Genomic DNA, 112,416 nt, shown 5'->3' with positions numbered 1-112,416 from the left:
AACTCCACCGGGCGCAACCCCGTCCGGTTCACCTTGATCACCGCGATGTCGGACTCCGGGTCCTGGCCCACGACGGTCGCCGGAGCGGAGCTGCCGTCGTTGAAGACCACCGAGGCCTTGCCACTGCTGTTGGCCACCACGTGGTCGTTGGTGATGACGTGCCCGTCCGCGCTGGCGATGAACCCCGAGCCCTCGCTGATCCCGCCGAGGCTGCTGACGCGGATGGTGACCACGCTGGGCAGGACGCGTTCGGCGACCCCGGCCAGCGACTCGGGTCTGCGCTGGGCCAGCGCCGGCGGCTCGGCGGCCTGCGCCCCGAGCACCGTGCCGGCCGCGCCGCCCCGCACCGCGAACGCGTAGCCCAACGCGCCGCCGAGGGTGCCCGCCAGCAGAGCGGTGATCACCGGAATGAGCAGGAGGTGCCGCAACGTCGGCCGGCCCGGCGCGTCCGGGTCGGTGACCGGCTCGGGCTCGGTGCCGGCGGCCACCACCTGAGGCACCACCACCGCAGCGGGTGCCGCCGGGTCACGCCACGGATCGCCGAGCGCGTCGGACCACCACGGCGACGCGTCGGCTGCGGCGGACCCACTCGCGGTCGGCCGGGGCGGGCCCGTGTACGGCACGGTGGGCGCGGGCGACGGCCCGGCCACGGTGTCGCCCGCCGAGGGCACCGGCGCGGTGCCGCTCCCCGGCGCGGCCGACGGACCCGCCGACGGGGCTCCTGCCCCCGGCGGGCGCGCCGGAGCCGGAGTCTCACCGTCCCGGCGCCATTCCCAGCCGTCGGTCACGTCGGTGCCTCCCAGTCCGTCCCCCGGATTCCGTACGGCGTCGCCCGGCCACGGTTCGGCGCGGTCGAGGCTGACGGAATACCGCTTCCAGGATTGCACGGATGCGCGCGGTGGAGTCAGCGGTTGCCTCTGGTGATCGTGGAGGGACGGAGGCGCGGCTGCGCCCCGCGCCGGTCGCCTCTACGCTCACAGTGCCAACCCGCCCCCCGCACCACGCGCCGCCCGGAGGTGCCCCATCGCCACGGTCGCCGGTTCCGGCAGTTCGACGACGCAGGCTCAGCAGTTCGCCGAGTCGTACGTGACCGAGGATCTCGTGCTCCGCACCGCCCGCAGCCTGGCCCACGAGGTGGGCCTCGAAGCGGTCACCCCCGGAGCGGGGGCGGCGCTGCGGCTGCTGGCCGCTGCCGGCAACGCCCGCGCTGTCGTGGAGATCGGCACCGGCACGGGCGTGAGCGGTGTCTGGCTGCTGCGCGGCATGCGTGTCGACGGCGTGCTCACCACCATCGACCTGGAGGTGGAGCACCAGCGGATCGCCCGCCGGATCTTCACCGAGGCGGGCTTCCCCGCCGGCCGTACGCGCATCATCACCGGCCGAGCGCTGGACGTGCTGCCCCGGCTCGCCGACGGGGCGTACGACCTCATCTTCGTCGATGCCGAGGCGACCGGGTTCCACGCCTTCGTGGAAGCGGCGCTGCGGTTGCTGCGCCCGGGTGGCGTGCTCGCGCTCAACGGGATGCTGGCCGGCGGCCGGATCGCCGACCCGGCCGCCCGGGACGCGGAGACGGTGACGGTCCGCGAAACGGTCAAGGCACTGCGGGAGTCGGAGCACTGGATTCCCGCGCTGCTCCCGGTCGGGCACGGGGTCCTCGCCGCCGTGAAGTGCTGACGGGTGCCCGCCGCCGTACGTCGCTGACGGTCAGTCGACGGCTGCCAGCCAGCGCAGCAGCGAGCGGACGCCCCAGCCCGTCGCGCCGCGGCTCAACTCCGCCTGGTCGCCGTCCGCCCAGGACGGGGCGGACATGTCCAGGTGCAGCCAGCGGTCCCGGAGGTCGCCGGTGAACTCCCGCAGGTAGAGCGCGGCCGTCACCGAGCCGGCACCCTGGGTCGGCGCGCTGTAGAGGTCGGCGATCTCGCTGCCCAGGTACTCGACGTAGTCGCTGTGCAACGGCATCCGCCAGGCCGCCTCGCCGGCCGCCTCGACCGCCGCCAGCACGTCGGCCGCGAGGTCGTCGTTCTCGCTGTAGAGGGCGGCGGTCCGCTTGCCCAGCGCAACGGCGTTGGCACCGGTGAGGGTGGCGAGGTCGACGATCAGGTCGGGCTTGAGCTGCCGTACCGCGTAGGCCAGCGCGTCGGCGAGGACGAGGCGGCCCTCGGCGTCGGAGTTGGTCGTCTCGCTGGTCGTACCGCCGTAGTGCCGGATGACGTCGCCCGGACGGAACGCCGAGCCGCTGACCATGTTCTCGGCGAGCGGGGTCAGGGTGGTGACGCGCACCGGCAGGCGCAGCGCCGCCGCGCCGAGGGTGGCGGCGACGACCGCCGCGGCACCGGCCATGTCCTTGCGCATCAGCTTCATCGCGGGCACCGGCTTGATCGAGATGCCGCCGGTGTCGAAGGTGATGCCCTTGCCGATCAGCACCACGTGGGTACGCGCGTCCGCGGGATGCCACTCCATCTCCAGCAGACGTGGACCGCTGGCCGAGCCACCGCCCACGGCGAGGATCCCGCCGAAGCCCTCGGCGGCCAGCTCGGCCGGGCCACGGACCATCAGGCGCAGGCCCGGCAGGTCGGCGGCGGCAGTGGTCACCTGGTCGGCGAACCACTGTGGGGTCTTCACCGAGGAGGGGGTGTTGGTCAGGTCGCGCGCGAGGCGGGTCATCGCCGCGGTGGTCCGCGCGGTGGCGATGGTGTCCTCGTGGGCCGCGGGGTCGGCGACCAGCAGATCGACGCTACCGAGCGCGGGCGGCCCGCCGGCGTCGGTCAGCCGGAACCGGTACGAGGCGAGCAGCAACCCCTCGGTCAGCCCGCGAATCGCGGCCGGGGGCACCTCGGCCGGCAGCGCGATAGTGATGTGCGTCTCATCTGCCGCAGAGCGGGCCAGAGCCGCGCCAGCGGCCCGCCAGGAGGATTCTCCGCCGTCGCCGATACCGAGCAGCACCAGCCGACCAGGGCTGAGGCCGGGACGCAGCTGGGTGCTGATCTCGCCGGCCCGTCCGCTCAGTCGTGCGGCCGGCACCAGCGCGGCCGCCTCCTCGGTGGTGCCGTCCGGCGGCGTCACGGCAGCGGGCACCAGCTCCGCCGAAGCGTCACCTCCCGCCGCCGGGTCGATGGGACGCACGGGCAGGACGAGGACGTCGAGCCGTTCGGGCTCGGCGAGCGGACGGATGGCGAGCACGCGGAACCGCACCTCCAGGAGATTTCACAGAGTGGATCGGGCCACTGCCCGTGCACAGATATGAAGACCCTGAGCCACCGGCGATCCCGGTGGCTCAGGGTCCAAGAAACGCTCCGACCGGCGTACGCCGTCCGGGTCGTCCCTCACTCAGCCGGCGGCTGCCTTCAACGCGTCACCGAGCGCGTTGGCCTCGTCGGGAGTCATCTCGACGACGAGCCGGCCACCGCCCTCCAGCGGGACCCGCATGACGATGCCCCGACCCTCCTTGGTGACTTCCAGCGGACCGTCGCCCGTCCGCGGCTTCATCGCCGCCATGTTGTCTCCCCTCAGACCTACACCAGGGTCGGTGGGTTGCCCCACAGCCACTTCGTCACGACCACCCGCAACGCTCGCGGGGGTGTCGACAGACGATTTTCCCTGATGAACACCGCCGGACCCAAACCGGAGCAGCATTGATGTAACAGCATCTAGCTTATCTTGAGAAGGCCTGTCACAATGTGCGGTCATGCAGGCACGGTCGGCACTCTTCGACCTGTACGGCGACCACCTCCGGCCGAGGGGTGGCCGCGCACCGGTCGCCGCCCTGGTCAAGCTACTGGCGCCGTTGGGAATCGCGCCGCCCGCCGTTCGCACCGCCGTGTCCCGGATGGTGCGTCAAGGCTGGCTCGACCCGCTCCGGCTGGCCTCCGGACCGGGATATTCGATCACACCAAAAGCCGCTCGACGACTCGACGAGGCGGCGGCCCGGATCTACCGAACCGGCCGGGTCACCTGGGACGGCCGGTTCGATCTGCTCGTACTCGACGCGCCGGGCTCCCGGCGGGACCGGCAGCGACTCGCCGCCACCCTCAGCTTCCTCGGGTACGGCACCCTCGACGAACAGACGTGGGTGGCGACCCGGCCCGGCGAGGACGTCGACCTGCTGCTGGCCGAGGCCGGCATCCGGTTCGAGCGGTTTACCGCCGCACACTTCTCCGGCACCCCCGGCGCGATGGGCGTCGTCCGCCGCGCGTGGGACCTGGCCGAGATCGGCCGGGCGTACGAGCGGTTCGTCGCCGACCAGCGCCCGCTCCTGAGCGCGGTCACCGTTCGCAGCAGCGACGAGGAGGCGTACGCGGTCCGGTTCCGGCTCGTGCACGCGTGGCGTACCTTCCTGTTCCGGGACCCGCAGCTCCCTCCGGCGCTGCTGCCCGAGCGCTGGCCCGGCACCGCCGCGGCCAGCTTCTTCGACCGGCACGCGGCCCGCCTGCGTCCGGCCGCCGACCGGTACGTCGAGCAGTGCCTCGACGCCGGCAACCGCATCGTTCGACAGAAGGGTCGTTAGACACGTGACCGAGCCGTTGCTCGTCGACCGGACCGACGCCGTCGTCACCCTCACGCTGAACCGGCCGCAGGCGATGAACGCGCTCGACGTCGCGTTGAAGGAGGCGCTGCGGGACACCCTGGCGGAGCTGGAGACGGACCGGTCGTGCCGAGCGGTCGTGCTGGCCGGGGCGGGCGGGTCGTTCAGCGCCGGCCAGGACCTGCGCGAGCACGTCTCGACGCTCGAGAACGGCTCGAACGACCCGCTGGGCACCGTCCGGGTGCACTACAACCCGATCGCCGCCCGGCTGGCCAACCTGCCCAAGCCGGTCGTGGCCGCGGTACGCGGCATGGCCGCCGGGGCGGGCGCGTCGCTGGCCTTCCTGGCCGACATCCGCATCGGCGGGCCGAGCACCAGCTTCCTGATGGCTTTCGCCAAGGTCGGCCTGGCCGCCGACACCGGCGCCTCCTGGACCCTGCCCCGGCTGGTCGGCCACGCCAAGGCGGTCGAGCTGCTGATGCTGGCCGAACCGGTCCGCGCCGAGGAGGCCTGCCGGCTGGGGCTGCTCACCCGACTGAAGGACGACGACGAGCAGGTGCTGCCGGCCGCACAGGAACTGGCCGCTCGGCTCGCCGCCGGCCCCACCATCGCGTACGGGGCGATCAAGCGGCAGCTCTCGATCGCCGACGCCGGCACGCTCGCCGACGCGCTCTCGGCCGAGGCCCAGGCCCAGGCCATCTGCGGCGCCACCGCCGACCACAAGGCGGCCACCCTCGCGTTCGTCGCCAAGCAGAAACCGGTCTTCGAGGGACACTGAACGCGATTCGCACCCCATCCTTACCGTCCTCGTACGCGGGCCGCCTAGCGTCGACGTCCATGAGCGATCGTGAAGCGGTGGCGCACCTGCTGCGTCGGGCCACCTTCGGGCCGACCGCCGACGAGGTGGACGCGGCCGAGCGGGCCGGTGCGGCGGCGACCCTGGACACTCTGCTCGCCCCCGGGCGAGCCGACCGGGGCGCGGCGGCCACGCCACCGCCGGCCCTGCCCGCCGACCCGTACGCCGCGCTGACCAAGGAGTCCACCCGCGAGCAGCGGCAGAAGGCCAACGCCCAGCGCAAGGAGCAGCTTCAGCAGGTGACCCTGTGGTGGCTTGACCGGATGGTCGCCGCCGAGGACGGGCTCACCGAGAAGTTGCTCTTCTTCTGGCACGGGCACTGGGCGACGAGCGCCCAGAAGGTCAAGTCGGCGCGGATGATGCTGGGCCAGTTGGAGACGCTGCGCCGGCACGGACGCGGGCCGTTGGCCCCCCTGGTCGCCGCGATGGTGCGCGACCCGGCACTGATCATCTGGCTGGACGGGCAGAAGAACACCCGTAAGGCGCCGAACGAGAACCTGGCGCGCGAACTGATGGAGCTGTTCACCCTCGGCATCGGCGGTTACACCGAGGCCGACGTGAAGGCCGGCGCGCGGGCGCTGACCGGCTGGACGGTCGACCGCCGTACCGGAGCCGCCAGCTTCGAGGCCAAACGACACGAACCCGGGGAGAAGACGATCCTCGGACAGTCCGGCCGCTTCGACGCCGAGGCGTACGCCAAACTGCTGACCGCCCAGCCGGCGGCGGCGACGTTCGTGGCCCGACGGCTCTGGTTCCGGTACGCCGGCACCGACGTCCCGACGCCGGACAGCCTGGCCGGCGCGGACACCGTCGCCACGCTGCGCGCGGTGTTCTCGTCGCCGGCCTTCGCCCAGACCCGCGGCACCCTGGTCAAACAGCCCGTGGAGTGGATGGTCGGCGCGCTGCGGCAGCTCGGCATCCGCCCCAAGGAGTTGCCCGAGCAGCAGCGCAAGCAACTGCTGAGCGGCCTGAACGCGCTGGACCAGGTGCCGCTGCGACCGCCGAGCGTCGGCGGCTGGCCGGCCGGCGCGGCCTGGCTGACCACCTCGTCGTTGCAGGGTCGACTGCGGCTGGCCGGGATGCTCGCCGCCGCAGCCGCCCCGGCGGTGCTGGGCCGGCTGACCGCCGCGCCCGCCGCCGGCCGGGCGGACGCCCTCGCCCGGCTGCTGGTCGTCGACGGTTGGGGCGCCCGCACCCGGGCCGCCCTCACCCCACTGGCCGGCGAACCCCGCAAGCTGCTGGCCGCCGGCCTGGTCAGCCCCGAGTACACCGTCAGCTGAGCGGAGGAGTCGCGAAGATGGACGCCCTGACCCGACGTAAGTTCCTGCTCACCAGCGGGGTGGTCGGCGCCGGCGCGCTGGCCGCCGGCGCTGGCGCGTACAGCCTGCGGGACCTGCTGGACACCGCCGGTGACCGCGATCCGCAGTCGCAGACGCTGGTCCTGGTCACGCTCTACGGCGGAAACGACGGCCTGAACACCGTCATCCCGTACGGCGACCCGGCCTACCGGGCGGCCCGCCCCGAACTGGCCTACCCCGACGGCGAGGTGCGCCGCCTCGACGACGACTTCGGCCTCAACCCGGCGATGGAGGGCCTGCACAAGCGGTGGTCCAACGGCGGACTGGCGATCGTGCGCGGGATCGGCTACCCGAAGCCGGACCGCAGCCACTTCCGGTCGATGGACATCTGGCACACGGCGCAACCGGACCGGCCGGGCACCACGGGTTGGCTCGGTCGCTGGCTGGACCGGGCGGGCGGAGACCCTCGGCTCGCGGTCTCGTTCGAGCCGGCGCTGCCGCCGCTGCTGGCCGGTGAGCGCAGCGCGGGCGCGGCCGTGCCGGTCACCGACCGCAAGGCCGCCAAGGGGCTGTCGGTGGAGACGTTGAAGGCGTTCTCCGCCGCCGAGGCTGGCGAGTCGTCGGCCCGCGCCCGTGCCGCCGCCTGCTTCGCCGACATGCGCTCGGTGGACGAGATGATCCGCGAGGTCCGCGACTCCGGCGACCCGGACACGGCGGACCCGGACGGCGAGCAGGCCCCGGCCACCGCCACGGGCGGGGCGCGTACGCCTCTCGACGCGCAACTCGACCTGGTCGCACAGTGCGTGGAGGCCGGGGTGTCGACCCGGGTCTTCTCCGTGTCCCTGGGCGGCTTCGACACCCACGCCGACGAGAAGCAGTTGCAGGCCGTGCTGCTGGGCCAGCTCGACCGGGCGTTGACCGGGTTCGCCGACCGGATGAGCCGCACCGAGGCGGGCCGCAAGGTGGTGGTGGCCGTCTACTCCGAGTTCGGCCGGCGGGTCCGGGCCAACGCCTCCGACGGCACCGACCACGGCACCGCCTCGGACATGCTGCTGCTCGGCGCGGGAGTGCGCGGCGGCTGGCACGGGGACGCGCCCAGCCTCACCGACCTCGACGACGGGGACCTGAAATTCACGACCGACTTCCGGGACGTCTACGCCACGCTGCTGGAACGTGTGCTGGGCGCCGATCCGGGCCCGGTGCTCGCCGACTGGCGCGGACGTCTCGACAAGCTGTTCTAGCTTAGTCGTCCTCTTCCGGGTCCTGGTTGGCCTCCGCGCCGAGCACGAACGCCTGCATGGCCAGCTCGTCGCCGGACGGTGCGACGAAGGCGGGCAGCTCCCGCGGCCCCAGCTCCTGCACGTACGACCAGAACAGGCGTACCGCCTCGGCCGGCGTGCCGGCCTCGATCGGCAGGTCCAGGCTGACCAGCCAGGTACGCCGGGCCGGGGGCGGGCCGAGTTGGTCGGCCAGCGCCCGGAAGGCGGCCGGGTCCAGGGCGGTGACCGGCCCGTCGAGGGTCAGCAGGTCGGCCGGCACCGGCTCGTCGAAGGCCCGCCGGGTGTACGTCACGACGAGCGTCTCCGGCTCGACCGGCGACTGCGGATCGTCCGGGTCCTCGCGGTGACGCCGGGTCGGCGCGCTGACCCGGCCGAGGGCCACCAGGCGCGGCGGCGCGTCGGCCAGCACGGCCACCCGGTCACCGGGTTCCGGCCGCCCGGTCTCGCTCAGGCCGGTCAACCTCAGCGAGTCGTGGTGCACGAGCCGCTCGGCCTCGTAACGCGCGGCGGGCAGCAGCACCGCCCAGGTGCCCGGCCCGTCTGCGTGGCCGGACCCGTCGGCCCGGTACGCGGTCTCGGTCGTCATGCCTGCCATCCCATCACGCCGTCCGTCAGCGGGTGACGTGACAGCCGACGATGTGATCGTCGACCATCCCGGTGGCCTGCATGAGGGCGTACGCCGTGGTGGGGCCGACGAAGCGGAAGCCGCGCTTCTTGAGCGCCTTGGCCATCGCCGTCGACTCGGCGGTGATCGGCGCCAGCTCGGCGAACGAGGCGGGACGGGCCGGCCGCCGCTCCGGCGCGTACGACCAGAGCAGCGCGGACAGTCCGTCGGGCAGGTCCAGGGCGGCGCGGGCGTTGGCGATCGCCGCCTCGATCTTGGCCCGGTTGCGGACGATGCCGGCGTCGGCGAGCAGCCGGACCACGTCGGTGTCGTCGTAACCGGCCACGGTGGGGATGTGGAACTCGTCGAAGGCCAGCCGGAACGCCGGTCGCTTGCGCAGGATGGTCAGCCACGACAGCCCGGACTGGAACGCCTCCAGGGTCATCCGCTCGTAGAGCGCGTCGTCGCCGTGCAGCGGCCGCCCCCACTCCGTGTCGTGGTAGACGGCGTAGTCCGGGGTGCTCGCCCCCCAGGCGCAGCGGGCCAGCCCGTCGGCGCCGATCACCAGGTCACTCACGTCGCACACGCTAGGCCATCGGACCGACAGCCGGACTCACCGGCGGCACGTGGTCAGGGCAGGCGGCCCTGCTCGACCAGCCGCGCGAACCTCTTCAGCGCCTGGGTGAGGCCGAACTTGGAGCCGGGCCAGAGCACCGGCCACGCCAGTCGACCGGCCCGACCGCCCGGCAGGTGGAACCACTCGTGCCAGACGACCTGGGTGCGGGCCTGGCCGAGCTCGGTGCAGCGCAGGACGCCGGGGCCGCGCAGTACCTGGCCGTGGTGCACCACGCCGATCTCGTACGGCTCGTCCACCCGGACCACCCGCATCTCGTCGCGGAGCGTCGCCCGGCCGAGCGCGGTCACCGCCTCGATCCGGCTGCCCTCGCGCCCGTCGCCCTCGACGACCCGGACCCGGGTGAACGGAATCCAGTCCGACTGCCGTTCCCAGGCGAGCAGCGCGGCGAAGACGCGGGGCGCCGGGGCGTTCACGATGACCGTGGCGGTCACCTCACCGGCGCCGGGTTGGGCCGCCTCCTGAAGATCATCAACGCCCTCCGGGCCGGTCACGCCGACTCCGACCGGACCACCGCGCCGTGCGGTCCGACACCCCCGGCCGGCTCGATCTCGGCCTCGGCGGCATCGGTCGACTCGTCGTCGCCGGAGGTGCGCACGCCCGCCTCGTCGTCGCCGGAGGAGCGCACACCCGCGTCGTCGGCGGCCGGCGCCACACCGTCGGCGTCCGCCGCCGAGGAGGTGGCTGACGGAGAGCCGCCCAAGCCGACCGGCGTCGCCTCGTCGTCGGCGAGTGACGCGTCCGCGTCCGGCTCGGTGGCGGCGGCGTCCGGCGTCGCGACGGCGGCCTGCTCGCGCGCCCGGCGCAGCACCTCCGCGTCGTCGGTCCGGCCCTCGCGCAGCGCGATGACCTCGGCCTCCAACACGCCGATCAGTTCGGACTTGTAGCCGATGTCGTAGGCGGCACGGCGCATCGCCTGGTCGACCTGGGACATCCGGTAGCCGCGCAACCCGGTGTCGAACCGGACCGCGCCCACGTCGGATTCGCGCAGCGGCCGGGTGCCCGGCAGCGGGACTGCCTGCGAATCCGGTTCCGTCGGAGCGAGGCCGGGATCGCGGCCACCGACCAGCACCGTCACACCGAAGACGACCGCCGCGACGGTCAACGCCACGACCAGGAGGAGCAGAAGCTGACCCATGCACTGATCGTGGCACGACAGCCCGCCGGTAGCGACCCCACCACCCCGATCACCCATCGACGCCCACGCCCGCCCCGCGCGCGCCCGGGACGGACCGGCTAGCGTCGGTGGCGGCCGGAGCAGCGGCAACGGCGCGCAAGAGGCGGGAGGCGTCATGGCCGGGGCACTTCGGCTTGGTTCGCGGACGTTCGCGCCGGGTGAGCTGGCGGTGATGGCCATCGTCAACCGCACACCGGACTCGTTCTTCGACCGGGGCGCCACCTTCGCCGCGGACAGCGCGCTGCGGGCCGTCGAGCGGGCGGTCGCCGCGGGCGCCGAGATCATCGACATCGGTGGGGTCAAGGCCGGGCCGGGCACCGAGGTGGACGTGGCCGAGGAGATCCGCCGCACGGTGGATACCATCGCCGCCGTACGGGCAGCCTTCCCGCAGGTCGTGATCTCGATCGACACCTGGCGCGCCGAGGTGGCGACGGAGGCGGTGGCGGCCGGCGCGGACCTGCTCAACGACACCTGGTCGGGCGCCGACCCGACGCTCGCCCAGGTCGCGGCGAGCACCGGCGCCGGGCTGGTCTGCTCACACGCCGGCGGGCTCGTCCCCCGGACCCGTCCGCACCGCGCCGCGTTCGACGACGTGGTCGCCGACGTGGTCACGACGGTGACCGGGCTCGCCGAGCGCGCGGTGGCGGCGGGGGTACGCCCCGACGGAATCCTCATCGACCCGGCGCACGACTTCGGCAAGAACACCCGGCACTCGTTGGAGATCACCCGCCGGCTGGACGAGCTGACCGCGACCGGGTGGCCGGTGCTGGTGGCGCTCTCCAACAAGGACTTCATCGGCGAGACGCTCGACCTGCCGGTGGCCGAACGGCTGGAGGGCACGCTCGCCGCCACGGCGGTCTCCGCCTGGCTGGGCGCCCGGGTGTTCCGGGCCCATCAGGTCGGGCCGACCCGTCGGGTGCTGGACATGGTCGCCTCGATCCGCGGCGACCGCCCACCCGTGGCCACCAGACGAGGCTTGGCCTGACCCCACCCGGGGAAATGGGTGGGAGGGTCAGGTCCAGCGGAGGATGTTCCTGCGCCAGGCGTAGAGGATGCCGAGGGCGAGCACCGCGACGAACACCGCCATCTCCACCACCGTGACCAGGCCGAAGCCCGGCCGGTCGAAGACCACCGCCCAGGGGAAGAGGAACACCGCCTCGACCGCGAACAGCACGTACAGGTAGGCGTAGACGTAGTAGCGGATCTGCATCTGCGCCCAGTCCGCGCCGACCGGATCGAGCCCGCACTCGTAGCTGGTCCGCTTGCCGAACGGGTCGGCCGGACGGGCCGGACGTAACACCCGGTTGGCCGAGAACGCCGTCACAAAGAACAGGACACTGACGAGCAGCAAGAGCCCGAGCGTCGCGTACGAGCCCAGGTAACCGGTCACGTCCGGAGCCTACCGCCAGCCCCACAGGGACCGTCCCCAACACGTTACAAATTTGTTTCCGGGTGGGACTAGTGCGCCTGGGCAACTATTAACAAAATTGGACACCTACCCATGTCACCGGAGGACAGATGGCCCGCGTGAAGGTTTCGCCCGATCGCTGGGCCACGGGGCGGCGTTCCACGCACCTGCTGGCGACGTCGCTCGTGCTCGGTTTGCTCACGGCTCTCGCCGTCGCACCGGCGCTCGCCGGCGCCGCGGCGCCGCGCACCGATCCGGTCGCCGCCGTGACGGAGTCGGCACCCGAACTCGACCCGGACCCGGAGAGCTCCGCGCCGCCGGAGCCCACCCCGACCGTGGACGACCCGGGCGATCCGGCGCCCACCGACCCGGCCCCGCCGACCACCGCGCCACCACCGGAGACGACACCGCCGGCACCCCCGCCGACGACCGTGCCGCCGCCACCGGCCACCAGCGCCGCCCCCGCCCCCGGCAATTCCAGCCGGCCCCCGACGCTCGCGCCGCCGGCACCGCCGATCCCCCCGCCCGCGCAGGGCGGCACGCAGGCGCCACCGCCGAGCCCGCTCGGCGTGCAGGTGACCACCGAGGACGTCACCCTCCCGGGGTCGTACTGGAACGCGTCCAGCACGACCACCACGCTGCGGGTCACCGTGGCGAACACCGGCACCTCGGCGCAGCGGGTCCGGCTGTCGTACACCCTGCCGGCCGGGCTGATGGACGCCGGCACGAACGGCTGCGTCGCCGAGGGCGGCGGCGCGTACGGCTGCGGAGCCTGGACGACCGAGGCGGGCACCCGGTTCAGCAGCCTGATCCGGCTGCGCGTCACCGGTGACGCCTGGAAGCGGATGCCGCTCAGCGGCTCGGTGCGGGTCGTCGCGGACGTGCCGGGGATGCCCGGCGAGGTGGCCGACGACCAGGGCTTCGCGGTGCTGTTCCCGCCCGGCCCGCCGGTGCCCGGCATCTCGCTGGCCGCCGACGAGGTCGCGTTCGACATCAGTGGCGCGCAGAGCGCCCTCGCGGTGCGGCTGGGCAACACCGGCACGGTGGACGCCGCCGGCCTGGTGGAGGTGGTCCTGCCGGCGGGAGTGAGCATGGCGACCCCTCCGCCGGGTTGCGTCGCCCTCGACACGTCCCACACCCGGTGCGACGCGGGTCTGCTGTCGGCGGGTGAGACCCGGGAGCTGCGGCTGCCGGTGGAGGCGACACCACAGGCCCAGCGGGAGGCACCCCTGTCCGGGGCGGTGGCCGGTCAGCTCGACCCACGAAACGGCGCGACGCGGCGGATGCAGATGAGTTTCCGCATCACCGCGGCGGCGGCGCTGGCCACGCCGGTCGTCTCGCCGCCCGCGCCGACCGGTTCCCAGGGCGTACTCCCGGCGGGTGCCACCACCGACGACGGCATGACCTCTGTCCAGCGCACCGCGGTCATCCTGGTCGTGGTCTCCGCGCTGCTGGTGGTGCTGGCCCTCACGCTGGCGACCACCTCGTTGCGTCGCCGGTTCGCCGGGCCGACGGCCAGGTCCACGACCCCGCCCACCGACTGACCGATCGATGATCCTGACCGCCGCCGGCCGGGTCGTCGCCGGCTCACCTACGGTGATCTGGATTACGGCGGCGGGGACGAAGCGCCGCATACCGCCGCAATTCTTGCGTTGATCGGGTCTCAGTCGGCGGACCTCCGGGGAGGGTCGGGGGTCCATTCGACGTAGGCTCTCGGTGAGGAACGACAGCGCTTGCGAGCCCGCAGTCGCGAACGAAGGTGGCACAGTGACCAAGCAGATCCGTCAACTCGACCGGGTGGTCATCCGGTTCGCCGGTGACTCCGGCGACGGCATGCAGTTGACCGGCGACCGGTTCACCTCCGAGACGGCGCAGCTCGGCAACGACATCTCCACGCTGCCGAACTTCCCCGCCGAGATCCGGGCCCCCGCCGGGACGCTGCCGGGTGTGTCGAGCTTCCAGGTGCACTTCGCCGACTACGACATCCTGACCCCGGGCGACGCGCCCAACGTGCTCGTGGCGATGAACCCGGCGGCCCTCAAGGCCAACCTGGCCGATCTGCCGCGCGGCGCGGACATCATCGTCAACACCGACGAGTTCACCAAGCGCAACCTGGCGAAGGTCGGCTACCAGAGCAGCCCGCTGGACGACGACTCGCTGGCCGGCTACGTGGTGCACCCGGTGGCGCTGACCTCGATGACGGTCGGCGCGCTGGCCGAGCACCAGGTGTCCAAGAAGGACGCCGAGCGGTCCAAGAACATGTTCGCCCTCGGTCTGCTCTCGTGGATGTACTCCCGGCCGTACGAGTCGACCCTGCGCTTCCTGGAGCGCAAGTTCGCGAAGCGACCGGAGCTGGTCGCCGCAAACGTCGCCGCGTTCAAGGCGGGTTGGAACTTCGGCGAGACAACCGAGGACTTCTCGGTCCGCTACGAGGTCAAGCCGGCCAAGATGCAGCCGGGCACCTACCGCAACATCACCGGCAACGCGGCGCTGTCGCTGGGGCTGGTCGCCGCCGGGGTCCGCTCCGGGCTGCCGGTCTTCCTCGGCGCGTACCCGATCACGCCGGCTTCGGACATCCTGCACGAGCTGAGCAAGCACAAGCGGTTCGGCGTGCTGACCATGCAGGCCGAGGACGAGATCGCCGCGGTGGGCGCGGCGCTGGGCGCCTCCTACGGCGGGTCGCTCGGCGTGACCACCACCAGCGGCCCGGGTGTGGCGCTCAAGAGCGAGACGATCTCCCTCGCGGTGGCGCTGGAGCTGCCCCTGGTGATCGTGGACGTGCAGCGGGCCGGCCCGTCGACCGGCATGCCGACCAAGACCGAGCAGGCCGACCTGAACATGGCGCTGTACGGCCGGCACGGCGAGGCGCCCGTCGCGGTGATCGCGCCCCGGTCACCGTCGGACTGCTTCTTCGCGGCGCTCGAGGCGGCCCGGATCGCGCTTACCTACCGCACGCCGGTGATCCTGCTGTCCGACAACTACGTCGCCAACGGTTCCGAGCCGTGGCTGCTGCCCGACGTGGAGTCGCTTCCCGACCTGCGGGTCGACTTCGCCACCGAGCCCAACGGCGACGACGGCACCACCTTCCTGCCCTATCTGCGTGATCCGGAGACCCTGGCCCGTCCGTGGGCCATCCCCGGCACCGCCGGGCTGGAGCACCGGATCGGCGGCCTGGAGAAGGCCGACAAGACCGGCGACATCTCGTACGACCCGGCGAACCACGACTTCATGGTCCGCACCCGGGCCGCCCGCATCGAGACGATCCCCGTTCCGGACATCGAGGTGGAGGACCCGGACGGCGACGCCCGGGTGCTGGTGCTGGGCTGGGGCTCCACGTACGGGCCGATCGGCGCGGCCTGCCGCGGGGTCCGCCAGCGCGGCCTGTCCATCGCCCAGGCGCACCTGCGGCACCTGGCCCCGATGCCGGCGAACCTCGGCGAGGTGCTGCGCTCCTACGACAAGGTGGTCATCCCGGAGATGAACCTGGGCCAGCTCGCCCACGTCATCCGGGCCCGCTACCTGGTCGACGCGATCAGCTACAACCAGGTCCGCGGTCTGCCGTTCACGGCCGCCGAGCTGGAGACGACGCTGGAAGAGGTCCTGAAGAATGTCTGAGCCCGTCGCCCTCAAGCTCACCGCCAAGGACTTCAAGTCCGACCAGGAGGTGCGCTGGTGCCCCGGCTGCGGTGACTACGCCATCCTGGCGGCCATCCAGCAGTTCATGCCGGAGCTGAACATCCCCCGCGAGCGGACCGTGTTCGTCTCCGGGATCGGCTGCTCGTCGCGGTTCCCGTACTACATGAACACGTACGGCATGCACTCGATCCACGGTCGGGCCCCGGCGATCGCGACCGGCCTCTCGGTGTCCCGGCCGGACCTGTCGGTCTGGGTGGTCACCGGCGACGGCGACGCGCTCTCCATCGGCGGCAACCACCTGATCCACGCGCTGCGGCGCAACGTCAACCTCAAGATCCTGCTGTTCAACAACCGGATCTACGGGTTGACGAAGGGGCAGTACTCGCCCACGTCCGAGGTCGGCAAGGTCACCAAGTCGACGCCGGCCGGTTCCGCGGACGCGCCGTTCAACCCGCTCTCGCTCGCCCTCGGCGCGGAGGCCAGCTTCGTCGGCCGGACCATCGACTCCGACCGCAAGCACCTCCAGTCGGTGCTGCGGGCCGCCGCCGAGCACGAGGGCTCCGCCTTCGTGGAGATCTACCAGAACTGCAACATCTTCAACGACGGGGCGTTCGACCAGCTCAAGGACCCGTCGACCCGGGACGACTACCTGATTCGCCTGGAGCACGGCCAGCCGATCACCTTCGGTGCGGACGGGCGGTTCTGCGTGGTGCACCCGCCGGGCGCGTTCGGCCTGGAGGTCCGGGAGACCAGCTCCGTACGCCCCGAGGAGATCGTCGTGCACGACGCGACGGTGGCCGACCCGGCGTACGCGTTCGCGCTGTCCCGGCTGCCCGGCCTGGACCTGCGGAACACCCCGATCGGGGTGTTCCGTTCGGTGGACCGGCCGTCCTACGACAGCGTGGTGCAGGAGCAGTTGGCGACGGCCAGGGCCACGGTCACCGAGACTCCGGAGCAGCAGCTCGCCGGCCTGCTGGGCAGCGGCGACACCTGGACGATCGTCTGACCTGTCCGACCTGAACGAAAGCGGCCGTCCCACCGGGGCGGCCGCTTCCGTCGTACGGGTGTCGTCTCAGCGCTGGGCCGAGGCCGGCGTCCACAGGTTGTCGATCTCCTTCTGCGCGGCCGCCAGGCTGGCCTCGTGCAGCGGGATCAGCTCGGCCATCGCCGGCACCGTGGGCGCCAGGGTCAGCTCCGCGCTGATGAAGCGCGGCTGCAGGCCGGTCATCGAGAGGCCGTGCGGGAGCCACTGCTCCGCGTGGTCCCAGCCGTGCCGCGGGGTGCCCTCGCCGTAGCCGCCACCCCGGGTGGCCACCACCACGAACTCACGACCGCTGAGCAGGCCCTCCTGGGTCGTCGGGTCGTAGCTGAGGCCGGCGACGATCAGGTGGTCGACCCAGGACTTGACGCTGCTGGGGGCTCCGAAGTTGTAGAGCGGCAGCCCGAGCAGGACCACGTCGGCCCGCTTCACCTCGTCGACCAGGCGCTCGCTGAGCTGCCAGGACTCGCGCTGGGCCGGGGTGTGCTGGTCCGGCGGCGTCATCCGCGCCAGCCCGCCGTCGGAGTCCAGGTGCGGCAGCGGCTCGGCGCCCAGGTCGCGGTAGGTCACCGTGCCGTCGGGGTGCGCCGCACGCCAGGTGGCGGCGGCCCGGGCGGTGAGCTGCCGGCTGACCGACCAGTCGCCCCGAATACTCGAATCGATATGCAGCAGGTTCATGATTCCTCCTCCAAGGATCGTCTGTGTTGCACAAACTATTTATAGCAGGCAGATGTTCCGACGCGTCGGTAGACTGGGTCACATGTCCGCCCTGCCGCTGGATCCCTCGGAGCACCGCTCGGGTGCCCTGCTGGACCACCTGGCGCGGCGGATGCGGCTACGGGCCGAGTCGGTGCTGGCGCCACTGGGGCTGCGACCGCGTCACCTGGTCGCGCTCACGGTGCTGCGGGCGGGCGGCGGCATCAGCCAGCAGGCCCTCGCGAGCACCCTGGAAATGGACAGCACCAACATCGTCGGGCTGCTCAACGACCTCGAAGCGAAGGACCTCGTCGAGCGCAGGCGGTCACCCCAGGACCGGCGACGGCACGTCGTCGAACTGACCGAAGGCGGCACAAAACGCCTCAAAGAGGCAGAATGTGCTCTCGCGGGTGCCGAGGACGAGGTGTTGGGAGCGTTGGAGCCGGCCGAGCGGGAGACGCTCTACGAGTTGCTACGGCGGGCCGCCACCACGACACCGATCAGCTGCACCGAGGCACTGAGCGCCCCTGATCCGGGCGCCTGCTGACGCGCGTACGTCAGACCGTGGCCGTGGACTGCGGACGGTCGTCCCGGACATGCACCAGCATGTCGCCGGTCTCGATCACCGCGCCGGCCTTGTCGGCCAGGGTGACCACCTTGCCGCGCCGCACCAGGGCGATCACCAGTGAGTCCAGCTCGCGCGGTGAGCGACCCACCTCGTCCCGCTCCGCCGAGCGCATCGCCAACGCCATGCCCTGCCCCGGCGTGAGCAGATCCTCCACCACGTCGATCAGCGGCGGCGCCGAGGTCGAGAGACCGAGCAGACGGCCGGCCGTCGCCGACGAGACGATCACGTGGTGCGCGCCGCTCTGCTTGAGCAGCGGGGCGTTCTCCGCCTCCCGCGCCGCCGCGATGATCCGCACCTGCCCGGCGGTGAGCTGCCGGACGGTCAGCGCCACCAGCACCGACGCGTCGTCGCTGTCGGTCGCGATGATCACTGCCTTGGCGTTCTTGACGTGCGCCTCGTTGAGCACCGACGACCTGGTCGCCGACCCCTCGATCGCCACCAACCCGGCCGACGTGGCCTGCCGCAGTGCGACGCTGCTGCGCTCCACCACCACGATCCGCGACCGGTCCAGACCGTTCTCCAACAGCGCGTTGACCGCGCTGCGACCCTTGGTGCCGTAGCCGCAGATGATGACGTGGTCCTTCACGACTCTCCTCCACCGCGACAGGCGACGGCCGGTCCGGTACTGCTCGGTCAGAACTTCCAGGGTGGTGCCGACCAGGATGATCAGGAAGAGCACCCGAGCCGGCGTGACGAACAGGACGTTGACCAGCCGGGCCGACTGCGCGGCCGGGGTGATGTCCCCGTAGCCGGTGGTGGAGAGCGAGACGACCGCGTAGTAGAAGCAGTCGAGCAGGGTGAGGCCGTCCTCGTTGACGTCGCGGTAGCCGTCCCGGTCCAGGTAGACCGCCGCCACCACGGCGAAGACCAGACCCAGGGCGGCCGCGAGCCGGAGGCTCAGCGCGCTCAGTGGGCCCCGGCGCTGCGCGGGAAAATGGATCACCGTCGAACCTGCTCCGCCGCCGTCGCCTGCACGCCCACAACATAGCGGGTACGTCGTACACCGCACGTCGGGGTGGCCGGCGCGCCTGGACGGGACGACCGGCACGGGTGAGAGAGGGCATGATGGGGGTGTTGCACCGGGACGACCGCGAGAGTGAGGCCCCCATGTCGTTGCTGCGACGAGTGATCGGCGGGGTGCTGCGCCGGCTGCGCCAGAGCCAGGGCAGAACGCTGCGCGAGGTGGCCGAGGCCGCCGGTGTCTCCGTGCCCTACCTGTCCGAGGTCGAGCGCGGGCGCAAAGAAGCCTCGTCGGAGATCCTGGCGGCGATCTGCCGGGCGCTCGGCATCCAACTCTCCGATCTGCTCGAAGCGGCGCGCGACGACCTGCGCCGGGTCGAGCGTCGGATCCCCGCCGCACCTCGGGCCGCTCTGGCCCGGCTGGAGCGGGTGCCCTCGCCACGTAACGAGACCGGTGCGGCGTTCCGGATCGGATTCCAGCCGGGTGGGGCGACACCACCCGTGGCCGCCGCCCCGGCCCCCGTCCGGCAGCCGGCCGGGCCGGTGCTGCGACTCGGCGGGCCGATCCTGCACCTCGGCGGTCCAGCCTCGCCCGTCGGGTCGACCGTCGGAGGAGCGGGGCTGCGGGTCCGGCTGATCGCCTCCGCGCCGGCCGGGCGCCCCGGTCCGCGTACCGTGAAGATGCTGGCCTGCCGCCGGGCCCGAGCGGGCCGGCGGCAGCTGACCCTCGTGTAGGTCGGCCGGGGTTCTGCCCTGGGCGGATCTGCCGCCGGCAGAATCCCTGGTCCGCGACCGCCGCCGCGCGCACCCTTGGAGGTGCCGGTCCACCGGGCGGTCCCGCCGCCCGCCGGCACGGCGGAGGGTGGCGACAGATGATCGGGTACGGCGTACGGATGCTGGACGGCGGGCAACCGACCTTCGGTGACCAGGTGTTCGAGCGGTTGCTGCGCGAGCGGATCGTCTTCCTCGGCACCGAGGTGACCGAGGAGTCGGCCAACCAGATCTGCGCGCAGATCCTGCTGCTCGCGGCCGAGGACGCCGACCGGGACATCTACCTCTACATCAACTCGCCGGGCGGCTCGGTGAGCGCCGGAATGGCGGTCTACGACACGATGCGCTACGTCCGCAACGACGTGGCCACGCTCGCGCTCGGGTTCGCCGGGTCGATGGGGCAGTTCCTGCTCTGCGCCGGCGCTGCCGGCAAACGGTACGCGCTGCCGCACTCCCGGATCATGATGCACCAGCCGTCGGGTGGAATGGGCGGCACCGCCTCGGACATCACCATCCAGGCCGAGAACATGCTGCACGTCAAGCGCACCATGCAGGAGCTGATCGCCCAGCACAGTGGACGCACGCTCGACGAGATCCAGCGCGACTGGGACCGGGACCGCTGGTTCACCGCCGAACAGGCCAGGGAGTACGGGCTCGTCGACCGGGTGCTCAGCCGCGCCGAACAACTGCCGACAGACTGACCCCCGGCGATGGCTGTCCCCCCGAGAGTGGATCTCGTTGGTTAGGGTCGCGTCTATGCGCCGACTGATCCCTGCCCTTTCGATTGCCCTCGCCGCCGTCCTCGTGGCCGGCTGCGGCACCACGTCCGGCGACAGCGGAGGGTCCGGCCCCTCCGCCGCTCCCACCACGCCCAAACTCGAACCGGTCGCCGCCGTCCGGCAGGCCATGGACCGCAGCCTGGCCGGCACGGTCACCATGGACGCCTCGGTCAAGGCCGGCACCCAGTCGATCACCCTGACCGGCAAGGTGGACCCCGCCGCCAAGGCGATCCACGTCACCGGCACCGCCCCGGAGCCGATCGAGGCCCGCCTCATCGGCGACGCCGCCTACATCAAGTCGGACGAGCTCGACGGCGACAAGCCCTGGATGAAGATCGACCTCAACAAGCTCCGTCCGGCCAGCTCGCTGCGCCAGTCGTTCGACCTCAAGGCACAGACCGGCATCATCGGCGGCATCGTGACCGCCCAGGAGGTGAGCCCCGGCCGCTACAGCGGCACCGCCGACCTGAACAAGGCCGCCTCGGCCGCCAGCAGCGACGGCGGCATGCGCGAGGGCCTCGAGTCCACCGCCAAGCTGGCGAAGGACCCGAAGACGATCCCCTTCGAGGCGACCGTCGACGCCGACGGCCGGCTCACCGCGCTGTCGTACACGGTTGCCACGAAGAGCGTCGGCGACCTCGTCACCGACATGAAGATGAGCGGCTTCGGCGAGAAGGTCACCGTGACCGCCCCGCCGGCCGCCGACACCGAGGCGGCCTCCGCCGAGATGTACAAGTTCCTCTGACCCCTGCTACAGCGCGGTGCCCTCCGGGACGACCCGGAGGGCACCGCCCTTTTCCGGCTGGCCTCTTCGGCTGGGTGTTCCGCACGCGTAACGTTTCGCGGCGCTGCCCCGTCCCTGAGGTGACAACCACAGGGAGGGTCCATGTTCGCCACATACGTGACAGTCACCATCATCGCCTCGGTGTTCACCGCCATCGCCGCAGTCACCTACCTGATCGGCCACGACTACCCGAAGGCCCAGGCCGACATGAAGCGGGTGCCACACTCCTGGCTGCCCGTGCTGGGCACGCTGCTGGCGGCCGGATCGGTGGGACTGCTGGCCGGATTCGCCGTACCGCTGCTGGGGACACTCGCGGCAGCGGGACTGGTGTTGTACTTCGTCGGGGCGCTGATCGCACACCTGCGCGTGGGGTCACGCAAGCTCGTCGGATGGACGGTCTTCTTCGTCACGGTGCTGGCCGCGCTGATCGTGAACGTGGCCTACCACTGGTGATCGTCGAGGCGCCCTCGCCCTCCTCCGCCTCCGTCACGTCAAGGTCGCCGAGGACGAGGGTGACGGCGTGAGCGTTCACGGAGCGTTCAGGCGGCGGTGCCGGGGGCGCTGCAGTAGGCCGGTGTCACTGCCCGCTATTACGCCCGCGCGATCGATTCCCGCAATGCGGAGCTGGCCGCTCACCTGGACAAGGTCGGACGGGGACGATCGGGCACGGAAGCCACGCACAGACGAGAAATGATCGGTGATCAAGGCTCTGACCTGGTGCCCCCGGCAGGATTCGAACCTGCGACACACGGTTTAGGAAACCGATGCTCTATCCCCTGAGCTACGGGGGCGCGAGGGCCAAGTCTAGCGACCTTGGGGTTCCCCTGGGTGGCAGGGAGTGGCCCTCGCGTACCCGCGCCTCCCGCACCCCTGTCCGCCCAGTCCAGGAGCACGCCGGGTCCGGGAGCTGATCGCTGCGACCGGACCCGGCGGCACCCGGCCGTCAGCCGTTCATCTTGGCGAGGTGCCGCTCCTTCGCCTGAGCGAACACCTGCTTCACGGGGTCGAGCGCCTGGACGAACTCCAACTGCTCACCCTCCGGACCCTTGCAGTAGATCAGGGCCCAGCCGTTCGACTTGCCCTCCCGGATCTTGTTGGTGTTGGAACTCGCCGGCGCGGCGAGACGGGCCGCGTCGGTTCGTACCGTCACGACCCGGTTGGCCTTGACCTGGCTCATGCCACGTCGGGCGCTCTCGGCCTCCAGGTCGGCGATGAACTTGTTGAAGTCGACGTCGTCGCGGATGTGGAAGCAGATGTGCATGGAACGCGGGTAGGCCGGGCTCATCCGGTCGCGCGGCTCCGCGAAACTCCGGCCGGTGCCCTGCGGCTGGTTCGCGTCGCGGTACTGCAGGAGTTCGATCACCACGTTGTCGAACTGCACGAACCGTACGTCGAGACGCTGTTGTCCACCGGCCAGGTCCGGAACCCCGATCGATTTCGGATCGACCTTCTGTTCGGCGGCGAGAATCTCCTGGTCGGTGAGGATCGTGTTGTGGATCGCCTGCCCCTGGAAGTCGCCGTCCCGCATCACCTCGGTGCCGCCGAGCACCTCGGTGTAGAACTCGAACGCACGCTCCATGTTGTCGACCGTCAAGCCGAAGTGCTGGATGCCCTGCAGGCGCAGGCCGAGCGCGACGCCGTCCGGGTTCGGTCGGGATGCCGGCGTGCTCGGCGCGGCCGGAGCGGCGCCGCTCTTCGCGGCCTCGCAGCCGGCCACAGTGGCCAGCGCGGCACCTGCGCCGGCCACCGCGAACAGGCTACGCCGAGAGATTTTCGACGAGGTCACTTCTTCCACCCTGACATCCCTTCGAATGACCGCCCTACGGATGCCTATTAGTTTGATGCGCGCGAATTGACGAACACTTCATTTCCACTTCAGCCGAGCGCGACCAATGAGCCCAAGAAATAATTGAGAATGGCACGTTTAAGCAGCTCGCCCATTGGGAACTACCGCCGAAAATGCAGCCCACACTTTCCCGCACGGGAAGTTGTTCCCCGATCGGGACTGAACACCGGAAGTCCGACGAGTTACCGCGCGACTGTGGATTTCGAGAACTACGTCGGGGACGTCACCAACCCGAACGCGCTCCGGGCCGCGGTCGACGGCATCGGCTGATGCAGCCGCCGGCAGCGCATCGGAGACGCCTACCGCGGCTCGCCCACCCGAGCACCCGGGTCCAGGCGGCATCGACGACGTTGGGTGGGCGGACGATAGGCTGCGGGCGGCGTCCGACTGACCTAAGGGGAACGGGTGATAGGCGGAACGGTTCCCGTGGTGGTCGCGGCCTGCGGACGTCCGGCGTGAACGACGGGCTGCGTCCCGGTGACCCGGTCCGCCTGGGCGCGTACGACGTGCTGGGCCGGCTCGGTGACGGTGGCATGGGCACTGTCTTCCTGGCCCGCTCGCCGCAGGGACGGCGGGTGGCGGTCAAGGTCGTCCGTCCGGAACTCTCGCACGACGAGGAGTTCCGGGGTCGGTTCCGTAGCGAGGTGAACCGCGCGCGCCAGGTCCCACCGTTCTGCACCGCCGAGGTCCTGGACGCCGACCCGGACCATCACCCGCCGTACCTGGTGGTCGAGTACGTCGAGGGCCCCAGTCTGGCGCAGGTGATCCGGGAGCAGGGGCCGCTGGGGGCGGCGCAGCTGCACAGCATCGCGGTCGGTGTGGCTACCGCGCTCACGGCCATCCATGGCGCCGGGGTCATCCACCGGGACCTGAAGCCGGCGAACGTCCTGGTGGCGCCGGGCGGGATCAAGGTCATCGACTTCGGTATCGCCCGAGCGTTCGAGGCGACGAGCCAGCACACCCGGACCAACCAGATGGTCGGGACCGTCTCGTACATGGCTCCGGAGCGGTTCGACACGGCGTCCGGCCGCCCGGTGGGCCCCGCTGCGGACATCTTCGCCTGGGGTGCCGTGGTCGCCCACGCCGCGACCGGCCGCAACCCGTTCGGGGGCGACTCCGCTACGGCCACCGCGATGCGGATTCTCACTCAGCCCCCGGATCTGGCCGGGCTCGGTGGGCCGTTGCGGGAGTTGGTCTCCCGGGCGTTGGAGAAGGACCCCGCTGCTCGGCCCACCGCCCGGGAGTTGCTCGACGGACTGTTGACCGCGGAGCGTCCGGAAGGTGCTGGCGGGCCGGCGCAACGCCCGGACGCGATGCCGGCGGCGAGCGTCCTGCGCGCTTCCGGTGGTGATGACCAGGGCCGGCAGTCGCCACCGCCGAGTGTGTCCACGACCGGTCGCGCCGGTTGGCACCGGCGTGGCTGGCTCACCGCGCTGGGGGCGTCCGCCGCGGTGATCGCGGTGGTGGTGTCCGCCTTCCTGGTCGGTCCGCGACTACTGCGTGGAGGTTCCAAACCGGATCGAGCCGGCTCGACGGCGGCTGGCGGCCCGGGAACGAGCGCGCCGGCCGCCACCCCGTCCACGGTCGCATCGGGCAAGCCGTCGGTGTCACCGTCGAAGAGCACGGACCCGACCCAGGCCATACTGACCGGTCAGCGGCGAATCCTGCTGCACGCGGTGGAGATCGACCGAGACCTGAAGCTGCCGTTCCACGGCGAGCTCGAGGTCGGTGACGGAACCGGCAAGGACGCGGTCTTCGTGCTCGAACCGGTCGGCGTCGATTTCATGATCAAATCGATGAACCCGGACATCGCCCACCGACCGTGCCTCGGCGTCAAGATCGATTCCCAGGGGTACGCGTCGCTGGTGGGCGCCGAGTGTTACGCGACCGCGGCAACGGTTTTCGCCATATCCCGTGAGGGCAAGGACGACAAGGGACGCACGTCCTACGCCATCGTCAGCGACGAGTACGGCGTGGTGCAGTGGAGCCCGACCAAGAAGGCGATCTACGTCGAGCACCTCGGCGACGCCCCGCTCGACACCACGTTCAGCCTGGTCGACCGGGGCGCGGCCTGACTCGCGCCGGAAGAGGCCCGTCCAGCCTCGCCGTCAGCGCAGCAGCGCCAGCCGGTCGATGACGGAGTCGCGCAGCCCGGGTGGCCACGGAAACAACGGCGCCGCCACCCGGAGCTGAGCGAACCCGTGCAACCCGACCCAGAGCGCCGTCGCGTCGGCGAAGGGGTCCACGCTGGTCGAGCGTCCCGCCGCGACACAGTCGGCGAGCGTACGCCGGAAAATCTCGAAGGCTCCCATGCCGAGAACCGCCAGCTCGTCCGTCATGGCCGGAGACCGCTCAAGGGCCTGCCCGGCATCCCAGACGGCACCGAACATTCGCCGCGCTCTTCGCCCTGCTCACGATCAGGCCACGTCAAGCCGCCGGCGTCGGGGAGATCGTCCTCGTCGGCAAGGCCGCTCTCGTGGTGTTCGGGGCGCTGATCGGAGACGTCCCCGAGGCACGCCTGTCGGCCATCATCGACTTCGGACTCGTCGCCGTCGTCGCGACGGCCTACGTGCTGTGCCGCGGCTGGCTGGCGTGGCGTCCCGCGACAACCAACCGGACCCGGTGACGGGAACGGTCGGGCTTCCAGGCCGCGCCGCGACGAAGCCGCAGCGGAACACCGGACCGTTCCGACAGGGCGGATGCCGATCGGATGCCTACGAGCGCGGGGGTCGGCCCGCGCGGCGGCGCTCGGTGAGCCGTCGCGCCTTCACCGTATTGCCGCAGTCAGCCATGCGGCACCAGCGACGGGAGCCGTTGCGGCTCTGATCCAGAAACAGCCAGCCACAGCCACCTTCGCGTACGGGGCAGCGGTGCACCCGGGTCAGGTCGGCCGTCAACATGAGGTCGAGGGCGGCCTCGGCGATCCGGTCGGGCACCACCATGGCTGGCACCGTGCCGTAGGCCAGCCGTACCCCCGACGGGTCGAGCACGAGTCGTGCGCGGGCGGCAGCGCCGGCCCAGCGCTCGTGCAGTGCGACCAGAGCGGCACCGGCCTCGACGGGATCGCCTGCCGTGCCACCGTCCGCGTCGGTGATCAGCGAAAGCATCACGAGATGCAGCCCTTCGCGGATGTCCCGTACGGCGACGAGCCCCGCGTGCGCTGCTGCCGGCTCGTCGTGCCACGCCCGGTCGACCTGGTCGGCCTCCCCGTCGCTGAGCACGCCCACCCGGACCGACCAGCGCAGCAGGTCGGAGCTGTCGGACAGGTGGTCGTGGGGCGACGAACCGCCCCCGCGCTCAAGGGTGTTGACCAGATCCAGCACCGGATGCCCGCCGACCAACGGCAGTTCGGACACATCGAGTGGCATGCGGACGAGGCTACCACCGAAGCCGTCGAAGACGGTTGTACCTTCGACGGCTCGGGTCCGTCAAGTCTGGCGGAGAGAAGTATCGATGGATTCGTGCTACCGTTCAAACAGTATTAGCTGGAATCACGCAGCAATGGGGAGGTAGCCGATGGCGCACCCTCGACGCGCGGCCTATGCCCTCGCCGCGTTGTCCGCCGCCACTTTCTGTTACGTCACCACCGAGGTGCTGCCGATCGGGTTGCTCACGCTTATCGCGCCAGACCTGGGACGCTCCAGGTCCGAGGCCGGCCTGCTGGTGACCGGGTACGCCGTGGTGGTCATGGTCGTGGCGCTCCCGCTGACCCGGGTCACTCGACGAGTGCCACGACGCCCGCTACTCGTCGGCACCCTGGGCGTGTTCGCCGCCGCGACGACGGTGTCGGCCCTCGCGAACTCCTACGGGGTGCTGCTCGCCGCACGGCTGGTGGCCGCCACCACCAACGGTGTCTTCTGGGCGGTGGTCTTTCCGGTAGCGATTGCGATGTTCCCCGCGAACATCCGAGGCCGGATCGTGGCCCGGCTCTCGATCGGCAACGCGCTCGGGCCGGTCCTCGGCGTACCGCTGGGCACCTGGCTGGGCGGGCAGTACGGCTGGCGGGCCCCCTTCGTCGCGATGGCCGTTTTCGGCTTCGCCAGCTGCCTTGTGCTCGCCCTGCTCCTGCCGAATGCCACACCGCGACACAGTGCGGGGGACATCGGGTCGATGCCGGACCGACACCGCTTCGCGGTGCTCCTCGCCGCCACCATTCTCGCGGTCACGGGCGCCATGGGCGCGTTCACGTACATGACCGTCTTCCTCCTCGACGTGAGCGGGTTCGCCGCGGCGTCCCTCGGCATGTTGCTCTTCGTCCAGGGCTCGTTCGGCGTCGTCGGCACCTGGGCTGTCGGCCGGGTCCTGGACCGGTTTCCGCTCGGTGTCGTGCTGGGCCTGCTCGGGCTCATCACCGCCGCGATGCTCGGCCTCTACGGGGTCGGCGCGAGCAAGGTGTCGACGATCCCGTTGCTCGCCGTGGCCGGGATGTCGTTCAGCTCGCTGATCGCGGGAATCCAGCACCGCATCATGCAGGTCGCCCCGTCGACCACCGACATCGCGTCGGCCAGCCTCAGCGTCGCGTTCAACGTCGGCCTCGCCGCCGGCTCGTTCATCGGCGCGGGCCTGCTGGCGACCGCCGGGGTACGCGTCGTTCCGTTGTTCGGTGGACTGCTGACGGCTGCGGCGCTGGTGTTGCTCGCCGGCCACGAAATGTCCCGTAGGAGAGGGAGAGCGACCGGACCCAGCCGTCGTGATCCCGACCTGCGACCGATCGGAGAATCCGCGGCTCACGCCTGAGTCGCCGCGGGCCGGGGCCGCCTACGGATGCTGGCCGGTCCGGCCCGTACCCCCGGATGGTGCCGGCCCGGCGCGGAGGTTGGTCCTCCGCGCCGGGCCGTGACACGGGTCGTGGTCAGGAGGCGGCGCAGCTCGCCGTCGCGCCCGGACCGGTGCCGGTGCCCTGGAAGCCGAAGTTGGTCGACTGCCCGGCGCCGACGCGTCCGTTGTAGCCCACGTTGGTGTACCGGACGGTGCCGCTGGTGCCGCTGGCCTGGGCGTTCCAGACGCCGGTGACCGCAGCGCCGCTGGGCAGTGTGACGGTCACGGTCCAACCGTTGATCTCGGTGGAGCCGGCGGTGACGGTCACGCTGGCGGTGAAGCCGCCGGACCACTGGTTGACGGCCACCGACGCGGAGCAGCCGTTACCGGTCGGCGGCGGGGTGGTCGGCGGCGGCGTCGTGGGGGGCGGGGTGGTCGGGGGCGGCGTCGTGGGGGGCGGCGTGGTCGGCGGGGCCGACGTCGGCGGCGGGGTCGTCGGCGGGGCCGTGGTGGGCGGGTTGGGCACACCGTTGGCCAGGCTGTAGGCCAGGTCGGGCTGGAACGAACCGGCCGTGTAGCGGCAGCCGTCCGCCTCGCCCGGAGGCTTGACCCAGAGGTACGCGTCGATGTTGCTGTCGCCGGTGTTCGTCGTCGGGTACATCCCGATGCGCCGGTCGGTGTTGTCGTCGCCGCACCAGTCTCCGCTGGCACCGCCGTTGCGGCTGGTGTCGATCACCTGGCGCTTGCCCGAGATGCCCATGCCGTTGAGGGAGGAGATGACCGCCCGGCCGAAGTTCGCCTCGCTGGAGGTCGGGTTGTAGTTCGACACGTTGCTGAAGAAGCCGTCGGCGTACTGCACGCCGGCCGCCCGGAGCCGGTTGGCCGTCTCACCCGCGCTGTTCCAGGTGGAGTGGCCGGCGTCGAGGTAGACCTTGGCGTTGGGGTTGGCCGACTTGATGGTGCGGGTGGCCGTCGAGATCGCCTGGCTGCGGGCGTTGATCTCACTGCTGTTCAGGCACGTCAGCAGGGCGAGCGAGTCGGTCTCCAGGATGATGATGAGCGTCTGGTTGCCCAGTCCGCGGGAGAAGTTGGACACCCACGTCTGGTACTGGTTGAGGTCTGGCGCACCACCGGCGCTCGCCCCGCCACAGTCCCGGTTGGGAATCTGGTAGACCGCGAGCACCGGGATCTGCTGGGCCGCGTTGGCGGCGCCGACGTACGCGGCGGCCTCGGACTGCGCGGTCGAGATGTTGAAGTTGGCGAACCAGCGGGCCTGCGGCTGACTCGCGATCTTGTCGCGGATGACTGCGGCACGCGAGTCGCCGGGGTTGGCGGCGACCCAGCGGACCACCGCCGAACTCGGGTCGCGATAGAGCGATCCGGAGATCGTGCCGGCCGACGCGCCGCTGACGGCGAGGCAGACGCCAGCGGCAGTGGCGCCCGCCACCGCCGCCACGCTGATGGCCGTCGATCTGCGACGCCGGAGGGAGAGGATAGCCACGTCGTGTTTCCTCCTGATCACATTGATGTATCTAAGTTCATGGGAGCGTTCCCATGAAGGTAGCGGAGGGGCGGGCCGCTGCCAAGATGCGCGGAACTTTCGGTACGACCGGAGACGGCCCGCCAGCACGGCATCGCCCGACGGGTGCCGCTGGCCGAGTTGCCGGCCCTGCACGCCGATGCGACGGGGGGCACGCTGCCCAGCGGCAGAATCGTCGTTGACGTACTCGACGCCTGATTCCACCATCGACCGGAAGGACCGCGATGATTCCCGACGACGATCCGACGCGCTCGCTGACCGTGGCGAGCCCCGACGATCCCGGCACGACGTTCATCTCGCTGGCGGGCAACACGTACGCCATGCTGATCACCGGTGAGCAGACCAGCGGGGCCTACTGCCTGATCGAGATGCGCGTGCCGGACGGTGGTGGCCCGCCGCCGCACCGGCACGACTTCGAGGAGATGTTCACGGTCCTGGAGGGCGAGATCGAGTTCACCTTCCGGGGCGAGAAGCACGCGGCTGGGGCGGGGTCCACCGTCAACATCCCGGCCAACGCCCCGCACAACTTCCGCAACGTCTCCGGCGCGCCGGCCCGCATGCTGTGCATGTGCACGCCGGCCGGTCAGGACGAGTACTTCACGCGCGTCGGCGACGTCGTCGCGGGCTGGGACGCGCCGCCGCCGCACCTGTCGCAGGACCAGCTCGCGGAGCGGCGCCAGCGGGCCATCGACCTGGCGCCGACGTACCGCAGCGAACTCCTGTAGCCGATCCCGGCGGCGACCGCACCCGTACGTGCGATCACCGCCGGGGCACAGCGGAACCCTCGCTACGGCCGCAGCGCCTTGGCGGCGGGCGTCCAGGTCGACTCGTTCCTGACGTCGGCCACCGTGATCCCCCTGGCGATCTTCTCCAGCTCGGCCTGGGGCAGCCGGTTGCCGCGACCCACGGAGCTGATCTGAAGGACGACCGTGCCGTCGGCGTTCCAGATGTTGCAGAAGCCGCCGTCAGCGTTCCGGTCGCCTCCGTCGGACGCCTTGTGGCACCTGGTGGCCCCGGGCTCGGACGACTGGTTCGAGCTGGTGTTCGGCGTGATGAAGATGTGGAACCCGTCCGCGATGCCGTCCTCGGTGGAGTCGTAGGGCGCGCTCAGACCCGAGGTGGGCGCTGCCGGCTTGGTGTACGTCGCGCCTCCGTAGTCGCCGGCGCGAGCCGCCGCGATGCCGCTCAGGCCGGGCATTGCGTGCGAGCCGATCTGCAGCGGCGTGTAGCCGGCCGGCACGTAGCCGACCGTGAACGGCACCAGGGCCGGCTTCGGCGTGCTGGGCTTCAGCCCTTCGACGAGGCCGCTCAGGTCCTCGAAGCTCGGGGTGGCCTCGTCGGAGGAGACCGACGTGACAGCGGCCCAGGCGTTGTCGGTGTACTCCCAAGCGAACAGCTTGTTGCCCGCGTCCGGCTCGTTGCGCGGGTCGAGGCCGACCGGCAACGTCGCCCGCAGGGCCTTACGCCCCGCCACGGTGACGCTCGTGCCGCCCCTGATTCCGGTGGGGTCGAAGGCGCCCGGTCGGTAGACGGTCAGGTACGCCCACAGGCTCGGCTTCCCGCCGGTCGCCGCTCCCTTTCCGTGCATCTCGGTGCCGACGCCCGGGGCCTCGGCCTCCTCTGCGCTCACGGGCCTGTCGTTCGAGTCGTGTCCGTCGGAGTAGACGGAGGCGATCTGGTACGCGGTGGAGGCGACGATCGGAGCCTGTACGTGCAGCGTGCCGGCGTCGTACCCGGTGAAGGTGAAGTGGAACGGCTCGGGATCGGGCCACGCGGCCAGGCCGGGCGCGGACGTCGCCGCGCCGGCCGGGGCCGGCGTGGTGTTCCGCCCGGCGCTCAGGGTGGGCAGCACGAGCACACCGGCGACCGCGACCGCGACGAGACCGGCCGCGCCGGCCGACGCGAACCCGGCGCGACGACGCCGCTCGGCCCGCCGCCCCAACGCGATGATGTCGTCGACGGTACGGGCCATCGGGGGCTCGTCGCCCGTGACGGTGTCCACGAGATCACGCAGCTGCACTGGTCCACTCCTTGATCGGCTTCCCGGTGGGACTGACGCGTTCGCCGCCGAGTGACTCGCGCAGTTTCGCCAGGCCACGGGAGGCCTGACTCTTGGCCGCGCCGACCGTGCAGTCGAGGACACCGGCCGTGTCCTCCAGGCTCAGACCCAGGTAGTGCCGGAGCACGACCGCGGCCCGCTGCCGGGCCGGCACGGCGTCGAGTGCCACCCGCAGACGCAGTCGTTCGTCGGTCGCACCGGTCGAGTCCCGCACCACCACGTCCGGCATGGCGTCACCGACCGGCCGCTCACGCCGCCAGGGGCGACGGGTCTCGTCGATCGCGGCCCGGTAGACCATGGTCTTGACGTACAGATCGGGTCGATCCAGCTTCCGCCACCGCGGGTAGAGCTTGACCAGCGCGTTGGCGACGGCGTCCTCTGCCGTGTGCCAGTCACCGCAGGTCACGTACGCCAGCTTGCGCAGCGACGCCATCTCCGACGTCACGAACTCGCGGAATGCCTGCTCGTCTTCGGCGTTCACGTCGGCTGCCTCCTCATGACGGAGGTAGAACGGAAACCCGGCACCAGGAAGTTGCACCGGCCGGAGAAGTAGTTGCGCGACCACATCCAGTGGCGGTGTCGGAGCGTCGCGAGTCGCGCCGAGCCCGTTCCGAACCGACGCCGCCGCTCGAAAACCCGGCCTCGGAAGCGATTGCTTATGCTCGACGGGTGAAGGACAGCGAGCAGGCGGTGCTGACCGGGGTGTTGCAGGCGGCCGAGGACGCCGCCCCCGTGGAGGCCGTCGAGGCCGTCACCGGCACCATCGCCCAGGCGCTGCACGCGTCCAGTGTCTCGCTGCTGATCGCCGACCTCAGCGGCCGAGCACTGGTCCGGTTGACTCACCAACCGACCCCCGACGGCTCGGGCCGTCGCCAGGACGAGGAGGCCGCTCAAGTCCTGCCGTTCGACGGCGGCCCCTACGAGCAGGTCCTCCGTCAGCAGAGCACCCGGGTTATCCCCGGGGATGGCCGGTGGACCGTGCTGGCGCCGGTCACCGAACGCGGCGAGGCGATCGGCCTGCTGGAGATAGAACTTCCCCACGAGCCGGACGACTCGGTGGTCGCGCAGGTCACCCGCACCGCGCACGCGCTGGCGTTCGTGGTCATCGCCAACCGCCGGCACACCGACCTGTTCGAGTGGGGCCAGCGCAGCACCCCGTTCACCCTCTCCGCGGAGATCCAGCGCCGGCTGCTGCCCGCCGCGTTCACCTGCGAGGCCGGCGCCTTCGCGCTGTCCGGATGGCTCGAACCGGCGGCCAGCGTCGGTGGGGACACCTTCGACTACAGCTTGGCCCGGGACCTGCTGCACATCAGCGTCACCGACGCGATGGGGCACGGCGTGGCCAGCGCGCTGACCGCCACTCTCGGAGTGGGCAGCCTGCGCAACACCCGCCGCCGCGGCGACGGCCTCGTCGTGCAGGCCGACCAGGCCAGCCGGGCCATCGCGGAGCACGCCAACGTGCCCGGCGCGTACGTGACCGCCGTGCTCGGCCGGATGGACCTGCCCAGCGGCCGCTGCGAACTGCTCAACGCCGGGCACGTTCCGCCGGTGCTGGTCCGTGGCGACCGGGTCGTGCCGGTGGAGCTGCCCAGTAACTTCCCGCTGGGCATGTTCCCCGAGGAGCCCTACCGCGCCGGGGAGATCTCCCTACTCCCCGGCGACCGGTTGGTGATCGTCACCGACGGGGTGCGGGAACGCAACGCCGCCGACCTGGACCTGGCCGGGGCGCTGCGCGAGATCGCCCACCTGCACCCGCGCGAGGCGGTCCGGGCGCTGTCCGACGCCGTGCTGGCGGCCGCCGGGCCGGTGCTGGCCGACGACGCGACCCTGCTCATCATCGACTGGTACGACGGCCACGGGCCTCGCCGCAGCGCCGCCGGCGCTGACACCGCCCGCGTCAGCGCCTCCTGAACGACGCTCAGGACGCCGGCGGGGACGCCTCCTCGGCGTCCTGCACGGTGTCGAAGGATTCGATGACCCGGTCCACCGACGTGATCGAGAGCACCTTGCGGACCGCCGGACGGACGCCAGCCAGACCGAGCCAGCCGTCCCGCGCCCGCATCTCCTTGTAGGCGACCACGAGTGCGCCCAGGCCGCTGGAATCCATGAACCCGACGTCGGTGAGGTCGACCACCACCACCCGGGCGCCGCTCTCCACCACCTCGAGCAGCCCGTCCCGTAGTCGTGGTGTGGTGCTCATGTCCAGATCGCCGACGACCTTTACCACCGTGCCGACGTGCCCTCGCCGGGTTGCCAACGCGAATTCCACCTGTCCCCCTCCCGTGCGCTACGCCGGCCCGCTCCGCGGCGCCTGATCGGTGTTCGCCTCCACCGTGCCAGAAACCGGTACCCACCGCCTTACCTGGGGGTCCCCCACTCGTCGCGGAGGCACCGGGTATCAGAGCGCCTGCCCCTGGGTATGACAGGGTGGTCCGGGTTCGCGACGCCGGGCCCGGGAAAGGAGCTACGCGATGCGGGTGGGCATGACACTGTCACTCCCCCGCCAGGCGTCGACGGTGGCCCGCGCCCGGCAGATACTCGCGACCCTGCTGAGCTTGACAGACGTCGGCGACGACATCCGCGCCAACCTGGCCGTGGTGGTCAGCGAGGCGTGTTCCAACGCGGTGATCCATGGCGATCCCGACAGCACCGTCGACATCGCCATCAGCATCGACGACGACGTGTGCCTGATCGAGGTCGGCAACCGGGGCCGCACGCCGGACGCCGCCAAGCTCCACGCCGACCTCCCGGCGCCGCTCACCATCGGCGGCCGAGGGCTGCCGCTGATCGCCGCGCTCTCCGACACGGCCGCCTTCGTCGCCGGGACGCCGGACCGGGTGCTGCTGCGCATCACCAAGGCCCTCACCGGGGTACGGGCAGCGTCCTAGCGCCGGGCCCTCGCGTCGCGCCGCAACCCACTCGACACAGCATTGACATATTTCACTGTCAGATCTAGCGTCGGGGCCGAATCGATTCGGCCGTGGACCGGCGCTCCGGCACCGTCCGACGGTCGGCCGCGTGGCGTTCGGGCGTACGGCGTGGGCCACCGACGATTCGACGACCCTCTGGTCCCGCTTGGGCGGCGAGGCCAGCGGTGGAGAACCCGTGGCGACGAGCCGACCGGCCGCCGTGGGCACACCGCGTCGGGGGTGCTTGTCCGCGCCGAGCGGCGTCGGCGGCGGTGAGCGGTGGCGTGTCGTCGCCGCCGTGGATCCCTTCACCTTCACTTCGTGCCGATTGGCGGAGCCCATCATGACAAGACGTAGACCCATCCTTGGTTTCCTTGCGACGGCGGCGCTCGTCGTCGCGACAGTGGGGGCGGCGATAGTGACCGGCGGTGCGAGCACCACCGCGTCGGCCGCGAACGTCACGGCGGCCGCAGCCACCGCCGGGTGCGGCAAGGCACCCACGTTGACCAGCGGTCAGCGGTCCATCCAGAGCAGCGGCCAGAACCGTAGTTTCATCCTGCGGATTCCCGACAACTACGACCGGAACCACCCGTACCGGCTGATCTTCGGATTCCACTGGAACGGCGGCACCATGAACGACGTCGACGGCGGCGGGTCGGACGGGGCTGCCTGGTCCTACTACGGCCTGCGCTCGCAGGCGAACAACAGCACGATCTTCGTGGCCCCCCAGGGGAACGGCAACGGTTGGGCCAACCCGGGCGGCCAGGACGTCACCTTCGTCGACAACATGATCAGCCTGATCGAGGCCGACCTCTGCGTCGACACGACGCAACTCTTCGCGCTCGGCTTCAGCTACGGCGGAGGCATGAGCTATTCGCTGGCCTGTTCCCGTGCCGGCGTCTTCCGCGCCGTCGCGGTCTACTCGGGCGGGCAGCTCAGCGGTTGCGGCGGCGGCACCCAGCCGATCGCGTACATGGGAATCCACGGCATCGGGGACCCGGTCCTCAACGTCTCCGCCGGGCGGTCCCTGCGCGACACGTTCGTCCGGAACAACGGGTGCACCGCACAGAGTCCTCCCGAACCGAGAGCGGGCAGCCTGACCCACATCACCACCACCTACTCCGGCTGCCGGGCCGGCTATCCCGTGGTGTGGGCGGCCTTCGACGGCGGGCACACCCCCGGGCCGGTGGACGGCGGCGGGGACAGCGGAGCGCGGACCTGGACCAAGGGCGAGGTGTGGAGGTTCTTCACCCAGTTCGGCAGCACCGATCCGACGCCGAGCCCGAGCCCGACCGTGTCGCCCACCGGCAACCCGACCACGCCGCCGCCGAGCAGCACGTCGGCGGTACGCAACACGGCCTCCGGGCGCTGCCTGGACGTCAACGGCGGCTCGCAGGCCAACGGCGCGACGGCGATCATCTGGGACTGCCACGGTCAGAACAACCAGAGCTGGACCTCGACGGCCGCGCAGGAGTTGCGGGTGTTCGGCGGCAAGTGCCTCGACGTCAACGGCGCCGCCACGGCGAACGGCAGCTCGGTGATCATCTGGGACTGCAACGGCCAGTCCAACCAGCGGTGGCGGTTCAACTCCGACGGCTCGATCACCGGAGTCGGTTCCGGTCGGTGCCTCGACCTGGTCAGCAACGGAACCGCCAACGGCACGCGCGTCCAGATCTGGGACTGCAACGGCGCCGCCAACCAGCGGTGGAGCCGGAGCTGAGTCCGGCGGCCAGCCCCGGAGCACGACGGTAGGGATCGTGGTGCCGCCGCACCACGACCGGTTCGGCGGCGGGACCATCCGGTCCCGCCGCTGAACCACCCCGGACCGCACGCACAGCATTCATCAAATCTTTTCGCTACATCGCCGGAGTCCATCGATGCAAATGGCGGCAAATGCGAGTGGTTGAGGCGTTGACCCGCGATCTATGCGGTGCTTAACATATGACGTCTACTCATCAACGATCTTCGATCGTCGGCCCCTGTGCCATGCGACAGCTCGACAACCTGCCGTACGGCTTCGGGCGTCCGTAACGGTCAGGGAGGCGGATCAGATGTTCCGTAGAGAGAGCCAGCGGCACGGCGCGGGCGAGGCGGCACGACGCCGGTCATGGCGACACACGCGGAGTCCACGTCGGTTAACTGCCGCGCTGGTGGGGGCGCTCATGGGGGCGGCAGCCGTGCTGACCGCCGTCGCCTCCCCGGCACAGGCCGCGACCGCCATCACGATCAACGGCGGGTCCGGTGGACGGGCGCTCGACGGGATCGGCGCGGTCAGTGGCGGTGGAGGCAACAGCAGACTGCTGATCGACTACCCGGAACCGCAGCGCAGCGACATCCTGGACTACCTGTTCAAGCCGGGCCGTGGCGCTGCGATGCAGCTGCTCAAGACGGAGATCGGCGGCGACACCAACTCGACCTCCGGCGCGGAGCCCAGCCACGAGCACACCCGGGGCAGCATCAACTGCAACCGGGGCTACGAGTGGTGGCTGATGGAGCAGGCGCGGACGCGCAACCCCAACATCGCCCTGGCGGGCCTGGCCTGGGGCGCACCGGGCTGGATCGGCAACGGCAACTTCTGGTCCAACGACTCGATCGAGTACCTGGTCGCCTGGCTGGACTGCGCGGGCACCCACGGGCTGACCATCAACTACCTCGGCGGGTGGAACGAGAAGGGCTACAACGCCACCTGGTACAAGAACCTGCGGTCCACCCTGAACTCCCGCGGCTACAGCAACGTCAAGATCGTGGCCTCGGACGACTTCGGCTGGGGCGCCGCCGACGAATCACTGCGCGACCCGGCGTTCGCCAACGCCGTGCAGGTCTTCGGCAGCCACTACGTCTGCGGCTACCGCAGCGCCCAGACCAGTTGCCCCAGCTCCAACAACGCGATATCCACCGGCAAGTCGCTCTGGGCCAGCGAGAACGGGTCCGACGACTACAACGCCGGCGCGCAGGCGCTCGCCCGGGGCATCAACCGTGGCTACATCGACGGCAAGATGACCGGCTACATCAACTGGCCCGCCATCGCCGCCATCACCCCCAACATCCCGTGGGCGACCACGGGCGTGGCGGTGGCCCAACAGCCGTGGTCCGGTGCCTACTCCATCGGCAAGAGCACGTGGGTGATGGCGCAGACCACGCAGTTCACCGCCCCGGGCTGGCGCTACCTCGACGGATCGACCGGCTACCTCGGCGGCAACCGCAACAACGGCAGCTACGTGTCGCTGAAGTCGACCAACAACAGCGACTACAGCACCATCATCGAGACGATGGACGCCGGGTCGGCGCAGACCCTCGACTTCACCGTCACCGGCGGACTGTCCACCGGCGCCGTGCACGTCTGGTCGACGAACGTCAGGTCGAACAACACCGCCGACCACTTCGTCCGTGGTAGCGACCTCACGCCGAGCGGCGGGCGCTTCTCGCTCACCGTCCAGCCCGGATACGTCTACAGCATCACGACCACCAGCGGGCAGGGCAAGAGCACGGCGACCAGCCCCGCGCAGGGCACGCTGAAGCTGCCGTACAGCGACACCTTCGACAGCTACGACGTCGGGCGTGAGGCCAAGTACCTGATGGACCAGCAGGGCTCGTTCGAGATCGCCGCCTGCGGCGGTGGCCACTCGGGTCGGTGCGTACGACAGATGTCGGAGCAGACGCCGATCTTCTGGACGTCCGGCCAGGCCGAGCCGTACACGTTGCTGGGCGACCTGAGCTGGCGCAACTACACGGTCTCCTCCGACGTGATGCTGGAGAAGTCCGGTTACGCGCAGCTCATCGGACGCGCCAACACGTACAACCACCAGGGGCCGCAGAACCTCAACGGCTACTACTTCCGGGTGACCGACGGTGGCGCGTGGTCCATCCGGAGCAACAACACCAGCGGTAACTGGCGCACGCTGGCCAGCGGGAACACCTCGGCGTTGGGCACCGGCCGCTGGCACACGCTGGCGCTGACGCTCAACGGGAGCACCCTCACCGCGAGCATCGACGGCACCACCGTCGGCACGGCCTCCGACTCGACCTGGGTCGCCGGTCAGATCGGGTACGGCACGGGCCAGGGGGTCACCGCCCAGTTCGACAACCTCTCCATCACGCCGGTCGGCAACTCCGGCGAGCCGGGTCCGACCGGGACCGTCCGGGGCGCGGGCTCCAACCGGTGCCTGGACGTCAACGGCCAGAGCCAGGCCGACGGTTCGGTCGTCCAGATCTGGGACTGCAACAGCGGGGCCAACCAGCAGTGGACGCTCACCTCGAGCAACCAGCTCACCGTCTACGGCAACAAGTGCCTCGACGTGGCGAGCACCGCGACGGGGAGCCGCGCCCGGATCATGACCTGCAACGGCGGCAGCGGCCAGCAGTGGCGCGTCAACGGCGACGGCACGATCACCGGGGTCGCCTCGGGGCTCTGCCTGGACGTCAACGGCGCGGGAACCGCCAACGGCACCGCCGTCCAGATCTGGACGTGCACCGGCGGCAGCAACCAGCAGTGGATCCGCGGCTGACCGACAGGAGTCCGTTCGAGGACCCCGTACCCGATTGATCGGCTGACTGCCGGCCGCTCACCTGAGCGGCCGGCAGTCGCCTTTCCGGACGGCCGACGCGGGCTCCACGTCGGAGGGTGAGGGCGTATCGTGTGGTGGCCGCGCCGCCTCCGGTGTCATTTCCCGAGGCGGCCGTCAGCCGTCACACGGGGGAGGTCTGATGGCGCAGTTTCCCAGCGCCGATTTCGGGGCGGCGACCGAGCGGTTCGTCGCCTCCTGGTCGGCCGGCATCTCGGAGCGGGCCGACCGGGCGCACGAGTTGTCGGAGCGCGTGGCCGCGATGTCGGCGACCGCCGAGGGCGCGGAGGGCGCCGTCCAGGTCACCGTCGCCGCGTCCGGCGCGATGACCGACCTGCGGCTCGACGACCGGGTGCTGCGCTGGCGGGCCGACGAGATCGCCGTCGAGGTGCTGGCGGTGATGCGCCGGGCGCAGGGGCGGTTGGCGCCGCAGGTGGCGGAGGCCGCCGCGGAGACCGTCGGCGCCGACTCCGAGACCGCCCGCGCCGTCGTGGGCAGCTACGAGACGCGCTTCCCGGAGGTGCCCGAGGAGGACGAGCAGGGGTACGGCCCCTGGGGTGACCGTGGGCGCTGAGGCAGCCGGGTTCGAGGTCACCACGGCGGCGGTGACCACCCACGCCCGTTCCGTCGACCGGATCTCCGGGGGGATCGGCGTCGCACACGACGCGGCGGCGTACGTGCGGATGGGCGGCGACGCGTACGGGCACCTGCCCGTCTGCCAGGCGATCCCCTTCCTGTTGGACTTCCTCCAGGGCCCGGCCGCCGACGCGCTCGCGGCGGCTCAGGAGGCGCTGCACAGCGCGGCCGGAGCGCTCGACGCGACGGTCGACGCCTACCACGACACGGATTCGACGATCTCCGCCTCCCTCGGGCGGATGCACCGGTGAGCACCGACGTCGCGAACCCGCTGATCGCCGCCCGGCAGGACACCACCACCTCGTACAGCGGCCTGGGCATCGTCGAGAGCCTCGTCGACCTGCGCAACGGCATCGAGAGCGGTTCCTGGGTCGACCTGAGCATCGGCGGCTTCGGCACGTCGATGGAGGTGCTGGCGACCTGCGTCGACCCGGTCGGTTCGATCGTCTCGTGGGGGGTGGCCTGGCTCATCGAGCACGTCGAGCCGCTCTCCGACGCCCTCGACTGGCTGGCCGGCGACCCGGACCAGATCACCGCGTACGCGCAGACGTGGCACAACGTCTCACGGCAGGTCGGTGATCAGGTCACCGCATTGTCCGAGGCGGTACGCACCGAGATCGCCACCTGGACGGGCCCGGCGTCCGAGGCGTACCGGCGCTACAGCGACCAGCACCTGCGCCACCTGGCCGGTCTGGCGGACGCCACCGATCTGATCGGCACCGTCGTCGAGGGCGCGGGCCTGCTGGTGGCGCTGGTCCGGGAACTGGTCCGCGACCTCATCGCCGACTTCGTCTCGGTCCTCGCCGTCCGGCTGTGGGTGTGGCTGGCCGAGGCCGGGCTGACCCTGGGTGCGGCCACTCCGCTGGTCGCGGCACAGGTCTCCTCGCTGGTCGCCAAGTGGGCCGCCAAGGTCGCCGGGCTCCTCACGGCGCTGGCCCGCAGCGTCAGCCGCCTGCGGCCGATCCTGTCCAAACTCGGCGAACTGCTCGACACCCTCCGTACGGCGCTGCGGGGCCTGCGACGTACCCCGGGTGGGTCGCACTCCACCGACATGCCGGCACCCGGTCCGGGTGCCCGTGGCTACACCGATCCCGCGGGCGGCGGCGGGCAGCCGCCGCCGTGGGCCCGCCAGGACGACTGGCCACCCGACGTCGACCGCGAGCCGGGACCGCCCGGTGGCGGCGGCCCTCCCGGTGGCGGTGGCCCGCCGCATGGCGGCGGTGGAGGTCCCGACGGTGGTACGACGCGTGACGGCGGCTCAGGAAGTGACGGCGGCTCAGGAAGTGACGGCGGCTCTGGGCACGACGGCGGGGAGCCGGCGGACCTCGACGGGTCCGACGCGCCGGAGCCCGGGTCCGGCGCCGATCCGCAGGTGCCCGATCATGCGAGTGACGCCGAGTTGCGGCTGCTCGGCAGGGAGGTGCAGAGCATGACCGAACTCGACCCCGGCGGACACGTCAACGACGCGTACGACGTCACGTTCACCGACGGTACGCACGGCGTCTACAAGCCGAACGTGCCGGAGAACGAGTTCGTCCAGGTGCGTTCGTCCATCCCGGAGAACGAGTTGGCCCCGCGTGAGGTCGCCGCCTCGCGCCTGGACGAGGACCTGGGCTTCGGCCTGGTGCCGACGACGGCGCGCTGGGACGGTCCGCACGGGGCCGGTTCGATGCAGGAGTTCGTGGAGAACGCCAGCCCCGGTCGGCCCCCCAACGCCTACCCGGCCGCCGAGAGCGAGCGGATGGCGGTGCTCGACTACATCAGTGGCAACACCGACCGGCACATGGGTAACTATCTGACCGGACCCGACGGCCGCCTCGTCGCCATCGACCACGGCTACTCGTTCCCCGAGTCGAACGCCGAACCGTTGCGCTCGGACTTCGTGACGCAGCAGATGAACCGGCCGCTGAGCCCGGAGACGATGGCCCGGCTCCAGGACACCGACCCGGCGGCGCTGGCCGAGCGGCTGCGCGGCACCGGCCTGAGTGAACAGGCGCTGTCCGGTGCGATGGACCGCTTCAACGAGATCCGTGTCCGGGGCACGATCACGGGCGAGGCGTGGAACGCCTTCCGCCCGCCGAGCCCGTGGTGAGTGAGCCGCAGTGAACCAGGAGGCAGGAATGACCGAGCAGGCGGCGACCAGGGTGGCGCTCTACACGTTCGCCCAGCACACCAATCGCCGGGTGGCCGAGTTCCGTTGGCAGCCGGGCCAGCCGGTGTCGCTGACCGTCCTCGACCCGGAGTGGGGGGCGCTCGCACAGGACTTCTACGACAACGGCGTGCCGGTTGGACCGCAGCGGGTGCTGCCGGAGGCCGGTCCGGAGTTCATGCGCGCCCTGCTGCACCGTTTCCGGATGAGCTACTACAAGTTCGTGGACGAGAGCGACTGACCCGCGCCCTGCCCGGCGGCTTCGCGGCTCTTTTCGTATCCTGGCGAGGGTGAGCGGACCGCGTCGCAGTGGTCCTTCGACGAAAAGCCTTACGGAGAGGGACGACCACACCATGACGGCGGTACCGGACCAGCGGGCGACCGCCGTGCCATCAGGGGACGCCGGGCAGGCGGCGCAGGAGGATCTGCGGACGCTGTTCGGGCAGTCCATCGCGGTGTTCGCGTCGCTCGTGGGGCCGACGCACGTGGTGGAGGCGGCCAACCCGGCGTTCTTCGCCGCCATCGGTGAGGAACGCGCACGCATCGGGGTTCCGGTCGCCGAACTGCTGCCCGAGTTGGCCGGGCAGGGTTTCATCACTCTGCTCGACCAGGTCTACCGCACGGGTGAGGCGTACACCGGCCGCGACGCCCGGATCGTGTTGGGCACCGGCCCGCAGGCACGCGAGGCGTTCTTCGACTTCACCTACGAGCCCCGCCGCGACCTCGACGGCACGGTCACCGGCATCCGCGTGATCGGCGTGGAGATCACTCAGGTGAAGCACGCCCAGCGGCTGATGGCCGAGCACCGCGCCATGCTGGAGCAGATCGCGCGTCAGGCGCCCCTGGCCGAGGTGCTGGATGGGATGGCCCGCTGCATCGAGAACCTGGCACCGGACCAGGTGCTCGTCTCCGTGCTGCTCGCCGACGCGGACGGCCGGCACCTGCGGCACGGGGCCGCGCCGAGCCTGCCCGAGTTCTACAACCAGGCCATCGACGGGATCGCCACCGGTGAGGGTGTCGGTTCGTGCGGCACCGCCGCGCACCGGCGGGAGCCGGTCATCGTCACCGACATCGCCGTCGACCCCTTCTGGGCGGACTTCCGCGAGCTGGCCGAGCGGGCCGGTCTCGCCGCCTGCTGGTCGATGCCGATCCTGGCCCGTGACGGCGGCCTGTTGGGCACCTTCGCCATGTACCACCGCACGCCGCGGGTTCCACAGGACACCGACCTGGCTCTGGCCCGGGTCTTCGCCGACACCGCGGCCCTGGCCATCGAGCGTCACCGGGTCGAGCAGGCGAAGACCGCCGCCGAGGCACGTGCCAGGGAGGCCCACGAGGACCTGGCCAGGGCGGTACGCGCGGAGCGGCAGCTACGCGCCGAGGCGGAGCAGCGGGCCGCCACCGCCGCGGAACTCGCCGACCGGATTCGTGCCGCCGCGGCCGCGCAGGCCGCCCGACCGCACCCGGAGCACTGTCAGCTCGGCGGTGTCCAGGGCTGCTCCGCATCCGCCAAGATCAAGATCGCCGATTCGTGGGGCGACTCGGCCTGGGGCTGCGACGCCCACGTCGAGGAGGCCATCCTCAACGTGCGGTCGGTGTTCATCGCCAGCGAGGAACTCGGCGGCCTGGCCGCGTACGTCAGCCGCTGACCGCTGGCCCTCAGGCCGCGACGGCGGCCCGGACGTCGTCCCCGGCCGCACGCAGCCGTGCCGCGGCCTCCTCGGCCGTGCAGTGCGCGAGCAGCAGCACGATGGCCGTCTTGGCGTGGCCGTGCGCCGTGGCGAGCGCCCGCGCGGCCGTGTCGAGGTCGGTCTCGGCGGCCTCCGCGACGATCCGGCGCGCCCGGTCGACGAGCTTCTCGTTGGTGGCGTTCATGTCGACCATCAGGTTGCCGTAGACCTTGCCGAGCCGGGCCATCGTGACGGTGGAGAGCATGTTGCAGACGAGCTTCTCGGCGGTGCCGGCCTTGAGCCGGGTCGAGCCGGTGAGCACCTCGGGACCGGTGGGCACCTCGATGGCGACATCGGCGTGCCGGCTGACCACCGCGTCGGTGTTGCAGGCCACCGAGACGGTGGCCGCTCCGCGTGCGCGGGCGTGCGCCAGCCCACCCACCACATAGGGGGTACGACCGCTGGCCGCGAGCCCCACCACCGTGTCGCGGTCGGTGAGGCCGGCCGCGTCGAGGTCGGCGACGGCACGGGCCGGGTCGTCCTCGGCACCCTCGACGGCGACACCGAAGGCGCCCGCCCCGCCGGCGAGCAGACCGATGACCCGCTCGGGCGGCGTACCGAAGGTGGGCGGGCACTCGACGGCGTCGAGCATGCCGATCCGGCCGCTGGTGCCGGCGCCCAGGTAGATCAACCGACCTCCCTGGCGCAGCGAAGCCACGATGACGTCGACTGCGGCCGCGATGTCCGGCACGGCCCGGCGGACGGCGTCCGCGACCGTACGGTCCTCGTCGTTCATCGCGAGGAGCATCTCGGTGGGTGACATCCGGTCGAGGTCGGTGGTCTTGTCGTTGCGGGTCTCGGTGCCGAGGGTGCTGAGGTCCACGGGGTGTTCGTTCCTCTCGCTGGTGTCTCAGTCGCCGACCGGGCGAGTGCTCCCTGACCAGTTCGGCGGCGTGTACCGAATCGTTGAGATTCGGTCGGCAACGCGCCGTTCGGGCCTCGCGTCCGCTCGCATCAGCAGGCTGAGACCACAGCGTAACCAGGCCGGAGGGGCACTGGCAAAAAGTTTCGCGATAGTGTGGGCCAACGTCATTTTTTGACAACCCGCTGGTTGGGAGTGAGCCGTGCGTCAACTCGACCTTGTCGTGATCGTGCTGTACCTCGTAGTGATCGCCGCCGTCGGACTGCGTCTGTCCGGCAAACAGAAGTCGTCCAAGGACTACTTCGTGGGCGAGGGCAAGCTGCCCTGGTGGACCGTCTCGTTCTCGGTGGTCGCCACCGAGACCAGCGTCCTGACGGTGATCAGCGTGCCCGGTGGCGCCTACAGCAGTCAGGGCTTCGGCAACGTCGAACTGGCCCTGGGCTACGTCATCGGTCGCGTCGTGGTGGCGGCGGTACTCATCCCGCTCTACAAGCGGGGTGGCTTCGTCAGCGCCTACCAGTACCTGGGTGAGCGGTTCGGCCTGAAACTCCAGGGCCTGGCGTCGGTCACCTTCGTCTTCACCCGCCTGCTCGCCGAGGGCGTACGACTGTTCGCCTCGGCCATCCCGATCAAGCTGCTCCTGGACGAGTTCGGGCTTAACGTCGGCTACCAGGCGATCATCATCGTGTTGACCCTGATCACGGTGGTCTACACCTACCTCGGTGGCATCAAGGCGGTCATCTGGACCGACGCCATCCAGATGGGCCTCTACCTGGGCGGGGCGATCCTGGCCATCGCGGTGCTCAGCCACGCCATCGGGTTCGACGGCTACTCGCAGGCGTTGGACGCCGGCAAGTTCCAGCTCTTCGACACCAACTTCAACCTGGCGCACGTGCTCACCAGCCCGTTCGCCCTGCCGACCGCGATCATCGGTGGCGCCATCTTCGCGATGGCCAGCCACGGGTCGGACCAGCTCATCGTCCAGCGCATCCTGTCGACCCGCACGCTGCGCGAGGGTCAACTGGCGATGGTCTCCTCCGGCATCTTCGTGGTCATCCAGTTCGCGGCGTTCTCGCTGGTCGGTGCCCTGCTGTGGTCGTACAACAAGGGTCAGACCTTCAAGGAACTCGGCCTGAACAGCACCGACAACCTGTACCCGAACTTCATCCTGCACGCCCTGCCGGTGGGCATCTCCGGCCTGCTGGTCGCCGGCATCCTCGGCGCGGCGATGGGATCGCTGTCGTCGGCGCTGAACTCGATGTCGAACTCCACGGTCGCCGACTTCATCCACAGCTTCTTCAAGAAGGTGCCGTCGGACGACGTGATGCTCCGGCTGGCCCGGGTGATGACCCTGGTCTGGGCGGTGTTCATGGCGATCTTCGCCTGCGCGTTCAGCTCCAGCACCGGAAACGTCTACCTGACCGGTCTGACCATCGCCGGCTACACCTACGGGGCGCTGCTCGGGGCCTTCCTGCTCGGCCGCCTCGTCAAGCGGGCCAACCAGGTCGACGCGGTGATCGCCTTCCTCGTCACGGTGGCGGTGATGACCTACATCGTCCGCTTCGTCAAGATCGACGTGACGACGGCCGGGACCACCACCGCGACCGCCATCGCCGCACAGTGGCTGGTGCCGATCGGCGTCCTGATCACCCTGGTCGTCGGCGCGGTGTCGAGCCGCTTCCACGCCGCACCGGAGACGCCGTACGACCACCGCCGCGTCGCCGATGACGACGAGGCAACGGCGGCTCCCGTGAGCCGGGCGTGAAGGAGGCCGTGATGCGCGTGATCGGCCTGATGTCCGGAACCTCGTACGACGGCATCGAAGCCGCCGCCGCCGAGTTCGAGCTGGACGGCGACACCCTGCGGATGCGCCCGCTGGGTCGGCTCAGCCACCCGTACCCCGACGAGCTGCGCACCCGCATCGCCGCCGCCCTGCCACCCGCGCCGACCACCACCGAGGCGATCTGCGTGCTGGACACCGGCATCGGCCAGGCGTTCGCCGAGGCCGGTGTACGGGCTCTCGCCGAGCTGTGCGACGGCCGGGCCGACCTGGTGGTCTCGCACGGCCAGACCATGCACCACTGGGTGGAGAACGGCGTGGTCCGGGGCACCCTGCAACTGGGCCAGCCGGCCTGGATCGCCGAGGCAACCGGTCTGCCGGTCGTGGCCGACCTGCGCAGCCGCGACGTCGCGGCCGGTGGTCAGGGAGCACCGCTGGTCGCCCTGTTCGACGCGCTGCTGCTGCGCGGCCTGCCCGGCGTTCCGGCCGCTCTCAACCTGGGCGGAATCGCCAACATCACCGTCGTCGCGCCGGACGCCGAGCCTCTCGCGTTCGACACCGGCCCCGCGAACGCGCTCCTCGACGCCGCCGTGCGCCACTTCAGCGGCGGCGTCGAGGAGTACGACCGGGACGGGCGAGGAGCAGCGGCCGGGCAGGTCGACCCGGCGCTGCTGCGACGGCTGCTCGACGAGCCGTACTACCGGCTGCCCGGCCCGAAGAGCACCGGCAAGGAACTGTTCCACCTGCCGTACCTGCTCGCCGCGCTGGCTGACGCGCCCACCCCGGATTCGCGGGACGTACTGGCCACGCTCACCCGGCTGACGGCGGTGACGGTGGCCGACGCCTGCCGGGCGCACGGCGTCACCCGGCTCGTCGTCTCCGGCGGCGGGGCGCACAACCCGACCCTGATGGGCATGCTCGTCGACGAGCTACCCGACGTCGACCTGACGTCCAGCGACGAGGTCGGTGTCGCCTCGGACGCCAAGGAGGCGCTGGCCTTCGCGCTGCTGGGCTACCTGACCGTGCACGGGCTGCCGGGCACCCTGCCCTCGGGCACCGGCGCACGGCACCCCTCGGTGCTCGGCAGCATCACGCCCGGTCGCCAGCCCTTGCGGCTGCCCGACCCGGCCGGCACCGCCCCGAACCGGCTGCTGATCGTCGCGTCCTACTGACCGCCTCTTCCCGGGAGGATCCGCCATGAGCACCGTCGTTCCCGCGCCGAACGCGGCCGACGTCCGCGCCCGCGAGGTCGCCGACCTGCTGCGTGCGCGCATCGACGACCCGAGTCGGGTCAGCGCCGAGCTGCCCCGTCGGCTGGCCGTGGCCCACGACGCGTCGCCGTACCTGTTCGAGCCGCAGGCCGTCGTCCGCGCCGCCTCGGCGGCCGAGGTGGGCGCGTTGATGGTCGGCGCCCGGGAGGCCGGCGTGCCGCTGACCCTGCGCGGTGGCGGCACCAGCCTCGCAGGTCAGGCCGGTGGCGCGGGCGTGCTTGTCGACGTCCGCACCGACTGGCGCAACGCGGAGGTGCTCGACGACGGGCGGCGCATCCGGCTCCAACCCGGCCTGACGATCCGGCAGGCGAACGCCCGGCTGGCCCGCTACGGCCGCCGGCTCGGCCCGGACCCGGCCAGCGAGGCCGCCTGCACGGTGGGCGGCATGGTCGCCAACAACTCCAGCGGGATGACCTGCGGCACCACCGACAACGCCTACCGCACCATGGAGTCCCTGCGCTTCGTGCTGCCGTCCGGCACTGTCGTCGACTCCGCCGCCCGCGACGCCGACGACCGGCTGCGCGCCGCCGAGCCCGCCCTGCACGCCGGGCTGCTGCGGCTGCGCGACCAGGTGCGCGCGGACCCGGGCTCGCGGGCGACGATCGAGCGGCTGTTCGCCATGAAGAACACCATGGGGTACGGGCTGAACTCGCTGCTCGACCACAGCAGTCCGGTGGACATGCTCGCCCACCTCATGATCGGCAGCGAGGGCACGCTCGGCTTCGTGGCCGAGGCGGTCTTCCGGACCGTGGAGATCCACGCGCACGCCGCCACCGGCCTGCTCGTCCTTCCCGGCCTCACCGACGCCACCGACGCGCTGCCCGCCCTGCTCGCCGCCGGTGCCCGTACCGCCGAACTGCTGGACGCGGCCGCGCTGCGGGTCAGCCAGCGCGACCCCGGCGCGAGCGCCGCCCTACGCGGACTGACGGTGACCGGGCACGCGGCGCTGCTCGTGGAGTTCGCCGAGGACAGCGCGGAGCACCTGGCCGCGACGCTGGCCGACGCGCGGCCCGTGCTGGACCGGCTGCCCGCCGTCGGCGGCACCGAACTGACCCGCGACCCGCGCGAACGCGCCAAGCTCTGGCATCTGCGCAAGGGCCTCTACACCGCGGTCGCCGGGGCCCGACCGCCCGGGACCACCGCCCTGCTGGAGGACATCGCGGTGCCGATGCCGCGCCTGACCGGCACCTGCGACGGCCTGATCGACCTGTTCGAGCGGCACGGCTACACCGACGCGGTCATCTTCGGACACGCCCGCGACGGCAACCTGCACTTCATGCTGACCCAGTCGTTCGACACGCCAGCCGAGGTCGACCGCTACGCGCGGTTCACCGACGACATGGTCGACCTCGTGCTCGCCGAGGGCGGCACCCTCAAGGCCGAGCACGGCACCGGCCGCGCCATGGCGCCCTTCGTCCGTCGGCAGTACGGCGACGAGCTGTACGACGTCATGCGCGACCTCAAGCGGCTGTGCGACCCAAGCGGCCTGCTCAACCCGGGTGTGTTGCTCAACGACGACCCGATCGTGCACCTGCGGCAGCTCAAGGCCGTGCCGACGGTCGACGAGGAGCTGGACGCCTGCGTGGAGTGCGGCTACTGCGAGCCGGTCTGCCCCACCGCCGACGTCACCACCACGCCCCGGCAGCGCATCGTGCTGCAACGGCAGATCGCCCTGGCCACCGCCGCCGGCGACGAGGAGCGCCGCCGCCAGTTGACCGACGACTACGCGTACGCGGCGGTGGACAGCTGCGCCGCCGACAGCCTCTGCGTCACCGCCTGCCCGGTCGGCATCGACACGGGAGCCGCGATGAAACGGCTGCGCGCCGAGCGGCACAGCCCTCGTGCCCAGCGCACCGCCGCCGGTGCCGCCCGGCACTGGAAGACCGCCGTGGCCGGCGTCCGGGTCGGCCTGAACGCCGCGCACGTCACCCCGACACCGGTGGTCCGCGCCGCCACCGGGGTGATCCGCTCACTCGGGGCCACCGAACTCGTACCACAGTGGAGTGACGACATCCCACGTGCCGGCGCGCCCCGACCCGCGCCGCGCAGCGCGTCGGACGCCCGGGCGGTGTTCTTCGCGGCCTGCATCGGCAGCGTGTTCGCAGCCCAGGACGGCTCGTCCGGTGGCTCGGCGGCGGCGTTCCTGCGCCTGTGCGAGCTGGCCGGGGTGCCCGTGGTCGTACCGGACGGCACGGCGGGTCTGTGCTGCGGGACGCCCTGGCAGTCCAAGGGCTACCCCGCCGGGCACCGCGAGATGGCCGAGCGGACCCTCGCCGTGCTTTGGGAGGCCAGCGACCAGGGGCGGCTGCCCGTGGTGTGCGACGCGTCGTCCTGCACGCACGGCCTCGCGCAGCTGACCGCCGCGCTCGCCGTCCAGGACCGGGCACGGTACGCGGGGCTGCGCTTCGTCGACAGCGTCACCTTCACCGCCCAGCACCTGCTGCCGGCGCTGCCCGAGCCCCGGCGACTCGCTTCGCTCGCGCTGCACCCCACCTGCTCCACCGTGCACCTCGACGGCATCGACGACCTGCGCACGGTGGCCGGAGCGGTCGCCGAGACGGTCACCGTGCCGGACAGTTGGGGCTGCTGCGCCTTCGCCGGTGACCGGGGACTCCTGCACCCCGAGGTCACCGCGAGCGCCACCGCCGCCCAGGCCGCCGAGGTCAACGAGCGCGACCACGACGCGTACGCCTCCTGCAACCGCACCTGCGAGATGGGCATGAGCCGAGCCACCGGGAAGCCGTACCGGCACGTGCTCGAAGTGCTCGCCGAGGCGGTCGAGCCGCCGGCCTAGCGAGCAGCAGTCGCCGACCGCTCCCGGGGACCCGCGCGGCGCAGCAGCGCGGCGGCGAGCAGGCCACCGGCCAGGACCGCCGCCGCGCCGACCAGCTGACCGGTCTCCAGCGCCGCGGCGAAGGCGCTCGTCACGGCTATCCGCTGCGGTCCCTCCTGCGCCGCGGCGAGCGCAGCCGGGAACGAGTCCGCGCCGGCCAGCGCGGCGGGCAGCAGCGCCGCGAACCGGGCGTTCAACACGGCGCCGAGTACGGCGATGCCGAGGCTGCTGCCGACCTCCGTCATCGTCCCGTCCACCCCGGCCCCGGCGCCCGCCTTCTCGGCCGGGATCGCGCTCATCACCGCCTCCACGATCGCCGGGTTGGCCAGGGCGCAGCCGACGCCCATGACGAGCAGACCACCGAGCAGCACCCCGTACCCGCCGTCAGGCACGAGGGTCACCACCGCGAGGCCGCCCGCGAGCAGCGTCATGCCGACGGCGATGGCAGCGGCCAACCCGAGACGGCGGATCACGGCGGCGGCGACGCCGGTGACGTTGAGCAGCACGATGGACAGGGCGAAGGGAGCCATGCGCAGGCCCGCCTCCCAGGCCGGGTAGCCCCGGACGAACTGGAGGTGCTGGGTCAGCAGGAACAGCGCCCCGGTGGCCCCGAAGGTGATCAGGACGACGCCGGAGACCGCGCCGACGAACCGCCGGTCCCGGAAGAAGTGCATGTCCAGCATGGGGTGGACGATCCGCCGCTCCCAGCGGACGAACGACCCGAGCAGGAGTACGCCGACGACGGCCGCGCCGATCACCTCGGTCGACGCCCAGCCCCGCTCCGGCCCGGCGATGATCGAGAAGACGACCGCGGTCAGCCCCGCGGTGGAGAGCATGGCGCCCCAGACGTCGAGGCGACCTCCGGCCGTGCCTCGGGACTCCGGCACGAGTGCCCGACCGACGAGCAGGCAGACCAGCACGATCGGAACGTTCAGCAGGAAGATGGCACCCCAGGGCAGGTGGGCCAGGATGGTGCCACCGATCGGCGGCCCGACCGCGAAGCCCAACGCGCTGGTGGCGGCCCAGATGCCGATGGCCCGGGACCGTTCGGGGCCGTCGAAGACCTGCATCGCCACCGCGAGCGTCGACGTGACCAGCAGCGCCCCGCCGACGCCCATTCCCGCCCGCGCGGCGATCAACTGACCACTGCTGCCCGCGAGGCCCGCCACCAGCGAGCCGAGTCCGAACAGGACGAGACCGGCGAGCAGCATCCGGCGGCGGCCGTACCGGTCGGCGGCGGCACCCGCCGTGAGCAACAGCCCGGACAGCACCAGGGCGTACGCGTTGATCATCCACTGCACGTCGGAGGTGCTGGCGCCAAGCTCGCTGGTGAGCACCGGCACCGCCACGGTCAGGATCGTGTTGTCCAACACCACGACGAGCTGGGCGACGCAGAGCACGGCCAGGATGAGCCAGCGGTGTGCTGGCCGGACCGCCACCGTGGGGACGGCGGCCGGTTGGGTGAGCGTCACACCGCCGCCCGTACGTACGGCGCGGTCAGCGTGCCGAGTCGGCCTCTCACGGGGCTTTCCAGTAGCCGAGCGAGGTCAGCCGGTCCTTGTCGACGCCCAGCGTCCGCCGGATGTGTCGGGTGATGCCCCGCGTGGTGGCGGCCTCGCAGGCGACCCAGTAGTGGGCCGCGTCGTGCGCCGGCAGGTCGGAGCGGACGGTGTCCACGAGGTGCTGGCCGTCGGCGTTCCGGGGCACCCAGGTGACGTCGTGGTGTGCCCGGGCGCGCGGCGCGAGGGCCTTCTCGCCCTCGTGGGCGTACTCCAGCCAGATCGTCGCCGGGATGTCGGCGCCGGCGTCGAGCAGGCTGTTCACGGCCGGCAGGGATGCGGCGTCACCGACCAGGTAGAGGTGCGCCGGTGCGGGGTCGGGCAGCTCGAAGGCGCTGCCCTGCACGGTGGCGACGATGGTGTCGCCGTCCTGCGCCGTGGTCGCCCAGCGCGCAGCGCAGCCGTCGTGGATGGCGAATTCGATGCTGAACCGGCCGGTGGCAGCGTCGGGGTCGACGAGTGTGTACGCCCGCTGGTGCGCCCGGCCGTCGTTGTCGAACCACAGTCGGACCCACATCGTGGGGTGGACGCCGCACGCCGCCAGCAGGCCACCGTCGTCCAGGAGTAGCCGCTGGTAGTGCCCGTCCACCGACTCGGTGGCCCGCACCGTCAACTGAAAGTCCCGGCCTCCCATGGCCTTGAGGACCAGGGCTTCCCAGTTCCGTTTCACGCACCCCTCCAGGTAAGGCGAACCTTTGTTAGGGCAGGCTAACCTACCTAAACCGCAGACGGAACGCGTGCCCCTCTCTCGACCCCCTCAGCAAAGGACCACGGCATGACATACCAGGAAAAGATCACCGGCCTCGGCGAGCTGGCGCTGACGCCCGTGGTGCCCGAGCGGGACACGGCGCTCCTGCACGGCTGGGTCACCCTGCCCCGCAACTCGTTCTGGGGGATGGAGTCACGCAGCCTCGACCAGGTCCGCGAGATCTACGCCTTCGTCGACGGCCTGCCCACCCACCACGCGTACCTGATCAGGGTCGACGGGGAGCCGGTCGGCCTGTTCCAGAGCTACCAGCCCGAGGCCGACCCGGTCGGCGAGCGGTACGCCGTACAGCCCGGCGACGTCGGGATGCACCTGCTGCTCAACCCCCCACGGCACCTCGCCCGCGGCCTGACCGACGCGGTCGGTCCGGCCCTCGCCCGGTTCCTGTTCCGCGACCCGAGCGCCCGGCGGATCGTCGTCGAGCCGGACGTCCGCAACCACCGCGCGCTGCGCCGCCTCGTGATCGAGGGGTTCACCTTCGACACCGAGATCGACATGCCGGACAAGCGCGCGCAGCTCGCGTTCCTCACCCGCGCCCGGTTCGAGGCCGACCACCCGACGGCCGCCTGACGGCAGGGCGGCGGTCAGCGGTTCGCGCTGAGGAACCCGATAAGCGTCGCGGTCCACCAGCCGAGCTGGGAGGTGACGGCGGCGGCGACGCCGGGCAGCAGGGCGGACCAGGGCGGGCGGCCCTGGACCGCGACGAGTCGATCCCGCACCCGGCCGAGGAACAGCCCGTTGACGCCGACCACGAGCACCGCGAGCAGCTTGACCCACACCATCGCGGAGGACATGTCCGGTCCCAGCGCCGTGCCGCTGACGACGAGACCGACCAGGCCCAACCAGATGAGCAGGTGCGCTCCCCGCGCCGCGTTCAGCACGGCACCGAGCTGTTCACGGCGCACCATCCAGCGAAGACTGAACCAGTCCACAGTCAACACCGCACCGAAGCCCACCACCAGGCACGTCAGGTGGCAGAAGAGAGCGACCATCCGCCAGCCGGCGGAGATTGTCAGGTGCGGCGCGGCGAGGATCGCGACGAGCCACCCGAGAGTCACCAGAGCGGTCGCGCCGACGAGGGCGGTGCGCCCGGCGGCACGACGGTGGCCACCGCGCCAACCTGCCGTCGGCGTGGTCGCGGCACCCCCGCCGGGCACCACGGTCGTGCCGGTACGACGCCGTGGGGCGCTGCCCGCGTACCCGGTCGTCGTGGCACGATGGGCGGCCCGCATCGGGCTGCGCACGGCGGTGTGCAGGTCAGTTGTCCGCATCGCCGGTCGCGCCGGGCCGACCTGCCAGCGCCTTCAGTTCGGCAGCTCGCGTCGTCTGGATCCGGCCGGCGAGCGCCTTCACCTCCGGGCTGCCCCCGGCGTTCTGCTCGCCCCGACACAGCACGACGGTCTGTTCGAGGTGTGCCCGGAGCAGACCGACGGCTCGGGACGGCACCTCGGCTTCGGGGGCGGCGCGCAGCTCGGCGAGGCGGTCGTCCGTCACCATCCCCGGCATCTGATGCCCCTCGTGGATGTTCTGCTCCGGGACGTTGCCCGCGGCCAACAACCTCCGCAGCTCCACCAGCTCGGCTCGGTGCGCCGTCCGGATGTCGCCGAGAACGGCGCGCAACGCAGGGTCGGCGGCCGACGGACGGGTGTCGAGGTGGTCGATCAGCGCCAGCACCCCGTCGTCCATCGGGAGCAGCAGTTGGATGAAGGCGTCGTCGGTGCCGTTGAGGAGCACGGACGCGGTAGGCGCGGCAGCAACTGACGGGAGCGCGGCGGGCCGGTCGGTGCGGTCCGCGTGCCGGGTCAGGCCGACGGCCACCGTCGTCGCGGCCACCGTCACGACGACGCCGGCGATCCGCCAGCCGGACGTCCTGAGCCCGGTGCCGATCATCAGCGCGCGGCCTGGAACGCGCGGCCGATCGCCGTCACTCTGGTGCCGTCGCTGAACAACCCGGAGCGGTCCTTGTCGGTCGCGGGCAGACCGAACCAGGCGTACCGCTGCACGTAGGAGAGCTGGCCGAGCATGCCGCTGGCCGCGGTGAGGAAGGCCGCCTGCTGCTCCTGGCTGGGGAACACCTGACGCCCGCCGTCGTAACGGATCAGCGCGAACTCGGTCAGCCAGATCGGTTTCTTGTACCGCTGGTAGACGGCTTGCAGGTACTGCCGTAGCTGGTTCACCGCAGCGGTAGTCGTGAAGTCGGCCCCGTACCAGTGCAGGGCGATGAAGTCGACCCGGTGACCTCGGGCCTCGGCGCCGGTCATGAATCTGTCCAGCCAACCCTGCGGGTCCGCTCCGCCCCAGGCGACCGCCGGGCTGCTCAGTTTGCTGCCCGTGGCCATCAGTTGCGGCCACAGGTCCAGCGCCCGCTCGACGCTCATGTTCGCCTGCTCGCCCAGGTCCGGCTCGTTGAAGCCGAGCAGGTAGGGCCCGGCGGCACGGGCCCGCGCCAGCTCACCGGCGTTGACGTTCTCCGCGCTACGGATCATGGGGACGAACGTCGCGCCTCGCGGAGTGGTGATGCCGGGGTGCTGGGTGCCCCAGGTGTAGTACCAACCGGCCTTCGAGTTGGCCAACGCCTGGCTCGCGCCGGCGAAGTTCCACACCCCGACGCCCTTGCGCGCGGAGCTGACCGCCGGCACGACCGGTGCCTTCGACGGCGTGGGACGCACGCTCGGTGACGGCGCCCTGCTCGGGGAGGCGACGACGGTGGGCGAAGCGGGTGGCGCGGCGGCCCAGGAGGGCGTGGGCTGTGGCGCGGCGGCCGGGTCGGCCGGCAGGAGCACCACCACCGCGGTGATCGCGGCGACCGCCACCGCCACCGATGCGGCGAGAGACGGCAGCAGGCCCTTGGGTGCGGTCACCGCCAGGTCGACGACGTTCGAGGGGGGTCCGACCGGATGCGGCGCGGCCGGGGCGACCGCCGCGTGCGGGATCTTGGCGCCGAGCCCGGCCGGCAGCGGCAGCAGCGACATCCCCGCGAGCAGCCGGTCGATCGGCAGGAAAGCGGCGCCCAGGTGCCCGCAGAACGCACAGTCACGGACGTGCCGGGCCAACCGCTTGCGCCACAGCGGGCTCGGGGTGCCGTCCCACTCGGCCGTCACGGCGTGCAGGTCCGGGCACCCGGGTCGTTCGTGCAGCGCGCGGACGACCCCGCGGGCGCTCTGGATCTGCTCCTTCATCCGGTGGATGCGTACGGCGACGTGCCCCGGTGACAGACTCGCCGCCTCGGCGATCTCGGTGCGCGTCAGCTCACCGGTCTCCTCCAGCCACCACAGCGAGAGCAGTTCCTGGTCGTCCGGATCGAGCCACCGGGTCGCTTCGGCGACTTCCCGACGCTGGTCGGTGAGGCCGAGCCGGAGGATCGTCATCCCGGCGAAGTCGGACGCGGGGTCGGGCACGTTGTGGATCACGTCGAGGCCGGCGTCGCGGTTGAGGGCGACGCGCCGACGCTGGTCCCAGTCGCGCACCTGCCGGATGGTGATCGCCACGAGCCAGGACCGGTACGCCTCCGGGTCGTTGAGGGTGGGCAGGTGCCGGATCACCCGTACCAAGGTCTCCTGGACCACGTCGTCGACGTCGGCGTGGCCGCGCAGCGCACGCCCGACGATGTTGTAGACCAGCGGAAGCGAAGCCGCCACGAGGTCGTCGAGGGCGCGCCGGTCGCCCTGTCGAGCTGCGACGACCAACCCGGGATCGGGTACTGCCCGACCGGCTGACGACATGGGTTCCACTCCTTGTGCGCTCGACCCGAACAGCGCCTGTGCGCGCTGACCGCCTCCTGATCGGAGACGAGCGGTGGCAGCCCAGATTACGGTTTTCTTTTCGGACCGGACACTGGTCGCGGCGGCCGGACGTGACCTGCCCGACTCACCCTGCCGGGTCCGCCCAGCACCGTTACGGTCGAGGATGCGGTAAGCGGATGTGGTGCGAAAGAACGGGACGGGACGGACATGACGGTTCAGATCGATCTTGCCGGTAGGACCGCGCTGGTCACCGGCTCGACCCAGGGCATCGGCGCGGCCATCACGGTCGGGCTCGCCCGGGCCGGCGCGCGCGTGGCCGTGAACGGTCGTACCGCCGCCGGGGTCGAGCGCGCGGCGAAGGCGCTGCGCGACGAGGTCCCGGGCGCCGAGGTGGTCGAGGTGGACGCGGACGTGTCGACCGACGAGGGTACGGCTCGGACGCTCGATCTCCTGCCCAGCGTCGACATCCTGGTCAACAATCTCGGCGTCTTCGGCCCGACCGATGCGTTGGAGATCTCGGACGACGAGTGGCGGCGCTACTTCGAGGTGAACGTGCTGGCCGGCGTCCGGCTGACCCGCGCCTACCTGCCGGCGATGATGGAACGGGGTTGGGGGCGGGTGCAGTACATCGCCAGTGACTCGGCGGTCGTCATCCCCGCCGAAATGATCCACTACGGCGTCTCGAAGACGGCCCTGCTCGGCGTCTCACGCGGCTTCGCCAAGGCCGCCGCCGGCACCGGCGTGACCGTCAACTCGGTGCTGGCCGGGCCGACGCACACCGGCGGCGTGGAGGATCTGGTGGCCGATCTCGTGGGTGACAGCCTTCCGTGGGAGGAGGCGCAGCGGGAGTTCATGCGGCTGCACCGGCCACAGTCGCTGCTCCAACGGCTCATCGAGCCCGAGGAGATCGCCAACATGGTCACGTACCTCGCCTCTCCGCTCGCCTCCGCGACGACGGGCGCGGCGGTCCGGGTCGACGGCGGCTACGTGGACGCGATCGTCCCGTAACGGCGTCCGCTCAGAGCTGGACGACGTGACCCACCCGCGGGGGCGTACGACCGGCGAGGACGTCGAGCCACGCGTGCCGCAGTGCCTCGGGACCGTTGCCGACCCGCACGTCGAGCCACCCGCTCACCATCGGGACGAACCGCTGCCAGGCGGCGGTGAACCGCTCGTCGAGCCCGTCGCGGCCCCAATCCTGGCTGCGCTTGCGCATCTGCACGGGCGCGAAGAAGACCTCCCCGGCGGCGTCGGCGTTGGGCGTCTGGTTGGTGAGCCCGACGGCGATGTCCCGGACGAGCCGGTCGCCGAGGTGATCGCGGAGCGCGGCCCTGGTCGCGGGCGCGCCGGACAGGTCGAGGTACGCCGTGTCGACCGCGTCGAGGGTGTCGATCGCGTCGTACGTGACGACGTCGTCGTAGCAACCCAGTGAGCGCGTGAACGCCAGGTTGCCGGGCGAGGTGAGCCCGACGAGTCGCGCGCCACGGCCGTGCAGTTCACACGCGGCGGCGTACGCCGTCTTGCTCGACGCCGACGACAGCACCAGCGACCGTGCACCGTAGAAGTCGTTGTCGACGACCTGGTCGGCCAGCATGAAGGAGGTGAAGAACAGCGGCCGGAACAGGATCAGCAGGTCCTCCTGCTCCGCCCGGTAGGCCGGGTCGCCGGTGGTCGCCCGGTACGCGTTGTACGGCGAGGGCAACCCGGCCCGGTGCGCGCTCGCGTCGCGGAACCCGGACGCGTCCACCCGGTCCGGGCGGACCACCAGGTGACCGGCGGGAGGGAGGTAGCCGTAGACGCGTTGACCCACCTCGACGCCGGCGACCGTCGACGCGACCACCTCGGCGAACCCCCACAGCGGCGGCAGCCCCCACTGTGGATCGAGTCCCTGCGGGCCGGGCGGAAAGAACTCCCAGTAGCGCATCGCCTCGCCGAGCACGGCGTAGGTCACGTTGTTGGCGGTGAGGCCGACCCGATCGACGCGCAGCAGCGCCGCCCCGTCGGGCACCTCGGGCACATTGCCGTCGGCGAGCGTGGTCCGGGAGAGATCGTCACGGGCCACGGCGAAGGTCCACGAGTCAGCCATGGTGTGACGCTAGACAGCCTCCGAATCCCAGACAAGTGCACTGGGAGTGCAAAATCCCACTCGGCGGTCAGAAGTGCGGCGTGGTGACGTGGCGCAGGTGCCCCAGCGGCAGGTGCGGCGGCTGCCACTCCAGGATCAGGGCCGTCGCGTCGTCGTCGAGCTGCTCGTCCTGGTAGGCGAGGACGGCACGCACCAGGCGGCGCATCGTCTCCGGGCTGGGCAGCCGGTCGTTGAGGGCACGGTTGACGAAGTCGACGAGCCGGTCCAGCCCGAACCGCTCCCCGTCGGCACTGCGCGCTTCGGTGATGCCGTCGGTGTAGGCGAGGAGGCGATCACCCGGGTGCAGCTCCTCCTCGTACACCTGGGGTCTGGTCTCCGACAGGTGACCGAGACCGAGCGGCAGCGCGGTCGGCCCCGGCAGCTCCCGGATCGCCTTGCCGTCGCGCAGCAGCATGGCGCCGGGGTGCCCGGCGTTGATGAGCTTGAGCCGGCCGGTCCGCCGGTCCAGCTCGGCGAGCAGCGCGGTCGCGAAGTAGCTCGGGTGCTCCGAGCGCACCCACCGGTCGATACTGATCGCCGTGTCGACGAGGTCGAGGCCGGTTCGGCGGGCGTTGCGGTACGCGCTGACCACCAGCGACGCCAGGCTGCTCGCCCTGATGCCGTGCCCACAGGTGTCGAAGAGCCCGACGCTGAGCACGTCGCCGTTCAGCGCGTAGTCGAAGATGTCCCCGCCGACGTCGTAGCACGGTTCGAGGATCGCGGTGACCACCAGATCGTCGGTCGCGAAGGTCAGCGGCGGCAGCAGCCCCCACACGATCTCGGCGGCGACCTGCATCGGCAGGCGGCGGCGCATCCGCTCGATGACGTCGCCGTAGCGCCGGCGGTTCACCAGGACCTGGGCGATGTTGACCGCCACCTCCCAGGCGGGGCCGTCCAACGACGTGTCACCGGCGGCCGGCGACACGACCTCCAGGACACCCAGCCGCTCGCAGCCGAGCAGCAGAGGCACCCAGACCCGGTCCGGGTTGTCGGCGGCCCGCTGCACGTCGAGGGTCGTGAACGCCCGTCCGGCCAGGGTCGTCTCGATCGTCAACTCGTCCCGGATCGGACCCGCGCCGAGCATGGGCACGAGGCAGGACTGGGTGTAGTCCGCCAGGTAGATCACGATCTCGGTGGCGCCGATCGCCGGCGCCGCCCGGGTGACGAGGAGCGACAGCTCGTCCGGCCCACCTCGGGGTGCGTTGAGCTGTAGCCAACGCGCTGCGTCGCCAGCGTCGACCACGCTTCACCTCCCCGTGTCCTCACCACCCTAGAAGCCCGGCAGCGAACTGCCAATGTGGGCCTGACCTCGCCTGACCTCCGACCCCTCATACTTTCGGCTAGTAATAGCTCGGACTTTCGGGTAGCGTCGGGGCCGACATGTGAACGACATGACGCGGTGGCGAGGCCGGGTTGTGGCCCCTCCTCGACAGCGCATCCCGTCCGTCCATGCGCTCCGGCGACAGCCGGTTCGGATCTCTCTCCGGTCGACCTCGTCGATGGGCTCCCGCAGAGAGGACCATTCCCATGGTCACCACTGTCGAGCACGCCCCCACCACCGGTTTCACCCGTCGTAGCACCGCAGGCCTGGAAGAACTGATCGTCGAGTTGGCCACCACCGCGGTCGACGACCCGCGCCGACCGGCCCTGCGAGACCGCACCATCGAGGCGTGGATGCCACTCGCCCGTCACCTGGCCCGCCGTTACTCGGGACGCGGTGCAAACGACGAGGATCTGATGCAGACCGCGATGGTCGGGCTCATCAAGGCCGTCGACCACTTCGACGCGACCCGGGGCGTCGACTTCAGCGGGTACGCCATCCCGACGATCGTCGGCGAGGTCAAGCGGTACTTCCGGGACCGCACCTGGGCGGTGCGGGTGCCGCGCCGGCTCCAGGAACTCCGGTTGTCGATCAGTGCCGCCAACAGCACGCTGACGCACACTCTGGGCCGCTCGCCGACGGTCGCCGACATCGCGACCTACCTCGACGTCTCCGAGGAAGCCGTGCTCGAAGGGTTGGAGGGTGCCCGGGCGTACCGGGCGACCTCACTGTCCACACCCACGGGCCCTGACGGAACCCTGGAACTCGGCGACACCCTCGGGGAGCACGACCACGAGTTCGACCTCGTCGACCTCCGCGTCGCCCTCGGCCCGGCCCTCGCCACGCTGCCCGAACGCGAGCGCCGGATCCTGAGCCTGCGGTTCCACGGCAACCTGACCCAGGCCCAGATCGCCGAGCAGATCGGCGTCTCCCAGATGCACGTCTCCCGACTGCTCACCCGGGCGCTTGTCACACTGCGCGGGCACCTCGCCGAGGACGACGCCTAAGGTTCCAGCACCACCTTGCCGGGCCGACTGCGGGCCTCGGCGAAGGCCAGCGCGGCGGAGACCTCGGTCAGGGGGTAGCGGGCGGCGATCTGCGGCACGATCACACCCTGGCGCAGGAGGTCGAGCACGATGCCGAGGTCGGTACGCAGGCGACGTCGGAACGCCGCACCGCGCGTGCGGCGGCCAGCCCAGAAGTTGTAGAAGCCGACCCGGTGCCCGTTCGGCAGGGCGTTCCAGGTGTAGAGGCGGGCCAGCAGCTTCACGAAGACCCAGACGATCGACTGCGCATTGCCCGTGGCCGAGGCGTTGCCGTAGACGACGAGCGTGCCGCCGGGAGCGAGCAGCCGGTACGAGGTGCGTACGCCCGGGCCGGCAACCGGGTCGAAGACGGCGTCGACGCCTCCCGGAGACATTTCCCGGACGCGCGCGGCCAGGTCCGGGTCGCGGTAGTCGAGCGGTTCGACGCCGAGGTCCCGCAGCGCCGCGTGGTGTCGCGGGGCGGCGGTGCCGATGACCCGCACTCCGAGGTGGCGTCCGAGTTGGACGAGGACGGTCCCCACCCCGCCGTTCGCGCCGTGCACGAGGATCGTCTGGCCGGTCCGCAGCCGGGCGCGCTCCAGCATCTGCCAGGCGGTCACCCCGTTGACCACGACGGTCTCGACTGCGGCCGGGTCCAGGTCGGGCGGGACGGGCGTGAGGTCGTCGACGTCCACCAGGGCGTGGGTCGTCCAGGCACCGGTCTTGGTGACCGCCGCGACCCGGGTGCCGACCAGCGCGCCGTCACCTCCCGGCCCCACCGCCCGGACGGTGCCGACCAGGTCGTAACCGGGCACGAACGGGAACGCCGGTTGGCCCGGGTAGAGGTCGCGGCGCATGCTCTGCTCGGCGTACGAGATGCCGGTGGCCTCGACCTCGACGAGCGCCCACCCTGCGGCGGGAACGGGCATGGCCCGTCGGTTGATCTGGAGCCCGTCCGGCTCCACGACGCCGGGAAGCACCACTTCGGTGATCATTGCACTGCTCGCCATCAGCTTCTCCTTTGTTTGTAAGTGTGCACTCACACACTTAGCTGGCGGAAAAAGTGGGCCGCCAGGAGCGGCCCGATCCGGTCGAACGTTGGGGCTCAGGGGTGCCGGATACCGGCGGTCAGCGCACGAGCCCACGGCTCGGGCACCTGCTCCAGGCCCGCCGTCACGATCAGGTGACAGAGCTGGCCGTACGCGAAGAACTGCTGCACCTGGGCGTCGCCTGCGCCCGACCGGTTCTGCACGAAGGTGGCGACGCGCCGGTAGCCGGCGCGCACCGCCTCGGCGATCTCTGGAACGTCAGTGACGGCCTGCGCCTGCACCTGGAGCAGCAGGAGATCGCGATCGGCGATCAACTCGGCGTAGGCGTCACCCATCGCGTCCAGGATCTCCTGCGCACCCGTGCCGTCGGCACGCTCCGCGCCCATCTCGAGCGCCGCGACGATCCGCTCGAAGCACGCCTCGGCCGCCGCCACGAACAACCCGAGCTTCCCGCTGAAGAGCCGGAAGACGTACGCCTCGGAGATGCCGGCGGCAGCCGCGACGGCGGTGACCGGCGTGGCGTGGAAGCCAGTACGCGCGAACGCCGACACAGCGGCGTTCAGGACGGTGGCCCGACGGGCCTCGGCGGTGGATCGCATGTTTGTAAGTGTGCACTCACAAACAAGACGGCGTCAAGTCCATGTCGCCGAGCACCTCGCCCTGCCGATCGGGGCGGCACCCGACGGACAGTCGTCCCAGGCATATCCGCGACGACAACGGATAGAGGAATGACATGAGCGACAACCTTCCCGGCGGGGCCCTGACCCTCGCCGACGGCCTCACCCTGAGCCGGATGGGCTACGGGGCGATGCAGCTTGCCGGCCCGCACGTCTACGGCCCACCGCGTGACCGCGCGCGGGCCCTCGCCGTGCTCCGTGAGGCGGTCGACCAGGGCGTGCGCCACATCGACACCAGCGACTTCTACGGCCCCGTGGTGGTGAACGAGCTGATCCGCGAGGCGCTGCACCCGTACCCCGAGGATCTGCACCTGGTCACCAAGGTCGGCGCGCGACGCGGCGACGACGCCTCCTGGATCGCCGCGCTCCGGCCGGACGAGCTGAAGGCCCAGGTCCGGGACAACCTCAAGCACCTCGGCCTGGACGTCCTCGACGTGGTCAACCTGCGGGTCGGTGTGGCCGAGGGCACCGAGGACGATCCGCTGTCGGAGCAGTTCGGCGCCCTCGCGGAGCTGCGGCAGGAGGGTCTGATCCGACACCTCGGGCTGAGCAACATCACGCCCGCCCAGCTCACCGAGGCCCAGGCCATCGCCCCGGTGGTCACCGTGCAGAACCTCTACAACCTCGCCAACCGGCGGGACGACGCGCTTGTCGACAGGTGCGCTGCGGAGAACATCGCGTTCGCCGCGTTCTTCCCGCTGGGCGGGTTCACGCCGTTGCAGTCCGACACGCTCAACGCCGTGGCCGACCGGGTGGGCGCCTCAGCGCAGCAGGTCGCGCTGGCCTGGCTGCTGCAGCGCTCCCCCACCATGGCCCTGATCCCGGGTACGTCGACGCTGGCGCACCTGCGGGAGAACCTCGCCGCAGTCGACCTGACGCTGCCGGCCGACGCAATCGCGGACCTCGACACGATCGCCGACTGATCGCCGTCGGGTGCGTGCCGGTGTCGACGCGTACCCCGGCTCAGGCCGGTGCGACCGCGGCCCGGCGCTGGCGCGGCCTGGCTGGTGCGGCCCTGCGCCGACGAGGCCTGGGCTGTCGCTGATGCGGGCTAGTGCTGGTGCTGATGGGGGCGGTTGCGGATCAGAGTCAGCGCGAGGGCGGCGGTGACGAGGAAGACGACGCCGGTCACCCGCAACCCGGCCTGGACCCCGGAGGTCATGGCCTCGGCGAGCACCGCCCGCACCGGCTCGGGCAGCGGCTGGTCGCCGCCGGTCGCGCCGGCGGCCACCGCTGCCCGCACGGCGCTCCGCGTCGGTTCGTCGACCTGGTGGGCGGTCAGGCGGTCGGGCAGGTCGGCCGCCATCGTGGTGGTCAGCAGCGTGCCCAGCAGGGACGAGCCGAGCACCGATCCGACCTGGCGGGAAGCGTTGACCGCGCCGGAGGCCATCCCGGCCCGGGCCGGTGCCACGCTGGCCAACGCCGCCGCTGTCGCCGGCGCCACCACCAGACCGCTGGCCGCACCGAACAGCACGAACAACGCCCAACGGTGGTCGAACGTCGTGGTCGGGCCCTGCGCCGCCAGCCCGAACACGGCCACCGCGCCGAGCACCAGGCCGAGGGTGAGAGGCGCCTTGAATCCGGTACGCCGGATGGTCCGCCCGGCGGCGAAGGCCACGAGAACGTACGCGCCGAAGAGCACCAGCATCCGCCAGCCGGTGTCCAGCGGGCTGAGAGCCTGGGCACGCTCGTGGAAGAGGACCAGCAGGATCGCCACACCCGTGAAGCCGAACAGCGACACGGCGGCGACCACCATGACGGCGCTGAAGGACGCCGAGCGGAACAGCCGTACGTCGAGCATCGGCGCGCTGGTACGCAGCTCGACCAGCACGAACGCGACGAGCGCGGCGGCCGAGACGACCCAGACGACCGTCACGACTCCGCTGGTGTAGCCGTCGCGGCCGCCCTGGATCATGGCATAGACGGCGGCGGCGATGGCGACGGTGCCGAGCAGCAGACCGGGCAGGTCGAGTCGACCGGCGCTGGGCCGCGACTCGGCCACCCCGATCGCGGCGACGACGAGGGTCACCACGCCCAGCACGATCGTCGACAGGTAGACGCTGTGCCAGGAGTGATGGTGCAGCAGCCCACCGGCGATGAGCGGGCCGACCGCCAGACCGATGCCCGAGGCGGCCGACCAGGCGGTGATGACCTCCGTACGGCGGTGCGGGTCGGTGAATGTCGCGCCGAGGATCGCCAGGCTGTTCGGCAGGATCAGGGCACCGCCGAGACCGGCGACCAACTGGCCGAGGATCACCCAGGCCACCGAGGGCGCACTGGCGATGACAGCGCCACCGACGACCATCGCCAGGATGCCGGCGCCGAACATGCGCCTGCGCCCGTAGCGATTGCCCAGGGTGGCGGCGGACAGCACCAGACTCGCCACGACCAGGGTGTACGCGCTGGGAATCCAGATCACGGTGGTCGGGTCGACCCGAAGGTCGGCCTGGATGGTGGTCAGGGCCGACACCGTGGCGGTGATTTGCAGGAACGTGATCATCGCGCCCAGGCACATGGCGATCAGAGTCACCGGCCGGGAGCCGCGAACTGTCGTACGGGTGGTGCCGGCCGGAGCGGTCGGCGCCGTGCTGCTGGTGGTCACAAGGCGTCCTCGGGCTGAAGTCCCGCTGGCTTGCGGTTGCATAAGTCAGCAGCGCCCCAGTTAATCACCTGGCTAGCCTTGTCGCAAGCCAGGTAGTCTGGGTGACATGGAGGACCTACGGGACGACCGCGAATCCTGGTCGATGGAGAACTGCTCCGTCGCACGCGCGATGGACATCGTGGGCAGCCGGTCGACAATCCTGATCATGCGTGAGGCGTTGCTCGGCACACGCCGTTTCGACGACTTCGTCCGCCGCGTCGGCGTCGGAGAGCCCGCCATGGCGGCCCGCCTCAAGGAGATGGTCGGTGCCGGCCTGCTCGAACGAATCCCCTACCGGGAGCCAGGGCAGCGCACCCGCCACGAGTACCAACTGACCCGCAAGGGCCAGGAACTGCTGCCTGTCATCACCGCCCTGCGCAACTGGGGTGACACCTGGAGTGCCGACGAGGCCGGCCCCGGCATCCTCGCCACCCACCACGACTGCGGCGAACCGGTCCGCGCGGTACTGCGCTGCGCCGCCGGGCACGACGTCGGGAGCGGTGACATCGACATCACCGCAGGGCCAGGCCTGATCCGTCGCGACTGACCCCTCGACCCAGGCCCGCCACCTGCGGCACCACGGCCACCTCGCACTCGGGCGGACGATGCGCTCGGGCGGTCTGATGCGCTCGGGCAGCGAATGCGCTCGGGCGGTTTGATGCGCTCGGGGCGTCGGGGCGCGAGCCCTGGACAGCGATCGATCCTGGTCTACGGAAATTGTCGTACAGGTGTTCTAGTCTCTGGTCATGGTGGAAGGGCTGGCGCAGGCAGAGGCCGCTGTCGCGGCCTGCGCCGACTCGGCGCCGTGGGCCCTTCCTGGCGACGATCTCATCACCGCGCTCGACACCGCACACCGCGTCGAGCAGCGCCTCGCCGCCGTCAAGCTGGCCCTGATCCGGGAGCTTGACGGCAGGGGCACGGCAGTCGCTCAGGGTGCGTCGTCCACGGCGGTCTGGCTGCGCGAACGCCTCCACCTGACCGTCCCGGCCGCCCACCGTCTCGTCGGCCTCGCCAGCACCCTCGACGCCGGCCATCCAGCGATACGACAGGCACTCGCCGACGCCGACATCACGCTCGACCAGGCCGGGGTCATCAGCGACGCCGTCACCACGGTGCAGAACACCGCCGGCGCGGAAGCCGCCGACAAGGCCGTCACCGTGCTCGTCGACTGGGCCGGGCAGTTCGACCCCGCTCTGCTGCGCCGCCTCAGCACCCGCATCCTCGACCACGTCGCGCCCGACATCGCCGACGCCGCTGCCCGCGCCGCCATAGAGGCCCAGGCCCGGCGATCCGCTCGGGACCGGCACGTCACGCTGTCCCGACTGTCCGACGGCCGACTCCGACTCGGCGGCTTCCTCGACGCCGGGACGGGCGGCCTACTGCGCTCGGCGCTCGACCCGATGACCGCTCCCACTGGCCCCGACGACACCCGCAGCCCTGGGCAACGCCGTCACGACGCGCTCGCCGACATCTGTCGACTCGCCCTGCGCACCGGGGAGCTACCCGCCAACGGCGGCGACCCCGCCCAGATCGTCGTCACCACCAGCTACGACACACTGACCCGGCAGCTCAACAGCGGCTTCCTCGACACCGGCCCCACGCTGACCCCGGAGACAGTGCGCCGCATCGCCTGCGACGCCGCCATCCTGCCCACCGTCCTTGGCGGCACGGGCCAGGTCCTCGACGTCGGTCGACAACGCCGCCTGATCACCGGGCCACTGCGTCGGGCACTCGTCCTGCGCGACCGCGGCTGCGCGTTCCCCGGCTGCGACCGCCCACCTCGCTGGTGCGACGCCCACCACATCCGACACTGGGCCGACGGCGGCGGCACCAGCCTCGACAACGCCGTCCTCCTCTGCGGCCACCATCACCGCCATATCCACCACAGCGACTGGAACGTCCGGCTCGGCGGTGATGGCCAGCCGGTCTTCGTTCCACCCGCCTGGCTCGATCCCGAACAGATTCCCCGACGCAACCACTACCACCGGCGTACATGAGCCAACCCGCGCCAACGGCCGACCCCCGACCGGCAACCATGCCCTCTGCGGGAGCGTGGACGGTGGAGATGCGCGGTACGGTCCGCTGACCGGCGGTCGGCGGCAACGCCACGGACCCGCTGGAGAGCCGCAGGAGGCGCGAGATGGAGCTGACCGAACCGACCGTCTGGAACGCGGAGCGGTTGGAGCTGGGCGAGGGGGTGCGCTGGGTCGACAACCGGCTGGTCCTCGTCGACCTGCTGGCCGGGCGCCTGCTGGAGACCGGCGGCGACCGGCCCGGCCCACTACGCGAGCTGCGCCGCCTCGACGTACCGCTCGGCGCGGTCGCCCCGGTGGCCGACCGGCCCGGCGAGTGGCTGGCCGCCGCCGGCACCGGCATCGCCGTGCTGCCCGCCGCCGGTGAACCCCGGCCGGTCGCCGACCTGGTGGCCGACGCGCCCGAGCCCACCCGGATGAACGACGCGGTCGCCGACCCGCACGGCCGCTTCTGGGCCGGCAGCATGACGTACGCCGGCGGCCCCGGCGGGGGCACGCTGTACCGGCTCGACCCAGGCACGGCACCGGTGCCGGCGGTGACCGGCCTGTCCATCCCGAACGGGCCGGCCTTCGACGCCACCGGCACCACCATGTACCTGGCGGACACGCCGCGCGGCGCGATCGACCGGTTCGTCGTCGACCCGGCCACCGGCGACCTGCACGGGCGGGCGCCGTTCGTGCGGCTCGCACCGGGCGAGGGCAGCCCGGACGGGATGACCGTCGACGCGGCGGACCACCTCTGGATCGCGCTGTGGGGCGGCTCGGCCGTCCGCCGCTACCGGCCCGACGGCACCCTGGACCGGGAGATCCGGCTACCGGCGGTTCAGCCGACCGGCATCTGCCTGGGCGGCTCCGACCTGCGGCGACTCTTCATCGGCACCGCCTCGATCGGCCTCGCGCCGGCCGGTCCCACGGACGGCGCGCTGCTCGCGGTCGACGTGGCCGTGCCCGGCCTGCCGATCTCGTACGCCCGCGCCGCCTGAAACGACCCGCCCGACCCGACCCGCCCGACAGCCCGACCCGTTCAGCAGCGCGAGCAGCGCGGCGGAGGCATATCGGACGCCGGGGCGGGAATAGCCACGCCGGAAGCGGCAGTGGGTCGACCATCAGGGGGCTGGACGATGAGCACCATGGAGCGTGCGGCGTGAACGGGCCGGTCGGCGACGAGCCGCTCGGCGAGCTGGAGTTGGTGCACACCTTCACCGGGCCGATGCCGACCGGGGTGAGCGTCTCGCACCAGGGTCGGATCTTCATCAACTTCCCGCAGTGGGGCGACGACTCGCACGTCAGCGTGGTCGAGCTGCGCGACGGCCAGGAGGTGCCCTACCCCGATCAGGCGTGGAACAGCCCGTCCGGCGTCGACGACGCGGGCGCGTTCGTGTCCGTGCAGAGCATCGTGGTGGACCCGGCGGACCGGCTGTGGGTGGTGGACACCGGCAGCCCGAAGTTCCAGCCGACGAAGCCGGGTGGGCCGAAGCTGGTCCGGATCGACCTGGAGACCGACACGGTGGCCCAGGTGATCACCTTCCCGCAGGACGTGGCGCCCTCGACGACGTACCTGAACGACGTGCGGTTCGACCTGCGCAAGGGCGAGGCCGGGGTCGCCTACATCACCGACTCGACGGACTCCGGGCCGAACGGGATCATCGTGGTCGACCTGGCCAGCGGGGCCTCCTGGCGGCGGCTGCACGACCACCCGTCCACGAAGGCGGACCCGGTGACGACCTTCCGCCCGTTCGTCGAGGGCCGTCCGCTCATGAACCGGCCCCCGGACGGGCCGCCGAAGCCGATGGCGATGGGCTCCGACGGCATCGCCATCTCGGCGGACGGCGCTCGGCTGTACTACTCCCCGCTGATGTCCCGACACCTGCACAGCGTCTCGGCCGAGGCGTTGGCGGACCCGTCGGTGACCCAGGAGGCGGTCGCCGCGACGGTCGTCGACGAGGGGGACAAGGGCACCGGGTCGGACGGGTTGGAGTCCGACGACAAGGGGCGGCTCTACTTCACCTCGTACGAGCACAACGCGGTGCTGCGGCGGCTCCCGGACGGCGAGTACGAGACCTTCGTGCACGACCCGCGGCTGCTCTGGCCGGACACCATGTCGGTGGCCACCGACGGGTACCTGTACGTGACGGCCAACCAGCTGCACCGGCAGCCGCAGTACCAGCGGGGCCAGGACCTGCGACGCAAGCCGTACGGGCTGTTCCGTGTCCGCGTCGACGCCGGCCCGGTGCTGCTGCGCCCCTGACCGACGCAGGACGCAGCCCGGGCCTGCGGGTAGGCCCGCGTCAGTCCACCGGCAGGGTGCGGTCCAGCAGGTCGAACAGGGCCGCCCAGTGCCGTTCGGTGCCCTCCTCGTGGTACATCGGGGTGTCGGCCATCGTGAAGCCGTGGTGGGCGCCCTCGTACACCTCGGAGCGGTAGCGCACGCCGGCGGCGTCGAGCGCCTTCTCCAGCGTGGCGATCTGCTCGGACGTCATGGACTGGTCCGCGTCGGCGTGCCCGAAGTACAGCTCGCCGGTGATGGCGCCGACGCCCAGGTGCGGGCTGTCCGGCGCGTCGGTGACGACCCGCCCGGCGTGGAAGCTGGCAACGGCGGCGATCCGGTCCGGGTACGCCTCGATGGCCCGCAGCGCGTTCGTTCCGCCCATGCAGTAGCCGGTGATCGCCACCGGACCCGGCCGGACGTCGTCGCGGGCGGCCAGGAAGTCCAGGTACGCGGCGGTGTCCCGGCTGATCGCCTCCGGGGTCAACGCCCCGATCAGCGGCACGATCTTCTCGAAGAGGGCACCCCGCTGGTCGGCCTCGCCGAGCCGCGACAGGTCGAACAGCGGCGCCCGGCCGGCCCGGTAGAACAGGTGGGGCGTGAGCACCAGGTAGCCGCGTTCGGCGATCCGCTCGGCCATCTCCACCAGGCGGGGCCGGGGGCCGAAGGCGTCCATGAAGAGCAGTACGGCCGGGAACGGGCCGTCGCCGTCGGGCCGGGTCAGGCTCGCGTCCGCCGTTCCGTCGCTGGTCGGGATGTCCACCGTCGTCGTCTGCACCGAGCCTCCTCGTACGCCGATCTTGGTCGGTTCCGACGTTACTCGCCCCGCCGAAGTGCCCGACACCGCTCCAGCGCGGAGGCGATGCGGAGGCGATGCGGCGTCAACGACGCGTCAAGAATCGGCGGGCGCCCGTCGAAACGGCGTATCGGCGGCCCCTTCGCCGCCGGTGGACGGTGACGATGGGTCCATGAGCCCTTGGCGGATGACGCGTTGGGAACGCGGGAATGTGTCGCCCGACACCGACACCGGCGGCGATCCGATCGAGCCGGCCGCCGGCGTGGGGACGCCCGAACGCCGGCACGAGGCCCTGGTCAGCGTTCGGCTCGGGCCGTCCGCGCCCGGCAGCCACCTGGTGGAGTACCTGCGGCACGAGCCGTGCGCCGTCGACGCGTGGTGGATCGCCGCCGATGTCGACGCCGTGGTGCGGCTCTCCGCGAACAGCATGACCGTGCTGCATCGAGCCGTGGCCGACCTGCGTCTGCGCGCCGGGGTGGAGGTGGCCGAGGCCAACTACATCCTGCGCGCGCTCGACCTGTCCCGGCCGGCCGAGCGGCGCGACGACGCACCGGTGTGGGCGGTGTCCGCCGCATGAGCCCGATCGTCTACGTCGTTCCGGTGCGTGCGCTGCCGGGACGACTGATGGGGATGCTGCGGACCGGGCGTACGCCGCAGGGCGAGCGGGTGGGTGTCGCCTTCACCCGACCCGACCTGCTGGTCACCGCGATGGGCGCCGACCAGGCCTGGGAGGAGCTGTGCGAGTCGGCCCTGCGCGGCATGCTGCGGCCGCTCGGCATCGACCGGATCCAGGTCGACCCGCTGCTGGTGGCGCCACCGGTCGACGAGAGCATCGGCGACAGGGCCGCGCCGAGCGCCCCCGTTCAGGCCGGCACGAAGCGCACCGCGTCGGCGACCACGTAGCCGTCGGTGTTCTCGGTACGGATCAGCACGCTTCCGTCGCTGCCCGCCGTGAACGGGTAGGTGCCCAGCGCCACCCACTGGCCGCCGGACTGCCGCTGGTCGACGGTCCGGGTGGTCACCCCACCGGAGTACGTGATGTCCACCGGCACGTTCGTCGCCCGGTTCGGGTGCCCGGTCCAGCGCAGCTGCACCGTCCACGATCCGGAGGTGGGCAGGGTCGGGCGGAACCGCAGCCGGTTGACGCCCTTGGCGGTGTTGCCGTCGTGTTCGTAGTCCGCGCCGTAGTAGCCGCCGACGTCGACGCTGCGCACCCACGTGCCGGCCCGGGTGATGCCGCTGGCCGAGGCGTTGTCCAGGATCACCTCGCCGGGCATCCCGGTGTCCAGCACCGCGCCGTCCTGACGGAGCCGGGCCTGGAGGGCGGGTACGGAGATGGTCTGCACGGGGAGGTTGCCGGTGAGCGCCAGGGACGCCGCGGTGGCCGCCGCCTGCCCGAGGATCATGAACACGGGTTCCATCCGGATCGAGCCGTACGCGATGTGGCTGGCCGAGAGGCAGACCGGCACGAGCAGGTTGGCGCACTGTGCCTCGTGCGGGACTATCGCGCGGTAGCTGACCGGGTACGGCTGCGGGACGCTGATCTGCACGTCCCCCTCGTTGCGGACCCTGCCGTCGACGACGACCCGCTGACAGTTGTGCGAGTCCATCGTGTAGCTGGCCAGACCCACGGAGTCGGTGGCGCGTACCCGGCCCCGGCAGTCGGCCTCGGTCATGACGTACGCGGAGACCATCCGGCGCGCCTCGCGGATGTAGAGCAGCGGCGGCCAGCCGCCCGTGCCGGTGAACTCGTCGACCGGCAGCCCCCACCGGGCGGTCGACTCACGCACCGAGGCCGGTAGCCGGGGATCGTTGGCCAGGAACCACATCAGCCCCTGCTGGTACGTGCGGTGCTCGGCGATGATGCTCTCCCGGGCGGCCCAGCTCGCCGTCGGGTACGCGTAGTTGAAACCGATGTCGTCGGTGGAGACAGCGCCGTTGTTGTTGGAGTCGGTCTTGCCGCCGCCGATCGAGTTGCTGGTGAAGTACGGCCCGGTGTAGCCGGCCTGGATGTGGCGCAGCAGCAGCTCGTACCGGATCGGGTCGTAGCCGGACGGCCTGCCGAACGGGATGCGGTTCGCCGCCTGGGTCAGGCACATCCGGAAGCAGTACGCCTGGATGCGATCGTCGCCGCTGCCCTGCGGGGCGAGTGGTGTGGTGGAGATGCCCGGCAGCAGGCCGCTGGCGGGCGAGCCGGCCGTGACGTACGGGTCGACGGGGTAGACGAACTGGTGGGTGGTGCGGGACTGCACCCCGTTGATCGTCTCGCCGTAGGTGTCGTTGGACTCCCGCCCGACGGTGAACCCCACCCCGGCCATGGCCAACAAATCGCCCTCGTAGGTGGCGTCGACGAACATCGCACCCCGGTAGACCGAGCCGTCCTCGGTGCGCAGCTCGGTGATCCGGTTGCCGGTGCGGCCGAGGCTGGACAGCCGCGCGTCGACGATCACCGGGACGTCCGCCTCGGCCAGCATCTCCGCGAAGACCTCGGTGGCGACGTGCGGTTCGAAGGTCATCCGCAGCGGGGACGTCGGGGTGAGGATTCCGCCGTGGTACTTGACGTACACCCGGCGGTAGAACTCGGCCGCCAGCCCGCCGATGGACGCCTGGACGCCGGTGTCGGTAGCGCCGAGCCCGGCGGTACTCAGCCCGCCGACATGCCCGGTGGGCTCGACCACCACGGCGGTACGGCCGAGCCGGCGCATGGTGATCGCGGCGGCCAGCCCGCCGGAGGTGGCACCGTAGACGACCAGGTCGGCGGTGGTGACGGCGGCTCGGGCGAGGCCGGCGCGGAACGGGTCGGCCAGGCCGGCCAGGACGAGACCGGCGCCGCCGGCGGTCAACAGCCGGCGGCGGGACAGGGGTAGGGACACGGCGAACTCCATCGGGGTAACCGGAGGGGACGGTTACAGAAGCACGCCGCTGCCGCTGCGGTACGAGATTCTTCAATCTCTTCCGGCGGGTGTCAACAGGTCAGGGGCGGTAGCGGTAGCCCATTCCCGGCTCGGTGATGAGGTGGCGGGGGCGGGCCGGGTCGTCCTCCAACTTGCGCCGGAGCTGGGCCAGGTACTGCCGCAGGTAGTTGGTCTCGTTCTGGTACTCCGGCCCCCACACCTCCTGGAGGAGCTGGCGCTGGCTGACCAGCTTGCCGGGGTGGCGCAGCAGCTTCTCCAGCACGCTCCACTGCGTGGGGGTCAGCTTGACCTCGGTGGCGTCGTCGCGCCACACGCGGTGGTCGGCCAGGTCGACGGTGTGCCGCCCGATTCGTAGCGCCGGCACGGCCTCGCTGGGCGCGCCGAGCCGCCGGGTCACCGCGCGGATGCGGGCCAACAGCTCCTCCACGCCGAACGGCTTGGTGACGTAGTCGTCGGCACCCGCGTCGAGCGCGGCGACCTTGTCCTCGCTGCCCGCCCGCCCGGAGAGCACGATGATCGGCACGCTGGTCCACCCACGCAGGCCCCGGATCACCTCCACGCCGTCGATGTCGGGCAGGCCGAGGTCGAGGACCACCAGGTCGGGCGGGTGGCTGGCGGCTGCCTTCAACGCGGCGGCCCCGGTGTCGGCGACGTCCACGTCGTACCGGCGGGCGCGCAGGTTGATCCGCAGCGCCCGCAGGATCTGCGGTTCGTCGTCGACGACCAGGATGCGCGTCATTCCTGCGGCTCCTCCGGGCTGGTCTGCGCGGCGGCGGGCAGCCGCAGCACCATGGTGAGCCCACCACCGGGGGTGGTCTCCGGGGTGATGCTGCCACCCATCGCCTCGGCCAACCCTCGGGACAGGGCGAGCCCGAGGCCGACGCCGGTCTGGTTGTCCCGGTCACCGAGGCGCTGGAACGGCAGGAAGACGTGCTCCCACTTGTCTTCCGGGATGCCCGGCCCTCGGTCGATGACCCGCAGCTCCACCTGGCCGGCGTGCGCGCTGGCGGTGATCGTGGGCGGCTGGTCGGGCGGGCTGTAGCGCAACGCGTTCGCGATGACGTTGACCAGCACGCGTTCCAGCAGGCCCGGGTCGGCGGTCGCGGCCGGCAGGTCGGCCGGGATGTCCGTCGCGACGGTCGCGGCCGCGGGGCCAAGCTCGTCCAGAGCCAGGGGTACGGCGTCCTCCAGGCCGATGGCGGTCGACGTGATGCCCAGTGCGCCGGCCTGGAGGCGGCTCATGTCCAGCAGGTTCGCGACCAGCCGGGCGAGGCGGTCCAGTGACTCCTCGGCGGTCTCCAGCAACTCCTCGCGGTCGGCCTCGTCGAACTCGATGTCGTGACTGCGCAGGCTGGTCACCGCCGCCTTCGCCGACGCCAGCGGCGTACGCAGATCGTGGCTGACCGCCGCGAGCAGTGCGGTGCGCATCCGGTCGGCCTCGGCGAGCGGCCGGGCGGTGGCGGCCTCCTCGGCGAGCCGTTCCTGGCGTAGCGCGACGGCGGCCTGGGCGGCGAACGCCTCGACGATCCGCCGGTCGGCGGCCTCCAACCGCCGGCCGCTGAGCACGACGGTGATCCGCTCGTCGACGGGTACCGCCGTCTCGCCGTCGTCGGGCGTGCAGGCCGGCTGCTCGCCGACGCTGGCCACGACGCACCAGGCGTGCTCCTCGCGGGCCCGCTCGGGGCGGCCGCTGGCCTCCTCGGCCAGCTCCAGCAGGCTCACCGCGCGCAGTCCGAAGGTCTCCCGGAGCTGGTCCAGCAGGGCGGGCAGCGGGCGTTCGCCGCGCAGCACGCCGCCGGCGACGGCGGCGAGGGTCTGCGCGTCGGCGGCGGCACGCGCGGCCTCGCGGGTACGCCGGGCGGCCACGTCGACGATCCAGCTCACCGCGAGAGCCACCCCGACGAAGACGGCCAGGGCGAGCAGGTTGTCGGCCTCGGCGATGGTGAGCGTCCGGTACGGCGGGGTGAAGAACCAGTTGAGCAGCAGCGAACCGCCGAGCGCGGCGACCAGCGCCGGCCACACCCCGCCGACCAGCGCGACCCCGACCACCCCGGCGAGGAACAGCAGGATGTCGTTGGTGAGGGTCAGGTCGGGCAGCGCCTTGAGCAGCAGCGTGAGCAGGGACATGCCGAGCACCGCCAGGCCGAAGCCGAGCAGTCGACGACGGCGGGACAGCGCCGCCGGCACGGCCGCCGCCCGCCGGCCCTTGCCGGCCTGCTTGTGAGTGACCAGGTGTACGTCGATCGAGCCGGAGAGCGCGGTGGTGGTCACCCCGACGCCCCGGGCGAAGATCTGCGCGAGGCGACCCCGCCGACTCGCGCCGAGCACGAGTTGGGTGGCGTTCACGCCCTGGGCGAAGTCGAGCAGCGCGGACGGCACGTCGGTGCCGAGCACCTGGTGGTACGTGCCTCCCAGGCTCTCCACGAGCACGCGTTGGCGGGCGAGCTGGGCCGGGTCGGCGCCGGCCAGGCCGTCGCTGCGGGCCACGTGCACGGCGAGCAGGTCGGCACCCTTGCTGCGGGCGGCGATCCGGGCCGCCCGGCGGATCAGCGTCTCGCCCTCCGGGCCGCCGGTCAACGCGACCACGACGCGTTCCCGGGCCTCCCAGGTGGCGGCGATGCCCTGCTGGCTGCGGTACCTGTCGAGCTGCTCGTCGACCTTGTCGGCCAGCCAGAGCAGCGCCAGTTCGCGCAGCGCGGTGAGGTTGCCGACGCGGAAGTAGTTGCCGAGCGCGGCGTCGATCTTGTCGGGTCGGTAGATGTTGCCGTGCGCCATCCGCCGGCGCAGCGCCTCCGGGGTCATGTCGACGAGCTCGACCTGCTCGGCGGCGCGGACGATCTCGTCCGGCACGGTCTCCCGCTGGGTGGTGCCGGTGATCTGGGCGACGACGTCGTTCACGGATTCCAGGTGCTGCACGTTGACCGTGGACAGCACGTCGATCCCCGCGTCCAGCAACTCCTGGACGTCCTGCCAGCGCTTGTCGTGCCGGGCGCCGGGCACGTTGCTGTGAGCCAGCTCGTCGACGACCACGATCTCCGGACGGCGGGCCAGCACCGCGTCCACGTCCATCTCGGTGAACTCGACGCCCCGGTAGGTCATCGCCCGACGGGGCACCTGCTCCAGGTCGCCGATCATCGCGGCGGTGTGCTGGCGGCCGTGGGTCTCCACGAAACCGATCACCACGTCGGTGCCGCGCGCAGCCCGCCGCTGGGCCTCCTCCAACATGGCGTACGTCTTGCCGACGCCGGGAGCAGCCCCGAGATAGATGCGTAGTTCTCCGCGTGGCACGGGAACCATCCTCCCTGGTCAGAGTGGCGGGCGGGGCCGCGCCGGTCGGCACGGCCCCGCCCACGGGACGCTCAGCGCGCGGCGAACTGCCTGTCGAGGGCGACGTTGAGTTCCAGCACGTTCACGCCGGGCTCGCCCATGAAGCCGAGCCCCCGCCCATCGGTGTGCTCGTCGATGAGCCTGCGGACCGCCGCCGGGTCCGCGCCACGCTCCCGCGCAACCCGGTTGACCTGCAACTCGGCGTACGCCGGGCTGATCTGCGGGTCGAGGCCGCTGGCGCTGGAGGTGACCGCGTCGCCGGGCACGGCCGGATCGGCCGGCGCGTCACCCCGGATCGGGGTGACCACCCCGCCGGCCGCCACGTAGTCCTCGCCCGGCTTGGCCAGCTCCACCGCGACCCCCTGGTACGAGGTGACGAACGGTGTCGCCGGGGCGACCTGGTTGACGCTGACCACCCGGGTGACCGGGCCGGTCAGACCGTCGGCGCGGAAGACGGCGAGCACGGCGCCCACCCCGTCGTCGGTGCAGTAGGGCCGCCGCCCGTCGACGCCGTTCAGCTCGCCGACGGCCTTGCTGCGCCCGCAGACCTGGGTGAGCAAGCTCGCGCTGGACTCCTCCGGGTCGGTGGCGATGGTGTCGACCACGCTCTCCGGCCCGAGGTTGCTGGCCGAGGTGGACGTCGGGTCGTAGCCGTCACCGGCGGCCGACGGGCGGGACTGGAAGTAGCGCGGGACGGGGTTGCCGTCCGCGTCGGTGAAGGACTGGCCGATCAGCGAGCTGCCGACGGTGGTGCCGCCCACGCTGATCAGCGAGCCGTCGGCCTTGTGATCGAGGCCGGGCAGGTGACCGAGAGCGACCAGGGCCAGTGGGTAGACCAGGCCGAGCAGCACCGTGAAGACGAGCAGTGCGCGCAGGGCGGCGAGGTGTTGGGCGATCCAGGTGGGTAGGCGCATCACGAAATCCCCGGGACGAACTGGATGAGCAGGTCGATGAGCTTGATCCCGATGAACGGCACGATGATGCCGCCCAGGCCGTAGACCAGCAGGTTGCGGCTGAGCAGCTTCGACGCGGCGGCCGGCCGGTACCGCACGCCGCGCAGGGCGAGCGGGATCAGCGCGATGATCACCAGGGCGTTGAAGATGACGGCGGACAGGATCGCCGACTCCGGGCTGGCCAGCCGCATGACGTTCAGCGCGTCCAGGCTCGGGTAGAGGCCGGCGAACATGGCCGGGATGATCGCGAAGTACTTCGCGATGTCGTTGGAGATGCTGAACGTGGTCAGCGCTCCCCGGGTGATCAGCAACTGCTTGCCGATCTCTACGATCTCGATGAGCTTGGTCGGGTCGGAGTCGAGGTCGACCATGTTGCCGGCCTCCTTGGCGGCCGACGTACCGGTGTTCATGGCGACCCCGACGTCGGCCTGTGCGAGCGCCGGCGCGTCGTTGGTGCCGTCACCGGTCATGGCGACCAGCCGGCCACCCTCCTGCTCCCGCTTGATCAGCGCAAGCTTGTCCTCCGGCGTCGCCTCGGCCAGGAAGTCGTCCACCCCGGCCTCGTCGGCGATGGCCTTCGCGGTACGCGGGTTGTCACCGGTGATCATCACGGTCCGGATGCCCATCCGGCGCATCTCGTCGAACCGCTCGCGCATACCGGACTTGACCACGTCCTTGAGGTGGATGACGCCCAGAGCGCGGGCGGGTTCACCGTCGACGTGCTCCGCGACGACCAGCGGGGTGCCGCCGGTGCCGCTGATCGCGTCCACGATCTCGCCGACCTGCTCGGTGGGGTGGCCGCCGTTCTCGCGTACCCATTTCATGACCGCCGCGGCGGCGCCCTTGCGGACCCGACGGCCGGTGCCCGACGCGCCGCCGTCGACGCTGGCGTCCGGGGTCAGGTCGACGCCGCTCATCCGGGTCTGCGCGGTGAACGGTACGAAGGTGGCGTGCGGCATGACGCCGGGCTCGCGTTCGCGCAGTCCGAACTCGTTCTTCGCCAGCACGACCACCGAGCGCCCCTCCGGGGTCTCGTCGGCCAGGCTGGAGAGCTGCGCTGCGTCGGCCACTGTCGCGGCGTCGACGCCCTCGACCGGTACGAACTCGGCGGCCTGCCGGTTGCCCAGCGTGATGGTGCCGGTCTTGTCCAGCAGCAGGGTGTTGACGTCGCCGGCCGCCTCGACGGCCCGACCGCTCATCGCCAGCACGTTGCGTTGGACCAGGCGGTCCATGCCGGCGATGCCGATGGCCGACAGCAGCGCGCCGATGGTGGTGGGGATCAGGCAGACCAGCAGCGAGACCAGTACGACGCCGGTCACACCGGCGCCGGTGATCGCGCCGCTGTCCGGAGCCGCGGCCTGGTACGCCTTCGAGAAGATCGCCAACGGCTGGAGGGTGACCACGGCCAGTAGGAAGATGACCGTGAGCGCGGCGAGCAGGATGTTCAGCGCGATCTCGTTCGGCGTCTTCTGCCGGTTGGCGCCCTCGACCAGGGCGATCATCCGGTCGATGAAGCTCTCCCCCGGCTTCTGGGTGATCTTCACGATGATCCGGTCGGACAGCACCTTCGTGCCACCGGTGACCGCGCTGCGGTCGCCGCCGGACTCTCGGATGACCGGGGCCGACTCGCCGGTGATGGCCGACTCGTCCACGCTGGCGATGCCCTCGACGATGTCGCCGTCGCCCGGGATGATCCCGCCCGCCTCGATGAGCACGACGTCGCCCTGGCGCAACTCCGGCGCGGGCACCGCCTCGTCGCGGTAGGTGTTGGCCCGCGCGCCGGGCTTCCAGTCGATCAGCCGGGTGGCGATGGTGTCCTTCTTCGCCTGCCGCAGCGTCGCGGCCTGGGCCTTGCCCCGGCCCTCGGCGACCGCCTCGGCCAGGTTGGCGAAGATCACTGTCAACCACAGCCAGACGGTGATCGCCCAGGCGAACACCGACGGGTCGGCCACCGCCAGCACGGTGGTGAAGGCCGCGCCGACCTCGACGATCAACATCACCGGGTTGCGCCACATCGTGGCCGGGTTGAGCTTGCGGACGGCGTCCGGCAGGGACCGGAGCAGTTGCGTGGGGTCGAGCAGGCCTCCGCCGATCCGGTTGCCCTGGTCGGTTCCGGTGGCGGGTTGCCCGGATGTCACGGACATGTCCTCGTTCCTCATGGTGGTCACAGCCCCTCCGCCAGCGGGCCGAGCGCGAGCGCGGGCAGGAAGGTCAGCGCGACGAGGACCACGGTGACGCCGACGACCATCCCGATGAACAGCGGTTTGTGGGTCGGCAGGGTGCCCTCGGACGCGGGGGTGGGTGCCTGGCGGGCCAGCGAGCCGGCCAGCGCGAGCACGAAGATGAGCGGCAGGAAGCGGCCCAGCAGCATGCACAGCGCCGTCGCGGTGTCCCACCAGGTGGTGTTGACGGTGATGCCGCCGAAGGCGGAGCCGTTGTTGTTGCTGGCCGAGGTGAACGCGTACAGCACCTCGGAGAGGCCGTGCGGGCCGACGTTGAGCGCCGTCGAGTTGTTGCCGGTGGCGAACGCGGCCGCCGTACCGACGAGCACCAGGATCGGCGTGATCAGGAAGTAGAGCGAGGCGAACTTGATCTCCCGCGAGCCGATCTTCTTGCCCAGGTACTCGGGAGTGCGACCGACCATCAGCCCGGCCACGAAGACCGTGATCACCGCGAGGATCAGCAGACCGTAGAGGCCGGAACCGGTCCCGCCGGGCGCGACCTCGCCGAGCATCATGTTGACCATCGTCATCATGCCGCCGAGCGAGGTGAACGAGTCGTGGAACGAGTTCACCGCGCCGGTCGAGGTGAGCGTGGTGGCGGCGGCGAAGGTTGCCGAGTTCGACACGTCGAACCGCACCTCCTTGCCTTCCAACGCCGCGCCGACGGCCTGCGGGACCGTGCCGTGGCCGGCCAGCTCGAAGACGTTGGTGATGGCGACGCTGAGGAACGCGAGAATGCCCATCACCGCGGCGATGGCGTAGCCCTGCCGGTTCTGCCCGACCATCCGGCCGAAGACCCGGGGCAGGCTGAACGGGATCAGGAAGATCAGGAAGATCTGGAGCCAGTTCGTCCACGTCGTGGGGTTCTCGAACGGGTGGGCGCTGTTGACGTTGTAGAACCCGCCGCCGTTGGTGCCCAACTCCTTGATCACTTCCTGGCTGGCAACCGGGCCGCCGGTGACGGTCTGGGCGCCGCCGGTCAGGGTGCTCACGTCGGTGCCGGCGGAGAGGTTCTGCACCACCCCGCCGATCATCAGCGCGATCGCGCCGAGCACCGCGATCGGCACCAGGATGCGCAGCGTGATCCGGATCAGGTCGACCCAGAAGTTGCCGAGCTGCCCGGTGCGACTGCGGGCGAAGCCGCGGACCAGCGCGACCGCCACCGCGATGCCGACCGCCGCCGAGACGAAGTTCTGCACGGCCAGACCGGCCATCTGCACGAGGTGACCCATCGTCGACTCGCCCGAGTACGACTGCCAGTTCGTGTTCGTCACGAACGACACGGCCGTGTTCCACGCGCCGTGCGGCACCACCGGGTCGAAGCCCAGCGACAGCCACAGGTGGTTCTGCACCCGCTGGAACAGGTACAGGAACAGGATCGAGACGGCCGAGAACGCCAGCACGCTGCGGGCGTACACGCCCCAGGTCTGCTCGGCGGTCGGGTTGACCCCGACGAGGCGGTAGATACCCCGCTCGACGCGCGACTGCCTCGTCCCGGAAACCGCCCGGAACATGTAGTCGCCGAACGGCTTGTAGACGGCCACCAGGGCCGCCACCAGCGTCAGCACGAAGATGACGCCCGCTGTTGTCATGGTCATCAGAAGCGCTCCGGAAACAGCAGGGCGAACACCAGGAACGCGCCCAGGACGATCGCGAGCACCAGACCAACCGCGTTTGTCGCGTTCACAGCTTCTCCACCGCCCGGACCACCAGGGCGAGCACTGCGAACAGCGCCACCGTGAGGACCACGAACACCACGTCAGACACGCTGACTCCTCTTACCGGAAAGGTTCGTCGCGACCGCCTTCCGGTCGCGCCGGGCAAGCAAAGCCCGCGTGCCCACCGGGCGACAGGGGTCATAACGCGACCGTGACGGGGGTGCGCGTTTTCTTGACGTGGTTTTCACGCGCGCGCCTGATCAGGTGAAATGCGGCACAGAAGCGCGGAGGCCGAGGGGGCCGAGGGGTGGGTGTCCGTCCTTTGCTCTGCTTCAGCCCAGGAGACAGTGGGGCTTCGAAACTGTTGCGTCGGTTGAAGCAGAGCAAAGGGGCCGGGGGGAGGGTGGCCGCGGGCGGCCAGGCCCCCGGTGCGCGGGGGTCGGGCCGGGGGAGGGTGGGGCGGGGCCGGAAAAGCCCGGCGCGCGGCGGGTCAGGCCGGGCGGCGGGCCACCAGCACGTCGCGCATGATCGACTGGTCGACCCGGTGCCGCAGCGCGCGGTAGGGCTCGTCGTCGACCACGGTCAGGCCGGCGTCGGCCAGTGCGGCCGCCGCGTCGTCCCGGCTCGCGACATGGGTGTTCCACGAGATGCCGAGCGCGCCGCCGGGGCGCAGCAACCGGGCCCAGACCGGCGCGGCGTCCGCGAGCAGCGCCAGCGGATCACGCGACAAGCCCTTGTCGGCGGTACGACTGCCGTGCTGTACGCCGTACGGCGCGTCGGCGACCACCACGTCGACGGTCTCCGGGCGGAAGAACTCACCGGCCCGGGTGGTGTCGGCGTTCACCACGTCCAGCAACTGCGTGCGGCCCGCCTTGTGCTCCTCGCGGGTCGGGGCCAGCTCGATGCGTACCCGCCGGCCGACCACCTTGCGCTCGCGCCGCACCGGTCCCGACTCCAGCACCCGGTGCTTGACGCGCTTCTGCTTCAGCCAGGTGGTGACGAACGCCCGGTACGCCTCGACGTCCTTCTGATCGCGCTCGATGCCAGCCGCGTCGAAGCCGTACATCAGCGCCTGGTTGAGGGTGGTGCCCCGACCGCACAGCGGGTCGAGCACGCGGAACCGACGGTCGGTCAGCTCGCCGGCCCAGTCCGACGCGAGCAGGGTGACGTTGAGCAGCAGCTTGGTGAACTGCTCGTTGGTCTTGCCCGCGTACTTCTGGATGGTGAGCAGGTCGTCGTCGTAGCGGTCCAGCCGGCTCCAGTCGACCGGGCGCAGCAGGTCTCCGACGATCTCGAACAGCGCGTACCCGGCGGAGAGATTGCCCAGGACGGCCAGGTCCCGTTCGGTCAGCCCGTCGCCGGCGAACGTGACGTACGTCGCGCCACCGACGACCTCGGTGTCCAGCTCGTCGATCCGGCCGTCGAGCGCCGACCGGCCGAAGATCTCCAGCTCGGCCCGGGTGAGGTCGATGGCGGAGCGGGCGTACACCCGGTTGGTGGCGGGCAGGATCAGCAGGCCGTAGCGCGTCATGATCGGGCGAGTATTCCACAACGGGTGACGGTCGCCGGGAACCGGAGCGGTCTGCGGACCGACTACCCACACATGGGGTGTGAGCAGTGGCGGGAGGTCCTGTCCGCGCAGTTGGACGGGGAAGAGACCGCCGTCGAACGGGCGGCGGCGCAGGGGCACCTGGACGAGTGCGCCCAGTGCCGGGCGTGGTTCGCGACGGCGGCGGCGGTAACGCGCCGCGTTCGTACCCGATTGGTCACCGATGTCCCCGACCGGACCGACGCGATCCTGGCCGCCCTCGGCGGCGCTGCCGCTGCCGGCGGGGTCGCCGACACCGGTGACACGCCTGCGGCCCGACGGTCGCGGTGGCGGCCCCACCTGCCCGGACGCGGCGCCCTGGTGCTCGGGCTGCGCGCGGCGCTCGGGCTGCTCGGCGCGGTTCAACTGGTGCTCGGCCTGGCCCAGGTGGGCCGGGGGGCGACCGCCGAGCACCTGCACGCCTCCGGCCAGCACCTGTGGCACGAGTCGGCCGCCTGGAACGTGGCGGTCGGGGCCGGCTTCCTCTTCGTGGCGGTTCGTCGCAGCCCGCCAGCGGGGCTCCTGCCGATGCTCAGCGCGTTCGTCGGCACCCTGCTGCTGCTCTCGGTCAACGACCTGGCCACCGGCTCGGTCAGCGGGGAACGACTGGTCAGCCACGGTTTCCTGGTGGTCGGCTACCTGGTCACCGTGCTGCTGTCCCGCCCGGGGCTGCGTCCCGGCGGACCCGCCCCGCAGCGGCAACCGGCGCCGTCGCGCTGGCAGTTCGGCGCGGACGAGGCCGAGCGGCCCCTGCGGGTGGTCAACTCCGGGGCGTACCCGGCGCAGGCCGCCGACCGTCACGCCGCCCCGGCGGCGCGGGCCGGCGACCGTCGGGCGGCCTGAGTCGGGGTACGACCTGGTCAGTCACGCCCGTGTCCCGCGTCGTCTCCGGCGATGACCTGCGGGATGACCTGTTCGACGATGGTCAGCAGCGTGGTGGTGAGCAGCAGGTGTACCTGGGCGCGGGTCAGCGCGCCCCGCTGAAGCCACTCCCGGGCCGTCGACGTCGCCAGCCCGCAGTACGCCCGGACCATCCCCCGCAATTCCTCGTGGTCCTCGGCTTCGTCGGCCAGCCCGACGGCGACGAGCATCCGGTCCGCCGCGACCTCCTCGGCCTCGGCGAGCACCCGCTCCACGTCGGCGTCGCCACCCATGCCCCGTGCGGTGACGGCCGCCAGCCAGGACGTGCTGTGCCGGGACACCACGTCGAGGAACCACGAGACGCTGGCGTCGACCCGCGTCCGCAGGTCGCCCTTGGGCAGCCGTTCGAGGGCGACCTCCGGGATCGTCACCATGACCCGGACGACCTCCAGATAGAGGTCCTTCTTGGTGCCGAAGTAGTGGTTCACCAGCCCTCGGGCGACGCCCGCCTCCCGGGCCACATCGGTGGTCGACACGTCGGCGTACGGCCGCTCGCCGAACAGCCGGACCGCACAGGCCAGGATCTGGCCGCGCCGGGCGTCCGGCTCCAGCCGGCGACGGCGAGGAGCGGTCTCGACACTCATCTGCCCGACCCTAGCGGCAACCTCCAGGCCGGCCCCCGCCCTCGCACTGATCACGTGGAGTAATCAATTGACGCGACTCTCCATTGCTAATCAACCAATCGTCCAGAGTGCCGCTTTAGCCTGAGTAACGCCCCATCCTGGCTGTGTGCCCGAAAGGGTCCGCCAGGGCACCACGGCCCGGGCCGACGGCCGACATGCCGGCTGGACCCCTGGAGCATCGAGCAAGGGAGCACGATTGTGGTTTCTCGACGTCGAGTCCTCTACGGCGCAGCCGGCGCGGCGGTGGGCCTGTCGACCGCCGGCACGTTCGCCGGGTCGGCGGCGGCCGCACCGTCCACCGCCACCGAAGTGACGTCGCCGCTGGCCGCCCCGCGCGGGCGACTGATGAGCAGGACCGTGGTGACCTCACCGGCCATCCCGCTGACCCACCTGTCCATCAGGCACGGCGGCCCCTCGGCGGCGGTGCGCCTGCGTACCGGCACGGTGTGGAGCGACTGGCTGGAGCTGAACGCGTGCCAGAACGGCCGCGACGGCGGCCGGGCCTCGGCCCGCTCGAACGTCGTGGTCGCCAACGGCGCCACCGCGTACGAGGTCCAGGTCGCCGACGGCTCCGACGCCACCGTGGCCGAACTGAACATGGTCGACGGGCCCCGGCGGACTGTTGCGAACCCGCAGACGAACAGCCTTCCGGTTCCGCGAGGTGGCCGAAAGCCGACGTACCTGCCCCGAGCCCGCTGGGGCGCTGACGAGTCGCTCCGCTTCGCCGACGACGGCAGCGAACTCTGGCCGGCCGAGTTCTTTCCCGTGCAGACGCTGACGGTCCACCACAGCGGCGTGTACGAGCACAACGAGGACCCGGACCCGGCCGCGACGGTCCGGGCCATCTACTACGACCAGTGCGTCCTGCAGGAGTTCGGCGACATCGGCTACCACCTGCTGATCGACGAGGCGGGACGGATCTACGAGGGCAAGTACTCCGACCCCGGCCCCCTCCCGGTGTACGGTCCGGGCCTCGGCAGCGACGGTCGACCGCTCATGGTCAACGCGGCGCACGTCGGTGGCTACAACGCCGGCAACATCGGCATCTGCCTGCTGGGCCGGTTCACGTCCCGCCAGCCCAGCGCAGCGGCGCACCGGTCGCTGGTGTTCGTCCTGGCGGGTCTCGCCGCCGCCGGCCGGCTCGCCCCCGGCGCGCGGACCAACTACGTCAACCCGGTCAGCGGGGCGAGTGGCAAGGTCGACGTCATCTCCGGTCACCGGGACTGGGCGACGATCGGGGCCGATCCGACCGAGTGCCCCGGCGACGCCTTCCACCCCTACCTCGGCACCCTCCGCCAGGAGGTCGCGGTGCTGCTGAGGCAGTTCCCGACCCCACCAAAGCACTCCCGATAGGTCGACGCCCGCAACAGGTCGACCCCTGGGCCCCACCGTCTCCGCTGGTCCCCTCCCGGCGGAGACGGTGGGGCCCAGTGCTCATCCAGGGTGATCATCGGAGCCCACGACGGCGGCGGACCACATGGCGGCCGAGGTGCCGCAGGTTGGACGTCTCGGAGTAGAGCGCCGCGTTGATCGCACCAACGGCGACTCCCGGCGCGCGCTGCACCCGGTCGACGTCCTGCACCACCCGGCCGATCAACGTCAGCCGACACCGCAGGTCGAACAACTCCCGCCGCGCGGAGTGCAACGCCGTCTCCAGTCCCCCGACCCGCTCCCGCAACCACGCCAACTCCGTCGCCTGATCCATCACGCCCACCTCTCGCTGGACCGCACGAACACGGCCCGATGCCTTCTCGGATCACGTTCACCCTCACCCATTCGAGAGGGCTGCGCAAGTAGGTAGACGCAATTCGGCATGCCTGATCGCCCTACCGTCAAGTAATGGGTGAAGTTCCGGGTCCGCTGGTCGGTCCGCACGAGCTGCAAGAGCTGCTCGGCGTGAGCCGGACCCGCATGCGCCAGCTCATCCGCTACCCGACCTTCCCCGCGCCGTTCCAGAGGCTGCACGGCACCACGGTCTGGCTGCGCGCTGACGTGGAGGCGTGGATCGCCGAGCACCGCCCGCCACGCCCCACCGACGGCGACGAGGCCGAGTAGCACCCCATCCAACGTGATCCACACGAGATCGCCGAGCTGGGCGTATCCGATCGCCTGGATACCGCCACATCGCCGACCCGGAGTGGATCACGCCGTGCAGGCGTCCACGAAGGTCGCCATGGAGGGTGGCTTGCGGGCACGATCCTCACCCAACCGGGCTGCGTGATTGACTCGGTTTCCGGGAAGGCGGGGTGTCCGGCTCGGGCGGATGGCCCGACTTCATGGAAGCGGAGTCGATCAAGGCGTTGCAGGCTTATTGACATGCCGCCAACAGGGCGCGAGGGTGATGGACATGTCCACGCCCGCTGGCTCCCCCTCGCCCTGGCACGAATCGGAGCACGACGACCTGGCCGAGCTGGCCCGCACCTTCTTCACCAGGGAGGTGCTGCCGCACAGCGACCGCCTGCTGGCGCAGGGGCATCCGGACCGCGAGCACTACCGGCGCGCCGGTGAGCTGGGGCTGCTCGGCCTGTCCGTCCCGCAGGAGTACGGCGGCGGGGGCGGCGGCTTCACCCACGAGGCCGTCGTGCTGCACGAGCAGGCGTACGCCGGGGAGGGCAGCCTCGGGTTGGCCGTGCACAGTGGAATCGTCACCGGCTACCTCCTGACGTACGGCAGCGAGGAGCAGAAGCGGCGGTGGCTGCCCGGCCTGTGCAGCGGTGAGCTGGTGGGCGCGATCGCGATGACCGAGCCCGACGGCGGCTCGGATCTTCAGGCGATGCGGACCAGGGCGGTCCGCGACGGGGACGACTACCTGGTCAGCGGCGCGAAGACGTTCATCACCAACGGCGGCCTGGCCGACCTGGTGATAGTGGCGGTCAAGACCGACCCCGAGCAGCGGGCCTCGGGCATCTCCCTGCTGGTCTGCGAGGTGGGCGGTGACCCCGCGGGGTTCCGTCGCGGCCGGCTGCTGTCCAAGATCGGGCTGCACGCCAACGACACCGCCGAGTTGTTCTTCGACGAGTTCCGGGTGCCGGCGGCCAACCTGCTCGGTGGCGCGGAAGGGCTGGGCTTCGTCCAGATGATGCAGCAGCTTCCGCAGGAGCGCCTTGTCATCGGCGTCGGTGCGGTGGCGGCCATGGAGCGGGCGGTCGAGCTGACCGTCGCGTACGCCAAGGAGCGCACCGCCTTCGGCAAGCCGCTGATGGGGCACCAGAACACCCGGATGGTGCTCGCGGAGTGCGCCACCCGCACCCGGGTCAGTCGGGTCTTCCTGGACGACTGCATCGTCCGGCACACCCGCGCCGACCTGGACCTGGCTACGGCGGCAATGGCGAAGTCGTGGCTCACCGACGGGCAGTGCGAGGTCGTCGACAGGTGCCTCCAGATCTTCGGCGGCTACGGCTACACGACGGAGTACCCGATCGCCCGGATGTACGCCGACGCCCGCGTGCAGAAGATCTACGGCGGCACCAACGAGATCATGAAGGAGTTGATCGCCCGTGCCCTCTGAGGCGTTTCCGCCCGGCGCGGACGGGTCGTCGCGGGGTGGGCCGTTGGCCGGCGTGCGGGTGATCGAGCTGGCCAGTCTCGCTCCGGCGCCGTTCGGCTGCATGGTGCTCGCCGACCTCGGTGCGGACGTGGTGCGGGTGGACCGGCCCGGCGGCCCGGGTGCCGGCCGGTTGGCCGCACCGAGCGGCGGCCCGTTGCAGCGCGGTCGGCGGCTCACGGCGCTGGACCTTAAGTCCCCGGCAGGTGTGGCGGACCTGCTGCGCCTCGTCGAGCGGGCGGACGTGCTCGTCGAGGCGTACCGGCCGGGGGTTGCCGAACGGCTCGGCTTCGGCCCGGACGTCTGCCGGAACCGCAACCCACGACTGGTGTACGCCCGCATGACCGGCTGGGGTCAGGACGGCCCGCTGGCCGCTCGGGCCGGGCACGACATCGACTACATCGCGCTCGCCGGGGCGCTGGAACCGATCGGCCGGGCGGGTGAGCGCCCGCACGCCCCGTTGAACCTGATCGGTGACTTCGCCGGCGGCGGCATGCTGCTGGCCGTGGGCGTGCTGGCCGCGCTGCTCGAACGGCAACGTTCGGGCCTCGGCCAGGTCGTCGACGCGGCCATGGTGGACGGTTCGGCGCTGCTCACCTCGTTCCTGCACGGGCTGCTCGGCACCGGCCTGTGGTCGGCTCCGCGCGGCCGGAACCTGCTCGACGGCGGCGCACCCTTCTACGACACGTACGCCACCGCCGACGGTGGTTTCGTGGCCGTCGGGGCGCTGGAACCAGCCTTCTACGCCGAACTGTTGACGGGTCTCGGCCTCGCCGACGCCGACCTGCCCGACCAGTACGACCCGCGCGGCTGGGACGAGCTGCGCAGGCGGTTTACCGAACGGTTCGCCGAGCGGACGCGGGACGAGTGGACGGCGGTCTTCGCCGACCTGGACGCCTGCGTCGCTCCGGTGCTCGCTCCCGGCGAGGCGCACCGGCACCCGCACAACATGGCCCGGGGGACGTTCGTCGAGGTGGACGGCGAGGTCCAGCCGGCACCGGCACCGCGCTTCGACCGTACGCCGACGGACCCACCGGTGCCGGCACCCGACCCGGAGCGGGACGTCGCACCTGTCGAGGAGATCCTGACCGCCTGGCGGTAGATCCACCGTTGACCTGCGGGGCAGCCGGACGGTGGGGCGCGTTGGTACGGTCGTGCACCGACGGTGGATCACGGACCGAGGGGAACGAGCATGGCGAGTGGGATCGATCCGTCCGGCCTGAGCCGTTCGCTCGAAGAGGCGATGCGCCTGCTGAGCCAGGCGTCGGGCGCGGTCGCGGCACAGTCCGGCGACGCGGACGGGCAGACCGACGCGTCAGCGCCCTCCGCCGAGGAGATGGTGGGTCGGGGCACCGGCGGGGACGGGCTCGTCGAGGCCGAGGTCGCCGCCTTCGGGGCCCTGCGGAGCCTGACGATCGACCCGAGCCTGTCCCGGGCCGGCACGACCGTGATCTCCGAGTACGTCCTGGTGGCGGTGCAGGCGGCACAGGCCGACGAGCGTGCCCGCCGCGCCGAGGTGACGGCCGGGGCGCAGGTCGACGGCGCCGCCCTGACCCAGCAGCTCGAACGCGTCTCGGAGCAGGCGTTCCGCGGCTTCAACCAGATGATCGGTGACCTGGACGCGGCCACCCGCCGGATGGATCGTCGCTGAGCCATGACCGACGGGATCGAGGTGGACGTCGACGCGCTGCACGCCGCCGCGGCGTCGCTCGGGGCGACCGGGCAGCAACTCGGCGAGGCGGTCAGCGGCCTCGAAACGACGGTGAACGGCTCGGGTAACCCGTGGGGCGCCGACGAACCCGGGTCGCTCTTCGGCGCCGTGTACGTCGAGGTCCTGACGCATGCGCTCGACGTCTACCGGTCGATGGCCGACCAGTTGACGGAGACCGCGGAGAAGCTCGACTTCAGCGCCGACGCGCATGAGGCGACCGACCTCGCCAACGCCGAACTCTTCACCGGGCGAGCATGAGTGCGGACCGGTGGAAGGGCCACGTCGACGGGATCCTCTACGGGGTCCAGTTCGACAGGTCGCTCGACGACGCGGTGGTGACCCGGGTCGCCGAGGGCGTTGCCGGCGGGCTCTACCCGGGCGACCGGGCCGAGACGCGGGACGCGATCGACCAGGCGCTGCTCCACGAGGGCCCCCTCGACGACCAGGCCGGGACGCCCCACGGCGAGGACGAGATCCGCGCGTTCCTGGGCCGACTGTCGGCCGCGCTGGCTTCCGGGCCGTCCCCGTCCTGATCATGAACGTCCGACGCTAAGATCGACACGAGATCGTCGATATCGGGCTATCCGACTGGCCGGTATACCGCGACATCACCGATCTCGTGTGGATCTTGCGGCCGGCGGCACGGCCTCTGACAAAGGAGATGCCCGTGCCGGACGCGGACGAACTCATCGCCGACGCGCTGGCGGCGGTGCGCGGCACCGACGTACGCCAGGCGGAACGCCACCTGGACCGGCTGATGGTCGGCACCGGCGCGGCGGACGGCGGCACGGCGGTGGACGCCGCCCTGGCGCGTCGGCTGGTCCGCGGCCTCGGGCAGCTCTGGCGGCGCGGCTGGCAGCCGGTCGACGTACACCGGATCGCCCTGCGCCGGCTCGACGCCCGGGCGGCCCGGCTGGTCCGCGACGCGCTGGCCGCGCAACGACGCGAGCAGGCCGAGCCGGTCCCCGACTGGTGGGACGACCAGCTTCGCGCACTGGCCGCCGCGGGTCGGGACGACCGCCAGAACCTGCTGGCCACCTGGACGGCCGAGGAGGGGCTGGACCGGGTCGACGCGCTGCGCGCGGCTGTCGACGTCCTCGCGCTGGTGGAGAGCCTGCCGCCGGTTGCGGTACTGCGCCCGCCGCCGGGCTCGACCGGGACGGCGCTCCCCCGCGCCGCCGGCACGGCCCGCAGCGGGTCGCCGATGCTGGACCGGGTACGCGCGCTGCTGGCGAAGGCCGAGTCGACCACCTTTCCGGCCGAGGCGGAGGCGCTGACCGGCAAGGCGCAGGAGCTGATCGCCCGGCACAGCATCGACGAGGCGCTGCTGGCCGCCAGCACCGAGCGGGGCGACCTGCCGAGCGGGGTACGCCTGGGCGTCGAGAGCCCGTACGCGGGGGCGAAGGCGTTGCTGGTGCAGGAGGTGGCGGCGGCGAACCGGTGCGAGGCGGTCTGGTCCGACGACCTCGGCTTCACGACCGTGTTGGGCTGGCCGGCCGATCTGGTGGCGGTGGAGCTGCTCTACACCTCGCTACTGGTGCAGGCGACGGCCGCGATGCTGCGCGGGCGTGCCGAGCGTCGGCCGGGGTCGGGCCGCCGGACGAAGGTGTGGGACGAGTCCTTCCTGAACGCGTTCGCCCTGCGGATCGGTGAGCGGCTGCGCGCGGCCACGGACGCGGCGACCGAGGAGGCGGGTCAGACGGCAACCGGGTCGGATCGGCTGTTGCCGGTGCTCGCCGCGCGGGGCGAGGCGGTGCGGGAGCGGCTGGAGACGCTGTTCCCCGGCGTCACGCGGCACCGGCTCAGCGTGCGCGACGCCGAGGGTTGGTCGTCGGGGACCTCGGCCGCCGACCGGGCGTCCCTGGACGTCGGCGCTGGCCGAAAGCCCCGACAGGTGCCGGGCCGGCCCTGATCCGACCGGCGTGGGAACGTCACGGCCGGAAGTTTCTGCGATCTTCTTCGGTACGCGGTAGGGAACGGGCTGACGGCTCCGACCCTCCGGTGAGACGCACCCCAGCCGGGGCGCGACCAGTAGTCGAGGAGCATCGCCGTGAAGTACATGTTGCTGATCTGGAACCGGCCCGGCTTCACCGAGGGGCTGACCGAAGAGGACCGCACCGCCCTGTTCGGCGAGGTCGACGAGATCATGAAGGAGTTGACCGAGACCGGTGAGCTGATCGGCGGCCAGGCGCTGGCCAACCCATCGCAGACGCAGACGGTCCGGCTCGCCAACGGTCAACCCGAGGTCGTCGACGGGCCGTTCATGGAGAGCAAGGAGCAGTTCGCCGGCTACCTGGCCGTGGACTGCGACAGCCCGCAGCGGGCCGCCGAGATCGCCGCCCGCTGGCCGGACGTGCGCTTCGGTGGCGCGATGGAGGTCCGACCGATCATGGACGAGGCCGGGACGGAGATGTGACCGACGACCGGACGGTCGAGGATCTGCTGCGCACACTCGCGCCGCAGGTCCTCGGCCTGCTGGTCCGCCGGCACGGCCAGTTCGACAGGTGCGAGGACGCGGTCCAGGAGGCGCTGCTCGCCGCCGCGACGCAGTGGCCCGGTCAGGACGTACCGGACAACCCACGCGCCTGGCTGCTCACCGTGGCGACCCGCCGGCTCACCGACGAGTGGCGCAGCGAGAGCGCCCGCCGCCAGCGCGAGGTCGCGGTGGCGCTGCGCGAGCCGGCGTACGCCCAGGTGGCACCTCCGGCGGACGCCGAGCCGGCGGTGCCGGACGCGGACGACACCCTGACCCTGCTGTTCCTCTGCTGTCATCCGGCGCTGGCCCCCTCGGCGCAGGTGGCGCTCACGCTGCGCGCGGTGGGTGGTCTCAGCACCGCGCAGATCGCCCGGGCGCACCTGGTGCCGGAGGCGACGATGAGCCAGCGCATCCGGCGGGCCAAGCAGCGGATCGAGGCGGCCGGCGCTCGGTTCGCGCTGCCCGGACCGACCGAGCGGGACGAGCGGCTGCGGACGGTGCTGCGGGTGCTCTACCTGATCTTCAACGAGGGGTACACCGCGTCGAGCGGACCGGATCTGCGTCGGGCCGAACTGACCACCGAGGCGATCCGGCTCGGCCGCGTCCTGCACGGGCTGCTGCCCGACGACGGTGAGGTGACCGGACTGCTGGCGCTGATGCTGCTCACCGATGCGCACCGGGCGGCGCGGGTGGGCCCGGACGGGGAGCTGGTGCCGCTGACGGAACAGGACCGCTCCCGGTGGGACGCGGCCGCCATCGCGGAGGGGATCACGCTTATCACCGAGGCGTTGACCTGGTCGCCGCCCGGGCCGTACCAGCTCCAGGCGGCCATCGCCGGCGTGCACGCGGAGGCGTCGACGGCAGCGGAGACGGACTGGCGCCAGATCGTCGCGCTCTACCGCCTGCTGGGTCGGGTCGCCCCGAACCCGCTGGTCACGCTCAACCAGGCGGTCGCGGTCGCCATGGTGGACGGACCCAGGGCGGGGCTCGCCCTGCTCGCCCCGTTGGACGCCGACGAGCGTACGGCCGGGCACCACCGGCTCACGGCCGTCCGGGCGCACCTGCTGGAGCTGGCCGGCGAGCCGGCCGCGGCGCGGGAGGCGTACCTGGCGGCGGCGCGCGGCACCACGAGCCTGCCCGAGCAGCGGTACCTGGAGCTGCGGGCCGCCCGACTGGCGGCGCGGCGGTGACCGCCGCGCCGCCCGCACATCAGACGTCGACCGCCGGGCAGGTCGTCCCCCGCGCCGGCACGACCGCATCGAGCAGGTAGGCGTCGACGGCCCGACCCACGCACGGACTGGTGGTGTAGCTGCCGTGCCCCCAGCCCTGGTAGGTGAGCAGCACCCCGTGCCGGCCCAACTGTCGGGCCACCTCGCGTGCCCAGACGTAACCGCTCGCCGGGTCGTGCACGGTGGCGGCGATCAGCAGCGGCACGTCGGTGCGTACCCGCAGTCGGTGTTGCGGGTTGGCGACCGGCGTCGGCGTGCCCAGGCAGGTGACCAGGGCGAACAGCGCCGGCGGGTAGCGCAGGTCGGGCGCGAGCCGGCCGCTGCGGCGCAGCAGCCCGGCGTACTCCCGGTAGTCGCGGACCGGCAGGCTCCAGTCCTGGCAGAAGACCGCGAAGGGGTACGGGACGACGGCGTCGTCCGCCAGCGTGGTGAGGCCCGCAGTGGCGGGCCTCTCCAGCGTGCCGATCCACTCCGCGAGCCCCGGCCACCGCCACGTGTCGTAGAGCTTCTTGTGGGCGAGGCGGCTCAGCTCGAACGGTGGCAGTGCGGCCCCGGCGCGGTCCGGGTCGGTAAGCGTCCCGCGCTCGGCACGCGCGTGCAGTCCGGCCCAGAGCGCCCGCACGTCCCGCCCGTGCAGGACGCAGTCAGCGGACCGGTCACACCAGGCGATGAACTCGTCGAACGCGTCCTCGGCGGTCACGGCCTGGGTGTCGAGGAACGCGCGGGTGTCGAGGCTGTGGTCCATCGCGGCCTCCAGGACCATGGCCCGCACCCGAGACGGGAACAGCTCGGCGTACCGCTGGCCCAGCAGGGTGCCGTACGAGCTGCCGTGGAAGGTGAGCTGTCGTTCACCGAGCGCGGCGCGGACCGCGTCCAGGTCGCGGGCAGCGCTGGTGGTGTCGACGTGGTCGTAGAGCGCGCCCGTACGCGCCCGGCAGTCGGCGCGTAGCAGCGCGTTGGTGGCCAGGGTGGCGTCGAACTGGGCCTGGTCGGCGATCACCTGGGGTTGCCGGCCGAGCAGGTCCCGTGCGCAGCGCACCGGGTGACTTCCGCCGGTGCCCCGCGGGTCGAAGCTGACGATGTCGAATCGCCGGCGTAGGTCGGCGCTGAACCGGGAGACGCCGTTCACCACCCGGTCGACCCCGCTGTCACCCGGCCCTCCGGGGCCGAAGACCAGCGCGCCCTGCCGGGCGTTCGCGTCGGTGGCGACCCGACGGGCCAATGCCAGCTCGAAGCGCTCCCCCCGTGGTCGGTTCCAGTCGACCGGCAGCGACAGGGTGCCGCACTCGGCCGGGGCCTCCGGCTCCTCTTCGGGGGCGTCCTGGACGCAGGGATGCCAGTCGATGACGGGTCGGGCGACGGCCGGGCTCGCCGGGGTCAGGCCGGCGGCCGTGAGTGCCAGGGCCACCGCCCAACCAACTGCGGATTTGCGTACGCGCAGCATGAGGTGCTGTCCTCTCCTCGAAGGAGCGTTGCCGGTGAAACTCGCCCTCGGGGCGAGGTGATGCTGCTTCCACCCGGGTCGTCGAGTAGCCGCTCGACGACCCGGGGCCTTGACGGCGGGGTCAGTCGACGTCGCGCAGCACGCGTTCGAGCGTGGTCATCCGGGTCTCCATCCCGCCCAACCGGCCGTCCATGGCGGCGAGCAGTCGGGCGTTCTCCGCCTGCGCCTGCGCGGCGGTCTCGGCGAGCTTGCGGTAGTCGTCCGCGCGGTCCGCCTCGTACCGGGCTCGCCGGGTCTTGGCGATCTGCACGACGGTCACCGTGAACACGCTGATCAGCAGGGCGAACACCCCGAACGCGCCGACCACCTCGGTCCAGTCGTGCTCGCTCATGACCGCGCCTCCGGCTGCTCGCCCGCATCGGGCACGGTCAGCGTCTCGACCGCCGTCGCGATGACCGCGGGGGTGAGAGTGAGCACGAAGGGCTCCACCTCGTAGTAGTTCATGGCCTTCCCGTCCTCCGACAACTCCATGCGGGCGGTGACCAGCCCGGCCGCCGCCAGCTTCCGTAGGTGGACCTGCAACAGCGCGCGGCTGATGCCCAGCTGCCGGGCCAGCCCGCTGACGTACGCGCGCTCGCGGGCCAACGCGGCGACGACCCGCAGCCGGTGCGGGTTGGCCAGTGTGGCCAACATCCGGACCAGGTCGTCGCCGGTCGGCGGTGACGCCGCGCTCATAACCAGCCCTTGCACATGCCAAGGAAAGTTAGCAGGTGTTGCCGCACGACGGTGCGGCACGGAAGCGGAATCAGGGGGATCTCAGGGTCGCCGGGAGGGTCCGGACACACAGCACGCCGGGCCGGTGATGATCACCGGCCCGGCGTGCGGGTTACGTCGTACGTCAGCTCTTGAAGGCGTCCTTGATCTTCTCGCCGGCCTGCTTGAGCTTGGACGTGGCCTGGTCGGCGCGACCCTCGGCCTCGAGCTGCTCGTTGTCGGTGGCCCGACCGGCGCCTTCCTTCAGCTTGCCGGCCGCGTCCTCGGTGGCGTTGTTGATCTTGTCATCGAAACCCATTGCCAACCTCCATTGCAAGCGTCGCTACGAACTGAGAGGTACCCCCGTCGTCACCGGTCCAACCATCGCGTTCGTCACAGATCGGCAGCGGCCGAACGGAAGCGCCGCAGCCGCAGGCTGTTGGCCACCACGAAGACCGAGGAGAACGCCATGGTGGCACCGGCGATCATCGGGTTGAGCAGCCCGGCGGCGGCCAGCGGTAGGGCCGCCACGTTGTAGCCGAACGCCCAGAACAGGTTGCCCCGGATGATGCCGAGCGTGCGCCGGGACAGCCGGATGGCGTCCACCGCGGCGTCCAGATCGCCCCGGACGAGGGTGAGGTCGGACGCCTCGATCGCCACGTCGGTGCCGGTGCCCATGGCGAGCCCGAGGTCGGCCTGGGCCAGCGCGGGCGCGTCGTTGACACCGTCGCCGACCATCGCCACCGACCGCCCCTGCGCCTGGAGCCGCTTGACCACGTCGACCTTGCCGGTCGGCAACACCCCGGCGATCACCTCGTCCACGCCCACCTCGGCGGCGACCGCCCGGGCGACGGTGGTGTTGTCGCCGGTCAAGAGGACCGGAGTGAGCCCCAGGGCACGCAGCCGCGCCACGGCCGCCCGACTCGTCGGCCGGACCACGTCGGCGACAGCGAGCACACCCCGGGCCCGCCCGGCCCAGCCCGCGACGATCGCCGTACGACCGGCCGCCTCCGCGTCCCGCACGGCCCACTCGACCTCCGGCGGTACGTCGACACCGCGTTCGCGCAGCAGCCGGACCCGACCGAGCAGCACGACGCGCTCCTCGACCGTGCCGGTCACGCCCAGCCCTTCGAGGTTGGCGAAGCCGGTCACCGCGGGCAGCTCGCCCGCCTCGGCCGCGCCCGCGGCGACGGCCCGGGCGATCGGGTGCTCGGAGGCGGCCTCCACCGCGCCGGCGAGCCGGAGCAGTTCCTCCCGGTCCTCGCCGCTGGCCGGCGTCACGCCCACCAGCGTCATCCGGCCGGTCGTCACGGTGCCCGTCTTGTCCAGCACGACGGTGTCCACCCGGCGGGTCGACTCCAGCACCTCCGGCCCCTTGATCAGCACACCGAGCTGGGCGCCTCGACCGGTGCCGACCAGCAGCGCGGTCGGGGTGGCCAGGCCCAGGGCGCACGGGCAGGCGATGATCAACACAGCTACGGCGGCGGTGAACGCGGCGGTCGGGCCGGCACCGGTGCCGAGCCACCAGCCGAGGGTGCCCACGGCCAGGGCGATGACGATCGGCACGAACACCCCGGAGATCCGGTCGGCGAGCCGCTGCACGGCCGCCTTGCCGCTCTGCGCCTGCTCGACGAGGTCGGCCATCCGAGCCAGTTGGGTGTCCGCGCCGACCCGGGTGGCGGTGACGATCAGCCGGCCACCCGCGTTGATCGTGGCACCGACGACGGCGTCGCCGGGTGCGACCTCGACCGGCACCGACTCGCCGGTCAACATGCTCGCGTCGACGGCGGACGTGCCCTCGTCGACCACACCGTCGGTGGCGATCTTCTCGCCGGGGCGGACCACGAACCGGTCACCCACGGCGAGCCGATCCACCGGGACCAGGGTCTCCACCCCGTCCCGCAGCACCGCGACCTCCTTCGCGCCGAGTTCGAGGAGGGCGCGCAGGGCCGCGCCGGCGGTCCGCTTGGACCGGGCCTCGAAGTACCGACCGGCCAGGATGAACACGGTGACCCCGGCGGCCGCCTCCAGGTAGATGTTGCCGGCGCCGTCGCTGCGGTTGATGGCGAAGCGGAACGGGTGGGTCATGCCGGGCATGCCGGCGTCACCGAGGAAGAGCGCCCAGAGCGACCACCCGAACGCGGCGAGCGTGCCCAGCGAGACCAGCGTGTCCATGGTGGCCGCGCCGTGCCGCAGGTTGGTCCAGGCCGCACGGTGGAACGGCAGCCCACCCCACACGACCACCGGGGCGGCCAGCGTCAGCGAGAGCCACTGCCAGTAGTCGAACTGCCAGGGTGGCACCATGGCGAGCAGGACCACCGGCACGCTCAGGACCGCCGAGACCCACAGCCGGGTACGCGGCAGGCGCAGCGGGTCCTCCATCGGCGGCTCGGCGGTCGGCGGTGCCGGCAGCGCAGCCGTGTAACCGGTCTTCTGGACGGTCTCGATCAGGTCGTCCGGGGTGACGTCGGCGGCGTACCGGACGGTCGCCTTCTCGGTGGCGTAGTTGACGGTGGCGCTGACCCCGTCCATCCGGTTGAGCTTCTTCTCGACCCGCGCGGCGCACGCGGCGCAGGTCATCCCCCCGATCGCCAGTTCGATCCGGTTCGGTGCCTCGGGCAGCGGTCTGCTGGTGGTGGTCATCGTCTGGTCCCGTCAGTTGTGCCCGTGCCCGGGGGTGCCGTGGTCGGCGCTCCCGGTCGGCGCGGGTCCGCTCGGGGTGGGCGCGGTCGTGGTGGTGGAGGTGCCGACGACCACGGTGAACTCGGCGGTGTGAACGCGCCCGCCGTGCTGGAAGTCGAGGTAGAGCCGGTAGGTGCCGGACGAGGGCACCTCGGCGAGGAAGGTGACGGCGGGGCCGGGCGGTGTGCGTCCGTCGTCAGGAGTCCCATCCGGGTGCACGTGCAGGTACGCGAGATCACCCCGCCGCAGCGCCACCAGGTGCCCGTACGCCCCCAGGTAGGGCTCCAGGTCGGTGACCGGCTGCCCGGCGCGGCTCACCGTCAGGGTGAGCGCCGAGGTGCGGCCCGGCTGCGGCGCGCCGGCCAGGGTGACCGTGTAACCGTCGACGGTGGTGCTGGTCGCCGGGGCGGGCAGCGGCGCTTCGGTCGGCTCGCCGGGGACGGCCACGTCGACGCCGAGGGTCAACGGCTCGCCCCCGGTCGGGGTGAAGTCGGCGAACGCCCGCCACTGCCCGGCACCGGCCAGCGGGGTGTCGACCCGCCAGGTGCCGTCCGGGGCGAGGTCGGGGTGGACGTGGCGGAAGCCGGACAGGTCCCGGCGGGCGACGATCAGGTGCATCCGCTTGTCGTGCGCCACGTCGTACCTGGTCACCGGCCGACCGTCCGGCCCGTCGATCCGGAACGCGAACTCGCCGGACGGGGCGACGACGGGTTCGAGCGTGTAGCCCCGATCGGAGACGAGCAACCCGCCGGGAACGAGGTCGGAGGTCTCGTCACTCGTGGTGGGGCCCGGGGTGCGGACGACCTCGGGCACGCTCTGCGCGACCGGGTCGGCCGGGTCGACCACCCGACCGACCGCGTAGGCCGCGCCGAAGATCGCCGCAAGGCCGAGGGTGAAGGCGCCCAACCTGGTCACCGTGGTCATCCCGGGCCCTCCGCTCACGCCTCGACGAGGTCGTAGCCGGCCTCGTCGACCGCCGCCCGGACGGCCTCGGTGTCCACGGGCTGCTCGCTGCTGACGGTGACCTGACCGGCGGCGAGATCGACCCGCACGTCACGCACGCCCGCGATCGCGCCCACCTCGGCGCTGACCGCGCTGACGCAGTGCCCGCAGGTCATACCCCGCACCTGGTACGTCGTGTCGACCATCGAACCGCTCCTCTCATCGTACCGGTACCCGGTGGGGGTATCCCGGCAGGAAGGGACGTTACCATACCCCCCAGGGGTACGCTATTCTCGTCGCTATGACCGCACCCACCCCGATCCGCGGGTACACCGCCAGCAAGGACCAACTGCTCGCGCGGCTCCGCCGCGCCCAGGGGCAGGTCCGGGGCATCGAGAAGATGGTCGACGAGGACCGCTACTGCATCGACGTGCTCACCCAGATCTCCGCGATCCAGGCCGCGCTCGACAAGGTGGCCCTGGGCCTGCTCGACGGGCACGCCCGGCACTGCATGCACGAGGGGGCGGCCGAGGGCCGGGCCGACGAGATGGCCAGCGAGATGATGGCGGCCGTCGGCCGACTGATGAAGCGCGGCTGAGCCGTCACTCCCGCTCCGGTTCGAGGCGTACCCGGCGCAGCAACTGGGCGTTGAGCGCCACCACGATCGTGGACGCGGACATCAGCACCGCCGCCAACGCCGGGCTCAACGCCACCCCGGCCCAGGCGAGCACCCCGGCCGCCAGCGGCAGCGCCACCACGTTGTAGCTCGCGGCCCAGGCCAGGTTCTGCCGCATCTTGCGGTACGACGCCCGGGACAGCCTCAGCACGGCACCGACACCGCGCGGATCGGACGACGCAAGCACCACCTGGGCGGACTCGATCGCCACGTCGGTCCCCGCCCCGATCGCGATGCCCACGTCCGCGCGGGCCAGCGCCGGCGCGTCGTTCACCCCGTCGCCGACCATCGCCACCGTCAGTCCGCGCCGCTGGAGTTCCGCCACCCAGCTGTCCTTGTCTGCCGGCAGCACCTCGGCGAAGACCTCGTCCACGCCGGCCCGGAAACCGAGGTCGGCGGCCACCGACTCGGCCACCGACCGCGCGTCCCCGGTGATCATGGCGAGGGTGTGGACGCCGGCGGCCCGCAGCTCGGCGATGGCCTGCCGGGCCTCCGGGCGTACCTCGTCGGTCAGCGCGAACGCCCCGAGCACGGTGTCCGGAAGCCGCAGGAGGTACAGCACCACGGCACCGCGTGCCGACCAGCGTCCGGTCGCCTCCCGCAGATCGTCCGGCAGCGGCCCGCCCCGCTCCCGCAGCAGGGCCGGTCCGCCCACCGCGTATTCCGTACCGTCGATGGTGGCCCGCACCCCGCGGCCCGGCAGCGACCGGAAGTCGACAGCCCGCGCCGGGCCGCCCGGCCCGGCCGCCGCCACGATCGCCCGGGCCAGCGGATGCTCGCTGTCGGACTCCACAGCGGCGGCCGTCCGTAACGCCTCGTCCCGCCCCACCCCGGGGGCCGTCACCAGGTCGGTGACCGCATGCCCACCCCGGGTCAGCGTGCCGGTCTTGTCGAAGAGCACCGCGTCGACGGTCCGCATGCGCTCCAACGCCATCCGGTCCTTGACCAGGATCCCGCCCCGCGCCGCCAACGCCGTGGAGAGCGCGACGACGAGCGGGATGGCCAGGCCCAACGCGTGCGGGCAGGCGATCACCAGAACGGTCACGGTACGCACCACCGCCTGGTCGGGCTCGCCGAGCGCGGTCCAGACCACAAGGGTGAGCACGGCCGTACCGGTGGCCACGTAGAACAGCGCGGCGGCGAACCGGTCGGCGAGCAGTTGGGCCTGCCCTCCCGAGCGCTGCGCCTCCGCGACCATGCGCTGGATGCCCGCGAGCGCGGTCTGGTCGCCCAGCGCCTCGACCCGGACCCGGATCGCCGAGTCGGTGGCGACCGTGCCAGCAACCACCCGTTCGCCCACCGACCGGGCGACCGGGCGCGACTCGCCCGTGATCATCGATTCGTCCAACTCGGCGTCGCCGTCGACGATCCGACCGTCGGCAGGTACCCGACCTCCGGGGCGGACCAGCGCCACGTCGCCGACCCTCAGCGCGCCCACCGGCACGCGCTCGACCTGCCCGTCCGCCACCACGCGCTCGGCCTCGTCGGGCAACAACGCCGCCAGTGCCGCCAGAGCCCCTCGGGCCTGCCCGATGGCCTTCATCTCCTGCCAGTGCCCCAGCAGCATGATGGTGACCAGCGCCGCCAACTCCCACCAGAAGTCCAGGTCGAAGGCACCCAGGCTGGTGGCCAGCGACGCGGCGTACGCCACTGTGATCGCCATCGCGACCAGCAGCATCATGCCGGGCGTGCGATCCCGCACCTCCCGTACCGCGCCGACCAGGAACGGCCAGCCACCCCAGAGGAACACCACCGACCCGAGCACCGGCCCCACCAAGGAGCGACCCGGCACGTCCAGCCGAAGCCCGAGCCGGTCCACCACCAGGTGACTGCTCAGCACCACCGGCACGGTGAGCACCAGACAGACCCAGAACCGGCGACGGAACATCGCCGGGTCGTGCCCGGCGTGCCGGTCGTGCCCGGCGTGCCGGCGGTGGTCCGTCGCCGGCGCGGTGTGCCGGTGGTGCTCGGGGTCAGGCGGTGGCGCGGGCATGACTCCACCCTCCCGCCCCCGCCGGGGCGGTGTCAGCGGTTCGACCGTCCGACACTCCGCCACGACCTGCGACACCCAGGCGCGCTGGTTAGCATCTTGCGACGATGACCCCTCCGATCCCGCCGAACAGTAGAGCGCCCGTGTCGTCCCGGTCGCGCGCCGCTGCCCGCCAACCGGGCCCGCCGGTCACGTTCCGTGATCGCCGAATCGTCAGCCCGCGAATTGCGGCGCTCGGCACCGCGTTCGTCCCGCAGAGCTGAACCGGACGGCCCGCCGGCACGTACCCCGCACCGGATCGTTGGGAGTCTCGCATTAACCGTCGTCGTCGCGCTGGTGCTGTGGCCGCGAGACGGCGCTGCCCCATCCACCGCCGCCACCGGGTGGCCAGAGCCGAACAGGAGCACGGATACGGCATGGTGACACTCCTCAGCGTGACCGGATCGGGCACCCGCCCTGAGAACCGCGTCACTGGTCACTCAACGCCATGGCGAAATGACGCTTTTAGTCGGCATCGGGACGTAGCTCAGGCGGTGGACTCTCGGGTAACCTCGCTGCCGGTCACCGACGAAGGCGCGCAGCGGCGCCTGCGGTGCCACCGCCCAATCGCCAACCGGCGAGCCGGGGACCCAGGTACGTGGGGTGAATCCGCGACAGCGGTAGGGGCCACTTCCGCCCCGAACCCGTCAGCTAACCCGGTCGGCGGTCGACGGAAGGGAAGATTGTGACGGCACCCCTACGCCGCTGGTTGACGCCCGTGGTGGCCGTGTTCGCCGCGCTGACCGTGCTCGCCGGGCCCCTCCCGGCCCACGCCGCCCCGACGACCCCCACACCGTCCGGGCACGAGGAGGACGGCGACGAGCCCAAGCTGCTCAATGACGTCATCGAGCAGACCAACCGGGACTACGTGGCGGCCAAGTCCAAGCTGGACAAGTCCAAGAAGCGGCAGGTTGAGCTGGCGGCCGAGGTCGACCGGGCCAAGGCCGACCTGGCGGCGCTGGCCCCGCAGGTCGGGCAGATCGCCGCCCAGTCGTACCGGACCGGGCGTGTCGGCGCGATCGCGATGCTGCTGGAGAGCGACGCTCCGGACTCGTTCGTCCAACGGGCTGCGGCGCTCGACGAGATGAACATGGTCAACGAGAAGAAGCTCGCCGAGGTCAACGCCGTGAAGGCCCGCGCCGAGCAGGCCAAGCTGGCCCTCGACGCGGAGGTACGGGAGCAGCAGAAGCAGACCGCCCTGATGGCCAAGGACAAGCGCGACGCGGACAAGGCGCTCGCGCTGGTCGGCGGCCAGGGCTTCACCGGCGGCCTGGTCGACGCCATCTCGCCGGTCGCCCGGATCGGCCCGGGTCGCACCGCCGACGGCGAGTGGAAGGCGCAGTCGTGCAGCGAGGACGACCCGACCACCTCAGGCTGCATCACGCCGCGCACGCTGCACGCGTACAAGGAGGTCAAGCGGGCCGGGTTCAACCGGTTCGTGGGCTGCCACCGCAACGGTGGACCGTACGAGCACCCGAAGGGCCGCGCCTGTGACTGGTCGCTGCAGAAGAGCGGCTTCAGCCCGTGGCACAACAACGACACCCGCATGTACGGCAACAACGTGGCCGCGTTCCTCATCCGCAACGCCGACCGGCTCGGCATCTACTACGTGATCTGGAACCGGCAGATCTGGATGCCGGCGACCGGCTGGAAGTCGTACAGCGGGCCGTCGAACCACACCGACCACGTACACATGTCGCTGCTCTGACCCGGTGATCAGTAGTCCGAGGGCCGTCCCCCGTCCAGCGGGGCGGCCCTCGGGCGTGTTCGGTGCGGACCGGCCGCGTCAGGCGTCGGTCGTCGCGGCCTCGGCCGGTACGGGGGTCACGGGCCGCACCACTCCGGCCGCGAGCCGGTACGACATCCCCACCACCGCGCACCGCCCCCGCGCCACCTCGTCGGCCAGCACGGGGGACTGCTCGAGCAGCGTCTCGACGGTCTGTGCGATGTGGATGTCGACGATGCCGTCGATGTCGTCCACGCCCTCGGCGGTGGCGCGCCGCAGGCTGGGCAGCACGGCGTCGACCACCGCGGGAAGGTGCCCCGGGGGCGCGATGCCGGTGGCGGCGGACTCGCGGGCCGCCTGCACGGCGCCGCACGAGTCGTGACCGAGCACCACCACGAGCGGGGTGCCGAGCACGGTCACGGCGTACTCCACGCTGCCCAGCACCTCCGGCCCGGTGGTGTGCCCGGCCGTACGGACGACGAAGAGATCACCCAGGCCCCGGTCGAAGATGATCTCGGCGGCCAGCCGGGAGTCGGAGCAGCCGACGATCACCGCGAACGGGTGCTGCCCGTCCGCCACGGCGGCCCGGTGTCCGGCGTCCTGGTTGGGGTGGCGCGGCGCTCCACCGACGAAGCGAAGGTTGCCGGCGGCCAGCTCGGCGTACGCTCGGGCCGGCTCGGTCGTGACCGACGATCGATCGACGGCCCGCTGTGCGCCCGGCTGCCCGCCAGGCGTACCGGAACGGCTCATCCCCGCACCTCGTTTCCACGCGTTTGACCTGCTCAACGGGCTTTGCAGCCGGGCCGGCGGTGGGCACTGGCTCGCGCTCAACGGTCACACGCACCGCAAGATGCGTCAAGATATGCGTGATTTAGATTTCATACGTTGACCGGAGAGGCGGCCCCACGATGGCGAGCACGGCGGCCGGCGGCGGCCGGAACTGGACATTTCTCACCAACCACGGGCATGTGCTGCTCGCCATCGCCCGCGACCCCACCGCGCGACTGCGCGACGTGGCGGCGGAGGTGGGCGTCACCGAGCGGGCCGCCCAGGCCATCGTCGCCGACCTGGAGGCCGGCGGTTACCTGCACCGCACCCGGGTGGGGCGTCGTAACGAATACACCCTGAACCCGGCCGGCCGGTTCCGGCACCCCGCCGAGGCCGAGGTGCAGGTCGGCGACCTTCTCGCCCTGTTCGCCGAAACCCCCGCCGGCGACACTCCCTGACCATCGCCACCGCACCCGTCGTCGGACGGCGTCGCCGGGCCGCGGCTCGACACGACGCAGCGGTAATCTCAGCGGGTGCGCGAATGCCTGCCGTCGAGCGCGACCGAGCCGACCCGCCGTACCGTCCGCGCGGTCCTCAGTGGAACGCTCGCGGCCCTACTCGGGGCCGCCCTGGCGGTGGCACCCAGCACACCGGCGGCAGCGGCAGCGCCCGTCTGCGGCCCGCCCGGCGAGGACGGCCTGGCGGAGATGCCGTGGGCGCTGCGCCGGATCGACCCGGCCTCGGCGTGGCCCCTCTCCCGAGGTGCCGGTGTGACGGTCGCGGTCATCGACTCCGGGGTCTCGGCCATTCACCCGGTCCTGAAGACCCGGGTGCTCCCCGGACGCGACTTCAACAACCTGCCCGCCAACCGGGGCCAGTGCGACCTGGTGGGCCACGGCACGATGGTCGCCGGCATCATCGCCGGCCAGGACGGCACCGGAGCGCCGTTCAGCGGTATCGCCCCGGCCGCCCGCATCCTGCCGATCCGGGTCCTGCCGGACGCCAAGGGCACCAACGACGAGGCGCTGCCCGGGCAGATCGCCGCGGCCATCGACTGGGCGGTCGACAACGGCGCCGACGTGATCAACCTGTCCCTGGTGACCCTGCCCCGTCCCGAACTCGCACAGGCCGTCGAACGCGCCCTCACCAAACGCGTCGTCCTGGTCGCCGCCGCCGGCAACCGGCAGGAGACGCAGGAGGACAAGCCGGCGTACCCGGCCGCCTACCCGGGCGTCATCGCCGTCGCCGGCGTGGACGAGCAGGGTGGACACGTCGGCACCTCGGTCAGTGGCAGTTACGTCGACGTCGCCGCGCCGGGCCTGAACATCATCGGCCCGGCACCGGGAGGATCGGGCTACCGCGCGGAGCCGACGGGCGGCACCAGCTTCGCCGCCGCGTACGTCTCCGGGGTGGCGGCGCTGGTCCGGGCCGCCTACCCGGACCTCACTCCGCAGCAGGTCGCCGACCGGTTGGAGCGTACGGCGGACAACCCGCCGCAGGGCCACAACGCCGAGGTCGGCTACGGGGTCGTCAACCCCTACCGGGCGGTGTCGAGCCTGCTGGGCACCCGCCCCAACCCGCCGGTCGGGGCGCTCGCCGCACCCGCACCCGAAGCCGATCCGCTGAGCTGGCAGCGCACCGCAGCTGTCTGGGCAGCCGTGGTCGGTGCCTTGCTCACCGTTCTACTGCTGATCACGCGGCCGATCGTGGCGCGGGGCCGCCGACGCGGCTGGCGCACCGGCCCCCGCACCGACGAGCCGGTCACCGGCTGAGCCCGGTCACGGCGCTGGTCTGCTCGACCACACCAGCGCCGTGCCGCAGCGCTCAGCGCAGGATGCCGGAGGTGCCGCCGCCGTCCGCGCCCCACACGTCCTCGTCCTCTTCCAGCCAGGTGTTGCGGGCGCTGTCCTCCTCGCCGTAGCCGGCACCGCCACCCGCTCCGGCCAACCCTCCGGCACCGCGAGCACCCGCACCCCGACCGCCGGCACCCGCCGCGCCACGACCGGCACCGCCCCGCCCGGCACCGCCGCCGCCAGCGGCAGCGCCACCGATGCCGGGTGCCATGCCACCGCCCAGCTTGCCGCCCGCGCCGAGCCGACCGCCGGCACCCCGGCCACCACCGCGACCGGCGCCCGCCGCGCCACCACCCATCATCGGGCCCATGCCCGGGGCGACCGCCCGACCGAGCGCACCGCCGCCCGCGAGAGCGCCAGCGCCTCCCCCGGCGCTGCCCAGGCCGCCACCGCCGCCGAGCCCGGGCGAGGAGCCCAGACCACCGGAGCCGAGGCCGCCCAGCCCGGGTGAACCGCCACCGCCCGCGCCCGCGAGGCCGCTGCTGAACTCGTCGTCCGCGCCGGGTACGCCGCCGGTGCCCGGGTAGTCACCCGTGCCCGGGGTGTCGTACCCGCCGGAGAGGTCGGGATGGGTGCCGGACCCGCTGGGCAGGTTGCCGGTACCCGGCATGTCACCGGTCCCGATCGAGGGCGTTGCGCCCAGGCCACCACCGCCGCCACCGCCGCCGATCTTCGGCACGCCACCGCCGCCGCCACCGCCGCCGCCACCGTTGTCCAGATTGGGAATCTGGCTAGTGGGGTCTCTTTGCATGGGACCCCCAGTCTCACCCGGAGTACCGGGCGCGATGGACTGGTAGTCACCGCTCACCTGCTCGTAGACCCGGGCCGCGTCGTCCGACTGGTCGTTGATCCAGTCGGCGATCGCGGTCACCGGGTCGAACCAGCCCAGGAAGTCCGGCGAGACCTTCGCCTCGAAGAAGCCGACCCCGAGGGTCAGCTTGGCGTTACGCGCCTCCAACACGTCGTTGACGCAGGTCGCCGGGACCGGGAAGTCCCGCTGGGCCGCGGTCAGCTTGTCGGCGGCGCTCTTGAGCGACTGGACGATGCCGGTGCCCTTCTCGGCGTCCGCCACGATCTGCCCGGTGTCCTTGGAGATCTGCTCGACGTGGCCCTTGAACGCCTCGTACGCCGGGCCCTTCCAGGTCGTGCCCAGGTCCTTGATGTTGGTGTCGAGGCTCTGCTTGACGTTGTTGAGATTCTTGATCAGCTGTTCCCAACCGAGGGCGGCGCTCTCCACGTCGCCCGGCCGGCCGTCGATGACGACCTTTTGGCACATCTCTTCCCAGCTCAGGCCCATCTGCCGTCCTCCCCCGTCCTAGCGTCCGTCGCCGTTGCCGGCCACGTCGCCGAAGACACGCTGCATGTCGGCGGCGGACATCCTGTTCTGCTCCTCCGCCGTCTCGTAGTTCTGCTTGACCTGGCGCAGCGCCTCGGCCGCGTCGTACAGGCTCTGCGAGAGCTTCCGGACACCGGATTCGGTGCCCTGGTAGAGCCCCTGGTGCTTGGCGGCCAGCCGGGCCGCCCAGTCGAACCCCCCGAGCGGGCTCGGCTGGCCGCCGGCCCCGCCCGCCACGCCGCTGGCCGCGCCACCCATCAGGTCCTGGATGTCGACCATGTCGTAGGAGAGCTTGTTCAGGTACGCGGCGTGGGTCTCCAGCCAGGTGATGGCCGAGTCCAGGCTGGTCGCGTCCCACTCGGTCTTGACGCCGGCCTCACCGGGCGCGGCGACCAGACCTTCCGGCGTCGCGGCGTGGTTGACGTTGTCGAGCTCCAGGCCGGTCACGGCCAGGCCCGACGTCGGTATCCCGCCCACCGGAACCGGAATGTAGAGGTCGTCGTTCACATACCGTTCCGGCTGGGTGGTCCTGTCGTCCGTCATCGGTCCCCTCCCCGAAACCCTGACTGGTGGTGTGCGCTCACTGCTGCTGATGCGGGCCCGGCGACGGTGGGCCCGAGCCCGGCCAGCCGGACGTGCCCGGCGCCGGAGCGGTCTGCGCCGGCGGATGGCCCTGCGCGGGACGGCCGGGCGGCGGGTACCCGTGCCCAGGCTGGCCCGGTGGTGGGCCGTATCCGGGGACCGGTTGCTGCGGCGGGCCGTACCCGGCCGGTGGCGGTTGGGTGGCGGGCCAGCCGGGTGGCGGCATGCCGGGTGCGCCCGGGTACGGGCCGACGGCGGCCGTCGGCACGCGCCGCCTGCGGCGTCGCAGCACCACGAACAGCACGATCAGCCCGACGATCGGCACACCGACACAGAGTCCCACCTGGACGATCGCGCCGGTCGTGTTCGTCACGCCGAACTCGACCGCCGGGCCGTCGTCGTCGCCCGGACGGGCAGCGCCACCGGAGCGGGTCGGGCCGGCCGCCTCGCCCTTCAGCAGCGGGTTCGCTGTCACGGCGGGCACCGAACGGGTCAGGGCGGCGACCGGGTCGACCCGGCCGAAGCCGAACTGCGGGTCCCGACCGGTCGGCCCGGCCTCGCGGGCGGTCTCGATCAGCCGGCTGATCACGTTGGGTGCGTCGAGCTTCGGGTACTTCGCGCGGATCAGCGCCACCACCCCGGAGATGATGGCGGCCGCCGAACTGGTACCGCTGCCGAGCGAGTAGCCGTTCGGTGAGACGACCTTGGGCACCGGCCCGATGATGCTCTCCATCGGACTGGCGATGACTGCCTCCGGGCCCTGCACCGAGCCGGCGAAGAAGCCACCCCGCTTGTCGAACCCGGTGACGGCGACGACACCGGGGATGTTGGCCGGCGACATGACCTGCCGGTCACCCTGCTCGACGTTGCCCGCCGAGGCCACCACCACGGCGTCCTTGCTCAGCGCGTAGTTGATGGCGTCCACCAACTCCGGCGAAGCCGTCCGCTCGTCGCCGAGCGAGAGGTTGATGACGTCGGCGCCGTTGTCCGCGGCCCACCGGACGCCCAGGACCAGGTCCTGACCGTCGAAGTTGGTGCCCATGGAGATCGGGAGGATCTTCGCGGCCGGTGCGATACCCAACTCCTGCATCGCGCCACCGCCGCGCCCGGCGATGGTGCCGGCCATCTTGGTGCCGTGTCCCTTTTCCTTGTCGTCGTCACGCCGGCCGTCCGAGGCAGCCGTGACGTTGGTGCCGTGCCCCGCGAGCACCTGCCCGCGCAGGTCGGGATGACTGGCCTCGACCCCGGTGTCGACGACGGCGACCACGACACCCGCGCCCTTGGTGATCTGGTGTGCGGCGGGGATCTTGAGGTAGTCCAGGTACCACTGCAGGCCACGGACCGTGTCAGCCGCCCGGGCCGGCGCCGGCGCGACAGTCACCGCAGGGGCCAGCGCGGCGCAGATCGCCAGCACGGCCGCGCCCACGGCACGTGTCGATCGGAAAGGCTTCCCCGTACGCATCGCTCTCCCGTATCTCACCGACGCCAACACGATGCGGCTCCGGCCCGGTCGAGCCGGACCGGAGCCGCATCGGTGATTGTGTCAGCCCCAGACCTTGGAGTTGCTCATCTCGGTCGAGACGTAGTTCTCGCGGGCGATGCCGACGGCACCACCGATCTCGTTCAGGACCCGGTTGATGTCCCGGACCGACGAGTCCCACTTCGCCTGGTGCTGCTCGTAGGCGGTGCGGTCCTCGCCCTCCCACTCGAGCTTGGACAGCATCGACCGCAGCGTGTCCAGCTTCTCGTCGATGGTCTTCGAGATGGCCTGCATCTGCTGGTTGCTGCTCTCGAGGACCGCGTAGTCAACCTTGATCGTCACGACTTTCCCCTCTGCTGGCTGTGGATCACGGGTTGAGAGCAGAGTGGAACTTGTCCAGCATCTGCTGCTGCTCCTCGTCGTTGACCTGGTGCGTCGTACCCGACTTGTCGAGCAGGTCCGCGATGTCGTCCATCGCGGTCAGCAGGCTCACGGTGTCCTCGTTCCAGCGAGTCATGAGCGACTGGAACCCCGTGGACGCCTGACCCTTCCACGCCATGGCCAGGTCGTCGACTACGTTCCACAGCTTCTTCAGCTCGCCGTCGACCTCGCTGCGCGTGGACCGCACGTCACTCGCGGCGGTATGCAGAGTCGCAGCTTCGACCTCGAACGCCATGCTTCACACCCTTCCGTCATGTTGTGGCGGCGGCTTTGCCGCGCCCCTCCCCCGCGGCAAGGCAGCAACACCCCACCGACGGACACTCCAACAGAGACCGTAGCGGAACCTGTCCAGCCACCGCAGCCCTGAGCGGGGCTGTTCGATGGATAGCGGTGGATCGGGCTGTTGGGATGAGTCACACCGGTCCGCGCGGGCCGACCGGAGCGGCTCGATCAGGCCGGCTCGGACCAGGCGGTCTGGATGAGCTGCTGACCGTCGCGCCGCCGGACCAGCGTGCCCCGACCCGGCGGCTGCGGGCTCGGACGCAGCGTGCCGAACACCGCACCCTCCTCCCGGTTGCCGGACATCAGCAGACCGGGAGAGTCCAGCTCACGCAGCCGTTGCAGCACGGGCTCGTAGAGCGCACGGGACACCCCGCCGACCCGACGCGTCACGATCAGGTGCAGGCCGATGTCGCGGGCCTGGGGCAGCAGCTCGTGCAGGGCGCTCAGCGGATTGCTGCCACCGGACGCCACCAGGTCGTAGTCGTCGACCAGGATGTACAGGTCCGGACCCTTCCACCAGCTACGGTCCCGCAGCTGGGCGGTGGTCACGTCCGGGCCCGGCAGGCGGTTGGACAGCGCGCTGCGGATCGATGTGAGCCCCTGCGCGAATGCCTGGTTGGACGGCGCGTAGTCGAGCAGGTGATCGCCCTCGACCGCGCCCAGCAGGCCACGCCGGTAGTCGGCGATCACCAGCCGGGCCTGGGCCGGCGTGTACCGCTCGGTGATGCCCCGGGCGATCAGCCGCAGCAGGTTGGTCTTGCCGCACTCGGCGTCGCCGAAGACCGTCAGGTGCGGCTCGTTCGCCAGGTCCAGGTAGACCGGCGCGAGCGCCGACTCGTTGACACCGATCGGCAGGCCGGGAGCCGACCGGTCGATGATGCGGGCCAGCTCGGACACCGGCAGCCGGCGCGGCAGCAGCCGTACCTTCGGCGCGGGACGCCCCGGCCAGTTCGCCGCCACGTGCCCGGCCAGCGCCACCGACGCCTCGCTCAGGTCCTCGATGTCGCGTCGACCGTCGATCCGCGAGATGGCCGTGAGGAAGTGCAGCTTGTCACGGGTGAGGCCGCGGCCGGGCGACTTCTCGGGCACGTTCATCGCCGAGCGCCTGTCGATCTCGGACTCCGCGGCGTCGCCGAGGCGCAGCTCCAGCTTGGTGCCGAGCAGGTCCCGCATGTTGATCCGGATTTCCGCCCAGCGCACCGCAGTGAGCACGACGTGCACCCCGAAGCCGAGGCCCCGGTTGGCGAGCGTCGTGATGGTCTGCTCCAGCTCCTCGTAGTCCTGGCGCAGGGTGTTCCAACCGTCGACCACCAGGAACACGTCGCCGAACGGGTCGTCGGCGAACTCGCCGGCCGCCCGGCGACGGCGGTAGCTCGCCACCGAGTCGATGCCGTGCTGGGCAAAGCGCGTCTCCCGCTCGTCCAGGACCGCGACCACCTCGGCCACCGTCCGGCGTACCGCCTCGACGTCCCGCCGGCCGGCCACCCCGGCCATGTGCGGCAGCCTTTCCAGGCTGCGTAGCGCGCCGCCCCCGAAGTCCAAACAGAAGAACTGGACCTCGCGCGGCGTGTGGGTGAGCGCCAACGAGGCCAGCAGCGACCGCAGCATCGTGCTCTTGCCGCTGAGCGAACTGCCGACGATGACCACGTTGCCGCCCGCGCCGGCCAACTCGACCATCATCGGGTCGCGGCGCTGTTCGTACGGGCGGTCCACCACGCCGACCGGCACCGTCAGACGTCCACGGCCCGGCCAGGACGCCGTACACAATCCGTAGGTCGGGTCGACGGCCAGCGGGCCGAGCAGCTCGCCCAGGCCCGGCGGGTCGGCCAGCGGCGGCAGCCACACCTGGTGCGCCGGTCGGCCCTGCCCCCTGAGCTGGTCGATCAGCACGTCGAGCATGGCGACGGCCTTGCCGTCGGCCGGCTGCTCCGGCTCCGGCACGGAGTCCGCCGACACCTGCGGGACCTGCGCGGGGATGAAGTCGATGGTGTACGGCACGATGCGGCGCTGCACCAGGGCCTGCGACGCGGAGGCCTGCTGGCCGGGCGCCCGGTACGGCCCCGAGACGTACGCGGCCCGGAACCGCAGCATGGTGCTGGTGTCGGTCTTCAGGTAACCGTGCCCCGGCGCGCTCGGCAGCTCGTACGCGTCCGGTACGCCGAGCACGATCCGGCTCTCCACCGCCGAGAAGGTCCGCAACCCGATCCGGTACGACAGGTGCGTGTCCAGACCGCGCAGCTTGCCCTCCTC

General features: G+C 71.7%; 109 protein-coding genes, 1 tRNA gene and 1 riboswitch (1 of these 111 only partly in view). Of the genes, 55 read left to right on the top strand and 55 right to left on the bottom strand.

Annotation, left to right across the window (positions count from 1 at the left end; genetic code table 11):
* On the bottom strand, nt 1-623 hold the beginning of the coding sequence (locus ABZV06_RS07080) for a trypsin-like peptidase domain-containing protein (RefSeq protein ID WP_355619420.1). 631 nt of this gene lie to the left of the window's left edge; only the first 623 of its 1,254 coding nucleotides appear in the window; its start codon is at nt 621-623; the stop codon falls past the left edge of the window.
* 463 nt (nt 624-1,086) lie between these two features.
* Between ABZV06_RS07080 and ABZV06_RS07075 the strand changes: the two genes are divergently transcribed.
* Nucleotides 1,087-1,674, top strand: a complete 588-nt coding sequence (locus tag ABZV06_RS07075; RefSeq protein WP_355244416.1) for an O-methyltransferase — start codon at nt 1,087-1,089, stop codon at nt 1,672-1,674.
* A gap of 30 nt (nt 1,675-1,704) precedes the next feature.
* On the opposite strand, the gene ABZV06_RS07070 is transcribed toward ABZV06_RS07075, so the two are convergent.
* Nucleotides 1,705-3,180: a leucyl aminopeptidase family protein gene (locus ABZV06_RS07070; protein ID WP_355619333.1), complete on the bottom strand. Its 1,476-nt coding sequence runs from the start codon at nt 3,178-3,180 to the stop codon at nt 1,705-1,707.
* A gap of 147 nt (nt 3,181-3,327) precedes the next feature.
* Entirely contained in the window at nt 3,328-3,495 is a 168-nt protein-coding gene (locus ABZV06_RS07065; protein ID WP_007455245.1) for a DUF3117 domain-containing protein, read from the bottom strand.
* A 190-nt stretch (nt 3,496-3,685) separates the two neighbouring features.
* On the opposite strand from ABZV06_RS07065, the gene ABZV06_RS07060 reads away from it, so the two are divergent.
* The 4 genes from ABZV06_RS07060 to ABZV06_RS07045 are packed head-to-tail and all read left to right on the top strand — an operon-like array spanning nt 3,686 to nt 7,917.
* Nucleotides 3,686-4,504: a PaaX family transcriptional regulator C-terminal domain-containing protein gene (locus tag ABZV06_RS07060; protein ID WP_355244410.1), complete on the top strand. Its 819-nt coding sequence runs from the start codon at nt 3,686-3,688 to the stop codon at nt 4,502-4,504.
* A gap of 4 nt (nt 4,505-4,508) precedes the next feature.
* The gene (locus ABZV06_RS07055) at nt 4,509-5,300 is read left to right on the top strand and encodes an enoyl-CoA hydratase-related protein (protein ID WP_355244407.1); all 792 of its coding nucleotides are present in this window, start codon (nt 4,509-4,511) and stop codon (nt 5,298-5,300) included.
* Between the two features lie 59 nt (nt 5,301-5,359).
* Nucleotides 5,360-6,658 (top strand): DUF1800 domain-containing protein, encoded by a 1,299-nt coding sequence (locus ABZV06_RS07050; RefSeq protein WP_355619330.1) that lies wholly within the window; start codon nt 5,360-5,362, stop codon nt 6,656-6,658.
* A 17-nt stretch (nt 6,659-6,675) separates the two neighbouring features.
* Nucleotides 6,676-7,917 carry a DUF1501 domain-containing protein gene (locus tag ABZV06_RS07045; protein ID WP_355619327.1) on the top strand — a complete coding sequence of 414 codons (1,242 nt, stop codon included), beginning with the start codon at nt 6,676-6,678 and terminating at the stop codon, nt 7,915-7,917.
* 1 nt (nt 7,918) lies between these two features.
* On the opposite strand, the gene ABZV06_RS07040 is transcribed toward ABZV06_RS07045, so the two are convergent.
* From ABZV06_RS07040 to ABZV06_RS07025, 4 genes are read right to left on the bottom strand one after another with little or no spacing between them, the layout of a single operon-like run.
* Nucleotides 7,919-8,542 (bottom strand): hypothetical protein, encoded by a 624-nt coding sequence (locus ABZV06_RS07040; protein WP_355619325.1) that lies wholly within the window; start codon nt 8,540-8,542, stop codon nt 7,919-7,921.
* 25 nt (nt 8,543-8,567) lie between these two features.
* Nucleotides 8,568-9,137, bottom strand: a complete 570-nt coding sequence (locus ABZV06_RS07035) for a DNA-3-methyladenine glycosylase I (RefSeq protein ID WP_355244395.1) — start codon at nt 9,135-9,137, stop codon at nt 8,568-8,570.
* A 53-nt stretch (nt 9,138-9,190) separates the two neighbouring features.
* On the bottom strand, nt 9,191-9,688 hold the full coding sequence (locus ABZV06_RS07030; RefSeq protein WP_355244392.1) for an SRPBCC family protein: 498 nt from the start codon (nt 9,686-9,688) through the stop codon (nt 9,191-9,193).
* Nucleotides 9,685-10,332 (bottom strand): DivIVA domain-containing protein, encoded by a 648-nt coding sequence (locus ABZV06_RS07025; protein WP_355619322.1) that lies wholly within the window; start codon nt 10,330-10,332, stop codon nt 9,685-9,687. Before ABZV06_RS07025 ends, ABZV06_RS07030 begins: the two co-directional genes overlap by 4 nt.
* 154 nt (nt 10,333-10,486) lie before the next feature.
* Between ABZV06_RS07025 and folP the strand changes: the two genes are divergently transcribed.
* On the top strand, nt 10,487-11,356 hold the full coding sequence (gene folP / locus ABZV06_RS07020; RefSeq protein WP_355244386.1) for a dihydropteroate synthase: 870 nt from the start codon (nt 10,487-10,489) through the stop codon (nt 11,354-11,356).
* Nucleotides 11,357-11,383: 27 nt separating this feature from the next.
* Here the strand turns inward: folP and ndhC are convergent, their stop codons facing one another.
* Nucleotides 11,384-11,761 carry an NADH-quinone oxidoreductase subunit A gene (gene ndhC, locus ABZV06_RS07015; protein ID WP_007455225.1) on the bottom strand — a complete coding sequence of 126 codons (378 nt, stop codon included), beginning with the start codon at nt 11,759-11,761 and terminating at the stop codon, nt 11,384-11,386.
* A gap of 128 nt (nt 11,762-11,889) precedes the next feature.
* Here ndhC and ABZV06_RS07010 point away from each other — a divergent pair, with 128 nt between their 5' ends.
* The 3 genes from ABZV06_RS07010 to ABZV06_RS07000 all read left to right on the top strand — a co-directional run bounded on the left by ABZV06_RS07010 (nt 11,890) and on the right by ABZV06_RS07000 (nt 16,421).
* Nucleotides 11,890-13,323 (top strand): hypothetical protein, encoded by a 1,434-nt coding sequence (locus ABZV06_RS07010; RefSeq protein ID WP_355244383.1) that lies wholly within the window; start codon nt 11,890-11,892, stop codon nt 13,321-13,323.
* A 223-nt stretch (nt 13,324-13,546) separates the two neighbouring features.
* Nucleotides 13,547-15,394: a 2-oxoacid:acceptor oxidoreductase subunit alpha gene (locus ABZV06_RS07005; RefSeq protein ID WP_355244380.1), complete on the top strand. Its 1,848-nt coding sequence runs from the start codon at nt 13,547-13,549 to the stop codon at nt 15,392-15,394.
* A complete protein-coding gene (locus ABZV06_RS07000; protein ID WP_355244378.1) occupies nt 15,387-16,421 on the top strand; it encodes a 2-oxoacid:ferredoxin oxidoreductase subunit beta in 1,035 nt (344 codons plus the stop codon). The genes ABZV06_RS07005 and ABZV06_RS07000 overlap by 8 nt, the downstream gene beginning before the upstream one ends.
* A 66-nt stretch (nt 16,422-16,487) precedes the next feature.
* On the opposite strand, the gene ABZV06_RS06995 is transcribed toward ABZV06_RS07000, so the two are convergent.
* Nucleotides 16,488-17,132, bottom strand: coding sequence for an NAD(P)H-dependent oxidoreductase (locus ABZV06_RS06995; RefSeq protein WP_355619319.1), 645 nt, complete (start codon nt 17,130-17,132; stop codon nt 16,488-16,490).
* Between the two features lie 82 nt (nt 17,133-17,214).
* On the opposite strand from ABZV06_RS06995, the gene ABZV06_RS06990 reads away from it, so the two are divergent.
* Nucleotides 17,215-17,697: a MarR family winged helix-turn-helix transcriptional regulator gene (locus ABZV06_RS06990; RefSeq protein WP_355244372.1), complete on the top strand. Its 483-nt coding sequence runs from the start codon at nt 17,215-17,217 to the stop codon at nt 17,695-17,697.
* A gap of 10 nt (nt 17,698-17,707) precedes the next feature.
* On the opposite strand, the gene ABZV06_RS06985 is transcribed toward ABZV06_RS06990, so the two are convergent.
* The gene (locus ABZV06_RS06985) at nt 17,708-18,721 is read right to left on the bottom strand and encodes a potassium channel family protein (RefSeq protein ID WP_355244369.1); all 1,014 of its coding nucleotides are present in this window, start codon (nt 18,719-18,721) and stop codon (nt 17,708-17,710) included.
* Between the two features lie 164 nt (nt 18,722-18,885).
* On the opposite strand from ABZV06_RS06985, the gene ABZV06_RS06980 reads away from it, so the two are divergent.
* The 4 genes from ABZV06_RS06980 (at nt 18,886) to ABZV06_RS06965 (ending at nt 21,525) form a co-directional block, all read left to right on the top strand.
* Nucleotides 18,886-19,473, top strand: a complete 588-nt coding sequence (locus tag ABZV06_RS06980; protein WP_355619417.1) for a helix-turn-helix transcriptional regulator — start codon at nt 18,886-18,888, stop codon at nt 19,471-19,473.
* Nucleotides 19,474-19,610: 137 nt separating this feature from the next.
* The gene (locus tag ABZV06_RS06975; RefSeq protein WP_355619316.1) at nt 19,611-20,210 is read left to right on the top strand and encodes an ATP-dependent Clp protease proteolytic subunit; all 600 of its coding nucleotides are present in this window, start codon (nt 19,611-19,613) and stop codon (nt 20,208-20,210) included.
* 55 nt (nt 20,211-20,265) lie between these two features.
* Nucleotides 20,266-21,033, top strand: coding sequence for a hypothetical protein (locus tag ABZV06_RS06970; protein WP_355619313.1), 768 nt, complete (start codon nt 20,266-20,268; stop codon nt 21,031-21,033).
* A gap of 141 nt (nt 21,034-21,174) precedes the next feature.
* The gene (locus ABZV06_RS06965) at nt 21,175-21,525 is read left to right on the top strand and encodes a DoxX family protein (protein WP_355619310.1); all 351 of its coding nucleotides are present in this window, start codon (nt 21,175-21,177) and stop codon (nt 21,523-21,525) included.
* 262 nt (nt 21,526-21,787) lie between these two features.
* Here ABZV06_RS06965 and ABZV06_RS06960 read toward each other — a convergent pair.
* Both ABZV06_RS06960 and ABZV06_RS06955 read right to left on the bottom strand, forming a co-directional pair.
* Nucleotides 21,788-21,863: transfer RNA gene (locus tag ABZV06_RS06960), tRNA-Arg, on the bottom strand.
* Between the two features lie 152 nt (nt 21,864-22,015).
* Nucleotides 22,016-22,819, bottom strand: coding sequence for a VOC family protein (locus ABZV06_RS06955; RefSeq protein ID WP_355234959.1), 804 nt, complete (start codon nt 22,817-22,819; stop codon nt 22,016-22,018).
* 554 nt (nt 22,820-23,373) lie between these two features.
* On the opposite strand from ABZV06_RS06955, the gene ABZV06_RS06950 reads away from it, so the two are divergent.
* Nucleotides 23,374-24,993, top strand: coding sequence for a serine/threonine-protein kinase (locus ABZV06_RS06950; RefSeq protein ID WP_355619307.1), 1,620 nt, complete (start codon nt 23,374-23,376; stop codon nt 24,991-24,993).
* Nucleotides 24,994-25,026: 33 nt separating this feature from the next.
* Here the strand turns inward: ABZV06_RS06950 and ABZV06_RS06945 are convergent, their stop codons facing one another.
* Complete coding sequence (locus tag ABZV06_RS06945) at nt 25,027-25,257, bottom strand: TetR-like C-terminal domain-containing protein (RefSeq protein ID WP_355234964.1); 231 nt, start codon at nt 25,255-25,257, stop codon at nt 25,027-25,029.
* A gap of 137 nt (nt 25,258-25,394) precedes the next feature.
* Between ABZV06_RS06945 and ABZV06_RS06940 the strand changes: the two genes are divergently transcribed.
* Nucleotides 25,395-25,544 carry a hypothetical protein gene (locus ABZV06_RS06940; RefSeq protein ID WP_355619304.1) on the top strand — a complete coding sequence of 50 codons (150 nt, stop codon included), beginning with the start codon at nt 25,395-25,397 and terminating at the stop codon, nt 25,542-25,544.
* Between the two features lie 88 nt (nt 25,545-25,632).
* Here the strand turns inward: ABZV06_RS06940 and ABZV06_RS06935 are convergent, their stop codons facing one another.
* Nucleotides 25,633-26,286 carry a CGNR zinc finger domain-containing protein gene (locus ABZV06_RS06935; protein WP_355619302.1) on the bottom strand — a complete coding sequence of 218 codons (654 nt, stop codon included), beginning with the start codon at nt 26,284-26,286 and terminating at the stop codon, nt 25,633-25,635.
* A 148-nt stretch (nt 26,287-26,434) separates the two neighbouring features.
* Here ABZV06_RS06935 and ABZV06_RS06930 point away from each other — a divergent pair, with 148 nt between their 5' ends.
* Complete coding sequence (locus ABZV06_RS06930; RefSeq protein WP_355619299.1) at nt 26,435-27,655, top strand: MFS transporter; 1,221 nt, start codon at nt 26,435-26,437, stop codon at nt 27,653-27,655.
* Between the two features lie 115 nt (nt 27,656-27,770).
* Here ABZV06_RS06930 and ABZV06_RS06925 read toward each other — a convergent pair whose 3' ends face one another.
* Nucleotides 27,771-29,177 (bottom strand): glycoside hydrolase family 6 protein, encoded by a 1,407-nt coding sequence (locus ABZV06_RS06925; protein ID WP_355234976.1) that lies wholly within the window; start codon nt 29,175-29,177, stop codon nt 27,771-27,773.
* A 263-nt stretch (nt 29,178-29,440) separates the two neighbouring features.
* Between ABZV06_RS06925 and ABZV06_RS06920 the strand changes: the two genes are divergently transcribed.
* The gene (locus ABZV06_RS06920) at nt 29,441-29,941 is read left to right on the top strand and encodes a cupin domain-containing protein (RefSeq protein WP_355619296.1); all 501 of its coding nucleotides are present in this window, start codon (nt 29,441-29,443) and stop codon (nt 29,939-29,941) included.
* 62 nt (nt 29,942-30,003) lie between these two features.
* Here ABZV06_RS06920 and ABZV06_RS06915 read toward each other — a convergent pair whose 3' ends face one another.
* Both ABZV06_RS06915 and ABZV06_RS06910 read right to left on the bottom strand, forming a co-directional pair.
* Nucleotides 30,004-31,236: a hypothetical protein gene (locus ABZV06_RS06915; RefSeq protein WP_355619294.1), complete on the bottom strand. Its 1,233-nt coding sequence runs from the start codon at nt 31,234-31,236 to the stop codon at nt 30,004-30,006.
* The gene (locus tag ABZV06_RS06910; RefSeq protein ID WP_355619291.1) at nt 31,223-31,756 is read right to left on the bottom strand and encodes a SigE family RNA polymerase sigma factor; all 534 of its coding nucleotides are present in this window, start codon (nt 31,754-31,756) and stop codon (nt 31,223-31,225) included. Before ABZV06_RS06910 ends, ABZV06_RS06915 begins: the two co-directional genes overlap by 14 nt.
* Nucleotides 31,757-31,944: 188 nt before the next feature.
* Here ABZV06_RS06910 and ABZV06_RS06905 point away from each other — a divergent pair, with 188 nt between their 5' ends.
* A complete protein-coding gene (locus tag ABZV06_RS06905; protein ID WP_355619288.1) occupies nt 31,945-33,186 on the top strand; it encodes a PP2C family protein-serine/threonine phosphatase in 1,242 nt (413 codons plus the stop codon).
* A gap of 7 nt (nt 33,187-33,193) precedes the next feature.
* Here ABZV06_RS06905 and ABZV06_RS06900 read toward each other — a convergent pair whose 3' ends face one another.
* Complete coding sequence (locus ABZV06_RS06900; RefSeq protein ID WP_355619286.1) at nt 33,194-33,544, bottom strand: STAS domain-containing protein; 351 nt, start codon at nt 33,542-33,544, stop codon at nt 33,194-33,196.
* Nucleotides 33,545-33,746: 202 nt separating this feature from the next.
* Here ABZV06_RS06900 and ABZV06_RS06895 point away from each other — a divergent pair, with 202 nt between their 5' ends.
* The 8 genes from ABZV06_RS06895 to ABZV06_RS06860 all read left to right on the top strand — a co-directional run bounded on the left by ABZV06_RS06895 (nt 33,747) and on the right by ABZV06_RS06860 (nt 43,177).
* Complete coding sequence (locus ABZV06_RS06895) at nt 33,747-34,163, top strand: ATP-binding protein (RefSeq protein WP_355619284.1); 417 nt, start codon at nt 33,747-33,749, stop codon at nt 34,161-34,163.
* A 364-nt stretch (nt 34,164-34,527) separates the two neighbouring features.
* Nucleotides 34,528-35,904: a lectin gene (locus ABZV06_RS06890; RefSeq protein WP_355619282.1), complete on the top strand. Its 1,377-nt coding sequence runs from the start codon at nt 34,528-34,530 to the stop codon at nt 35,902-35,904.
* Between the two features lie 442 nt (nt 35,905-36,346).
* On the top strand, nt 36,347-38,689 hold the full coding sequence (locus ABZV06_RS06885) for a ricin-type beta-trefoil lectin domain protein (protein WP_355619280.1): 2,343 nt from the start codon (nt 36,347-36,349) through the stop codon (nt 38,687-38,689).
* Between the two features lie 199 nt (nt 38,690-38,888).
* On the top strand, nt 38,889-39,320 hold the full coding sequence (locus ABZV06_RS06880; protein ID WP_355619278.1) for a YbaB/EbfC family nucleoid-associated protein: 432 nt from the start codon (nt 38,889-38,891) through the stop codon (nt 39,318-39,320).
* Entirely contained in the window at nt 39,310-39,633 is a 324-nt protein-coding gene (locus ABZV06_RS06875) for a hypothetical protein (protein ID WP_355619276.1), read from the top strand. Before ABZV06_RS06880 ends, ABZV06_RS06875 begins: the two co-directional genes overlap by 11 nt.
* Entirely contained in the window at nt 39,630-41,474 is a 1,845-nt protein-coding gene (locus ABZV06_RS06870) for a hypothetical protein (protein ID WP_355619275.1), read from the top strand. The genes ABZV06_RS06875 and ABZV06_RS06870 overlap by 4 nt, the downstream gene beginning before the upstream one ends.
* A gap of 28 nt (nt 41,475-41,502) precedes the next feature.
* A complete protein-coding gene (locus tag ABZV06_RS06865) occupies nt 41,503-41,772 on the top strand; it encodes a hypothetical protein (RefSeq protein WP_355619273.1) in 270 nt (89 codons plus the stop codon).
* Between the two features lie 112 nt (nt 41,773-41,884).
* On the top strand, nt 41,885-43,177 hold the full coding sequence (locus ABZV06_RS06860) for a GAF domain-containing protein (RefSeq protein WP_355619270.1): 1,293 nt from the start codon (nt 41,885-41,887) through the stop codon (nt 43,175-43,177).
* Nucleotides 43,178-43,187: 10 nt separating this feature from the next.
* On the opposite strand, the gene murQ is transcribed toward ABZV06_RS06860, so the two are convergent.
* A complete protein-coding gene (gene murQ / locus ABZV06_RS06855) occupies nt 43,188-44,081 on the bottom strand; it encodes an N-acetylmuramic acid 6-phosphate etherase (protein ID WP_355235012.1) in 894 nt (297 codons plus the stop codon).
* A 241-nt stretch (nt 44,082-44,322) separates the two neighbouring features.
* On the opposite strand from murQ, the gene ABZV06_RS06850 reads away from it, so the two are divergent.
* The 3 genes from ABZV06_RS06850 to ABZV06_RS06840 are packed head-to-tail and all read left to right on the top strand — an operon-like array spanning nt 44,323 to nt 49,965.
* Nucleotides 44,323-45,885: a sodium:solute symporter gene (locus ABZV06_RS06850; protein WP_355619267.1), complete on the top strand. Its 1,563-nt coding sequence runs from the start codon at nt 44,323-44,325 to the stop codon at nt 45,883-45,885.
* Nucleotides 45,886-45,896: 11 nt separating this feature from the next.
* Nucleotides 45,897-47,072 (top strand): anhydro-N-acetylmuramic acid kinase, encoded by a 1,176-nt coding sequence (locus tag ABZV06_RS06845; protein ID WP_355619264.1) that lies wholly within the window; start codon nt 45,897-45,899, stop codon nt 47,070-47,072.
* Nucleotides 47,073-47,097: 25 nt separating this feature from the next.
* Nucleotides 47,098-49,965, top strand: coding sequence for an FAD-binding and (Fe-S)-binding domain-containing protein (locus ABZV06_RS06840; protein ID WP_355619261.1), 2,868 nt, complete (start codon nt 47,098-47,100; stop codon nt 49,963-49,965).
* On the opposite strand, the gene ABZV06_RS06835 is transcribed toward ABZV06_RS06840, so the two are convergent.
* Nucleotides 49,962-51,476 (bottom strand): MFS transporter, encoded by a 1,515-nt coding sequence (locus ABZV06_RS06835; protein WP_355619258.1) that lies wholly within the window; start codon nt 51,474-51,476, stop codon nt 49,962-49,964. The genes ABZV06_RS06840 and ABZV06_RS06835 overlap by 4 nt on opposite strands.
* 46 nt (nt 51,477-51,522) lie before the next feature.
* A complete protein-coding gene (locus ABZV06_RS06830) occupies nt 51,523-52,233 on the bottom strand; it encodes a siderophore-interacting protein (protein ID WP_355619255.1) in 711 nt (236 codons plus the stop codon).
* 105 nt (nt 52,234-52,338) lie between these two features.
* Between ABZV06_RS06830 and ABZV06_RS06825 the strand changes: the two genes are divergently transcribed.
* Nucleotides 52,339-52,899: a GNAT family N-acetyltransferase gene (locus tag ABZV06_RS06825; RefSeq protein ID WP_355235029.1), complete on the top strand. Its 561-nt coding sequence runs from the start codon at nt 52,339-52,341 to the stop codon at nt 52,897-52,899.
* A gap of 14 nt (nt 52,900-52,913) precedes the next feature.
* Here ABZV06_RS06825 and ABZV06_RS06820 read toward each other — a convergent pair whose 3' ends face one another.
* Genes ABZV06_RS06820 through ABZV06_RS06810 form a run of 3 tightly spaced genes read right to left on the bottom strand, consistent with a single transcriptional unit; the run spans nt 52,914 to nt 56,051 of the window.
* Nucleotides 52,914-53,600 (bottom strand): hypothetical protein, encoded by a 687-nt coding sequence (locus ABZV06_RS06820; RefSeq protein ID WP_355619252.1) that lies wholly within the window; start codon nt 53,598-53,600, stop codon nt 52,914-52,916.
* Nucleotides 53,587-54,219 carry a DUF305 domain-containing protein gene (locus ABZV06_RS06815; RefSeq protein ID WP_355235035.1) on the bottom strand — a complete coding sequence of 211 codons (633 nt, stop codon included), beginning with the start codon at nt 54,217-54,219 and terminating at the stop codon, nt 53,587-53,589. The genes ABZV06_RS06820 and ABZV06_RS06815 overlap by 14 nt, the downstream gene beginning before the upstream one ends.
* Nucleotides 54,219-56,051, bottom strand: coding sequence for a sigma-70 family RNA polymerase sigma factor (locus tag ABZV06_RS06810; protein WP_355235038.1), 1,833 nt, complete (start codon nt 56,049-56,051; stop codon nt 54,219-54,221). Before ABZV06_RS06810 ends, ABZV06_RS06815 begins: the two co-directional genes overlap by 1 nt.
* A 228-nt stretch (nt 56,052-56,279) precedes the next feature.
* On the opposite strand from ABZV06_RS06810, the gene ABZV06_RS06805 reads away from it, so the two are divergent.
* Nucleotides 56,280-57,080: an SDR family oxidoreductase gene (locus ABZV06_RS06805; protein ID WP_355235041.1), complete on the top strand. Its 801-nt coding sequence runs from the start codon at nt 56,280-56,282 to the stop codon at nt 57,078-57,080.
* A 10-nt stretch (nt 57,081-57,090) separates the two neighbouring features.
* On the opposite strand, the gene ABZV06_RS06800 is transcribed toward ABZV06_RS06805, so the two are convergent.
* Together ABZV06_RS06800 and ABZV06_RS06795 are read right to left on the bottom strand one after the other, a co-directional pair.
* Nucleotides 57,091-58,158: a DUF2855 family protein gene (locus ABZV06_RS06800; RefSeq protein WP_355235044.1), complete on the bottom strand. Its 1,068-nt coding sequence runs from the start codon at nt 58,156-58,158 to the stop codon at nt 57,091-57,093.
* A 67-nt stretch (nt 58,159-58,225) separates the two neighbouring features.
* Nucleotides 58,226-59,440, bottom strand: a complete 1,215-nt coding sequence (locus tag ABZV06_RS06795) for a PP2C family protein-serine/threonine phosphatase (protein WP_355619249.1) — start codon at nt 59,438-59,440, stop codon at nt 58,226-58,228.
* Nucleotides 59,441-59,724: 284 nt separating this feature from the next.
* On the opposite strand from ABZV06_RS06795, the gene ABZV06_RS06790 reads away from it, so the two are divergent.
* A complete protein-coding gene (locus ABZV06_RS06790) occupies nt 59,725-60,525 on the top strand; it encodes a SigB/SigF/SigG family RNA polymerase sigma factor (protein WP_355235050.1) in 801 nt (266 codons plus the stop codon).
* Here the strand turns inward: ABZV06_RS06790 and ABZV06_RS06785 are convergent.
* Complete coding sequence (locus ABZV06_RS06785) at nt 60,522-61,553, bottom strand: medium chain dehydrogenase/reductase family protein (RefSeq protein ID WP_355619246.1); 1,032 nt, start codon at nt 61,551-61,553, stop codon at nt 60,522-60,524. The two genes, ABZV06_RS06790 and ABZV06_RS06785, sit on opposite strands and share 4 nt — an antisense overlap.
* Nucleotides 61,554-61,648: 95 nt before the next feature.
* On the bottom strand, nt 61,649-62,191 hold the full coding sequence (locus ABZV06_RS06780) for a TetR/AcrR family transcriptional regulator (protein WP_355619243.1): 543 nt from the start codon (nt 62,189-62,191) through the stop codon (nt 61,649-61,651).
* Nucleotides 62,192-62,325: 134 nt separating this feature from the next.
* Here ABZV06_RS06780 and ABZV06_RS06775 point away from each other — a divergent pair, with 134 nt between their 5' ends.
* Nucleotides 62,326-63,192: an oxidoreductase gene (locus ABZV06_RS06775; RefSeq protein ID WP_355619240.1), complete on the top strand. Its 867-nt coding sequence runs from the start codon at nt 62,326-62,328 to the stop codon at nt 63,190-63,192.
* Nucleotides 63,193-63,320: 128 nt separating this feature from the next.
* Here the strand turns inward: ABZV06_RS06775 and ABZV06_RS06770 are convergent, their stop codons facing one another.
* Nucleotides 63,321-64,871: an MFS transporter gene (locus ABZV06_RS06770; RefSeq protein WP_355619237.1), complete on the bottom strand. Its 1,551-nt coding sequence runs from the start codon at nt 64,869-64,871 to the stop codon at nt 63,321-63,323.
* Between the two features lie 106 nt (nt 64,872-64,977).
* Here ABZV06_RS06770 and ABZV06_RS06765 point away from each other — a divergent pair, with 106 nt between their 5' ends.
* The 4 genes from ABZV06_RS06765 to ABZV06_RS06750 all read left to right on the top strand — a co-directional run bounded on the left by ABZV06_RS06765 (nt 64,978) and on the right by ABZV06_RS06750 (nt 69,191).
* Complete coding sequence (locus ABZV06_RS06765) at nt 64,978-65,457, top strand: helix-turn-helix domain-containing protein (protein ID WP_355619234.1); 480 nt, start codon at nt 64,978-64,980, stop codon at nt 65,455-65,457.
* Between the two features lie 199 nt (nt 65,458-65,656).
* Nucleotides 65,657-66,907: a DUF222 domain-containing protein gene (locus tag ABZV06_RS06760; protein WP_355235068.1), complete on the top strand. Its 1,251-nt coding sequence runs from the start codon at nt 65,657-65,659 to the stop codon at nt 66,905-66,907.
* A 143-nt stretch (nt 66,908-67,050) separates the two neighbouring features.
* A complete protein-coding gene (locus ABZV06_RS06755; protein ID WP_355619231.1) occupies nt 67,051-67,926 on the top strand; it encodes an SMP-30/gluconolactonase/LRE family protein in 876 nt (291 codons plus the stop codon).
* 161 nt (nt 67,927-68,087) lie between these two features.
* The gene (locus ABZV06_RS06750) at nt 68,088-69,191 is read left to right on the top strand and encodes an L-dopachrome tautomerase-related protein (protein ID WP_355235074.1); all 1,104 of its coding nucleotides are present in this window, start codon (nt 68,088-68,090) and stop codon (nt 69,189-69,191) included.
* A 40-nt stretch (nt 69,192-69,231) separates the two neighbouring features.
* On the opposite strand, the gene ABZV06_RS06745 is transcribed toward ABZV06_RS06750, so the two are convergent.
* Complete coding sequence (locus tag ABZV06_RS06745; RefSeq protein ID WP_355235077.1) at nt 69,232-69,987, bottom strand: dienelactone hydrolase family protein; 756 nt, start codon at nt 69,985-69,987, stop codon at nt 69,232-69,234.
* A gap of 190 nt (nt 69,988-70,177) precedes the next feature.
* Between ABZV06_RS06745 and ABZV06_RS06740 the strand changes: the two genes are divergently transcribed.
* Nucleotides 70,178-70,582 carry a hypothetical protein gene (locus ABZV06_RS06740; protein ID WP_355235080.1) on the top strand — a complete coding sequence of 135 codons (405 nt, stop codon included), beginning with the start codon at nt 70,178-70,180 and terminating at the stop codon, nt 70,580-70,582.
* Entirely contained in the window at nt 70,579-70,908 is a 330-nt protein-coding gene (locus ABZV06_RS06735) for an SAV_915 family protein (RefSeq protein WP_355235083.1), read from the top strand. Before ABZV06_RS06740 ends, ABZV06_RS06735 begins: the two co-directional genes overlap by 4 nt.
* On the opposite strand, the gene ABZV06_RS06730 is transcribed toward ABZV06_RS06735, so the two are convergent.
* The 8 genes from ABZV06_RS06730 to ABZV06_RS06695 form a co-directional block, all read right to left on the bottom strand.
* Nucleotides 70,869-72,878, bottom strand: a complete 2,010-nt coding sequence (locus ABZV06_RS06730; protein ID WP_355619228.1) for an FAD-dependent oxidoreductase — start codon at nt 72,876-72,878, stop codon at nt 70,869-70,871. The genes ABZV06_RS06735 and ABZV06_RS06730 overlap by 40 nt on opposite strands.
* A 100-nt stretch (nt 72,879-72,978) precedes the next feature.
* On the bottom strand, nt 72,979-73,659 hold the full coding sequence (locus tag ABZV06_RS06725) for a response regulator (RefSeq protein ID WP_355235089.1): 681 nt from the start codon (nt 73,657-73,659) through the stop codon (nt 72,979-72,981).
* The gene (locus ABZV06_RS06720) at nt 73,656-76,208 is read right to left on the bottom strand and encodes a DUF4118 domain-containing protein (RefSeq protein ID WP_355619225.1); all 2,553 of its coding nucleotides are present in this window, start codon (nt 76,206-76,208) and stop codon (nt 73,656-73,658) included. The genes ABZV06_RS06725 and ABZV06_RS06720 overlap by 4 nt, the downstream gene beginning before the upstream one ends.
* 71 nt (nt 76,209-76,279) lie before the next feature.
* On the bottom strand, nt 76,280-77,161 hold the full coding sequence (locus ABZV06_RS06715) for a potassium-transporting ATPase subunit C (RefSeq protein ID WP_355619222.1): 882 nt from the start codon (nt 77,159-77,161) through the stop codon (nt 76,280-76,282).
* Nucleotides 77,161-79,344, bottom strand: coding sequence for a potassium-transporting ATPase subunit KdpB (gene kdpB / locus ABZV06_RS06710; protein ID WP_355619219.1), 2,184 nt, complete (start codon nt 79,342-79,344; stop codon nt 77,161-77,163). The genes ABZV06_RS06715 and kdpB overlap by 1 nt, the downstream gene beginning before the upstream one ends.
* A gap of 20 nt (nt 79,345-79,364) precedes the next feature.
* On the bottom strand, nt 79,365-81,020 hold the full coding sequence (gene kdpA, locus ABZV06_RS06705; RefSeq protein WP_355235100.1) for a potassium-transporting ATPase subunit KdpA: 1,656 nt from the start codon (nt 81,018-81,020) through the stop codon (nt 79,365-79,367).
* Nucleotides 81,020-81,109: a K(+)-transporting ATPase subunit F gene (gene kdpF, locus ABZV06_RS06700; protein ID WP_355235104.1), complete on the bottom strand. Its 90-nt coding sequence runs from the start codon at nt 81,107-81,109 to the stop codon at nt 81,020-81,022. Before kdpF ends, kdpA begins: the two co-directional genes overlap by 1 nt.
* Nucleotides 81,110-81,570: 461 nt before the next feature.
* On the bottom strand, nt 81,571-82,611 hold the full coding sequence (locus ABZV06_RS06695) for an SAM-dependent methyltransferase (RefSeq protein WP_355235107.1): 1,041 nt from the start codon (nt 82,609-82,611) through the stop codon (nt 81,571-81,573).
* A 72-nt stretch (nt 82,612-82,683) separates the two neighbouring features.
* Between ABZV06_RS06695 and ABZV06_RS06690 the strand changes: the two genes are divergently transcribed.
* On the top strand, nt 82,684-83,511 hold the full coding sequence (locus tag ABZV06_RS06690) for a zf-HC2 domain-containing protein (protein ID WP_355619414.1): 828 nt from the start codon (nt 82,684-82,686) through the stop codon (nt 83,509-83,511).
* Nucleotides 83,512-83,528: 17 nt separating this feature from the next.
* On the opposite strand, the gene ABZV06_RS06685 is transcribed toward ABZV06_RS06690, so the two are convergent.
* Nucleotides 83,529-84,173, bottom strand: coding sequence for a TetR/AcrR family transcriptional regulator (locus ABZV06_RS06685; RefSeq protein WP_355235110.1), 645 nt, complete (start codon nt 84,171-84,173; stop codon nt 83,529-83,531).
* 237 nt (nt 84,174-84,410) lie between these two features.
* Between ABZV06_RS06685 and ABZV06_RS06680 the strand changes: the two genes are divergently transcribed.
* Nucleotides 84,411-85,565: a peptidoglycan recognition family protein gene (locus tag ABZV06_RS06680; RefSeq protein ID WP_355235113.1), complete on the top strand. Its 1,155-nt coding sequence runs from the start codon at nt 84,411-84,413 to the stop codon at nt 85,563-85,565.
* A 94-nt stretch (nt 85,566-85,659) separates the two neighbouring features.
* Here the strand turns inward: ABZV06_RS06680 and ABZV06_RS06675 are convergent, their stop codons facing one another.
* Nucleotides 85,660-85,917, bottom strand: coding sequence for a hypothetical protein (locus tag ABZV06_RS06675; RefSeq protein ID WP_355619217.1), 258 nt, complete (start codon nt 85,915-85,917; stop codon nt 85,660-85,662).
* Nucleotides 85,918-86,051: 134 nt separating this feature from the next.
* Here ABZV06_RS06675 and ABZV06_RS06670 point away from each other — a divergent pair, with 134 nt between their 5' ends.
* From ABZV06_RS06670 to ABZV06_RS06630, 9 genes are all read left to right on the top strand, one after another.
* Nucleotides 86,052-86,267: a hypothetical protein gene (locus ABZV06_RS06670; RefSeq protein WP_355235119.1), complete on the top strand. Its 216-nt coding sequence runs from the start codon at nt 86,052-86,054 to the stop codon at nt 86,265-86,267.
* A gap of 292 nt (nt 86,268-86,559) precedes the next feature.
* Nucleotides 86,560-87,720, top strand: coding sequence for an acyl-CoA dehydrogenase family protein (locus ABZV06_RS06665; protein WP_355619214.1), 1,161 nt, complete (start codon nt 86,560-86,562; stop codon nt 87,718-87,720).
* Nucleotides 87,710-88,858: a CaiB/BaiF CoA-transferase family protein gene (locus tag ABZV06_RS06660; RefSeq protein WP_355619211.1), complete on the top strand. Its 1,149-nt coding sequence runs from the start codon at nt 87,710-87,712 to the stop codon at nt 88,856-88,858. The genes ABZV06_RS06665 and ABZV06_RS06660 overlap by 11 nt, the downstream gene beginning before the upstream one ends.
* Nucleotides 88,859-88,948: 90 nt before the next feature.
* Nucleotides 88,949-89,407, top strand: a complete 459-nt coding sequence (locus ABZV06_RS06655; RefSeq protein WP_355619209.1) for a YbaB/EbfC family nucleoid-associated protein — start codon at nt 88,949-88,951, stop codon at nt 89,405-89,407.
* A 3-nt stretch (nt 89,408-89,410) separates the two neighbouring features.
* Nucleotides 89,411-89,725 (top strand): type VII secretion target, encoded by a 315-nt coding sequence (locus ABZV06_RS06650; RefSeq protein ID WP_355235132.1) that lies wholly within the window; start codon nt 89,411-89,413, stop codon nt 89,723-89,725.
* On the top strand, nt 89,722-90,000 hold the full coding sequence (locus tag ABZV06_RS06645; RefSeq protein ID WP_355619206.1) for a hypothetical protein: 279 nt from the start codon (nt 89,722-89,724) through the stop codon (nt 89,998-90,000). The genes ABZV06_RS06650 and ABZV06_RS06645 overlap by 4 nt, the downstream gene beginning before the upstream one ends.
* Before the next feature lie 134 nt (nt 90,001-90,134).
* Nucleotides 90,135-91,379, top strand: a complete 1,245-nt coding sequence (locus tag ABZV06_RS06640; RefSeq protein ID WP_355619203.1) for a DUF2786 domain-containing protein — start codon at nt 90,135-90,137, stop codon at nt 91,377-91,379.
* A gap of 147 nt (nt 91,380-91,526) precedes the next feature.
* Nucleotides 91,527-91,883 (top strand): YciI family protein, encoded by a 357-nt coding sequence (locus ABZV06_RS06635; protein WP_355235746.1) that lies wholly within the window; start codon nt 91,527-91,529, stop codon nt 91,881-91,883.
* Nucleotides 91,880-93,133 carry a sigma-70 family RNA polymerase sigma factor gene (locus ABZV06_RS06630; protein WP_355619200.1) on the top strand — a complete coding sequence of 418 codons (1,254 nt, stop codon included), beginning with the start codon at nt 91,880-91,882 and terminating at the stop codon, nt 93,131-93,133. The genes ABZV06_RS06635 and ABZV06_RS06630 overlap by 4 nt, the downstream gene beginning before the upstream one ends.
* Nucleotides 93,134-93,152: 19 nt before the next feature.
* On the opposite strand, the gene ABZV06_RS06625 is transcribed toward ABZV06_RS06630, so the two are convergent.
* From ABZV06_RS06625 to ABZV06_RS06595, 7 genes are all read right to left on the bottom strand, one after another.
* The gene (locus ABZV06_RS06625; RefSeq protein WP_355619197.1) at nt 93,153-94,580 is read right to left on the bottom strand and encodes an alpha/beta hydrolase; all 1,428 of its coding nucleotides are present in this window, start codon (nt 94,578-94,580) and stop codon (nt 93,153-93,155) included.
* Between the two features lie 157 nt (nt 94,581-94,737).
* On the bottom strand, nt 94,738-95,007 hold the full coding sequence (locus tag ABZV06_RS06620; RefSeq protein WP_355235144.1) for a hypothetical protein: 270 nt from the start codon (nt 95,005-95,007) through the stop codon (nt 94,738-94,740).
* Nucleotides 95,004-95,351, bottom strand: coding sequence for a helix-turn-helix domain-containing protein (locus ABZV06_RS06615; protein WP_355235147.1), 348 nt, complete (start codon nt 95,349-95,351; stop codon nt 95,004-95,006). The genes ABZV06_RS06620 and ABZV06_RS06615 overlap by 4 nt, the downstream gene beginning before the upstream one ends.
* Nucleotides 95,352-95,514: 163 nt before the next feature.
* Nucleotides 95,515-95,688, bottom strand: coding sequence for a CsbD family protein (locus ABZV06_RS06610; protein ID WP_355235149.1), 174 nt, complete (start codon nt 95,686-95,688; stop codon nt 95,515-95,517).
* A gap of 74 nt (nt 95,689-95,762) precedes the next feature.
* Entirely contained in the window at nt 95,763-98,012 is a 2,250-nt protein-coding gene (locus tag ABZV06_RS06605) for a heavy metal translocating P-type ATPase (protein ID WP_355619194.1), read from the bottom strand.
* A 12-nt stretch (nt 98,013-98,024) separates the two neighbouring features.
* Nucleotides 98,025-98,975, bottom strand: a complete 951-nt coding sequence (locus ABZV06_RS06600; protein ID WP_355235153.1) for a hypothetical protein — start codon at nt 98,973-98,975, stop codon at nt 98,025-98,027.
* Nucleotides 98,976-98,989: 14 nt separating this feature from the next.
* Nucleotides 98,990-99,199 carry a copper ion binding protein gene (locus tag ABZV06_RS06595; protein ID WP_355235156.1) on the bottom strand — a complete coding sequence of 70 codons (210 nt, stop codon included), beginning with the start codon at nt 99,197-99,199 and terminating at the stop codon, nt 98,990-98,992.
* Between the two features lie 95 nt (nt 99,200-99,294).
* Here ABZV06_RS06595 and ABZV06_RS06590 point away from each other — a divergent pair, with 95 nt between their 5' ends.
* Complete coding sequence (locus ABZV06_RS06590; RefSeq protein ID WP_355619192.1) at nt 99,295-99,591, top strand: metal-sensitive transcriptional regulator; 297 nt, start codon at nt 99,295-99,297, stop codon at nt 99,589-99,591.
* A 4-nt stretch (nt 99,592-99,595) separates the two neighbouring features.
* Here ABZV06_RS06590 and ABZV06_RS06585 read toward each other — a convergent pair whose 3' ends face one another.
* Nucleotides 99,596-101,557, bottom strand: a complete 1,962-nt coding sequence (locus ABZV06_RS06585) for a heavy metal translocating P-type ATPase (protein ID WP_355619411.1) — start codon at nt 101,555-101,557, stop codon at nt 99,596-99,598.
* 691 nt (nt 101,558-102,248) lie between these two features.
* Nucleotides 102,249-102,380, top strand: a riboswitch (cyclic di-AMP (ydaO/yuaA leader).
* A 3-nt stretch (nt 102,381-102,383) separates the two neighbouring features.
* On the opposite strand from ABZV06_RS06585, the gene ABZV06_RS06580 reads away from it, so the two are divergent.
* On the top strand, nt 102,384-103,406 hold the full coding sequence (locus ABZV06_RS06580) for a hypothetical protein (RefSeq protein ID WP_355235162.1): 1,023 nt from the start codon (nt 102,384-102,386) through the stop codon (nt 103,404-103,406).
* Between the two features lie 78 nt (nt 103,407-103,484).
* On the opposite strand, the gene ABZV06_RS06575 is transcribed toward ABZV06_RS06580, so the two are convergent.
* Complete coding sequence (locus ABZV06_RS06575; RefSeq protein WP_355619189.1) at nt 103,485-104,174, bottom strand: carbonic anhydrase; 690 nt, start codon at nt 104,172-104,174, stop codon at nt 103,485-103,487.
* A gap of 158 nt (nt 104,175-104,332) precedes the next feature.
* Between ABZV06_RS06575 and ABZV06_RS06570 the strand changes: the two genes are divergently transcribed.
* Nucleotides 104,333-104,650, top strand: a complete 318-nt coding sequence (locus ABZV06_RS06570; protein WP_355235168.1) for a MarR family winged helix-turn-helix transcriptional regulator — start codon at nt 104,333-104,335, stop codon at nt 104,648-104,650.
* 75 nt (nt 104,651-104,725) lie between these two features.
* Nucleotides 104,726-105,964, top strand: a complete 1,239-nt coding sequence (gene mycP, locus ABZV06_RS06565; protein WP_355619186.1) for a type VII secretion-associated serine protease mycosin — start codon at nt 104,726-104,728, stop codon at nt 105,962-105,964.
* A gap of 52 nt (nt 105,965-106,016) precedes the next feature.
* Here mycP and ABZV06_RS06560 read toward each other — a convergent pair whose 3' ends face one another.
* From ABZV06_RS06560 to eccCb, 6 genes are all read right to left on the bottom strand, one after another.
* Entirely contained in the window at nt 106,017-107,342 is a 1,326-nt protein-coding gene (locus tag ABZV06_RS06560) for a hypothetical protein (protein ID WP_355619183.1), read from the bottom strand.
* A gap of 18 nt (nt 107,343-107,360) precedes the next feature.
* Nucleotides 107,361-107,924, bottom strand: coding sequence for a hypothetical protein (locus ABZV06_RS06555; RefSeq protein ID WP_355235176.1), 564 nt, complete (start codon nt 107,922-107,924; stop codon nt 107,361-107,363).
* A gap of 37 nt (nt 107,925-107,961) precedes the next feature.
* The gene (locus ABZV06_RS06550) at nt 107,962-109,389 is read right to left on the bottom strand and encodes a S8 family serine peptidase (RefSeq protein ID WP_355619180.1); all 1,428 of its coding nucleotides are present in this window, start codon (nt 109,387-109,389) and stop codon (nt 107,962-107,964) included.
* A 117-nt stretch (nt 109,390-109,506) separates the two neighbouring features.
* Nucleotides 109,507-109,785, bottom strand: a complete 279-nt coding sequence (locus ABZV06_RS06545) for a WXG100 family type VII secretion target (RefSeq protein ID WP_355235180.1) — start codon at nt 109,783-109,785, stop codon at nt 109,507-109,509.
* Between the two features lie 25 nt (nt 109,786-109,810).
* Entirely contained in the window at nt 109,811-110,119 is a 309-nt protein-coding gene (locus ABZV06_RS06540; RefSeq protein WP_355235182.1) for a WXG100 family type VII secretion target, read from the bottom strand.
* A 215-nt stretch (nt 110,120-110,334) separates the two neighbouring features.
* Nucleotides 110,335-112,416 (bottom strand): type VII secretion protein EccCb (gene eccCb / locus ABZV06_RS06535; protein WP_355619177.1); only part of this gene is annotated, 2,082 nt, incomplete at its 5' end.

Origin of the sequence: Micromonospora sp. NPDC005172, from assembly GCF_040608555.1 — a bacterium.
Taxonomy (GTDB): Bacteria; Actinomycetota; Actinomycetes; order Mycobacteriales; family Micromonosporaceae; genus Micromonospora.
The sequence above is the reverse complement of the archived record's forward strand: the minus strand, read 5'-3'. Positions and strand labels throughout refer to the sequence as shown.

Excerpts from the sequence above, each read along its gene's own strand:
- ABZV06_RS06740 (WP_355235080.1), top strand. The coding sequence starts at position 70,178 with ATGAGCCCTTGGCGGATGACGCGTTGGGAACGCGGGAATGTGTCGCCC.
- ABZV06_RS06800 (WP_355235044.1), bottom strand. The coding sequence starts at position 58,158 with ATGGCTGACTCGTGGACCTTCGCCGTGGCCCGTGACGATCTCTCCCGG.
- ABZV06_RS07000 (WP_355244378.1), top strand. The coding sequence starts at position 15,387 with ATGTCTGAGCCCGTCGCCCTCAAGCTCACCGCCAAGGACTTCAAGTCC.
- ABZV06_RS06655 (WP_355619209.1), top strand. The coding sequence starts at position 88,949 with ATGGCGAGTGGGATCGATCCGTCCGGCCTGAGCCGTTCGCTCGAAGAG.
- ABZV06_RS06685 (WP_355235110.1), bottom strand. The coding sequence starts at position 84,173 with ATGAGTGTCGAGACCGCTCCTCGCCGTCGCCGGCTGGAGCCGGACGCC.
- ABZV06_RS06570 (WP_355235168.1), top strand. The coding sequence starts at position 104,333 with ATGGCGAGCACGGCGGCCGGCGGCGGCCGGAACTGGACATTTCTCACC.
- ABZV06_RS06760 (WP_355235068.1), top strand. The coding sequence starts at position 65,657 with ATGGTGGAAGGGCTGGCGCAGGCAGAGGCCGCTGTCGCGGCCTGCGCC.
- ABZV06_RS07045 (WP_355619327.1), top strand. The coding sequence starts at position 6,676 with ATGGACGCCCTGACCCGACGTAAGTTCCTGCTCACCAGCGGGGTGGTC.
- ABZV06_RS06755 (WP_355619231.1), top strand. The coding sequence starts at position 67,051 with ATGGAGCTGACCGAACCGACCGTCTGGAACGCGGAGCGGTTGGAGCTG.
- ABZV06_RS06575 (WP_355619189.1), bottom strand. The coding sequence starts at position 104,174 with ATGAGCCGTTCCGGTACGCCTGGCGGGCAGCCGGGCGCACAGCGGGCC.
- ABZV06_RS06820 (WP_355619252.1), bottom strand. The coding sequence starts at position 53,600 with ATGCGGACAACTGACCTGCACACCGCCGTGCGCAGCCCGATGCGGGCC.
- ABZV06_RS06815 (WP_355235035.1), bottom strand. The coding sequence starts at position 54,219 with ATGATCGGCACCGGGCTCAGGACGTCCGGCTGGCGGATCGCCGGCGTC.
- ABZV06_RS06665 (WP_355619214.1), top strand. The coding sequence starts at position 86,560 with ATGTCCACGCCCGCTGGCTCCCCCTCGCCCTGGCACGAATCGGAGCAC.
- ABZV06_RS06990 (WP_355244372.1), top strand. The coding sequence starts at position 17,215 with ATGTCCGCCCTGCCGCTGGATCCCTCGGAGCACCGCTCGGGTGCCCTG.
- ABZV06_RS06860 (WP_355619270.1), top strand. The coding sequence starts at position 41,885 with ATGACGGCGGTACCGGACCAGCGGGCGACCGCCGTGCCATCAGGGGAC.
- ABZV06_RS06995 (WP_355619319.1), bottom strand. The coding sequence starts at position 17,132 with ATGAACCTGCTGCATATCGATTCGAGTATTCGGGGCGACTGGTCGGTC.
- ABZV06_RS06865 (WP_355619273.1), top strand. The coding sequence starts at position 41,503 with ATGACCGAGCAGGCGGCGACCAGGGTGGCGCTCTACACGTTCGCCCAG.
- ABZV06_RS06670 (WP_355235119.1), top strand. The coding sequence starts at position 86,052 with ATGGGTGAAGTTCCGGGTCCGCTGGTCGGTCCGCACGAGCTGCAAGAG.
- ABZV06_RS06590 (WP_355619192.1), top strand. The coding sequence starts at position 99,295 with ATGACCGCACCCACCCCGATCCGCGGGTACACCGCCAGCAAGGACCAA.
- ABZV06_RS07060 (WP_355244410.1), top strand. The coding sequence starts at position 3,686 with ATGCAGGCACGGTCGGCACTCTTCGACCTGTACGGCGACCACCTCCGG.
- ABZV06_RS06620 (WP_355235144.1), bottom strand. The coding sequence starts at position 95,007 with ATGAGCGAGCACGACTGGACCGAGGTGGTCGGCGCGTTCGGGGTGTTC.
- ABZV06_RS06840 (WP_355619261.1), top strand. The coding sequence starts at position 47,098 with ATGAGCACCGTCGTTCCCGCGCCGAACGCGGCCGACGTCCGCGCCCGC.
- ABZV06_RS06595 (WP_355235156.1), bottom strand. The coding sequence starts at position 99,199 with ATGGTCGACACGACGTACCAGGTGCGGGGTATGACCTGCGGGCACTGC.
- ABZV06_RS06825 (WP_355235029.1), top strand. The coding sequence starts at position 52,339 with ATGACATACCAGGAAAAGATCACCGGCCTCGGCGAGCTGGCGCTGACG.
- ABZV06_RS06790 (WP_355235050.1), top strand. The coding sequence starts at position 59,725 with ATGGTCACCACTGTCGAGCACGCCCCCACCACCGGTTTCACCCGTCGT.
- ABZV06_RS06540 (WP_355235182.1), bottom strand. The coding sequence starts at position 110,119 with ATGGCGTTCGAGGTCGAAGCTGCGACTCTGCATACCGCCGCGAGTGAC.
- ABZV06_RS06605 (WP_355619194.1), bottom strand. The coding sequence starts at position 98,012 with ATGACCACCACCAGCAGACCGCTGCCCGAGGCACCGAACCGGATCGAA.
- ABZV06_RS06920 (WP_355619296.1), top strand. The coding sequence starts at position 29,441 with ATGATTCCCGACGACGATCCGACGCGCTCGCTGACCGTGGCGAGCCCC.
- kdpB (WP_355619219.1), bottom strand. The coding sequence starts at position 79,344 with ATGTCCGTGACATCCGGGCAACCCGCCACCGGAACCGACCAGGGCAAC.
- ABZV06_RS06785 (WP_355619246.1), bottom strand. The coding sequence starts at position 61,553 with ATGGCGAGCAGTGCAATGATCACCGAAGTGGTGCTTCCCGGCGTCGTG.
- ABZV06_RS06555 (WP_355235176.1), bottom strand. The coding sequence starts at position 107,924 with ATGACGGACGACAGGACCACCCAGCCGGAACGGTATGTGAACGACGAC.
- ABZV06_RS06775 (WP_355619240.1), top strand. The coding sequence starts at position 62,326 with ATGAGCGACAACCTTCCCGGCGGGGCCCTGACCCTCGCCGACGGCCTC.
- ABZV06_RS06650 (WP_355235132.1), top strand. The coding sequence starts at position 89,411 with ATGACCGACGGGATCGAGGTGGACGTCGACGCGCTGCACGCCGCCGCG.
- ABZV06_RS06980 (WP_355619417.1), top strand. The coding sequence starts at position 18,886 with ATGTCGTTGCTGCGACGAGTGATCGGCGGGGTGCTGCGCCGGCTGCGC.
- ABZV06_RS06585 (WP_355619411.1), bottom strand. The coding sequence starts at position 101,557 with ATGTTCCGTCGCCGGTTCTGGGTCTGTCTGGTGCTCACCGTGCCGGTG.
- ABZV06_RS06725 (WP_355235089.1), bottom strand. The coding sequence starts at position 73,659 with ATGACGCGCATCCTGGTCGTCGACGACGAACCGCAGATCCTGCGGGCG.
- ABZV06_RS06970 (WP_355619313.1), top strand. The coding sequence starts at position 20,266 with ATGCGCCGACTGATCCCTGCCCTTTCGATTGCCCTCGCCGCCGTCCTC.
- ABZV06_RS06645 (WP_355619206.1), top strand. The coding sequence starts at position 89,722 with ATGAGTGCGGACCGGTGGAAGGGCCACGTCGACGGGATCCTCTACGGG.
- ABZV06_RS06560 (WP_355619183.1), bottom strand. The coding sequence starts at position 107,342 with ATGGGCCTGAGCTGGGAAGAGATGTGCCAAAAGGTCGTCATCGACGGC.
- folP (WP_355244386.1), top strand. The coding sequence starts at position 10,487 with ATGGCCGGGGCACTTCGGCTTGGTTCGCGGACGTTCGCGCCGGGTGAG.
- ABZV06_RS06885 (WP_355619280.1), top strand. The coding sequence starts at position 36,347 with ATGGGGGCGGCAGCCGTGCTGACCGCCGTCGCCTCCCCGGCACAGGCC.
- ABZV06_RS06880 (WP_355619278.1), top strand. The coding sequence starts at position 38,889 with ATGGCGCAGTTTCCCAGCGCCGATTTCGGGGCGGCGACCGAGCGGTTC.
- ABZV06_RS06600 (WP_355235153.1), bottom strand. The coding sequence starts at position 98,975 with ATGACCACGGTGACCAGGTTGGGCGCCTTCACCCTCGGCCTTGCGGCG.
- ABZV06_RS06765 (WP_355619234.1), top strand. The coding sequence starts at position 64,978 with ATGGAGGACCTACGGGACGACCGCGAATCCTGGTCGATGGAGAACTGC.
- ABZV06_RS06715 (WP_355619222.1), bottom strand. The coding sequence starts at position 77,161 with ATGCGCCTACCCACCTGGATCGCCCAACACCTCGCCGCCCTGCGCGCA.
- ABZV06_RS06945 (WP_355234964.1), bottom strand. The coding sequence starts at position 25,257 with ATGACGGACGAGCTGGCGGTTCTCGGCATGGGAGCCTTCGAGATTTTC.
- ABZV06_RS06810 (WP_355235038.1), bottom strand. The coding sequence starts at position 56,051 with ATGTCGTCAGCCGGTCGGGCAGTACCCGATCCCGGGTTGGTCGTCGCA.
- ABZV06_RS07065 (WP_007455245.1), bottom strand. The coding sequence starts at position 3,495 with ATGGCGGCGATGAAGCCGCGGACGGGCGACGGTCCGCTGGAAGTCACC.
- ABZV06_RS07010 (WP_355244383.1), top strand. The coding sequence starts at position 11,890 with ATGGCCCGCGTGAAGGTTTCGCCCGATCGCTGGGCCACGGGGCGGCGT.
- ABZV06_RS06780 (WP_355619243.1), bottom strand. The coding sequence starts at position 62,191 with ATGCGATCCACCGCCGAGGCCCGTCGGGCCACCGTCCTGAACGCCGCT.
- ABZV06_RS06935 (WP_355619302.1), bottom strand. The coding sequence starts at position 26,286 with ATGCCACTCGATGTGTCCGAACTGCCGTTGGTCGGCGGGCATCCGGTG.
- ABZV06_RS06735 (WP_355235083.1), top strand. The coding sequence starts at position 70,579 with ATGAGCCCGATCGTCTACGTCGTTCCGGTGCGTGCGCTGCCGGGACGA.
- ABZV06_RS06895 (WP_355619284.1), top strand. The coding sequence starts at position 33,747 with ATGCGGGTGGGCATGACACTGTCACTCCCCCGCCAGGCGTCGACGGTG.
- ABZV06_RS07050 (WP_355619330.1), top strand. The coding sequence starts at position 5,360 with ATGAGCGATCGTGAAGCGGTGGCGCACCTGCTGCGTCGGGCCACCTTC.
- ABZV06_RS07025 (WP_355619322.1), bottom strand. The coding sequence starts at position 10,332 with ATGGGTCAGCTTCTGCTCCTCCTGGTCGTGGCGTTGACCGTCGCGGCG.
- ABZV06_RS06805 (WP_355235041.1), top strand. The coding sequence starts at position 56,280 with ATGACGGTTCAGATCGATCTTGCCGGTAGGACCGCGCTGGTCACCGGC.
- ABZV06_RS06965 (WP_355619310.1), top strand. The coding sequence starts at position 21,175 with ATGTTCGCCACATACGTGACAGTCACCATCATCGCCTCGGTGTTCACC.
- ABZV06_RS06615 (WP_355235147.1), bottom strand. The coding sequence starts at position 95,351 with ATGAGCGCGGCGTCACCGCCGACCGGCGACGACCTGGTCCGGATGTTG.
- kdpA (WP_355235100.1), bottom strand. The coding sequence starts at position 81,020 with ATGACCATGACAACAGCGGGCGTCATCTTCGTGCTGACGCTGGTGGCG.
- ABZV06_RS06890 (WP_355619282.1), top strand. The coding sequence starts at position 34,528 with ATGACAAGACGTAGACCCATCCTTGGTTTCCTTGCGACGGCGGCGCTC.
- ABZV06_RS06975 (WP_355619316.1), top strand. The coding sequence starts at position 19,611 with ATGATCGGGTACGGCGTACGGATGCTGGACGGCGGGCAACCGACCTTC.
- ABZV06_RS06610 (WP_355235149.1), bottom strand. The coding sequence starts at position 95,688 with ATGGGTTTCGATGACAAGATCAACAACGCCACCGAGGACGCGGCCGGC.
- ABZV06_RS06930 (WP_355619299.1), top strand. The coding sequence starts at position 26,435 with ATGGCGCACCCTCGACGCGCGGCCTATGCCCTCGCCGCGTTGTCCGCC.
- ABZV06_RS06690 (WP_355619414.1), top strand. The coding sequence starts at position 82,684 with ATGGGGTGTGAGCAGTGGCGGGAGGTCCTGTCCGCGCAGTTGGACGGG.
- ABZV06_RS06635 (WP_355235746.1), top strand. The coding sequence starts at position 91,527 with ATGTTGCTGATCTGGAACCGGCCCGGCTTCACCGAGGGGCTGACCGAA.
- ABZV06_RS07040 (WP_355619325.1), bottom strand. The coding sequence starts at position 8,542 with ATGACGACCGAGACCGCGTACCGGGCCGACGGGTCCGGCCACGCAGAC.
- ABZV06_RS06695 (WP_355235107.1), bottom strand. The coding sequence starts at position 82,611 with ATGACGCGCTACGGCCTGCTGATCCTGCCCGCCACCAACCGGGTGTAC.
- ABZV06_RS06845 (WP_355619264.1), top strand. The coding sequence starts at position 45,897 with ATGCGCGTGATCGGCCTGATGTCCGGAACCTCGTACGACGGCATCGAA.
- ABZV06_RS06675 (WP_355619217.1), bottom strand. The coding sequence starts at position 85,917 with ATGGATCAGGCGACGGAGTTGGCGTGGTTGCGGGAGCGGGTCGGGGGA.